This is a genomic window from Dolosigranulum pigrum ATCC 51524, assembly GCF_000245815.1.
Classification (GTDB): Bacteria; Bacillota; Bacilli; order Lactobacillales; family Carnobacteriaceae_A; genus Dolosigranulum; species Dolosigranulum pigrum.
The window spans coordinates 411,796-505,975 of record NZ_JH601103.1 but is presented as its reverse complement, the minus strand read 5'-3'; the positions used below and the strand labels follow the sequence as shown (position 1 = coordinate 505,975).

The following is a 94,180-nucleotide window of genomic DNA, read 5'->3' as shown; positions in this document are numbered from 1 at the left end:
CTTATGCAAGGTATTGAACCGCCGTATACGGATCCGTACGTACGATGGTGTGAGAGGTCGACTAGTCAATTAATGGCTAGTCTCCTACTCGATTTCTGTAGTTATTACTTATACATTCGAGGTTTTTTGAAATACCTATTTTGAAAGATACATCGGAAAAATAAATTGACGGTTATAAGCACAAATCGGAAGCGAAATTTTTCATACTGGGATTTTCTTTTTGGATTATATTTAGAAAATTTTATGTTTTGTTCAAAAAATGATGATATCTAGTCAGTATCATGAGGAAAGAAACTGTTATTGCGCAGTGTTGATCAAAAATACAAAATGATTTTAAAAGTTTAAAAACACAATATATAGTGTCTAAATAAAAATAAAACACTATATATTGTGTTTTGTCTTGAAATATATATTATTTCTCGTTACAATAGGAACTGGACTTACTTATTTCGTAATTGAAATCACAAAATGAAGATGGAAATAATACATGAGTGAGATAGCTAAAAAGCGGTATTAAGTAGGCAATGAAAGTTAGAAAGGGTTATATTATGTTAGAATCAGAGCAATTGACATTGGGCGTTGAGGCCGTTGATTTGGCTTCTTTAACTGTTAAAAAACGAAATGGGCATCGAGAACGATTTAATCTAGAAACCATTTATCAGTCCTATAAGAAGGCAAGTGAACAGTCAGGTGAAACTGACAGATTATCAAAAGATATTTTTAAACAAGCAATTGAGCAAGGATTACGCGACAATTTAGTTGATTCGGAAGTGTCGACGATTGTTCTGTCTGCGGTTGTCGGTGATATATTCGAGCAACTAGGGGATGAGAAAGGTCGGGCTATCTATGAACAAGTGGGGGAACAACAAGATAGTCAGCATCAAAAAAACCGTGACATTAATTATCGGATTCAGACACTGCTGAATAAAGATGCCAGTGTAGTGAATGAAAATGCCAATAAAGATAGCAATGTCTTCAATACGGAGCGTGATTTGACGGCGGGAATTGTAGCGAAGGCGATGGGGCTCAAGATGATGCCTGAGCATGTGGCGAGTGCCCATGAAAAAGGAGATATCCATTATCATGACTTGGATTACACACCGTATTCACCGATGACGAACTGTTGCTTAATTGATTTCAAGTCGATGTTCGAGCAGGGATTTCAGATTGGGAATGCAGAAGTAGAGTCACCCAAGTCCATTCAGACAGCTACAGCTCAGACAGCGCAAATTATTGCTAATGTAGCTAGCAGTCAGTATGGTGGATGCACATTCGATCGTATTGATGAAGTGTTGGTACCGTATGCGAAGTTGAATTATGACAAACATGTAGCCACTGCAACAGAGTGGCTCACTCCGGATAAACGTGAAGCTTACGTCAAAGCAAAAACGGAGAAAGATATCTATGACGCAATGCAAAGTTTGGAGTATGAAATTAACACGCTGTATACATCGCAAGGTCAGACACCGTTCACGACGCTTGGCTTTGGTCTAGGAACAAATTGGTTCGAGCGAAAAATTCAACAAGCTATCTTGCGCGTTCGCTTGAAAGGGTTAGGCAAAGAAGGGCGTACAGCTATTTTTCCGAAGTTAGTCTTCACCTTAAAAGATGGGGTAAACTTGCGCGAAAATGACCCCAACTATGATATCAAACAACTGGCACTGGAATGTTCAACGAAGCGAATGTATCCCGATGTATTGAATTACGATAAAATTAAGGAATTAACGGGAAGTTTTAAAGCGCCGATGGGATGTCGGTCGTTCTTACAAGGATGGTCAGATGAAGCAGGGCAAGAGGTGAATGCTGGGCGAATGAACCTAGGTGTCGTGACGTTGAATGTTCCTCGTATTGCATTGGAATCGGGCGGTGATATAGCTCTATTTTGGACGTTGTTTGAGGAGCGGATGCAAGTACTGAAGGATGCGCTGATTTATAAAGCAGAGCGCGTTATGGAAGCACGACCTGAGAATGCACCGATTCTCTATATGCATGGAGCGTTCGGCAAGCGTGTTCAAGCCGGTGAATCAGTCGCTCAATTTTTCAAAAAACGTCGGGCAACCGTCTCGATCGGCTATATTGGCTTGTATGAAGCGGCGACTGTTTTCTTTGGACCAGATTGGGAAGATGATCCGGAAGCTAAAGCATTTACGTTAAAAATTATGCGAGCCTTTAAACAGTATGCTGAGAACTATGCAGATGAAACAGATCTGCACTTCAGTGTATACTCAACCCCAAGTGAGAGCTTAACCGATCGATTTTGTCGCTTAGACTTGGCTAAGTTTGGGGAGGTTGCTCATATTACGGATAAAGAATACTATACGAATAGTTTTCATTACGATGTTCGAAAAAATCCTACCCCATTTGAGAAGTTGGAGTTTGAAAAAGATTACCCCGTCTATACGAGTGGAGGATTCATTCATTATTGTGAATATCCCAAGTTGCAGACAAATCCGAAAGCGTTAGAAGCAGTGTGGGATTTTGCATATAGTCGAGTTGGTTATTTAGGAACCAATACGCCAATTGATCATTGTTATGAATGTGATTATGATGGAGATTTCAATCCAACAGAGCGTGGATTCGAGTGCCCAAACTGCGGGAACACTGATCCGAAGACATGTGATGTGGTGAAACGTACGTGTGGGTATTTAGGCAATCCGCAGAAACGTCCAATGGTTCATGGACGTCATCAAGAAATTGCGAGTCGTGTGAAGCATATGGCGGGTGAAGTGGATGTCGATGAAACCAACTGAGTGGACAAGTGAGCAATTCAGCCGAGATTATGTGGCGGATTATAAGCCGTATAACTTCGTGGATGGGGAAGGGGTGCGCTGTAGCCTGTATGTCAGTGGTTGCCCCTTTGCGTGCAAGGGATGTTACAATAAAGTGGCGCAAAATTTTGCGTATGGGACACCTTATACTCAAGAGCTGGAAGACCAGATTATAGAAGATTTAGCCGCAGAGTATTGTCAAGGGTTGACGTTACTTGGCGGAGAACCGTTCTTAAACACGGGAGTTACCTTACAATTGGCTAAGCGAATGCGAGCAGAATTCGGCTGGACAAAAGATATTTGGTCTTGGTCGGGGTATACTTGGGAGGAGATTGTCCATGAGGGGTCTGAAGATAAAAAAGCATTATTAGCTTTAATTGATGTCTTAGTGGATGGTCGCTTTGAACAAGAAGAGTTTGATGTAGGACTTCATTTTCGGGGGAGCCGTAATCAACGAATTATTGCTGTACAACCATCTCTAGAGACGGGGAGTTTACAATTGTGGCGGGATGGCGATTATATTTAAAAAGAGGTCGAGCACGCTTATCCGTGCTCGATTTTTTAACGTTAATATTTATGTAGACAAAAAAGCCTGGCTAAGGCCAGACTTTTGTAAGTTACTTACTCAGTTATAATTAGAATGCGCGAGTAGCATGTCCAGATTTAACAAGATTTTCGTCAATGAACTCAGCTACGGCATCAGAAGTGAAGGCTTCGATTAATGCTTTTCCTTCTGGTGTATCAAGATTTTCTTTACGCATAACTAACCCTTGTGCATATTTAGCTTCAGCGTCATCTTCTAAGAATAGTGCGTCATCTGTGTGAAGATCAGCAAGTTGTGCGATAAATGTTGGGTAACTGAATACAAGGTCGTGCCCGTCAAGGTAACCTTGTGCAGTGTTAGAAACTTCCATCTCAACAAATTCAAAGTTGTGTGGGTTCTCTTCAACATCTTCAGTTGAGTAAAGGTTGCCTTCTACCTCAGCAAGGGTAATTAATTCTTGTGCAGCTAAAATTTCTAATGCACGAGACATGTTGAATGGGTCACCTGGAACGACAACGCTTGCGCCATCTTCAATATCATCAATTGAGTTGTATTCAGGTGCGTAGAATCCTACGATTGCGTTGTAGATTGGCTGAGCCATAACTAAATCAGCATCGTTTTTCTCGTTGTATCCTTGCATGAATGGTTCGTGTTGTGCGAAGCTAGCGAATGCTTCATCGTTAAAGACAGCATCGTTATATTGAATATTGTCACTAACTTGTAGTAGTTCACCATCTGCTGGCGCTGGAAGTTGTTCTAGAGCTAATTCTGTAATATCTGTCATTGGTGTTGAGTGACTAGCAACAACAAAGTGGAAGTCACCAATATCTGAGTCTGCATCTGCTTGTGCGTCATCAGTTGCAGCATCTTTAGTTGTTTCATCAGCTGCTGTTTCGTCAGTTGTCGCCTCATCAACAACCTCTTCTGTTTGTGCGTCTTCTGCAGGTTGTTCTGCATCTTGTGAGCAAGCTGCTAATAATAATCCTGCACTAACTGTTACTAAACCTAATTTTTTCAACATAAAAACATTCTCCTTTTTATAATTATTTTAATCTTTTAAAAATGATTACCGTTTATCAATTTTTTGCGCCAATTGTAATCCGAGCCACTGAAAAATTTGGACTAAGATAATGATAATAACAATTGCCGCATACATAATATCAGTCTCGAAGCGTTGGTAGCCGTAGCGAATGGCAAAATCACCAATTCCTCCACCACCGACAACGCCCATGACAGTTGAGTATGAGACGAAGCTAACAAAGGCTGTCGTAAAGCCGATTACAAGTGAGCTTCGTGCTTCGACGTACAAGTATTTCCAGACTAATTGCGTTGTGCTGGCACCCATTGCATCGGCCAATTCAATGACTCCTTTGGGCACATCGAGTAGTGATTGTTCAACGAAACGCGCGTACAGAGCAATCGCGATGAGCATCATGGGGAAAGAAGCCGCTATAGGATCTCCCGTTGCCCGCCCATAAAACTTACGGACAAATGGCAGTAAGGCGATAATAAGCAGAAGGAACGGGAAGGATCGGACAATATTAACAAATGCATTGGCAATATTGTAGACAACTGTATTTTCTTTCGGTTTTCCTTTAGCAGTTAAGAATAAAATCGTTCCTAAAGGTAAGCCGAGTAAGATGGCAGCCGTCATGGCAAATCCCATCATAATACCAGTCTCAACTAAGCTATCATATATTCTGGGTAAGTATTCAATTAAGCGTTCGAGAAATTCATTCATGAGAGTAACACCTCACGAGCCCGTTCGTAGTAGCTTTGGTCGAGATTGGTTTGGTCCGACTTATTAACTGATAAGGTCTCTAGTAATTTGCCACCTTCTAAAATAGCCGATCGATCGCATAAGTGCTTGATAACATCCAATTCATGAGTGACCACTACAATCGTCATATTGAACTCTTCATTGACACGCTTTAAGACTTGAACGACATCATCCGTTGTTCCTTGATCGAGTGCAGAGGTAGGTTCATCACATAATAGAATTCTCGGCTTGGTAATTAATGCCCGCGCGATACCCACTCGTTGCTTCTGTCCACCTGAGAGTTCAGCTGGATAAGCATCACGCTTATCGCTTAACTCCACAAAATCTAAGACATGATCCAAGTCTAGTGTATCTTCATAATCATGAATGGCAAGTGGGAGTAAAATGTTTTCCTTAACCGTTTTGTTGTTGAGTAAGTTGAACTGTTGGAAAATCATACCAATTGTGGACTTATATTGTCGCAGTGCTTTGCCGGATAAATCACCGACTGTGACACCATCAACAACAACCTGTCCGCTCGTTGGCTGCTCCAAAGCATTAATCATACGCAACAGGGTGGATTTGCCCGCACCACTCTGACCAATGACACCAAAACATTCATGTTCATCGATTGTTAGTGTAATATTATCTAACGCTTGAAACTGTCCATCGTTTGATTTAAATGATTTTGAAATGGAATCGAATGATATCAACGGATAACCTCCCTACCTCTACTAAACTTAACACCACTAATCATTATAAGTGCTAACTTTTCTTTAGGCAACTCTTTGGACCAAACAGAAAGAGCTGAGAAGGCTGAAGAATAGCGATTTGCTATGAAAGCTTGATACTATAGGAATGTTCAGTTAATTACAAATGAGAAAGAAAACAATTTTGTATCCTTAAAGTGATATCTACTGAAAAATAAATCTCTTTCGTGCTATAATACAGATTAAGGAGGGATACTATGGAAATTGCACTTGTTGCTCATGATAAGAAAAAAGCCGATATGATTGATTTTGCTACAGCGTATAAGTCAATACTCAGTAAGCATAAATTGTATGCAACAGGAACGACCGGACAACGCTTAATCGAAGAAGTGGGGTTGGAGATTCACCGTTTCAATTCCGGTCCACTCGGGGGCGATCAACAAATTGGAGCCAAAATTTCAGAAAATGACTTAGATTTATTGCTCTTCTTCCGCGATCCATTAACAGCTCAACCACACGAACCGGATGTGAATGCATTATTACGCCTATGTGATGTTTATGGCATTCCGTTAGCAACCAATATTGGCACGGCGGAAGTGTTACTGAAAGGTTTGGAATCAGGCTTTTTAGACTGGCGTACCGATATTCATGGTGAAGATTGGACACTTTAATATTAAAAATACATTTCCTAGCTATCAGCAGCAGTTAGGAAATGTATTTTTGGACCGTTAAAGTAGCTATCTACCGCGTAAACGTGAACCACCTTTTGGCGTGTAAGAGAAGTATTTCAGGCACCATAATGCGCTAATACCAATCACAATGTAGCTTATATTAACAGCTTGTTGATTGTCTGTCCCAAACATTAATTCGAATATATTAACTTGGAAAGCGCCCACTAACAATAAGTGAATACCGCCTAAGATGGTTAGAATAAGAGCTAATCGATCAATAAATTTCATCTAAATTCCTCCTAATATAAGTATCTATCTTTATCATACAATAGGTAATCGTAATTGTCACGTAAAGTTGTGGTCATTTAAGAAAGAACTTGATTCTGTCTATGAAGTGGATGTTATGAAGCACAAGAAATTTTGTGAACACAATAAGAAAACGCTTGCTTTTTCACAAAAAATTCGTTATTATATAGATGTAAGATTATTTGGTAACGTTTTCTTGAATAGAAAGGGAGTATGTGTATATGATGTCAGATATTGAAATTGCTCAGAATGCGACGATGCAACCGATCGAAGAAATTGCAGCCAAACTCGGTATTGAAGAAGATGCACTAGAACATTATGGTAAATATAAAGCTAAAATTGACTATAACAAAATTGATCAACTGGAACAAAATGGAAAATTAATTCTGGTCTCTGCTATGACACCAACGCCGGCAGGGGAAGGAAAAACAACGACCTCAGTTGGCCTAGGAGACGGGTTAACTCATATTGGGAAAAAAGCAGCTGTTGCCTTGCGTGAGCCATCATTAGGGCCGGTCTTTGGTATTAAAGGTGGTGCAGCTGGTGGAGGTTACGCTCAAGTTGTCCCAATGGAAGATATTAACCTACACTTCACTGGCGACTTACATGCAATCGGTGCTGCGAACAACTTAGTAGCAGCAATGCTTGATAATCATATTTATCAAGGGAATGAGCTAAACATTGACCCTAGACGTGTGGCCTGGAAGCGTGCGGTCGATATGAATGATCGTCAATTACGTCAAATTGTTGACGGAATTGGTAAGCGGACAAACGGTGTACCGCGTGAAGATGGTTTCGAAATCACTGTTGCATCTGAAATTATGGCAGTTCTCTGTTTATCTAACACACTAACTGAGTTGAAAGAAAAAGTAAAAAAATGTGTTGTAGCTTACACGTATGACTATGAGCCAGTTACAATTGGTGATATTAAGGCCCAAGGAGCTGTCACCGCTCTCTTGAAGGATGCGTTGAAGCCCAATTTAGTCCAAACATTAGAAGGGACACCAGCCTTTATCCATGGTGGACCGTTCGCCAATATTGCGCACGGATGTTCCAGTATTATGGCAACGAAGATGGCGCTTGCGCATGCTGATTACGTCATTACTGAAGCAGGCTTTGGGGCGGATTTAGGTGGCGAGAAGTTCGTCAATATTAAATCACGTTACGCTAATTTAAACCCTGATGCGACTGTAATCGTAGCAACCGTTCGTGCACTGAAAATGCATGGTGGCGTTGCTAAGGCAGATCTAGAGAAAGAAAATGTTGAAGCACTCCGTGAAGGGATGCCGAACTTAATTAAACATATCGAAAATATCCAAGATGTCTTTGGGATGAATGCTGTTGTGGCGATTAATGCTTTCCCAACAGATACGGAAGCAGAAATGCAGGCACTGAAAGAAGAAGTCGAGAAGCTCGGGGTAGATGTTGTCAGATCGACTCACTTTGCAGATGGTGGTGAAGGTGCGGCTGAATTAGCTAAGAAAGTGGCCGAAATTGCTGAGAAGCCAAATAACTTCCAGTTCACTTATGACTTAGAAGATTCTGCGGAAGAGAAGCTGAATAAGATTGTTCAGCGCGTATATGGTGGCGCGAACGTAGAAATTACCCGCAAAGCTGCCCGTAAATTGCAACGATTTGAAGAACAGGGTTATGGTAACTTACCCATCTGTATGGCCAAGACACAGTATTCTTTCTCTGAAGATAAGAAGCGAATTGGCCGTCCAGAAGGTTTTACTATTACTGTTCGTGACGTCTCTGTCTCAGCAGGTGCTGGGTTCATCGTCGTCTTAACAGGTGATGTGATGAGAATGCCTGGATTACCAAGTACGCCATCAGCTGAGAAAATAGATGTCGATGAGAACGGTAATATTACTGGTTTGTTCTAAGTTTTTGTTCTAAGATTTGGATGAGAGTATTCACTGCCAAAGAAGAGATAAAAAAGAACGAAAAGCGCAGTGATATGTGTTGATCGAAGAGAGGGGTGACTGTTGCCCCTCTCTTTATTTCAAGAGGAGGTTTTGATTCAGATGGAATTACTAAGAGGAAAACCAGTTCGTGAAGCATTGCTGAAAGAAATTAAAGCTAATTTGGAAGACTTAGCAATGCAACCACAATTAGCTATTGTGCGGGTGGATGGAGATAAGCCATCTGCTTCTTACGCCAAGATGGCCACAAAAACAATGGAATCAGTTGGAATCGATGTGAAGTCGGTTATCTTCAGTCCGGATGTCACATTGACTGACTTACAAGCAACGGCAGCTGAGTTAAATGAAGATCCATCTGTACATGGTATTATCTTCATGCAACCCTTCCCGAATAATATTCAACGAGAAGATATTGCGGAATTGATTGATCCAAGAAAAGATGTTGACTGCTTGAATCCGGTCAATTTGGGAAAAGTGATGGCAAATAGTGATGATGCGATGTATCCAAGTACTGCTAAAGCTGTCTTAGAATTAATTGACCACTATGGTATTGAACTGAAAGGGACTGAAGTGTGTGTGGTCGGTAGTAGTTTAGTGGTCGGTAGTCCTTTAGTGCAGATGCTGATCAACCGCGAAGCAACCGTGGCGAATTGCCATATTGAAACGAAAGATATTACGGTTCATACAGCGGCAGCTGACCTGCTAATCTCAGCTACTGGAGCTTTGGAAATGATCAAAGCAGATCATGTGAAAGAAGGAGCAACGGTGATTGATGTTGGTTTTGGGATGAAAAATGGCAACCCGACTGGAGATGTTGACTTCAAATCGGTGAAGGACATTGTTGGTAATGTTACCCCCGTACCAGGTGGAGTCGGCTCTATTACAACCGCCGTACTAGCTCAACAAGTAGTTAAAGCCGTTCAATTGTTAGCGAGGGATACTGATGCGAAGTAAAGAAAAAATCCGCCAAGAAGCACAAGAGACGCTAAAGTCTCTCAATAATACGCGACGATCTAGTGTGACACAATTACTTCATGATCGTTTATTTGATTCGGATTTATGGAAGAAGGCTGAGTCGATCGGTGTTACGATGTCGCAGGATATTGAGTGGGATACTTATCCTATTATTAACCGAGCTTGGCGTGAGAAAAAGATGATTTCAGTGCCGAAAGCAACGCATAAAACGCGTCAGATGACTTTTTATGCGATAACCTCTTTTGACCAGTTGGAGGAAGGCTACATCGGTATTCAAGAACCGATTGAAGAGAAAGCTACTGAGATTAAGAAGCAAGAGATTGACTTACTGATTGTTCCGGGGGTTGCCTTCACGAAAGCGGGATACCGCATTGGTTTTGGTGGAGGCTTCTATGATCGGTTCTTAGCGGACTATACGGGAGAGACTGTCTCGCTAATTGCAACTGAACAGCTCTATAATAACTTGCCACACGATGAGTATGATCAACCGGTTAATTATATTATAACGGATCAAGATCTTATCCATTGTGATAAAAATCGAAAGGAATCATAATATGAATCAAGAATCAATTACTAGCTTTATTAATCGTTTAGCCTCTGATGAGCCAACTCCTGGCGGTGGAGCAGCAGTTGGAATTGGAGCCTCGATGGGGGTAGCAGCAATTATGATGGCTGCTCGATTTTCTAACACAGACCACTTAGAGGATGAACAACGTGAAAGTTTAAAAACTGCCCTCGAACGTTTAGCATTCTCTAAAGATAAATTTTTAGAATTAGTAGAAGCAGACGAAGAAGGTTTTCAGCCATTAGCGAAAGCTTACCAGATGCCTAAGTCAACGGAAGAAGAGAAACAAAAGCGTCAAGAAGCGATCGAACAAGGACTGGCCATTGCTTCTCAAGCACCTGCTCGCTTATTGGAAGAAATACGAGTAGTACTTAATATTGTCGATGATATCTTCCCTTTAATTAAGCGCGTTATTATTAGTGATATCGGTGTAGGGACACAATTATTGCTGGCAGCAGCACAGGCTAGTAGACTTAATTTATCCATAAATACGCGATCGATGAAAGATACTGAAAACAAAGCTAAATATACGACCCTTAGAGATGAGCTAGGAGCATCTATTGTGATAGATGCACAGACTATCCAACAAAGAGTAGAAGAAACATTGGGATAACGGCTAATAATGAGGAGGTTTAGAAAAAGCAATGGAGATGGAAGTTAGAATTACCATTGTTGATATCGTGGTATTGCTATTAAAGCAGACTGAAGAAACAATATTCGAAGCCTTACAAGAAACTTGTCTTCCAGTTATATTAAAGCGTGTCAAGGCGTGTTATTTGCGCGGGTTTGAACACCGGGATTTGTTGCAAGAGGCTTATATTGTACTATGGAAGGTATTGCCCAAATATAATGTGAGAGGCAATATTCGTTTTAGGCCGTACTTTAAACGGTGCTTACAAAATTATTTTAACTCATTAATTCGAGACCAGTTAGCTGACAAACGTGCGCTCAATCAATCGATCTACTCGCTTGATTCGATCTATGAGCGAGTTGGCACAGAGCTAGATCATGGCGATTATGCAGATGGGCAGCCAGAAGATCAAGCGATTGCGCGTGAAACATTGGCGCGCTACCGGACTGGCTTATCTAGGTTAGAAAAAGCCGTCTTCGAACTCATGATGCTAGATAAATCTTATGACGAAATGGCAACTATCTTAGGTAAAAGCCAAAAGAAAGTACGTAATGCATGTTATCGATGTCGCAAAAAATTAAAAAAATATGTACATGATTAAAAATAATCTAACCCCCACTTTCGCATATTGGAGAGCGGGGGTTAATTTTATGCCTTTAATGAGCTGTTGACGGCTATCTGTCCTGAAATAATTGTGTTACTTGTGTTGATCTAGATGCACAAGTCAACCGGTAAATGATTTATAAATGGTTGCGTAATAGTGCATATGGTGGTTGGATCAGAACACATTTCTGTTTTTGTTATTGTTTGCTGGATAATTTGTGCATGGTCTTTTGGCCGTAGCCGGTAGTAACTTTATAATATCCACTGAATTTTTGGTTTATTGCTGCATCCAAGGTATAAATCAACATGTCACGGTTGCTGAGTGTATGCAATTTGTTTGGGGTGGCGACGATAATGATGTCATCTTTATCAAGATAGGATAGAACTTTTTCTGATAATTGTTGGTTTCCTCGACCGAGCACATAACCTTGTCCACCCATAGTCGTGACGATTAATTTGACATTCGTTCCATCGGGTAAGTTCTCTAAGTGGTCCATAATTTCTTGTTCATTTACATCAGTTGCGATGGTTTTTTTGTTTTGTAAGAGATCAACCCCTAAGATTGTGACAGGTTGGTCAAGTTGGACAAGAATTTCACTGGGTGTGGTGCCGGAGCCGACAATGTAGAGCGTATCGTCCTCTAAGCTGTCAATCACGTCTAAGGCTATAGATTCTTGCGCATCAGCATCACTTTGCGGACTTGGAGATTTAAGATTTTGCATATGTGTTTCATCAACAGGAACGGTTAAATAGCCAAAGACAGAAATATCCACTTCATCATTGCGGAAGCCTGCTTCATCCAAGTCAATCACTTCAGCTCGCGTAAAGGTAGTAACTTTCTCCGTAATGACATTAGCCGCTAGACGACCAGCACTCTCAGGTGAGTTACCATGAACAGCTGAATAAATCTTGACCCCCGCTGGCACACCGATAACGGGAATATCTTCGGTCAATGCATCGTGGACATCGCGTGCTGTTCCGTCTCCACCAACGAATAAGATGAGTTCTACTTTCGCTTCTTCTAGTGCCTTCACGAGTGATAAGGTATCTTCTTGACTGGACTCACCGGACACAGCATGAATAACCTCAAAATCAAAGCCATGTTCAGTTAATACATCGGCTCCCATTGCGCCTTCACCTGTCAAAAATTTGACTGATTTTGACAAATCTGTCAAATGTTGAAGCATATGAGCTGCTTTAGTAGTTGCTTCGGGCTCGGCTCCTAATGAACGTGCTTTTTCTAAGATATCTTTTCCATCTGTTCCTTTGAGACCGACACGACCTCCCATGCCAGCGATTGGATTGATAATTAGACCAATTTTTTCCATAATAAGCCTCCTTAATGTATGCGGTTAACTTGTACTAGCGACAGCTTTAGTATATCATGAAGAGGATAATAGGTAAACAAGGAGATGAATAGATGGATATACGAATAGAATCAGATGCGCTTGGCACAGTGAATATTCCAATAGATAAATTATGGGGAACTAGTACACAACGTTGCTTAGAAAATTTTCCTATCTCTACTGAAAGAATGCCGGAACCACTTATTACCGCTTATATTCAAGTGAAGAGGGCGGTGGCACGAACGAATCAAGCATTAGGTGTCCTAAGTGATCAGAAGGCTGAGGTGATCGAGAAAACCTGTCAATTACTGCAAGAAGAAGATTATGGGGAGCAGTTCCCGCTGAAGATTTGGCAAACAGGGAGCGGGACTCAGACCAATATGAATGTGAATGAAGTGATTGCCCAATTAGCGAAGCGGGAGTTTGGCATTGATTTACATCCGAATGATGATGTCAACAAAAGTCAAAGTACGAATGACACGTTCCCAACGGCTATGCAAATCAGTGTTGTAAAAGAAGTTGAAAATCAGCTCATACCAGCTATTGAGGGAATTATACAGACGTTAGATGAATTAGAAGAACATTGGACAAATGTGTCAAAAGTTGGACGCACTCATCTGCAAGATGCTACACCAATTACATTGGGACAAGAAGTCAGTGGCTGGCGGTCAATGTTCTGTTATTCTTTGGAAAGCATCCAACAAGCGGCAACTTATGTGAAGCAATTACCGATCGGCGGCACCGCTGTCGGAACTGGCTTGAACACACCTGAAGGTTATCGGAATCAAGTTGTTGTCCAATTAAATCAAATATTAGACAGCGATTTTACAGCACAAGTGAATACGTTCCAAGGCTTGTCTAGTAAGGATTACGTACTAGATTTGCATAGTGTGATTAATACGTTGGCGACCAATGTACTCAAGATAATCAATGATATTAGATTGTATGCAAGTGGACCAAGAGCGGGCTATCATGAACTAATCATACCAGCCAATGAACCCGGTAGTTCAATCATGCCAGGAAAAATTAATCCGACTCAAATTGAAGCGTTAAGTATGATTTGTGCCCAAATTTTTGGCAATCAGACGACAATATCATTTGCCAACTCACAGGGGAATTTCCAGTTGAATGCGTATATGCCTGTGATTGCTTACAATATCTTGCAGTCTATTCGCTTGATGGCTGATGGACTGAGAAGTTTTAATAAGCGCTGCTTGAGTGGTATCGAGGCAAACCATGAGCAATTAACTAAACATTTGAATAATAGCTTAATGTTAGTGACGGCGCTAGCTCCGATAATTGGTTATGATCGTGCCAGTGCTCTCGCCAAGCAAGCCTATGAAACTGGCAAAACGCTGAAAGAAGTGGTATTGGTAGATGGTGTGATGAGTGAAGAAGAATTTGATGAAATTGTTGATCCTGATAAAATGGTTTAAGACATCAAAGGCGATTGAATTTGATCTATAATCACCTTGATTTTATCTTCTAAATCTTTAATATTAGAAGGATAAAAATTAATTAAATCAATAGTTTTTACAAGTTCAAAACTATTGATTTAAGTTCTAAAATGTGATAGGATGAACTTAGGAGAATGAAGCAATCTACAAGGCAATGATTATCATATAGAAAAAATGAAATTTGAACACTATTTACTATGTGTTCATTATACAAGGAGAGCGATTATGAAAAATGATTTTGGAATAATGATGGCCATAGGACTGGTATTAGGTGCTGGTGTGGGTGTAGCTACTAATGATATGGGTCTCGGGATGGGAGTGGGTTTAGCACTAGGATTTGGTCTAGCTGCCCAAAAAAATAATAAAAAATGAATACTGGATTGTTAAAAGTTGAGCAAATTTACAGACCTAGTTAGAGAATCAGTTGTAAATAATTGGTTTGATTTTCAAAGATACACCCTAGAAAATTATACTATTACATTGGTGTTGGGGTGTAGCGTAAAAGATCTTTATAGAGTCTAGTGGAATAATAACATGAAGAATTCTTTTGTCTGATTGATTAGTACAGAAGAATTCTTTTTGTATACTTATTTTTCGGCTAATAGACATTATCAAACGTATATATTTCTGTTATAATAAGAATGATATGCATAGATTAGATGGATAGGAGTGATGTAGATGAATATAAGTGAATTTAAACAAGCAGTCAAAGAGTTAGGGTTTGACGTTAGTGATCGGCAGCTTGAGCAGTTTGAGGTATACGCCCGTGTACTGAAAGAGTATAATGAGAAGGTGAATTTGACGGCGATTGTGGAGCGCGAAGAAGTGTTTTTGAAGCACTTTTATGATAGCTTAACAGTGTTGCCATACATAGAAGCAGCAGGGGCAAGTTTGTGCGATGTGGGTAGTGGAGCGGGATTTCCGAGTTTGCCGCTGAAAATTATGATGCCAGATCTTCACGTAACGATTGTTGATTCATTGAATAAGCGAATTACGTTCTTGAAGCACCTCGTGGAAGAGTTAGGCTTGGAAGGGGTGTCGCTTTACCACGATCGAGCAGAGACATTTGGTCAGAATGCTAAGTTTCGTGGGCAGTTCGATTATGTGACGGCACGAGCAGTAGCGAGTTTACCGGTGTTGGCTGAGTTATGCATGCCGCTGAATAAGATGGGAGGCAGTTTTATCGCGATGAAAGGCGATGGCGGGCCGGATGAACTACTTGAAGCGAAGAAGATTATTGCAACGCTTGGTGGTAAAGTGCGCGAAGATGTGGCGTTAGAGTTGCCAGAAGGTGCGGGAGAGCGTCACTTGTTGATTATCGATAAGAAAAAAGAAACACCGAATAAATATCCGCGTCGCCCGGGAATGCCCGAGAAAAAACCGGTCGTGTCATAAGAGATGATAGGAGAAGATAGATGGGAGAAATAATTGCAATTACTAATCAGAAGGGTGGCGTTGGGAAGACTACGACATCCGTTAACTTAGGGGCATCGCTCGCTTATCTTGGGAAGAAGATATTGCTAATTGACATGGATGCTCAAGGAAATGCAACGAGTGGTGTCGGTGTGCGTAAAGGTGAAGTTGATCAAGATATTTATGATGTCTTAATTAATGAAGTGCCGTTAAGTGAAGTTATCGTAGATTCCAGTCGAGCGAATATGCAAATTGCACCAGCAACGATTCAACTTGCGGGAGCCGAGGTCGAACTAACAAGTGTCATGGCACGTGAGACGCGATTGAAACGGGCAGTAGAAGAAGTGAAAGATGACTACGATTATATTATTATTGATTGTCCACCGTCATTGGGGCACTTGACGATCAATGCATTCACCGCTAGTCACTCCTTGATTATTCCGGTACAGTGTGAATATTATGCTTTGGAAGGCCTGAGCCAGCTGCTGAATACCGTTCGTCTTGTTCAAAAGCATTTCAATCCTGACTTGAGTATATTAGGTGTCTTGCTAACCATGCTCGATGGGCGCACGAACTTAGGCTCAGAAGTCGTAGAAGAAGTGAAAAAATATTTCCGTGAAAAAGTGCATAAGACGATTATTCCACGCAACATCCGACTGTCAGAAGCGCCAAGTTATGGCAAGTCCATTATTGATTATGACTTAAAATCTAAAGGCGCTGAAGTCTACTTAGCACTAGCAGAGGAAGTGATGGACATTGGCAAATAAAAAGCATAAAAGTCTCGGTCAAGGTATTAATGCCTTATTTCCGGATGCAGCGAATTTAGAAGAGACAATTGATGAGAGTAGTGAACGCATTGTCCAGATTGACTTAGGTGACTTGCGACCAAATCCGTATCAACCACGTCGGGAATTTAACCAACAAGCACTGGATGAATTAAGCGAATCAATCCAGCAACAAGGCGTTCTGCAGCCAATTATTGTACGTCAGTCCAGCGTAAAAGGGTATGAAATCGTGGCGGGGGAGCGGCGTTATCGCGCGTCTAAACAAGCTGGTCTCGAAACAATTCCAGCTATCATTCGTGAATTAGACGAAAAAGTGATGATGCAAGTGGCGATATTAGAAAACTTGCAACGAGAAGATTTGACGGCACTGGAAGAAGCCGATGCGTATCAACTCATGATGGACAAGTTGGACATGACCCAAGAAAAAGTGGCCAAAGAACTCGGGAAGAGTCGGTCTTATATTGCGAATCATTTACGTTTGCGCACATTGCCTGCTGAAGCGAAGGAACTGCTACAGAGTGGTGATTTGTCCATGGGGCAGGCGCGTACCTTACTCGGGTTGAAAGAGAAAAAACAAATCCCAAAACTCGCCCAGCAAGCTGTTCAAGATGAATTGACTGTGCGCCAACTTGAAGCCATCGTCAGTGAGTACAATCAAGACCCCGCTGAAAGCAAAGAACCGCCGACCGATAAACAGCCGAAGCAACCGGCGAGTCGTCAGACTTTGATTATTCGCGACTTAGAAGAGCGGTTGACTTCACAACTGGATCGGACCGTTCACATTAAGGACCACGGTGAAAAGGGGAAAATTGTCCTTGATTATCATTCAACCGAGGATCTCAATCATTTACTCGCTCACTTAGGACTGGATATTAATGAGACGGAGGCAACTTAAATGGACAAAAAATCGTATGAATTGCATGATCATGTTGAAATGAAGAAACCTCATCCATGCGGAACTAATAAGTGGTCAATTATCCGGATGGGCGCCGATATTAAGATTAAGTGTAGCCATTGCGATCAGATTATTATGATGCCGCGCCGTGAATTTGAACGCAAAATGAAGCGGACATTGAAGTCATAAGTTGGCGTAGTATTGAGATGGAATGAATTATTTTAAAAGTAGAAAGGTAGATTATTAGTGGCATTAACAGCAGGAATTGTCGGATTGCCTAATGTAGGGAAATCGACATTATTTAACGCAATTACAAAAGCAGGAGCAGAGGCGGCGAACTACCCCTTTGCGACGATTGATCCGAATGTTGGAGTCGTTGAAGTACCAGATTCACGTTTGAACCGATTGACTGAATTAGTGACACCTAACAAAACCGTTCCGACAACCTTTGAATTTACCGATATTGCTGGGATTGTTAAAGGGGCAAGTAAGGGAGAAGGACTAGGGAATAAATTCTTAGCCAATATTCGAGAAGTGGATGCAATCTGTCACGTTGTTCGTTGTTTCGATGATGGGAATATTACGCACGTTGCAGGCCGAGTGGATCCAGAAGCAGATATGAATACGATTAACTTAGAACTTATCTTGGCTGATCTGGATTCAGTTGATAAGCGCTTGGAAAAGACGAAGCGAGCTGCCAAAGGAAAAGATCCAGAAGCATTAGAGCTACTTCCTGTCTTAGAAAAATTAAAGCCAGCGTTAGAAGATGGTATTCCGGCACGAGCTTTGGACTGGAGTGAAGAAGAGAAGCCTATATTGAGAAGTTTGTTCTTATTATCGAGTAAACCGGTTCTCTACATTGCGAATGTAGCGGAAGAACATGTGGCTAACCCGGAAGAGTCAGATCATTTCCAGACGGTTAAACGCTTAGCAGATGAAGAAAATGCAGAAGTTGTGGGAATTTCAGCAGCAATTGAAGAAGAGATTGCGGCTTTAGATGATGAAGAGCGTGATATGTTCTTAGAAGATTTAGAGATTAAGGAGCCTGGCTTACATCGAGTCATTCGTAAGTCTTATAATCTCTTGAATTTAGGCACATATTTCACAGCTGGCGTCAAAGAAGTGCGGGCATGGACCTTTAAGAAAGGGATGACTGCTCCACAAGCAGCAGGTATCATCCATAGTGATTTCCAGCGTGGCTTTATTCGTGCTGAGACAATTGCGTTCGATGACTATGATCGCCTAGGTAGTGAAAAAGCTGTGCGGGAAGCAGGGCGTTTGCGCCAAGAAGGAAAAGAATACATCGTTCAAGACGGCGATGTGATGGAATTTAAGTTTAATGTGTAAAGGAGAAATAGCTTAAATGACAAAACAACATATAGAACAAACTGAACCGACAACGGAAGATATGCAGCAAGAAAATGAAAAACTTTACCAACAACTAACGAATAAAAATGAAGACTACATGGTAAAATTGAATCGGCAGTTAGATAAGTATGGTTATGAAGAGTCGCAAAAGATTGCGATTGTGAATCAAATGCTGCCGGTTATTGTAGAAGAGCAGGCGAACCATAATTTGGCTCGATCGATCTATGGCTCACCGACAGAAGCAGTGGCTAAGATGAATCAACAATCAGAACAGCCACGTGAAGTGGAACCTTCTCCGACTTGGCAACGTTACTTAGATGGTTCGCTATTGATTGCCGGTGTGTTTATGATTATTTCAGCTATTTCACAATATATTGGCACCCAGACACAAGTCGGTCTTATCTCGCTTCTTGTCCTATTAGCATTAGGTGGAGCGGTCGTTATTCTGATTAGTCAATATGCTCCGGATGAGAACAACAAGGGATTCTTAAAATATATTCTAGTCTCGACGGTGACACTTTCGGTCTTAATGTTCTTCTACGCAACACTAGAGATGATTATTCCACGACATATTAATATTTTATTCGGTCCGCAATTAGCTAGTGCGATTGGAGCCGGCTTATTGACGCTGAAATGGTTTATTAAGAGTAAACTAAATATTCGAGGCAACATTATTTAATGAAATAGAAAAAAGCATCTTGCTTATGACCCATTTTTATATGTGGTCCGTAAGGGATGCTTTTTAATATATATTTGATGATTTAAGGAGCAGTTATGCTCGTTATGAGTTATTCTTTATAGGGGATATGCTCTAACTGAAGTAATTGTTCTTTCAGGGGTAAGCCACCGCGGAAGCCAGTTAGTTTTCGAGTAGCGCCAAGAATACGATGGCAAGGGACAATAATCATAATAGGATTTTGACCAACCGCAGCACCAACTGCTTGTGATGCAGTTGGTTTGCCGATGGACTCAGCGATTGCTTTATAACTTTTTGATTGCCCATATTGGACAGCTAGAAGACTGTTCCAGACCGCTTTTTGGAAGGATGTCCCCTTCAAATCAAGCGGAATGTCAAAAGTTGTCAATTTTCCATCAAAATATTGTTGTAATTGTTGACGACATCGAACTAAAAGCGGATGGTTGTCGTCTTGGTATAATTGGTTTGTGTCAAAAAACTTGTCAAACCAATGGCGTTTGGTTACATCGTCAATGGGTGTATTCTCAATAAAAACAATGCCGTCAGAAGTAGCACCCAGGCTATACGGGCTACCGTTAAGATGACAAGTGGTATAAAAAACGGGGCGCATCGTAACCTCCTAGTATCAATAAAAATGACTTATCAAAAATTATTTATCGTGTGTATGAATGTCTTTTTCGATATCTTTTAAGACTTCTGCTTCATTCTGTGGATATGTTTGTTGTTGTAATAATTCTTTTATATCTGCGAGTAGTTCTTCACTTGTCGGTGCTTTCGGTTCTTCTGGTTCTTCATCGGACATGAAGGGAGCTTTTAATTTATTGACTCCTTTCATAATTAAGAACAGAATAACAGCAATAATAAGGAAGTCAATAATGGCTTGGGCGAACTCACCGACACCCAACTCGGCCGGCCCGATAGGAATAGTAATGTAAGAAATATCTTCGCCTCCACCAATAGCAGCAATAATTGGCCCAATAATATGGTCCACTAAGGCATTCACAATCGCTGTGAACGCTGACCCCATAACAACCCCTATGGCCAAATCAAGGACGTTTCCTTTCATAATAAAATCTTTAAATTCTTGTAACATAGACATCTCCTTTCATTCTCTGCTTACTATTTTACACTAAATTATCAGCAGATAAAAATCTAAAAATTGCAAAGAAATGAACAGGTTATGTCGAGTGCCATATTATAGTGGAATGATGACAGGATCTACTGAGGGGCAGTAAAATTGAATGTGGCATAAATTATTTTAGTAAGTAAGAGGGATATGGGTTTATGGATGTGTTCATTTCATGTATAGTGAAGATGTACACAAGATGGACGGTGAGTTACATTAAGAGGGGATAACGATGGAGAAATCTCGAATCAATACAGCGGTGGATCGTCGTGGCATGCATTCCGTTCAATTTGAAGGACAGACGGAGGCGGTTGATGAACTACACCAACAATATATAAGTAATATATATAAGTAATAATAGTACAATATAAACATTTAGAGGCAGGTAGATCATGGAAACAGAAATTAACTAGTTAAGCGGTATCAAAGATGAAAGGCTATTTTTTCAGGAAAGTTTATTATTTTTTAACGAGAAATAAGCATTCATTATTGACAAAAAGTAAGTAAATCGTTATGATAGTACCATGTTAGGAAATGAAAAACGTATGAATCGTAGGAGGAGATTAAATGAAAAAGAAATTGCTAGGGTTGTTAGGAGCCGGCGCATTATTGTTGGCAGCATGTGGCGGTGCGGACCAGCCAGCCAAAGAGTCAGCAGATGGAACAGTTGATGAGAGTCAAGTGAGACCGGAAATGCGAGTGGCTATTAATTCGGAGCCGCCCACACTGGACCCGGCACGAACAGTGTCAACGGCTAGTATTGGAGTGACAATGCATATTTATGAGACATTATATACATTTGATGAAAATTTCGAGTCTCAACCTGTTTTGGCAGATAGTTATGAAGTGAACGATGATAACACAAAATATACCTTCAAACTGAAGGAAGGAATTAACTTCCATGATGGGAGCGAGATGACGGCTGAAGATGTAGCAGCATCGATGAACTATTGGAAAGCTGATACATCGAAGGCAGCGGATCTCTTGCCAGAAGGAGATTTCGAAGTGGTTGACGATTATACTGTAGAAGTGGAATTTGTCGAACCGAATACAGAATTACTCACCTTAATGAGTTCGATCACATATTTCCCAGCTATCCGCCCATCAGAAGCATTCGATGGTGAAATTGCTGAGTCTGGTATTGATGATAACTTCATCGGGACGGGTCCTTACGAATATGTGGACTGGGTGCACGATCAATATGTTGAAGTGAAACGCTTCGATAATTATCACAATCAAGTGACGGGTGAACCATCACGCTTTGCAGGGGAGAAGCGCGCACCAACTGAGACGATTCGTTTTGAAATTGTTGGGGATGTGGGTACCCGTATGGCCGGTCTATTGTCAGAAGAATACGATATCGGTGAAGTACCGGTGACTAACTTAGACCAAGTGGATGCAACTGATTACTTGAATTATGCAGCACCGGGTGGCGGAACTTTAGTGGCTCAACTTAATGTAGAAGAAGGCCCACTCTTAGATGACAAGTTGCGTCAAGCCATCTTGACAGGAATTAATAATAACGACATCATGTTGGCAGCGTTAGATAATGAAGAATTCTACGAAGTGTCAAGTTCTTACGTATCTCCAGAAACGCCTTACTACACGGAGACAAGTTCTGAGTTCTATAATGCCAATGACCAAGAAAAAGCGAAAAAATTAATTGAAGAATCTGGGTATAATGGCGAAGAAATCCGTATTGTGACAACACCGGAATATGATTCGATGTATTCAGCGAGTATTGCGCTTCAAGATCAATTGGTTGAATTGGGCTTGAATGCTGTTGTTAACCAATATGACTTCAATACGTTCAATGAATATACGAGTGACCCAAGTGGACATGAGATTTACATTGTGTCACACAGTTTCCAACCTTCACCACAACAAGTCTTGACCCTAAGTACTGATCGTTGGGGTGGCGACATGGATGAGCAAGCACAAGAGTTAATTGATGCGATGCGTGCAGCTGAAGATGAAGCCGCGACCAAAGAAGCCTTCGCCGAATTGCAAGATTTCTTGTACACGGATTATATTCCAGGATTTGTTATCGGTCACTACAACAACTTTGTAACCTACAATAGTGCCGTTGAAGGATTCGATTATTGGAAAGCACCAATCTTATGGAACGCAGGACATGTCGAGTAACAAGAGTTATGATATAATATAATTAGAGATGATTGGGCGAGTAAGATTTATACCGCCCAACCAATAAGCGCAGCGTCGATATGACAGCTGCGCTTGTACATAGATATAGACGAGGTGTGCGGATATGCGCAACCGCAAATAAAGAGAGAAAGAGTGAAATAATGGGAAAATATATTGGTAAACGCTTGTTGAGTTTAATTCCGGTCATTTTTATTGTGACATTTATTGTATTTGTCATTATGCATATTACACCAGGAGGGCCGGCTGCCGCTATCTTAGGATTGGAAGCTTCGCCGGAAGAAGTAGCACGGTTAAATGCTGAGTTAGGGTTAGAAGATCCGTTCTGGGTGCAATATTGGAACTGGTTGAGCGGAGTTCTCACCGGAGATCTGGGGCACTCGTATTATATGAATCGCAGTGTCAATAGTGCGATTGCTGCGAATTATGGCCCAACTGTTGCGCTTGCGCTGTTTGCCACTTTTTTATCTGTTATTTTTGGGGTTGGTTTTGGCTTACTGGCGGTCTATTACCGTAAGAGTTGGGTTGACCGTTTAGTGGTAGGTAGTACACTCATCGGGCAAGCAACCCCCAGTTTTGTCTTATCAATTTTGCTCTTAATCTTATTCGCTGTCGTGTATCGGATATTTCCGGTGTCGGGCTATCGTCCTCTCTCTAGTGGGATAGGTCAACATTTGCGTTATTTGTTCTTACCAAGTGTGGCGATAGCGATTGGACAGACAGCGCTGATTGCTCGGATTACGCGTTCATCATTGCTCGAAATTGTTGATGCGAATTATATCTTAACGGGCCGAATGAAGGGCTTAAGTGAGCGATCATTACTCTTAAAACATTCGCTTAAAAATGCCTTGCTCCCTATTCTAACTGTGATTGGTCAAGGACTTGGGGGCTTGTTGTCAGGGACGATTGTGGTTGAGACTATCTTCGGGATTCCAGGACTTGGTCAACTTCTCGTGAATGGAATTTCGCGCCGAGATTATGCCGTGATTCAAGGTGTTATTCTGATGATTGCTGTTAGTTATATTTTGGTCAACTTAGCGGTTGATGTACTGTATTCGGTGATTGATCCGCGTATTGCACTTGAAGCGAAGAAGGACTAGATAATGATGAAAAAGATAGCAAAAAATAAATTATTATTCATTGGTAGCATTATTTTTGTCAGTTTAGTGGTGCTCGTCATGGTTGGGCCGTTGTTAGTATCTTGGAATCCCAATAGTGTGGATGCATCTAACCGCTTAATGTGGCCAAGTGGTGCGCACTTGTTGGGGACAGATGAATATGGTCGTGATCTGTTAGCACGTGTGCTACAAGGGGGCCGTATTTCGTTACTACTAGGAACCGTTGTTATGATTGTTGCCGTTACTTTAGGGACGGTGATTGGCTTATATTCAGCTTATTATGAGCGAGTCGGGAATGTCTTGATGCGGGTGATTGATGGAATTATGGCAATTCCTGGGTTATTGTTAGCTATTGCGCTAATGAGTGCATTCGGAGGCTCGATCTATAACTTGATGATTATCTTATCGATTGTCTATATCCCGTCGACAGCGCGGTTAGTTCGCTCTAGTGCGCTCGATGTGATTAATGAACCGTTCGTCGGAGCAATCCAGTTAATTGGTGCGAGCGATACACGGGTGATTTGGAAGCACCTATTCCCGAATATTATTCCATCTCTGGCAGTTCAGGCGACCTTCGTGTATGCGGGAGCGATTTTGGGAGAATCAACATTGAGCTTCTTAGGAGCAGGGATTCCAGCACCGGCACCTTCTTGGGGAAATATTATCCAGGGTGGACGGACGGTTATCTTCAGTCAGTATTACATTGTCTTATTCCCATCAATTGCCGTCTTGCTGGCAGTAATTTCCCTTCATTTATTAGGGGAAGGCTTGCGCGATGCACTTGATCCAAAGCAACTTGAGTCAGAGGAGGCCTAGCCATGGAAGAGCTTATTAGATTAGAAGACTTGAATGTCTCATTTGCGACGACGAACGGTTATAAGCCTATTATTAAAGGGATTAATCTATCTATTCAACCTGGAGAAATTGTTGGATTAGTCGGTGAAAGTGGAAGTGGGAAGAGCGTGACGGCTCGTTCGATTGTTCGCTTGAACGATGAGCGTACACTGACAGATTATGAAGGGGCGATTTATTACAAGGAAGATAATATCTTAGATTATTCGCCAAAACAATTGCGCCAGTTCCGTCAAGGTGTCGCATCGATGGTTTTCCAAGATCCAATGTCGTCGCTTAATCCACTGATGACGATTGGGAAGCAGTTAATTGAAGCCATTCGTATGGCGGACACATCGATTAGTCAAGGACAAGCTCGTGAGAAAGCATTGGACTTGATGAATAGAAGTGGCTTGCGCCGAGCAGAACAGCTTTTAGATGCATTGCCACATGAATTATCAGGTGGGATGCAACAACGGATTATGATTGCAATAGCGTTGGCGAAAGATCCGGTGTTACTTATCGCTGATGAAGCCACCACTGCGCTCGATGTGACCATTCAGGCACAAATTTTAGATTTATTTAAAGAGATCCAGCAGAACTTGAATACGGCATTCTTATTCATTACGCATGATTTGACGATTGCTCAAGCTTTATGTGATCGTATCGTCGTGATGAAGGATGGCCATATTTTAGAAGTAGCACCAACCGAAACATTATTCACAGAACCTCTGCATCCCTATACATTGCAATTATTTAGTGCTATTCCTGGTTTGAAGCAACCACAACGAGAACATATTCAATGGATGAAAGAAGAGGCCCAGCAGACGTTATCCGCCGAGAATTTAATTATCTGGGACTTGGCCAGTGAGCAGCCAGGTGTTCTCAGTGAAGTCACACCAGGCCATGAATTATTAGTGCAGCATCAGTCTAATCAAGCGAAAGGAGACGTTCGATGAGCCAGCCATTATTAACCGTTCGCGGTATTACACAAGAATTCGCCCAAGTGAAAGCCCTTGATGATGTCAGCTTAGAGATTCAACCGAAGCAAACATATGGCCTCGTTGGTGAATCTGGTTCTGGGAAGTCAACACTCGGCAATATTATTGTCGGAGCCTTGAAACCAACTGCTGGGACTATTCAGTTCGACGGAGAAGAATTAGGCATGAAGCGGGAAATGGCACAGAAAAAAGCCATCCAAATGGTCTATCAGAACCCACGATCATCGCTCAATCCACGTCTTACCATTCATAATACATTAGATGAGGTGCTAGTCATTCAGACAGATTTATCTAAGGCAGAGAGGCAAGCACGAATTGAAGAGACCATTGTGAAGGTTGGTTTAGAGATTAAACATTTGAATAAATACCCGCACGCACTCTCAGGAGGACAATGCCAGCGCGTGGCAATCGCTCGGGCAATTATCGTCCGACCCAAATTAATTATTCTTGATGAAGCTGTCTCAGCGTTAGATGTGTCGATTCAATTTCAAATTTTACAATTATTGGATGAATTGCAAGACACATTTGATGTTAGCTATTTATTTATTAGTCATGATTTGCGAGTGGTTAGTGAAATTTGTGATCATGTGGCCGTTTTAGAAGCTGGTCAACTGGTCGAGAGCGCCTCGGGTAAGACAATCTTCAACAACCCACAACACCCGTACACACAAAAATTATTATCATCGATCTCGACTTTGGAATACATTTAAGCCGACATAGCTAGTAAATATAAATCAATAACTTAAACAGAAGGTGACCTTATCCATCATTGTCAGTTTGGCAAGTGTACTGCCCCCAAAAGTTAGCGTAAATTATTCTAATTTTTTGGGGGCATTTATGTCCAAAACATATTCATACCCGTTTAAATTAAATATGGAGAATTTAAAGCAAGAAATGTATAATGGTCAAGACAAAGTGGCTTTTAATGACTTCAGGCGCAGGATCGAAAACTACATTCATTTCTACAATAACGATCGAATAAAAGTAAAATTGAGCGGCTTATCTCCGGTCAATTACCGGAAACAAACCACGCAATCACGTGGTTAATCATCACTATTCAAAACTCCAACTTTTGAGTGTCATATCACAATAGACCAGTCTTTTTAGCGTGGATAACTTTAGATAAAAATTATTCCAGGGTAAATATTTGTTATTTTTGCCCATTAATCAGCGATTGAATGCCTAAGTTGTGGAAATTCCAATTTTATTTTTAAAATTTAATTCTAAAAAGGGACACCGAAAAAGCTCCATTAAAGTTAACATTTGGAATTTGTTATATTATTTGATAACCTACAAATACCAACTGATATATAATATAATTGTAGTAGGAGTAACAGCACTAGCAGGGGCAACAGCTCTTGGGGGATGGAATGGATACAAAGATACCGAAGATCAGAAGAAAGAATAAAAGAAATTATGGTGAAAAACAAATGTCAAATACTGAAAATGGATCAAAAATAATTTTTGCTTTAAGAATATTATTTGTCTTGTTGATAGTAGCTAATATATCGATGGATTTATATTTCTTAGGATCTGTAGATTACAAAAATATAAAATGGATGATAGTTACCCTAGTATTTTTGTTTATTGTTGAATAGAACAACAGAGTCGTTTAGTAAAATATAACTATATTATGCTGAGCGATTCGTATTACATATCATAATACATTGGATGAGGTGCTGGTCAACTGGTCGAGAGCGCCTCGGGTAAGACAATCTTCAACAACCCACAACACCCGTACACACAAAAATTATTATCATCGATCTCGACCTTGGAGTATATTTAAGCTTAAGTGACTAGCAAACATAATGTAATTATTTAAACAGAAGGTGACCTTATTCATTCTTGTTGGTCTAACAAGGTGATCGATGAGGTGGCCTTTTTTATAGAGATGAAACTAGCGAAAAGTTGAAATAATTGATATACTGAAGGTGATTGACTGATAAAGGAGTATATAAAACGATGAAAAAATTAGTAACGGCAGTCGCGGCAGCTGCGCTATTAGGCGGTTGTGGCTTGTATGAAGAAACACCGAATGAAGATGAAAAAACGGAAGAAGCAGCGGATAAACAGCAAACAGAGGTGACATTCTCGTTGCAGGAGTCGAATCGCTTTGCGCAAGTTTCAGCGCTTAACGATGAAACTTTGAAGTTGTTGTCAGACCGAGTAGCAGCCGGTGATGAGCAGGCAATGGGTGAAGAGGGAGAAGTCTCGATGTTGTTCTCAGGAACTTACTTAGAGGCAGAAGATCAGCTATATGGTGTCTTCTTAATCACAAATCGCACAGACAAAGTGATGACAAATTTACGCTATCGGATGACGATGAGCGAATCAGAGACGGAAGTGCCATTTGTGCAAGAGGATATCTATCTGGGCTCGCAGGCATTCGGGACATTAGAGCCTGATACAGCCATGCCGGTCTATGTGGAAATGTCGACTGATCTAAGAGGAGACTTGGATAGTTATGACTTCGGACAAGCAATTGTTGAGTTATCCAACCTCCATTATGAACAACCTGAACAGGCAGAAGGTGCAGAAGGAGAAGCAGATAATCCGTTCCCAGATGGCTTCACACCAGGATATCACCCGCAATATACGCTATCTGTACAACATGAACAGCAGTTGCGTCAAGATATTGAAGACGGGAATGTGCCAGAATTAGAACTGGTTATTCCACCAGTTATTCAGAACAATCCTCAGAGTGCTGAGATTAAGGAATTATTAACAGATAAGCTCTTAAACCCAGCGAAGGGGTTGTCGATTGAAGAGGATATGACTCTACACTGGACGGGAGTAACGGCGGAAGATCCAGATGGTAGCTTGAGTACGCTCTTCTTAGTAACGAATCGAACTGGTCAGGATAAGGAAAACTTCTCACTAACGATGAATTTCTCTGATTCAGAAGGGGAGCCCATTTTAGAAGCGCATGAATTGCAATTTTCGGCAGAAGAATATGGTGTGTTGCCAGATCAAGGCTTAATGCCTGTCTTCGTCGAGATTCCAAGCGATCGTGCTTCAGTATTAACCAATATCTTGGAGGGACATGCTGATCCGGATTATAGTATTGTCAGTTTTCAGTAAATAGTTATGCAGACAGAGCGGGCGTTGGTGGACGTCCGTTTTGTTTATTTAAACGAATAGAGGAGGGATTCGATGCGTTTTTTACATACAGCGGATTGGCATATCGGAAAGATTGTGCATGAACAGTCTATGTTGGCCGATCAAGCGTATATCTTGGAGCAGTTGATTGAGCAAGTGGAGGAATATGAGGTAGATGCTGTGTTGATGGCGGGGGATTTATATGATCGGAGTTTGCCCCCAAAGGAAGCCGTATCGTTGGTGAATCAGACGTTGAGTCGCTTAATTAATGAGTTGGAGGTGCCGGTCTTCATTATTGCGGGCAATCACGATAGTAATGAGCGGATTGAGTATTTATCGGGAGTCGCTGAAGCGAAGCAATTATACATGGAAGGGACCTTGAAGGCATATACACGCAAAGTCTCATTGAAAGAGGCAGATATTTATATGATGCCTTATGCGGATCATGTGCTGATTCGACAAGCCTTAGATCAACCAGAGATTCGAACGATAGAGGAGGCAGTTGCGGCACAAGTAGAACAGATTACAAGTTCAGATGATTTTGATCGTAGTCGGATTAATATGGTTATGTTTCATGGATATGTGATAAGTGGGAGCCGTACATCGCTAGAGGAGTCGGATTCAGAGCGTCCTTTGAGCATTGGAACGGCAGAGTGGATCGATCAGTCTATCTTTGATGCGTTCGATTATGTTGCATTGGGTCACTTACATAAAGGACAAAAAGTTGGCTCAAATCGTATTCGCTACAGTGGTTCGCTTCTGAAGTATTCGAAATCAGAAGCAGCGCATCAGAAAAAAAGCTTCATTATTGATATTGATCGTGATTCACTAGAAGTGACCCCGGTGCCGCTGATTCCCAAGCGTGATATGCGAATTGTGCGCGGGGCATTCGATGACTTAATGCAACAAGATTGGTCGGATGATTATATCTTTATTGAGTTGACGGATGATATGTTTATTCAAGATGCGATGAGTCGATTGCGGGGACAGTTCCCTCAGATATTGGGGGTAGAATATGTGAATTTGAGAGCGGATCAGTCTACTTATCAGACAGATCGTTCACAAGATCTGAAGCGTCAGTCGATTGAGTCATTATTTTCTGATTTTTTTGAGCAGTATACGGAGCATACGTTGGATGAACCGCGCCGTGAAGTAGTGCGAGAGATTGTGCGATTGGTAGAACAGGAGGAGACGGTATGAGGCCATTGAAGTTAGAGTTGCAAGCATTTGGGCCATTTCGAGATAAGATGGTTATTGACTTTTCGTCTTTCGATCAGTCCGGCTTATTCCTTATATCAGGTCCGACTGGTTCGGGGAAGACGACGCTATTTGATGCGATGGCTTATGCATTATATGATGAGGCGAGCGGTGATGTTCGGCAGCGTGACACATTGAAGTCACAGTATGCCAATGATGAGATGCTCTGTTATGTGAAGTTTACCTTCGATGTGGGAGGGAAGACGTATACGATTCTGCGCAAGCCTACCCAAATCGGCCCCGGTGTAAGAACGAAAACAAAACATATTCAAACCGAGGCAGAACTGGCCATCAATGGCACAATTGTTGCGACGAAAAAAACCGAAGTGGATGCCTATATTGGACAAATCTTGAGCTTAACTGCTGATCAGTTCAAACAAATTGTGATGATTCCTCAAGGAGAATTTCGGCGATTATTAATCTCAAGTAGCCGTGAAAAAGAAGCCATTTTTCGTAATATCTTTAAGACACATCAGTTAGAGACCTTCCAGATGAAATTGAAGGAGAAGGCAGATGCGTTTAGAGAAAGACGGCGCGATCTGACCGTGAAGTTAAGCCAAGTATTGACAGATATGCAACAAATTATTGATCATCCACCGCTACATGAAGCTGCGGAGAAGCAACAACTACCGGTAGTGCGATCCGAATTGCAGCAGTTGATAGCTAATGGACAAGTTGAGCGGGAAGTGGTCGAGGAGAAGCTAGCGAAGAACCAAGAGCAACAATCCCGCTATGAACAGATCTTGCAACTACGGATAGATCAGGCCGCACAACTGACTGAATTGCAGCAGTTGGATGACCAAGCGGAGATGATTGCCCAGTTAAAGCAACAGCTGCATAATCACCGAGAAGCAAGCGCACTTGATCAACTGTATCAACCACTTCAAGAGACAGTGCAATCCATCCGCCAAGCGGAGCAAACATTGACACATTATCAAGCTGAACAAGCAAAACTTAAGGAACAGCAAGCTATCCTTGATCAGGAACAAGCGACCTTGCAAGCAGAGATTGCACAACTCCCTACCGTTGAAACAGAGATTGAACAATTGCAAGCCGAACAACGATTATTTAAGGAATTAGCTGATATCGAAGCAGAGCAGTCAACACTACAAGCCTCTTTGTCAGAGCAGCAAGCGACACTAGAAGACACGAACCAAGTTGTTGACCAACTAACGCATCAAATCGAAGACAAAGAAGCCCAACTCAGCCAAATCAAACAATGGCGCCAGACCTTAGAAGAGCTACAGGACGAACAAGCTGACTATAAGAACACCAAGCAACAAGCTGAACAAATGTTAGAGACATTAAACCAGCTTCAGCAATTGAAGCAGCAAATTTCTGCCATTAATACGACGCTTGAACAAAAACACGCTCATTACCGCAAACTAGATGCACAAGCCAGTCGCATGGAACAAGCTTATTTAAGCAATTTGGCCGGAAGCTTAGCGGCTGAATTGGTGTCAGGCGAAGCGTGCCCAGTCTGTGGATCGCTCGAACATCCCGATCGTGCCACTACCCATGTGGACACCGTGACCAAGGAACAAAAAGAAGCAGCTGAACTTGAGGCCACGCAAGCCCGTGAAGCATGGGTGACGACTAAGGCCAAGCGAGAGCACTTATGGGAAACATTCAATGCCACCTTAACGCAGGTAGCGATCGAAGGAGATGACTTGGACCAGGAAATAACACAGAAGCGCCAGCAAGTGGAGCAACTGGATACGACCTTATCATCGCTTAACCAACAAATCGATACCTTGCGCCAAAATATTGCCAAGGAACCTCAATGGCAACAAGACTTGAAGGATTTAGAGCACCGGCGTCAAGCTACCATAGAGACACAGACACGATTGATCAGCAGTCAAGAGCACATAAATGAGCGCTTGACGACCTTGACAGTCAAAGCCCAGCAACTAGCGCAACAATTAACGGATGAATCGATAGAGGCACTTGATCAGAAGCTAGCAGACAAAAAAGAGTGGAAGCAGCAAGTGACCGATCAGCAGCAGTCTCTGAACAAGCGCCAAGAGACCCTAGCAACAGAGCAAGCCAGTAATAAGAAAGGCATCGACTTAACAGAAGAACACCTCACCCAGCTGGAAACCAAGCATCATAAACAAGAAAAAGCTTATCAGCAAGCTTTAGCTACTAGCGAGCTAGATGATACGTTTAGACAGTATTTAGTCGCTGACCAGACAGCTAAAGAATGGGAAGATACCATTAATCAAGCTCAAGAGCGGCGTGCCATTGCTAAGAGTAAATTAGCTGATCTCCAACAAAAATTAGCGCAATATGATGCTGACCAAGCGACAGACTGGTATAAGGAACAGCTAAACATATTATCACAACAAGCTTCTGAGTTAAGAGCAAGTCGCGATCAATGGATTAGCCGACTGGACAGTTATCAGCGAATCTTAACAGCTATTATTAATTTAAACCAGGAACAACAAGATCTTAGAGAAAATAGTCAGATTTACGAAGAGTTGCATGAACTGGCTTCCGGGAGTAAACAGACCCATCGTGTATCATTCGAGCGTTATGTATTGAGTATGTATTTTGATCATATTATACTAGCTGCTAATAGTCGCTTGAAGACGATGACCGATGGACGCTACGTGCTGCAGCGACCGAATACAGATCAACAAAAAGGCTTGGCCGCACGAGGCTTAGATCTAAATGTGCTTGATCATTATACTGGACAGAATCGCAGTGTAGCTACCTTATCAGGTGGCGAGATGTTCAAGGCATCGTTATCACTTGCGTTAGGACTATCGGATGTTATCCAGAATGAACTAGGCGGTGTACATGTGGATACACTCTTCATCGATGAAGGATTTGCTACATTAGATATGGAATCACTCGATGTCGCCATTCAGATTCTGATGGACTTGAATAAGACGGGGCGTTTAATTGGGATTATTTCTCATGTGGAGGAATTGAAGACCCGCATTGCTTCGCGGATTAATGTGCATAAGACAACACAAGGCAGTCAAGTTGAAGTAGTCGTTTAACGACAAGAGACCTAAGGAGGAAGTTATGAAATCAAGCTTATTATCGCAGGCCGGAGTGACTCATCAAGTCTTCGGGCGACCGTATAACTTTAGATATCAGACACAACAGGAGCACTTGGCCAGAGATGTTAGACGGGCATTGGCAGTGCTCGGCGAATTACCTGATATGATCTATTCGGGTGAACAATGTCATGGGAATCAGATTGCTTATGCCGATGGGATGAGTGGAGAGTCATTCATTATTGGTCGGCAGTTTTCAGAGACAGATGGATTAATAACGGACAAACCCGGTGTGGCACTGATGATTAAGTTCGCTGACTGTACACCGCTTGTCTTCTATGACCCGGTGAAGCAGGTACTGGCTTGTGTGCATTCTGGCTGGCGTGGCACAGTTCAGCACATTGCAGCGAATGCGGTAGAACGGATGACACGTGACTTCGGTTGTGTATTATCTGATATATTAGTCTACGTTGGTCCATCTATTGATCAAGCGCATTATGAAGTCGGTCCAGAAGTTTACGACGCATTTGCTTCAGTGGGGAGTCGTGAGCAATATTTTCAGCCCCAAGGAGATAAGTACCGCTTAAGTATGGTGGATGCTAATGTCGCTATTTTGCGCCAGTTAGGGTTTCAGTCGAGCCAGCTTGATATTTGTCGAGCGTCAACCGTTACAGATCCTACACTCCATTCAGCACGTCAAGAAGGGCCAGCATATGGATTGAATGCCTTAATTGCCATGTTACCTACTATATAGAAAAAAACTTCACCCGTTTTTGTAGTGCCATTGAGATGAGAGAGCACTATATAGGGTGAGGTTTTTTTAGTTATCTTTAACGGACAATATTGTTCACATTGAAGAACTGTATCAGATGAACTAGGCGTCAGTTTCTCTTTCGGTGAAGTTGTAGATTGGGGCTTCGCGTTCAGTATCGAAGTCAACTTCTAAGTCATATCGGGCGAAGAACCAGTCGTCATCTTTAGACGCAAAGTAAGTACGGCCGTTCTCTTCTAGTTTCGCTAACAAGTCGTGTTCAGCGGGATTATCTATCTTCATCCCGACTGAGAACCCATCGTGGACATCCGTTTTGCCGTATAACTTACCGAAGAAGCGAATGCTCTCGCCCTCTTCTAATGGATAAGACTCTTCGAACCATTGGCGTGCTGTCTCTGTAATTGTTAATTGCATTGTTAGTCTCCTTTATTCTTTATGGTCTTTTAGTGACAAGAATTAATAGCTTTACACCGTTCATTGTACTATGAAAAAGCTGATTCGTAAATACTAACGGACTGTCCAGTATATTTTAGGCAGAATGAACAGATTATCTCAGCGTTTAGGAAAAGTGTACAATCGTTTTCATGCAAAATGACATAGTATTGAAAACGGTTAGTTGATATACTATAAGAGAAGTAAGAGAGCAACTGCTGGCAGTGCCCGGTAGAAATATAATTAAAGGAATGATACAATGGTTGGTATTAAAATTAACGACATGTACAAAAAATACGAAGGAAACGATGCGTATTCATTGCAAGAATTCAACTTAGATATTAAAGATCGTGAGTTTATCGTTTTCGTTGGACCATCTGGTTGTGGTAAATCTACAACACTTCGTATGATTGCTGGACTGGAAGAAATCACAAGTGGAGAACTCTACATCGGAGACGAACTCGTCAACAACGTGGCACCAAAAGATCGTGATATTGCGATGGTATTCCAGAACTACGCGCTTTACCCACACATGACTGTTTTTGATAACATGGGCTTCGGGTTAAAATTGCGTAAATTCGATAAACAAGAAATTAAACGTCGTGTAGAAGAAGCGGCTGAAATTCTCGGTCTTAGCAAATTATTGGACCGTAAACCAGCTGCTCTATCAGGAGGTCAGCGCCAACGTGTTGCCTTGGGACGTGCGATTGTCCGAGATGCCAAAGTCTTCTTAATGGATGAGCCACTTTCTAACTTGGATGCTAAGTTGCGTGTGGCGATGCGTGCTGAGATTGCGAAGTTGCACCGTCAATTAGAGACCACTTCTATCTACGTTACCCACGACCAAACAGAAGCGATGACAATGGCCGACCGAATTGTTATCTTGAACGATGGATTTATTCAACAAGTTGGTTCACCGAAAGAAGTCTATGACCATCCAGTGAATGTCTTCGTCGGTGGATTCATCGGCTCACCTGCTATGAACTTCTTCAACGTTAACTTAAAAGGAAACCGCATCGTTGAACAAGGTGGTGGAATTGATATCCAGATTCCAGATGGTAAGCTCAAGTTATTGAAAGAACGCGGCTACAATGATGGAGATGAATTAATCTTCGGTATTCGTCCAGAAGATATTAAGAGCGATCAAGTGGTAATTGATGCTTTACCAGAAGCGACGGTAGACATTGATGTATCAGTTGCGGAGTTACTTGGGGCTGAAACGATGGTCTACTGTAACATCGCAGATAAAGAATTTATTGCACGTGTGGATGCGCGTGAAGAAATTCAAGCGGGTGACAAGATGACGGTGGCCTTCGAGTTATCAAAAGGACACTTCTTCGATCCAGAGACAGAGAAAGTCATCAAGTAATCGCAATAGTTGAACCCACATATTTTTCACGGTAAAATAGGAGGCTGAGGGATTATTCCTCAGCTTTTCTACATATATAGAGTGCCAATCTAGTAGAGAAATAAACGAACACAAAATGAAATAAAGGAATGATACCATGACAAAAAAACGTGGATTTGAAGTCGTTAGTCGCTATCAAGACGAGGGAATTAACTTACCGAAACGGGCAACCACTGCTTCAGCAGGATATGATATCGAAGCAGCAGAAGATACGGTCATTCCAACAATTTGGAAGGCTCTCTTAGCTGTCGATGATGTGTCAGCCGCACAAGTCGCAGGGGAGCTACCATTAGCTAGTCAGGACCATCTTGGCTCAGTTCTCGTTCCAACAGGGGTGAAAGCCTTCATGCCAGATGATGAATATCTATTGTTGGCGAATCGCTCCAGTAACCCGATGAAGCGCGGCTTAGTGTTACCGAACGGAATCGGTGTTATCGATGCAGATTATTATGGTAATGAAAGCAATGAAGGCGAAATTTTTGTCCAACTGATCAATTACGGACGAACAGACTATACAGTGAAGAAGGGCGACCGCATTGCGCAAGGAATCTTCACACCGTATAAGACTGTCTCGGATGAACAAGGAGCAGAACTGAATCGACGGAGTGGCGGCTTCGGCTCAAGCGGACGATAAATCAGCGCTGATAATCGGCAGGGAGTAGACTAACTGAAAGGAGCATAAATTCATGGCGAAGAAAAAAGTAAATTTCATGTGCAACGAGTGTGGGATTGAATCTCCGAAGTATTTGGGAAGATGTCCATCTTGCGGGGCGTGGGATTCCTTCGTAGAAGCGCCAAAAGCAGCGGACGAAGACCAAAAAGATAACCGCAAAAGGGTCTCCTTAACGGGGGAGAGAGCGACACCGACCTTAATTACAGAGGTAGAAGTAGAGCGTGAAGATCGTGTGACAGTCCCTTTCAGTGAGTTCAACCGTGTGCTGGGAGGCGGGATTGTCCCGGGATCACTTGTCTTGATCGGAGGAGATCCCGGCATTGGGAAGTCCACCCTGTTGCTTCAGATCTCAGCTTTCTTGAATAATCAAGGGGCGAAGGTGCTCTACGTTTCGGGGGAAGAGAGTGCTAGTCAAATTAAGATGCGAGCGGAACGCTTAGAAGTTGTCGGGGCGAACTTTTACTTATATGCGGAGACCGATTTGAGTTATATTCAAGATGCGATTCAGAAGTTGCGACCGGACTTTGTTATTGTGGATTCGATTCAGACGATGCACCATCCAAATATTGATAGTGCATCCGGTAGTGTATCGCAAGTGCGTGAATCGACAGCCACCTTGATGCAGCTCGCGAAGACGAATGATATCGGGATCTTCATTGTCGGTCACGTAACGAAGGAAGGCTCGATTGCGGGGCCACGTATGTTAGAGCATATGGTGGATACCGTGCTTTACTTCGAAGGGGAACAACATCATACGTTCCGAGTCTTGCGCGCCGTGAAGAATCGGTTCGGTTCGACTAACGAAATTGGTATCTTCGAGATGAATGAAGATGGACTAAAAGAAGTGCATAATCCGAGTCAGCTATTCTTAGAAGAGCGGCTGGCGGGGACGAATGGCTCAGCCGTTGTCGCTGCAATGGAGGGAACGCGTCCGATTTTAGTAGAGATTCAGTCGCTCATTGCCCCGACTGCCTTTGGTCATGCCAAGCGAACAGCAAGCGGCCTGGATTACTCGCGCGTCTCCTTAATCATGGCTGTATTGGAGAAGCGAGCAGGGCTTTTATTACAAAATTATGATGCCTACTTGAAGGCAGCAGGTGGAGTGAAGTTAGATGAGCCGGCGATTGACTTAAGTATCGCGATGAGCATCGTCTCCAGCTATAAGGAAAAAGAAACCCAAGCCACGGACTGCTTTATCGGAGAGATTGGCTTAACTGGCGAAATTCGACGGGTCTCTAAAATTGAAGCACGGGCTACGGAAGCGGCTAAGTTAGGCTTCAAACGTGTCTTTATTCCCAAGAATAATATAGACGGCTGGACGCATCCTGACGGTATCGAAGTCATCGGCTGTACCACTGTCTCAGAAGTAATGAAGCGAACATTTAACTAATCGTTTGCACGTAATAATGTAACAGAAAAATAAAAAGGAGGATGTTATGAGTAAAATTATTATTATGATCTGGGTTTTTGTCCTAGGTAGTATCGGGTACAATACCTTACCAGAAATTATGCAATTCGTGACGTTGCCGTTTAAAATTCCGATTACATTTGATTGGATTGGAGCGATTCTCGGCGGTGTGATTGGCTATTTGGCGGGATTATTCACCCATAAACCAATCGAACGCAGCTTGAATAAAGTTACCCATATATTTTCGAAACTGCAATTATCTTATTTATTATTTGGGAGCATTGGGCTGGTGTTCGGACTGATCATTTCATGGTTGATTAGCTTCTCACTGCAATCATTCAATATTCCTATTATTAGCAACTACTTGCCCTTCGTGATCGCCGCCTTGCTGGGATACTTGGGCTTCTATGTCGGAAGTAGCCGTCACCGGGAATTGACCGCCATCTTCCGTAGCCAACAAGAACATACCAATATCGTGGACAAAGAAGTCGCAGAGGGGTTCTATAAGTACAAGATATTAGATACAAGTACGATTATTGATGGTCGGATTCTCGATGTGGTCCGTACGGGTTTCATGGAAGGAACATTAGTCGTCAGCAAGCACGTCTTACGTGAATTGCAACATATTGCCGATTCTGCGGATAGCTTGAAGCGTACGCGTGGGCGTCGCGGCTTGGATATCTTGAACGAACTCCAGAGTGATGAAGCGATCCAAGTAGAGATGAACGACCAAGACTTGCATGAGACCGAAGAAGTTGACTTGAAGCTACTTCACTTAGCGAAGGAATTACACGGTGTCGTGATCACTAACGACTTCAACTTGAACAAAGTTGCCCAATTCCAAAATGTCAAAGTCCTAAATGTTAATGAATTGGCCAGCGTTATGCAACCAGCTGTCATTCCAGGCGAACAGATGAAAGTCAATATTGTCAAAAAAGGAACCGAACATGATCAAGGTGTGGCCTATCTTGATGATGGCACGATGGTCGTCGTTGAAGGCGGCCAACGACACATCGGCAGTAGCCAACATGTCGTTGTTACCAGCTCCCTGCAGACCAATTCTGGCCGCATGATCTTTGCTAAATTAGTAACCAATCAGAAATCGCTAGATCACAAGGGATATCATGACTAAATAAAAAAACTAAAAGTGTTGCTCCTGAGTAGTTCAGGAGCAGCGCTTTTAGTAGTGTATATTTAAACATTTTAAATATTGTTTAAATAGTTGTCTTCCCAGACGAAATCAGAAAAATATTTATCTAAAACATCTTGCAATGTTCCGTCATCGAAGAAATAACGACTGTAAACTTCAATGGGAAAATCAGTGGATTGCACCGGTAATGCATCAATGAGTTCAAATATATCTAAAATTTTCTGGAGTCGCCACTGAACAATCACTCCATCAGCCGTTTCATAAGATTCTTCTTCCAGTGTATCGTAAATTTTTTGATATAGTTGGGGATCAGAGATATCTTCATCAACGCAAAGAAGTACAATACGATGCTCATAACTCTCATGGGGAATGTTTCCATGAACTTCGACACTTTGAAATAACGTACTAATTGATAAAATCTTGCTCATTATCTTCTCCATTTAACGCCTCCTTTTTTATTATTATAGCAGATTTCAATGAGTCTGTGAGTCGTTTTTACTTAGAAAATATATACAGGACAAGAGAACAGTAATAGAAAATAAATTATCTAGAATTTTTTTTATTTAGAAAACCGTTTAGGCAAATAAGTTAATCATTTAGGAAGTTTTTGTTTTAAGAGTGGAAATCATGCTATTATTTGGTAACGCATTTATTAGATAGGTAGAGGATCAAGATGTCTAGAGAAAATTTGTGAAATAAAACGGTAGTGGGGAAACAATTGAAAAATTGCATCAACAAGCATTAGAATAAACAGAGAATATAGTTAAAATATTTATGGAATGAAGATTTGATTGTTTCAGTAATAAAAATAATCAGGGAGTTGGTTGCAAATTCTAGAGTAATATTAGTGATTTTTTAGAATAAAGCAAAAAAAGTGTTTTTGTGAAAGGAATGACAGGGATGAAAAAAAATATATTATATATTACATTTTTTTCTTTATTATTTGTGCTTGCAGTGGTTAGCTATATGTGGCCTGAATTTTATGAACTAGAAAAAATCTTAATGTTTATAATAGCTTTGAATTTATTAGCAATAATGCTAGTTCGGGAACAAAAACACAATGATTAGTGATATAAATTCATTTTCGCACAGATACTATGGCTTATAATTATTTATTGCAGCGTGGTAAAATAAAAAGAAAGGAGGAGCCTTATGAAAGAGTTACAACAGATTTATAAGCTAGCACGATTAAATTATCCCAAATGGTGGAAAGACAATGAAGTAATCATTCATTTGTCTGTAGGATTGCTATTATCGATGAGTGTTTATTTGATGTATTCATTTATTGGTGGCAGATTATCTGTTTCTATTTCTTTTTTAGTGTTTGTGCTAATAACTCAATATAATGCGCCTCTTATTTCTGAAATGTTCTATAGTCATACAGTAAATCATTTCAAAACATCTAATCGTGTATTGTGGAAATATATGTTATTTAATTTATTTGCTTATAATCCAGTAATTGTTTATTTTCCAGCTTTATCTATATTAGTTTTATTGATGGTTAGCAGTAATTTGCCGTTATTCACATTACAACTTTTAGTCATAGTCGGCAATATTCTCTATATGTTTCATATATTTATATCGCATGTATTGTATAAACATCTAATCAGTGGTTTTATTATTGTTATGATGATAGTAGCAAATATTTTCAATGATGTGTATCTATCAAGCTTATTCGTAGGGATCTCCTGTTTTTTAATTACTTATATGTTTGTGAACGTAACTAGATTATTTTCCATTTACGATATCAATGATTACCAGAAGAGAAGTACTGTTCGTACAAAAAGTATGGTTATTAAATATATTCTTCATCTTCCACCACAAGAAATTGCTGAAAAATTATGGAGTATGGTTGTAGTCATAGGTGTGACTGTAATAACGGGAAATTCTATTTATCTTTTTTTAATTATTATGCATCAAGTTTTACGACATGAACTGTTGTTAGATTATAAATTAAATATGATGGCGCAAGCTATTAAGCCGTATTATTTTTATAAGTTATCTAAAGCACCGTTTATCAGACGGTTTAGATATTCAGATATTTATTATACGACAATCCCATTCATGTTGATGACAATTATTGTAAGTATACTTCTAGGACAATTATTGGTAGGAGGGATAATATTGGTCGTACAAGCAATTTGTGCGGTTGAATATTATTATTTGCAAGAACGTCTATTTAAAGTAAAGAGTCGTAGTGGACAAATATTTTTCCAATTTCTCACAAGTATACTGATTATACTAGCAATATGGATAAGTCACTATGTGTAAAATATTTTGGAAGGAGTGAATTTATGACTGATCTACATGTACAGGAAAATGTAATTTCTAGAGGTAATTTTTCTTGTCAGATTCCTAACTTAATTCTTAGACCTAATATTTATCAATTGATTGGCGAAAATGGCGCAGGGAAGAGTGTTTTTTTAACTTCTTTAGCTGGAGTAGAATCGCCTCATATAATCGAGAATAAAGATATCAATGTATTGTATCTCTCAGAAGTACCTATTGTTTATCCATTTTTGACGATTGAAGATAATATTAACTTGCTACATCACTTTCATCAATTAACACCAGATAAAGAGTTCATTCAGAAATTGTACCGTGGGGAGCAGTTAGCAACTTTAGCAAGTGATGCATCTTTGGGGATGCAGTTGAAAGTGGGATGTACTTTATTATTTCAGTATCAATACTGGGATTTGGTAATTTTAGATGAAACACTAAGTGGTATAGATAAGTCTTCATTGACCATTATTAGAGAGAGCTTTCAGAAATTAGTGGACCTAAATACAATAGTAATTTTTGTGAGTCACAGTGATATTTTTCAAGATATTGAGGTGTCAAGATTATATATAGAGCAGGAGAGATTATATGAAAGCTTGGAAAGATGATTTATTGATTTTTGTCCCTTACTTAGTGGCATTTAATTTGGTAATAATACAGCAGATAAATACACAATATCAAGATGTCATAATTTCGGTAAGAACCGAGTTGGACATGTCAAATTTTCAGCTTAATATTTTTTTGGTACTTATTGGGACAGTTTTTGCAGTGGTGATTTATCTGGTAAATTACCTTATACTAACGACAGGCCTTTCTCTTGTTAACTTATCCGGGGAAGTGAATCAACAAGTCAAATACTCTTTGCTGCTTGGAGATACATTAGTAAGTGTAGCCACATTGTTTACACAAGAATATATTGATTTATCTTCGGAGCTAACGATCATCCTTAATTCCGTGTTAGGTCTATTATTTTTTGCGGGATTATTGTATAGAAGGGAAATGTCTAAGAAATCTTTTTTCACTGCGGTAATTATACGTGGGGCATTATACATGGTCAATAGTATATGGGTGTTATTAAAATAAAGAAACAAAATAAAACAACCAGCCCTCAATGTCATGACTACTGAACATAAGACTGCTTTACAGCAAGGTTCAAAGACCATGATGTAAGGGGCTGTTTAAGTTGTTATATAGTAAGTTATTGGTTCATTTGTTCAGTATTCTTAAGTATCACTAACACGAGGGCACAGACAGACAGCCCTATGAAACTTACCCAATTGAAGGGTTGATTAGTGAGAAAATTGTATAGTTCTAGTGCACAGATTATAATAATGCTGCTGATACAGACAAACCGTGCCACCATTTTTCCAGTAATTGTCATATTATGTCACCTCCACTTTTCATATATCCTTTTACAATCTCATTGTAGCATAAAAAAATTACAGTTCCTCGATTCTTCGTGAAATGCAACAAATCAGTCCGTGAACAGGGAAATATAATGAATTTTTTATTCAGAGATTCAATTAATGAGTACAGATATATAGAGTGTAATTGTTTGGTTAATAGGATTATTAATGCTACAATTTTTGATAACAACCATTAAAAATTATGTTGTTACTTTAGGATCTATTTTAGGGACGCTAACTGGGGTGACTGGTGTCTATGAACATTGTCTTCGATAAGGGATGTGGGAGATTGATGGATACGGAAGCTTTAAATATTATATTAGTACTTATATTGTTTAGTTTAATCTATTTACAAAGGAAGCAGATTCGAAATCTTAAAAAAGAAAATTCTATTTTGAGAGATAAAATAAAAAGATTAAGGAAGAACAAAAGGTTGTAGATGAACTGTCCTTATTGATATAAGGGTCGAAATACTTATGGGACAATGCAAGTTGTAAAATTATCGTGAAACTTTTAAAAAACAGATTTAAAACAGAGTCTATTCGGGTTTAATGAGTAGGCTCTTTTAGTTGCACAAAAATCAATGTTACACAATATCTGTCAGATGCACTATTCTAAAAATGGACTGTTCTCCCGAGCTGTCCTAGTTCCAAAAAGCTACCAGTATCTAGGAGTAGCAACTAGATTTTTTCACAAAATCCGTCCTTCTCCCACGCATGTTGTGTGAATTGTTCGCTTATGGGTTTGGTGGTGTGATTCTGTCATTGACCGTTAAAAGGCGACAAATCAGTCCTTGAACAAGAAAATTTACCAGTGTTTCCCTATTCACGGACTCAAATCCACCGATTCACGAAATATTCCAATGATTTGTTAAATATCTGGTATAGTGGATGTAGTAGAGAAGAAATGCTTCTTCAATTCAGGCAATAGTATGAGTCATTAGATATTGCACCGTTCATCTTGGAAGATACTAGCAATTGATGTGGCTATTTATGATGAAATTCTCGGAGGATGGTGTCATCATTTCGTGAAGAATAGTATTATCTTTTGTATTTTATAAAATTGACTGGTAGATTCTATTTGACGCTTAAATAAGGGGGTTATATGATGGATTATCTAATATACAAAAAATCTTTCTTAATCATATCAATAGTACTTCAAATAATTGCCTTGTGGATGATAAGTATGGCGAAAATTCCTTTGTTGAAATGGATGATAATGGCTATGCCAATTTATTTAGGGTATGCATTTTATATAGTCAAATTTATCCAACACCATAATAGGAAAAAATAATTCCTAGTTTATTGGTAGCATTCTTGTAGGTTATACGGATGAAAGGAAAGGATAGATATTATGAAAGATTTTATTGAACACTATAAAGAACCGTTAAAATGGCTGATTGTATTGTTTTTCGCTCCAGGCTTAATACAGGGAATTTACCACGTTGGCATAAAGGTGGGGCAAGCACTGACGCAGTGGCTCTAGGTACTTCATTCATGCGAATGGTGATAGATTCTTACATGATAATAATTGAACGGTTTACCTGAATAAACAAGACTTCACCAATAGGGATTAATTAGATTTAATCACTAGCGGTGAAGTCTTTCTTTTTTGATTACAATATTCAATCATTAGGTGAAAAAATGATATAAATTTCTGCCAAAGTCTTTCCCATAGTCATAAATAGTACCAAATGCTCCAAAAAATGCTAGAAATATCAATACACCTATGATAATGTGTATTAATTTTTTATTATCTTCATAAAATTTCATCAATATACTTCCTTTCTTCCCATTATATTTTATTTGTCTTTATCCTGAGTGTCTTTTATCCAGTAACTATCAATCTCGCCTTTTTCTTAGCAGAAATAAGCATAGATGCGTAGCCAACAATCACTACGATACTTATATACGAATTTAATGAGAAAACTGTTCCCCAAAAGTCAAATGATGAAAGTGAATAGTTTAATAAAAACCAGAGTATGTTAAGTGCTAATATTGCACAGAACATATAGCCATTCAACACTTTTTCTTTATCACTCATACTTTCTCATCCTTTCAATAATTAAATATTAATGGTTGTGATTAAAAATAATGGCATTAAGTATTAATAATCCTACTAACCAAACAATTACACTCAATATATCTGCACTAATCAAATGAAATGTTTCAATATTATTAAAAAAATGTATATAACTACCCATGAAACTGTATTTTCCAATTAATTCAATATAATCACTTGTATGTGATAGAATAGGTAGCATCATAATAAGAAACATTATTGGGAACCCATACACTTTTGCCTTAGCCTGAGTATCTGCTAACATAGCTATCGCAGAATTTAATAGCACAATATTTATAGATGTTAACAACATAACGCCAAGATACGCTCCTAAATGTGTTATATCCAAAATATTTGTTTGCGTAATTAAGGGGAGTATAAAAATAGTCATTAGCGTTAACAAAAAGGGATAAATAATAGAACCAATTATATATTCTATATGACTAACCCCTGCTAGGAATAACGATTTTAAATTATTTTCTTCTTTCTCTTTTGATACAATAGTCGCAATTGGGATACCTATGCCAATACTGAAAGACATTGCAATAAACATAAATAAAAGCGGTAAACCATCTTGTCCTTTGATATTCATTAATTTACTATATAGTGTGACAAACCCATAAGGTAATAGTATTTGAATTAGCAACTCTTTATTGGCTAAATATTGTTTAGTTCTCAACCAAAACAGTGTCCATATATTAGTCATCAGTCAATTCATCTCCTGTCAGTTTAATAAAAACTTCTTCTAAAGTAGGTTCACAGGTATGTATACTTTCGATATCGCTTAAATGATTCAAGTACTGTTCAAGTTCTGCTAACTGTATAATTAATCGCTCTCCTTTGTATCTGATTTCTACTTGTTTTTGGCTATAATGTGCTTGAATTATACCTTGAGGTGAACCTGATTCAATAATACTACCTTTGTGGAGTAATACCAGTTGATCACATAACTTATGTGCTTCATTCATATCATGGGTTGTTAAAAAGATGGTTGTTCCTTGATTCTTTAATTCTAGTAAAAGATGATGAATTTTTTGAGATGTTGTGGGGTCTAGTCCACTTGTCGGTTCATCTAAAAATAATAATTTAGGTTTATTTAAAAGAGCTCGAACCAATAACATGCGTTGCTTCATTCCCGTAGATAAGTCTTTAGCTAACTTATTTTTATCCTCTGATAATTGAACATAACTCAGTAATTCTTCTAAGTAATCAAGGGAAGTATTATGAATTTTTGCGAATAAGACTAAGTTATCATAGAGTGATAGTTCTTTATAATAACCACTTTGATCGCTAACAATTCCAATATTTGCTAAGTCATTCCGAGAAAATTCTGAGACAAGTTTATCTAGAATATACAAGTCTCCTGCACTAGGCTTCAGTTGACCGGTTAATAGGTTAATTGTTGTTGTTTTTCCGGCACCTGATGGGCCTAAAAATCCAAATATATCTCCTTTTTTTACTTGAAAATTGATATTATCGAGAGCAATATTATCCTTGAAATTCTTTGATAAATGTTTCACATCTATTATAGGTTGTTTCATTATCTACATGCTCCTTTCTAATAAGTATATTACTTAACTTTAGGCAATGGACAGTACAGTGCGATTGTAATATCACCAGGTTTTGCGTTCCACACGCGTTTACATGCACTTGAATAAGATCCTCCAACCGTTAATCCTAATTTACGATTTGTAAGTTTTTTCATTACGATTCCCCCTTCGTTAATATTAGTATAACAATAAAAAATTATAATCCTTCCATTTTTCGTGAATTGGTGGATTTGAGTCCTTAAACAGTAAAATTAAATTTTTGTCCCCTGTTCAGAGAATGATGTTAGCCAATTCGCGGAATTTTGGTGACTAGATAGATTGACTATGATATGATTTTATTGAATAATAGAGAGGAGGAACTGTGATGAAAAAATTAACAACCAAACAGTTGAAAACTATTTTAGGTGGACAGCAAGAACGATACATTCCTATCAATAAACCATTTACATGTATCATATCACTATTTAAAAAATGCTAGAATAATACGTTAATAGTGTAGGAAGGTGATCATCATTTTAGTTAATGCTAATGTAGCAGTTATACTAAGCTATGGACTGGATTATATTCTCTTAACAATTAGTCTATTTAGTCTCTTTAAATTCAAGAAAAATTTAAAAGTCACTATGCTTATATTATTGTTGATGTTTTGTTGGTTATTTGCCTTAGCATTAGAAGAATACTTTTGGTTAGGTGGGTTAGCACGTTTTCTATATAGTTTAGTAATTTACTATTTTTTTCTAGAAAGAAAGTCAGAAAAAAGTCAGCAATTATTTTATATGCTATTATTCATCTTAATTAAAGATATCTTTGAATTTATTCTCAATGTGCCCATTAATCTATTTGAGACAGAATTACTGCAAAACCATATCCTATTTTTTTCGGTAATTCGTATACTAAATATATTAGTTACACTTAAAATTTACCAAAAAATAAAAACGTATCTAGTACGTATTGTATTATCACGTGAAGATCTGTTGATTATGGAGAGATTACTTTTTCTATGCAATTTAGCACTAGTTTTTTACTTTGGGTATATGAAGCATCAAGCGTTATATCTTGATCTGTTAGTATTCACAAGTGTTGTTCTAGTAGGGAATGGGATTGTCGTAGGTTTGGTCATGTTCTATGTATTGCGTTATTCCGAAACGAAGACACGAGAAGAAGCAATTAGCAAGCGATTAGATTATATGGTGAAGTATACGAATATTATTGAAGAGAATCAACTTGAGCTTAAGCGGTTCAAGCATGATTATCAGAATATGTTACTGAGCTTATCTATCTTAGCAGAATCAGGGGACTTAGATAAAATCAAACAAAAAACAGCTTCCTTGAGACAATATTCTGCCCAACAATTATTGAAGGAGTATACGCAATATAGTGATCTAGCGCACGTACACCACACCCTCTTGAAGAGTATCTTGATTGCGAAGTTAACGGAACTTCATCATATGAACATTGTGTTCCGATTTGTCTGCCCTGAACCGGTCGAATCGTTGAATATCGCTGACTTCGATTTAATCCGGATGGTAGGCATACTGATCGATAATGCGCGCGAGCATGTGAAGGATATGGAGGGTGGTATGATCGCTGTATCTGTCCACAAGACGACTCGTGGAACCCATATAAAAATCGAAAATTCATATGCCAACCAAGTGACCTCAATTGCGACACTCATGACGCCCGGATATTCATCTAAAGATAATCACTCGGGACTAGGACTATCGAATGTTGAAAAAATAAAAAACAAATATGATCATGTATTCCTTAATTATCACATTGACGACAAATTCGAAGTCACTCTGATTATAATGAATGAGGAAGGAGAGTACTAGATGCATTCTATTATTATTTGTGAAGATGACCAAGAGCAACTAGCCTATCTATCGATGCTCGTTCAGAATTACATCCAGTTTCATGAGAATCAATTCAGACTAGCCTATGAAGGCACCGATCCACAAGCTACCTTAAATTATATCCAAAAGGAAAAGTAGGTAAAGTGGCTAGCAATCGAGTGAGTCGTCGATTCACAACATTCATTCCACTTCAAAAACTGATCACCGATGTCACTATTTCATTTACCTGACGGATCTTGTACAGTATTGGACTCCACTTTGTTAAGCAAGCTTATCCACTCCAGTCCGGCCTTTCTTATGAAATATTTGTTCGTCAGTGTAGGTGTTTGCTTCTAACTTCCCTCAGATTCCACCTTACTATGGCTACCTTTGCTTCCAACTAACGATTCCTACTGTAAAGGTTCATAATGTTTTTCATCACCAAGTTATCATCCATGCCAGGCGCACTTAAATGAGCCTACTTATTTTTGGACATCATTGAACTCCTGAATAGAAAAAATTCACTGTATTTCCCAGTTCACGGACTCAAATCCACCGATTCACGAAATATTCCAATAATTTGTTAAATATCTGGTATAGTGAATATATTCATAACAATCTTATTAAGGAGATACACATATGACTAGTTTTATCAAAAAAATAGGTAGTCCAGTTAAAATTATATTTTTAGGTATTATATTTTCTGTGATTGCTACTCTCATTATTTCGGTTGGACAAATCCCCCGAGATATTTTCCCAGCTTTTGTTGGAGATAATACGGCGTACATAAGTCGTTATATCTATACAATAGTTGTATTCATACTTTTAATTTGGTTGCTAAAGTGGTGGAATAAGTCGGTCACTCCGATCTATATGAATAATACACTCTTTCAAAAAAAGAATTGGGTTTATGGTATAGGTGGCTATGTCCTAATTTTCATACTTGTTCTTTTATTCATACTAGCAAAAGGTTATATCTTTGGAAGTAACAGTGTCGAAATATCTAAAACACTGCTTGATGAATTTGCATTTGAACAAAATGTGTATCTGGGCAGCTTATCAATCCTATTTTTTATCTTCCTTGGGCCTATTTTAGAGGAATTCATTTATCGATTGGGTATTCTTGGGCAACTAGTTGAAGCGAATACTCCCACATGGCTTGCCGTTATTTTATCTGCATTGATATTCTCGTTCAGCCATCATAATGGCATTATCTCACAACACCTTATCTCAGGCCTTGGCTACTCCCTACTTATGATAAAAACAAAGTCAATCTACCCAGTCATAATCGCTCATATCTTATTTAATACAACCACACTTATTTATCGTTGGTATATGTTATACCATTAGAAAATTTAAGCAAGAACATACCACACATTATGGCAATCAACTTTCCCATAAACTCAAAAAAAGATATGATGCTATCTATTGGTTGTCCATGCATCATATCTTTTTTATTATGATTTATACAGTTGTCGCAATTGTATTATCCGGCTGGCAGCGATTGTGAACTGTTCATCATTTACCATTGTCACATTTCGCCGCTTATAATCGATGTGCTTGATGTTCACGGGGTTGATTATATCAGACCGTCCAATACGAAGCAGTGTGGGATAATCTTGTTCGATCTGCGCCAATGTGTTAAAAAAATCATACTGTCCTGTGATCGTTTTTAGCGTCAGTCGGTGATCGCCAGAAACTTCAATACTGATCACTTCATCCAAATCGAATTGATAGGTTAATGTATCAAAATTAAATGAAAATACATCTTTGGTTTGAACCGTTGTTTCACTGAAGCGACTGTATGCATCATCTAGGGCACGATGTAGATTAGATTGCATAGTCTCTAATCTTTCATTCTTCGTAATATAGGCTAATGGTTCAATATGACGGTTCAGTATATTAGTTGCTTGGTCTTCCTCACTAGTAATGAAGATAATTTTGGACTGAATATCACTATCACGAATAGCTTCTGCCAGATCTACCCCAGTCATGTCAGCTCCTAAATTAATATCAATCAAGTAGAGTCCTTTTTTGATTGCTTCTTGTTGGATATAATTTAAGGTAGTTTGTGGATCGGTTCCTTCATAGACTAGCCTGAATTGATTCTCATGAAACTGGATATAATTCTGAACGAGCATCGATAGATAGGCTAGTTGCTCTTGGTTATCTTCACAAATAATAATAGAATGCATCTAGTACTCTCCTTCCTCATTCATTATAATCAGAGTGACTTCGAATTTGTCATCAATGTGATAATTAAGGAATACATGATCATATTTGTTTTTTATTTTTTCAACATTCGATAGTCCTAGTCCTGAGTGGTCATCTTTAGATGAATATCCGGGCGTCATGAGTGTCGTAATTGAGGTCACTTGATTGGCATATGTGTTTTCGATTTTTATATGGGTTCCATGAGTCGTCTTATGGACAGATACAGCGATCATACCGTCCTCCATGTCCTTCACATGCTCGCGCGCATTATCGATCAGAATGCCTACCATCCGGATTAAGTCGAAGTCAGCGATATTCAACGATTTGACCGGTTCAAGGCAGACAAATCGGAACACAATATTCATATGATGAAGTTCCGTTAACTTCGCAATCAAGATACTCTTCAAGAGGGTGTGGTGTACGCGCGCTAGATCACTATATTGCGTATATTCCTTCAATAATTGTTGGGCAGAGTATTGTCTCAAGGAAGCTGTTTTTTGTTTGATTTTATCTAAGTCCCCTGATTCTGCTAAGATAGATAAGCTCAGTAACAGATTCTGATAATCATGCTTGAACCGCTTAAGCTCTAGTTGATTCTCTTCAATAATATTCGTATATTTCACCATATAATCTAACCGCTGACTAATTGCTTCTTCTCGTGTTTTTGTTTCGGAATAACGCGATACATAGAACAAGACCAAGCCTACGACAATCCCATTCCCTACTAGAATAACACTTGTGAATACTAACAGATCAAAATATAACGCTTGATACTTCATATACCCAAAGTAAAAAACTAGTGCTAAATTGTATCCTAATAGTACGTGTCTAAGGATGTCTGTTTCATAGGGTGATAAGGTAATATTTTTAAAATATTTAATTACTTGCTTGTATACAGTTACTGAGAGACCAACATCAACTATCGATGCTAATAGAAATACGACGACATGACTATGCAGATGGCCTAACGCAAATAAATTAATTGGTAGAGCAGTTAAAAATTCAATACTTCCTTTTATAAGTACAAACAATAGTATATGAATAAGCTCTCTCTTACGATTCGCACGATCATTTAAGAAATAACGATAAATGGCTATTCCATATAGAACCATTGAGAGGTTACCTATACGTAAATAATCACTTAAAAAGAGTGATAAAAGCCAAAATAGAGTGCCCAAAAGAAATAATCTTATAATAGATTTTTTCTCAATATTAAACAGATAAATGAAAGCTATTGTCATAAAAATATAATGCAAGCCTATTTCTAATATAACAGCTACCACTGGATTAATTAAAATCACAATCACCCTTTCGCTATTTTTAACAATTTTTCCTTAGGTTGAACAAGCATCTTAGTCTAACCCACGAGTCACTATTCCTATGATACTGTCCACCTAAAATATTTTTCAACTGTTTGGTTGTTAATTTTTTCATCAGAGCTCTTCCCCTCTATTATTCAATAAAATCATATCATAGTCAATCTATTCATTCACCAAAACTCCGCGAATTGGCTAACATCATTCTCTGAACAGGGGACCAACATTTAATTTTACTGTTTAGGGACTCAAATCCACCAATTCACGAAAAATGGAAGGATTATAATTTTTTATTGTTATACTAGTAATGTGGAAGATACGTCAGATAAGTAATATAACACCAAATAATGTAAAATACTTTTTTGATAAAAAAATGTATATGCTATACTGGGTAAGTATTTAAATTATAAACGAAGTTGGTCAAGTATTAAATTAAGAAGGGAATAATTGATGAATAAACAACACCCTATTCTAGAGTTGAAAAATATACGTAAATCATTTGATGGAGTTGTCGTATTAGATGACATTACGTTAGCTGTCTATCCCGGTGAAGTTATTGGTTATGTTGGATCAAATGGAGCCGGAAAAAGTACTACTATAAAAATTATTTTGGGCTTACTATCGGCTGATGAAGGATCAGTGCGTGTATTTGGTGAAGAAATAAATACAGATGATGTGCTCTATAAAAAGCGCATTGGCTATCTCCCAGAGAATATTGCTTTATTTGATGAATTATCTGCAAAAGAATATTTTGAATTTTTGGCAGATTTACATGGGCTTAACGTACGGACAGCAGTAGATCGCAGTAGCAAATTATTATTATTACTGAATATTGATGACGAACAATTTCAAAGTCGAATCGCATCATATTCTAAAGGAATGCGACAAAAAGTCAGTATTGTCGCTAGTTTATTACATAATCCTGATATCTTATTTTGGGATGAACCGCTTAATGGTTTAGATGCAAGTAGCATTCAAGTTATTAAAGCTGTATTAAACGGGTTGAGAGATAAAGGAAAATCTATTTTTTATTCTTCTCATATTATGGACACAGTTGAAAAGTTAAGTGACCGAATTATTTTATTAGATAATGGCCATATAAAAATAGATGCTGCATTTGAAGATCTTAAAGATAGCTCAGACTATAATTTGGAAAAACTATTTAATCACGTAACTGGATTTGATAAACGTGAGGAACTAGCACAGAAATTTATAGAGATCTTGTACGAAGAAGGTGGGGCAGTTAATGGGTAAAGGGAAGTTTTTAAATCATGCGGATAGACGTTATCCCGCCTATATGGTGTTGGTAAAATGGCTATTTCCTGTTTACAGAATGATGGGCGTTAATCCTGATCAAGTCTTTGCAATCGTACATTTGAATATGATATTAGATGAGCGAAAAGACAAGATGCCTGGTATGCGAGACAAAAATAACAACCAGCTAATTTGGTTAATTTTGATTTTTGCTACATTAGGAATCATATTACTATATGATTTATTTCACTTTGATACAGTATTTCAGCAGTTTAGTATATTTTTTACAATGTTTATGGGGCTTATGTTTTTTATTTTAATTACATATTTTTCCGATGTATTGTTAAAACAACCTGAGCAAACTTTAATTAATGCACAACCAGTAACAAACCAAACTGCCATTGTAGCGAAATTTACGCACATAGGGCTATATGTACTATTACTAAGTATTTCCCTAGGGGCACCTAGTATCGTTCGTGTAGGATATATGTATTCCTCCTTAATAGCACTTTTGTTTGCTCTTGGCATTATTATTGCAGGTATTTGTGTATTATTAATAATAAATTTAGTGTTTTTAATAATAATAAATACAGTAGGCGAGCAATATTTACAAAAAGTATTACTATCTAGTCAAGTAATAGTAGCTGGAGTTGCCATTTTATCAGGAACAATTCTTAGAGAGTCAATTGAGTATCTTACCGACATAGGGAATTCATTCGAGATAAATTTAGTTTGGTGGCAATTTTTAATATTTCCGATGTGGTTTGCTGCGCCATTTCAAGGAATAATTAATGGCTTCACAGTGGAGAGCACACTATTTACATTGTTACTAATAATTAGTTTAATAGTGAGTTTTGTACTCTATAGCAAAAAAGCCTATGTTATTCAACAAAATTTGTTATTAAAAAATAGTCGACAAAATACGACTGTTCACCAGTCATTATTAATGAAATTAGGTAGAATATTAAGTAGAGCGAGTAGCATAGAACGTCCATATTTTAATCTATATTGGAAATTACTCAGTCGTGATACAGTTTTAAAAACAAAAATATACCCAAATTTAGTTCAGGGATTGATTGTTCCGATTGCCGTATTAGTCCCAGTATATATTTCTAGTGAACGAAGATCATTTATACTAGAAAATACCCCCAGTAGCTTATTTTTCATACTTTATACGACTACATTTGCTTTACCCGCCGTTATTCATTTGATTCAATTCTCAACAAGCTATAAAGCATTTTGGCTGAAAGAATTTGTGCCTAATAATCAGAATTCTGTTCAGTACAGAGCAGCTTATAAAGTTATACTGACTAAACTATTACTCCCCATGTATACAATAGCCTCAATGTTATATATACTAGCTTTAGGTACGATGCCTATTATTATTTTAATGAATGGATTCTTGTACAATGGTATGGTCTTGTATTTTTTAATGGATGTCTTTCTAAAAAATAGTCCATTCTCTAAAAAAATAAGATCTTCGTTGATGGGTATAGGTTGTTTTGGGCAGTTAGCTGGTATGATCATTATTTCATTAGGAATAATATTGATTATGTTTATAGCAAGTAATGTGGTTTATGGAAATATAGCATTGTTTACTGTTCAGAGTATATTTATTTTATGGGTTTATAAATTTGGATTTTATTATAGAAATTAAGTGATTTATCCGTAAAGTGCTACACAAATAATATATGTATCATGAAGAAGCATTTCTTCGTTACTATATCCACTATACCAGGTATTTAACAAACAGCTGGTATGTTTCGTGAATCGGTGGATTTGAGTCCTTGAACAGGGAAATACAGTGGATTTTTTCTATTCAGGAGTTCAATGATGTCCAAAAACTAGAGCATGCTCGGCAAACACATCTTAAAAATGGATCAATTAATAATGTGTTTAGTATTGAATATGTTTTCTAAGAAGAGTTTTTAATATTAGTTCAGAAGCGAAAAAATTGATTTTTTAAACAGAGTCTACTTAAGCTTACGAGTAGGCTTTTTTGCTGGGCGGTGGTCTTCTAGTTACATCACCGTGGCGGTTATTTGAATTGTTCGCTTATGGACGGTGTTTGTGGTATGATGTGGGGTGGATATAAGAATTGAAATTGTAAGGTTATAATAAGGAGTTTGATATTGATGAGTGAAGCTATTCGTGTACGTTATGCGCCAAGTCCAACGGGGAATTTACACATTGGGAATGCGCGGACGGCGTTGTTTAATTATTTGTTCGCGCGACATAATGATGGGACGTTCATTATTCGGATTGAAGATACGGATAAGAAGCGTCATGTGGATGAAGGGGAAGAGAGCCAGTTGAAGTATCTTCAGTGGCTGGGAATTGATTGGGATGAAGGGCCTGTGCAAGGTGGCGACTTCGGACCCTACCGTCAGTCAGAGCGTAATGAATTGTATCAGAAGTATGTGGATGAGTTGCTTGCGCGTGATTTAGCATACAAGTGTTATGTGAGTTCCGAAGAGTTGGAAGAGATGCGTGAGGAGCAACGGGCGAATGGTGTTATGCCACATTATGATGGGCGTCATGCGCACTTAAGTGAAGAAGAGCAAGCGCAGTTCGAAGCTGAAGGACGTCAGCCAGTTATTCGAGTACGTGTTCCTGAGCAAACAACTTATACGTTCGATGATATGGTTAAAGGAGATATCTCCTTCGAATCAAAAGATATTGGTGGGGATTGGGTCATTCAGAAAGTAGATGGCACGCCGACATATAACTTTGCGTGTGCGGTAGATGATCATCATATGAAGATTTCACACGTTTTACGTGGGGATGATCATATCTCGAATACGCCGAAGCAGTTAATGATTTATGACGCATTTGACTGGGAGCCACCACGATTTGGTCATATGACATTAATTATTAATGCAGAGACGGGTAAGAAGTTATCGAAGCGTGATGAGTCGATTTTACAGTTTATTGAGCAGTACAATAATCTAGGTTACTTACCTGAAGCGTTGTTCAACTTTATTACCTTACTCGGTTGGTCTCCTAAAGGTGAGGAAGAGATCTTCACGAAGCAGGAATTTATCGATATGTTCGATTATAAGCGGTTGAATACATCACCGGCTGCCTTTGATCAGAAGAAGTTAGAGTGGATTACGAACCAATATATTAAGGAACTGCCAGATGAAGATGTGGTAGCGTTGATCCAACCTCATTTAGTGGAAGCGGGTGTGTTCCCAGCTGATCCATCTGAAGCAGATCGGGAGTGGGTAACGAAGCTGGCGAATCTGTATAAAGAACAGATGAGCTATGGGCAAGAGATTGTTAGTTTAGCTGATTTATTCTTCGGGGAAGGAATAGCGTTCGACGAAGGGGCGAGAGAGGTATTGTCTGGAGAGACGGTCCCAACTGTCCTGGAAGCCTTCAAGAAGCACTTAGCTGATGTGGATGTATTCGAGAAGGATAATATCTTCCCAGCGATTAAAGCTGTGCAAAAAGAAACCGGTGTGAAAGGGAAAAACCTGTACATGCCGATTCGAGTGGCCACAACCGGTCAGCAGCACGGACCAGAATTACCACTAGCGATTGAATTATTAGGCAAAAATAAAGCGATTAGTCATATTGAACAAGCCCTTGAAGTGATTGGTTAGTCGGGCAGAATGAAGTAAATAGGTGCTAAAAATGGGAGTTGTGTACCCATCAACTCCCAGCTACATAGGACAAGTGATCAGAAGTGGTCAAAACGAACGAATTCTCTCATAACGAGAATTCGTTCTTTAAATTGTTAAAGAATAATAGGAGGTAAAATTAATAAACAATAAAATGTAACCGGTTAAATTAAAATGCCAGACTTTTCCAACTCAAGAACGACAAAAATTTAATAAAAATATTAGAAAAAAATGAAAAATAGTGTACAATTAAGATATCAACATTTATTATTTGGTGGTGCCTCTTTTTATGGGATGATAACAGGGAAGGCGTCTGCAACGGAAGGTAGAAATTTATAAAATAAGGAGAATAGAACATGGATAAAAAAGCAAAAGTTTTGATAGGGGTCCTTCTTGTCATTAGTGGGCTAGAAACAGTTTTTAATGCGGCAACCTATGCTATGGTATTTGATATTATTGAACAGCAGAAACTGAATTTGGTTGTCGTGTATACAGTGGTTGTTATTCTGGGGTATATTTTATTTTCTGGAATCAGACATATAAAAGATCGTACGATTAATCACTATGTTAAAGAGGAAAAAGCATCTATTCAAAAGAAAATATTAGATAATGAGGAACAAAAATTTAAATTATTTGAACATACAGGTTCATCTGATAAAATGTCTTTTTTTCAAAATGATTTAAAGTTATTTGAGGATAACTATTTACGAAAGAAATTTGAAATTATATCACAAGTAATTGTCTTGTTAGGGGTACTGGCATTTTCACTTTACAGTAATTTTTTATTAACCGTAATATTTAGTCTTTTTGCAGCGGTACCACATTTTGTTTCAGGATTCATGAACAAAAAAATTCAACAGTCTACGGAGCATTGGACTCAAGCAACTGCTAAGGCTAATCACTCGTTAATTGATTTGTTTAAGAATTTTTGGACGTTAATGGTCTACCATGCAACCAATAAAGAAATTAAATCTGTTTCAGAGGATATTTTAAAAAAAGAATCTGCTAATGCAACGATGCAAAATACCATTAGTTTAGCACAAATGTTCACTATGATGGTGGGGTATACCATGATGATGATTCCGATTGGGATTGGGATGTACTTAACAATCTCCGGAGATTTACCTATAGCTACATTTGTGGCTGTGCAATATTCGAGTAGTATGATTATCAATAGCTTGTTAACAACCGTTAGATTAAAAAATGAATTACAATCCGCAAAACCAATAAAAGATAAAATTGATAAAGAGTTATCCTTTGTGCCGCGTTCGACTAGCTCGAAAAAATTAAATGGCCATATTCAAAGTGTTGTGTTTAAAGATGTTTCATTTAGCTTTGGGGAGACGAAGGTGCTCGACAACTTCAATCTGACATTAAATGGCGTAGATAAGGTGTTGTTGCAAGGAGAATCGGGGTCGGGAAAAACGACGATTTTTAAATTACTAACAAAACAATTACTCCCAGATTCAGGGACAATTTATATTAATGGGATTGATACACGGGAGTTAGATATTGAGGATATTCTGCAATGTTTTGGGTACATTTCTCAGCAAGCACTGGTGTTTGATGATACGATTGAGAAGAACATAACACTAGGACATGATTTTTCAACCGAAGAAATTATGAAAGCTTGTGAAATGGCGCAGATTGGTGAATTGATTAAAAAAACAGGACTCGATTATGTTATCGGTGAAGATGGTCAGAATTTATCTGGCGGTCAATTGAAACGATTAGAAATCGCTCGTGCTATTTTATTCAAGCGCAAGGGATTATTAGTTGATGAAGCCTTGTCATCGTTAGATAAAGAGACCGGCAGAGCAATCGTGAAGACGTTAATGGACTTAGATAAATTAATGATTGATATTGAACACCACATAGCAGCTGAGTTGACAGAGGGCTATACTGATGTGATGACTCTGTCTCGAAGCTAATCACCTTGATGCATCCACGTGGTAAAAAACGGGGACTTATGATTTGAAAATCTGAATTGCAACATGATTTGAAAAAGAAGAATCATTCGATTACAGCTATAAGTTATGGTAAAATGTAAGAGCATACTTATAATGTTGAGTTATGAAGATGTTGGAAGAACCTTTCTTGGATAAGAAGGGTCTTTCGATTATATAAATATAAAAAGGATGAGTCAATGGAGTATCATGTGCTAGAGGAGAAGTTGCCGGTGAAGCCAGCGGGGGAGATGGTGCTGGGGCTGGAGACGATGCGGGAGTTGATGGGATTGTTGGACAATCCGCAAGATAAGGTGCCGGTGATTCATATTGCAGGGACGAACGGGAAAGGATCCGTTGCTACGTTCTTACAAGCCGTCTTGAGGCAAGCCGGCTATAAGGTGGGCCTATTCACTTCACCGTCGCTTACTGCGTTCAATGAGCGAATCCAAATAGATGGGCATCCCGTGAGTGATGAGGCCTTACTGGGGGCTGTTGATCGGTTGAATCAAGCGACAGTGGGAGAAGATGTGTCATTTACAGAGTTTGAATTATTTACAGCTCTGGCATATGATTCATTCGTTCATGAGTCGTGTGATGTAGCTATTATGGAAGTGGGTCTGGGCGGGCGTCTGGATGCGACCAATGTGGTGGATGCACCTGAGCTGACAATTATTACGCGAATTGGCTTCGATCACCAAGCTATCTTAGGAGAGAGTCTGGCAGAGATTACTGCTGAAAAAGCAGCGATTATGAAGCGGGGTGTGCCAGTTGTGGTTTATCCTCAGGCAGATCGTCCTGTTGTTAGTGAGGTTATTCGGGCAAAAGCACATGAGATGGATGCAGATGTGATAGAGGTTGCTGCCGAGGCATGTCGTTATGAGCAAGACGCTACGGGCGGGTCTGTTCATTACCAAGATCGGTCTTATCGACTGGGCTTAACGGGTGAACACCAGGCGTATAATGCAGGAGTAGCGATTGAAGCAATTAAACAATTGCAAAAGCAAGGGTGGCAAATGACGGAAGCAGCCTTACAGAATGGTCTTGCGCAAGCCCAGCTTCCTGGTCGTTATGAAACAATTCAAGGGAAGTCTGTTACGTTCGTTATGGATGGCGGACATAATCAGGATGGCTTGCACGTGTTAAGTCAAAATTTAACCACTGATTATAGTCATTATGCGGGCAAGATGTGTGCGATCGTAGGTATGTTGGCGGATAAAGTGACAGCGGAAGTGAAGCAAGCATTGCATGATGTGTTAAGTCACTTTGACCATATTATAACGGTGACGCCTCATTCTGATCGGGGGCTTCCGGCTGAAGAATTGGCCCGCCTCTTAGAAGCGATGGCGTGGGAGCAGCCAGTCACTATAGCAGCTGTTGATGCAGAGGATGGATCAGTGTCTTATGATCAGGCAGTGACGCAAGCAATTCAATTTACAGCAGAATCAGAGCAGCCAGGTGTGATTTGTGCCTTTGGGAGTTTTTATATGGTTGGACAGATGCGTAAGGTTGTATTAGACAGATTAGTAGAAGGAGATAAGCATGGTTGATAAACAACGAATTGAAAAAGCGGTTAAAGAAATACTGATAGCGGTGGGAGAAGATCCGAATCGTGAGGGACTGCAGGAGACTCCCGCACGTGTCGCGCGCATGTATGAGGAACGTTTCGCGGGGCTTGAGCGTGATCCGTCTGTGCATACGAAGAAGTACTTCCATGAGTCTAGCAGTGAATTGGTCTTAGTGAAAGACATTGATTTCAATTCGACATGCGAGCATCACTTATTACCGATTTATGGGAAAGGGCATATTGCTTATATTCCGCGAGATGGGAAGGTTATCGGGCTGAGTAAGTTAGCTCGTATTCTAGAAGATATCTCGCAACGTCCGCAAATGCAAGAGCGTATTACCAATCATGTAGCCGATGTCTTGAGTGATAACTTAAATCCAGAAGGGGTCTTTGTTATCTTAGAAGCAGAGCATATGTGTATGTCTATTCGTGGGATTAAGAAGTTCGGTGCGAAGACGATTACGAAGGCGATGCGCGGGACTTTTGCCGACTCTCGTGAGTTGCGTCAAGAAGTCCTTGATATGATCAAATTCAACTAGGAGGCTATTTATGACAGATATCATCCAACTAACCGGACTTGAATTTTACGGACACCACGGTTTATTCGATGCCGAGAAACAGCTCGGCCAACGCTTCATCATTGACCTGACAATTCAGACCAATATGGAGAAAGCCGGAGAGACGGATAACATGGCCGATAGTGTCCATTACGGAGAAGTTTATGCCTGCACGAAGGAGATTGTTGAGGGGGAGCCCTTTAACTTACTCGAAGCACTGACGACAGCGATTGGTCAGACCTTACTCAAGCGATTTCCTGCGATTGAAGCCGTGACTGTCACGACGCATAAGCCTAGTGCACCCATTCCTGGTGTGTTCAAAGATGTAGCTGTTCAGCGTAGATTTGAGCGATAACAGTAAAACATATAATAAAACCCGCACCTCACTACCATTAATCGTAGCGATGTGCGGGTTAGGTGTATGGTTCATTTAAGTGAATGTAGGTGATGTATATGCCAGAGACAATTAACATTATAAGAATTGACAGTCCATATGGCAACTTCCACAAGGGGAAGACAAATGAGAACAATAGACAAAGCACATCATTTCTTAATGAATTTCCTTTACGATGAGTTGACTCACGCACATAGAAGGTAATGAAAGCTATCATCCCCGCAACAAATAATATGAGCCACCAATAACCTAATTCACCTGTTGGAATGTAATAGCCATGGTATCCTCCACTTACAATGATCAGAATTATTAAACTGCCAGTACGGTATTTTTGGTTATTCATTTTTGCTCACTACCTATAATTAATATTATTCTTACCAATATTCAATCTAAGCACTTGTAATATTGTTCAAATTAAGTATAACATATAAAAAAACGATTTCAAAAAATATTGAGAATTTTGATAGACCCATTTTTGTATGGCAAAATTATCGATGGGTATATTACAAGGGAAGAACTTACTGAATCCATTCCTAGTTACCTTGAAAATATGTTACGGTTGTTTCAAGATAACTGATAAGAATATAGGCTGCAGAAGATATGATGTTAGCTCCTATTAGAAATATTACAATACGTTTAATTTTTTGTGAATATGCATACATTCTGGAGGTTGTAGTGTATAATGAAGGAATGTTGTTTGACAACATAATATTTTTTGGAGGTTTGTTTATGGAATGGATTAAATTAATCGGTATTCTAGTGATTGTTGTCGGTTTTGTGTTGAAGTTAGATACGATATCAACGGTCATTATTGCCGGAATTGCGACAGCGCTTGTGTCGGGGATTGGCTTCGGCGAGTTTCTCGAGTTGTTGGGCTCAGCGTTTGTTAATCAGCGATTTGTGTCGATTTTTTACTTATCAATTCCAATTATTGGGATTGCAGAGAGTTATGGACTGAAGATTAAGGCGGTAGAATTTATCGAGCGATTCAAGAATTTGACGATGGGCTTATTTTATAGTGTTTACTTAGTGTTTCGCTTGATCGCAGGGATGTTATCTATCCGAATTGGTGGTCACGCTTCATTCGTACGTCCGATTGTTCAGCCAATGGGAGATGCAGCGATTAATGCGTCACTTGCCGATAGTGAGGCTAAGGCGAGTGATGCTGCTCAGGAACAGCTCTTGAGTGATACGGAAGATGATGCGGTGAAAGGGTTAGCAGCAGCTAATGAGAACTTCGGAAACTTCTTCGGACAGAATATGTTTGCAGGAAGTGCAGGTGTCTTGATGATGGCAGGAACGTTAGCTGAGTTGGGATATGAATCGAATCCAGCTGGGTTAGCTTTGGCTTCTATTCCAGCGGGGATTCTATGTGCTTTAATCGGAACAGCATATAACTTCTACGTTGACCGTAAAATTCGTGGGCGTCATAAGAAGGAGGGTAACTAATGGGAATTTCAGCAACACTTGCACAGTGGAATACAGCGGTTGAGCAGTATGTACCACTGATGCTAGAGATTATTGTGATAATAATTGGGATTCAGATTTTGCATGTTGCTTACCGGACATTCCATGATCGATCGAATCCGCGTTATTTAGGGACAAGTGCTTTTTGGGCAATTTTAGGATTTGTCTTTATTATGGGATCATATATTCCACATAAAGCATCCGGAGCCTTAATTTGTGTCTTGGGTCTATTAACATTATTCAAACAAGTTCAAATCGGAACCGTACCAGAAACAGCAGATGAAGTAGTAGAGCGTCGCGCTGAGAAGCATGGTTATACGGTGTTCTTACCTGTACTAGCTTTGGGAGTGACTGCCTTATTTGTGGCACAGTTATTACCAGCAACAGGCCAAGTGGTGATTGGATTTGGAGCGCTACTAGGAGCTATTCTGATGGTGATCTACTTGAAGCCGGAATTTAGTGATGTGTTGGACCAGAATAGTCGAATGACCCAACAAGTATCCACAACGGGGATCTTACCACAAGTGTTAGCTGCGTTAGGAAGTGTCTTCACAGCAGCCGGCGTCGGTGATGTGATCGCTGAGATGATTGGTGGAGTTGTTCCAGAAGGTAGCCGCTTATTCGGTGTATTAGCTTATGTTTTAGGGATGTTTATTTTTACAATTATTATGGGAAATGCTTTTGCTGCGTTTGCGGTCATTACGGCAGGTGTTGGGATTCCGTTCGTCTTCTCACTTGGCGGAGATCCGGTTGTAGCCAGTGCACTAGCGCTGACAGCTGGTTATTGTGGAACATTGATTACCCCAATGGCGGGGAACTTCAATGCGTTACCAGCGGCTCTATTGGAGATGCAGGACGAGTATGGTGTTATTCGCCAGCAAGTATTTGTCGCGCTCGCGATGTTGTTGGCGCATATTCCATTAATGTACTTCTGGGCGTTCTAAGTCGCTGATTATTGCTTACAGATAATTTGCGTGTTGGAGTGAATGATGGATAACAATCAGATGATAGAACAGAAAAGGAGTTTTAAGATGAAGATTTTAGTAACAGGATTTGACCCATTCGGTGGGGAAAGTATGAATCCAGCGATTGAAGCGGTGAAAGGTTTGTCAGATAAGATTAGTGGCGCTGAGATTATTAAGCTAGAGATCCCAACTGTCTTCCACAAGTCGGCAGCTGTCTTAGAAGAAGCAATGTTGGCGCACCAGCCGGATGTTGTGCTATGTGTTGGACAAGCGGGTGGACGAACAGGTATTACACCTGAGCGTGTGGCGATTAACCAAGATGACGCTCGTATTGAAGATAATGAAGGGAATCAGCCGGTTGATATTGCTATTCGTGAAGAGGGTGCACCCGCTTACTTCGCAACACTTCCGATTAAGGCAATGGTTGAAGCGATTAAAGAAGCGGGATTGCCAAGTTCAGTGTCGAATTCGGCGGGGACATTTGTTTGCAATCATATTATGTATCAAGCATTGTACCTAGCTGAGCAGCACTTGCCAGCTGCGCGAGCGGGGTTTGTCCACATTCCATTTATGCCAGAGCAAGTGGTGGATAAGCCAGGTAAAGCATCGATGTCATTAGCAGACATTACACGTGGTCTGGAAGCCAGCATTGAAGCAATCGTTAATTTCAAAGACAAAGATGATTTGCAAGTTACCGGAGGCGCAACGCACTAAAGAGATAGACAAAACCTCGATATTCCGTCCGTTAGTGGGCGGAATATCGAGGTTTTTTGAGTAACTATTGAGTTGGTTTGAGTGGTTTATACCAAATCATGACAAATAAGACGATGAAGAGGACGATGAGGGCCGCGTGGAGAATGCCTTTCAGTACAGTTGGGAGAAAAGCAACCAGCTCAATCGCAAGCGGTAAGCCCCAAATAAAAGCAGCTAACCAAAGTAGTGTGAGTCCTGCTTTTTGCCAAGTGAAGGGCTTGAACGAACACCAGAGATACACAATTATCCCAAATAAAATAAGTGATAGGGTGCCGTGAAGCATCCCTTTCTGAGCGGCAGTGAAGTGCGTAGTCAGCATGATAGCAGTCGGGAAGGCGATTAGCCCACCTAATAGCGTGTATAAAGTATATTTGATTCGTTGTGACATAATAAGGTCCTAACATATTAATGGATTACATACTTATTAAGTGTACCAATTATTTTTGATAAAAAGCAAGTAGAGAATCAAAGACTCATCCATCTTATGAGAAAAGCTGAGTTTATCAAGGAGCTTCTATTCGTTCTCAAGTTGGTAGGGATGGACGATTTTAAGCACTTGGATTGAGCGGTCAATCAAGTAATCCTTTAAAATTTTCTTCTTTTAGCCACCGAAAGTTACGGCCAGAGTAATTAGGTACGCGTCGTATTAGTGGGTCATCATCAATATATAGATAGTATGATTCTTCATTATATACAAAGTAAATATAGTACCCACGGATGACTTGTTCAACAGAAAAATTAGACAAATCTTTATGTGGGATTTGTACGTAATGATCTCCGATAGTGTTGTCAAAGGGATAATCTAGCCACATCATAATTAGGTAGTCATCCGTAAAGACAAGATAATAAAAAGATTTTGTGCGAATGAATATATTCAACAGTGGGTGAATGCCGCGTGCCGTTCGGAAGTAATTATGGTTGGGAATGAATCCTAGCTGACGGATGGCTTCTTCTAATTCTTGCTTCTCTTCAGATAAATCAACGCCTTGCATGATGTGAGTTCCCCCTTTTGAATATTTGTAGTGTTTCATTATCAGTATAGCATACGTTGAAATCGATTTTAAGATAATATCAAAAAAGGATGAGCTCTATTAAACTCATCCCTTGTTGTTTAATTGTCTAATTTCCATAATGTAGCGGCTTTTTTAGCTTGAATGAGTGTATTGTAGAGTCCGTTGTTATCTATCAGTTCATCATGGGTACCCCGTTCGACGATATCTCCGTTATCTAATACTAAAATTTGATCGGCATTGCGTATCGTCTTCAAGCGATGGGCGATCATAATGACTGTTTTATTACTAATTAAGGATTCAATGGCTTCTTTTAATTTATCTTCATTTTCAGGGTCAATGTTAGCGGTCGCTTCATCAAAGATAATAATCGGTGCATCTTTAAGCATTGCTCGTGCGATAGAAATACGCTGACGTTCACCACCGGAAAGACTGGCTCCACCTTCACCAATTTGTGTCTGGTATTGATCAGGTAATGTCATAATGAATTCATGACAGCGGGCTTGTTTTGCTGCAGTGATGATTTCTTCACGATTAGCGTTTGGTTTTCCGAATTTAATATTATTTTCGATTGTATCTTCAAAGAGATACACATCTTGGAAAACCATCGAGATGGTATCCATTAATGTTTCTTTCGTATAGTCTTTAATATTGATGCCTCCAATTAAGATCTCACCTGAATTCACGTCCCAAGCTCGAGAAATAAGATTACAAAAAGTTGTCTTGCCTGAACCAGATGGCCCCACAATAGCGGTCATAGAGTGTTCATCAATCTTTGCTGAAATATTATTTAATATGTTACGTTTATCGTAGGAAAAGCTAACATTTTTAAAGGTGATATTATGTGTTTTGATAGGGGTATCAATATCTCCTTCTGGCATATCTTCAATACTGTGGACGTAATCATAAGAATCTATCGTGTTTTCGACTGATCTAAGCATGGTTAAGGCTGAACCAGATGTAAGTAGACCGTCAAAGATCACGAAGCTTGCAATGAAAATCATAATTGTGTGGGCTAACATACTGTCGCCTGAAAAATAACTGCTGACAGATAATATTAACATGGAGACGATCGTGATGGCAATGATTAGCTTAGCAATTAGAGCATATGGGACTATTTTCTTTTCTAAAGATAAGCTCGCTTTGCTAGCCTGGTTAATTGTTTCATCTAGTTGTGTATTGTTCTTACCACTGAGATTGTATGATTTTATGACTTGCATACCTTGCAGAGTTGTTAAGACTTCTTTTGTTAGCGAAGATTGAATAGTGTGAATTTCATCAGCAGCAGCGTTTGATTTTCTCTGCATGAGTGCAATGATACTCAAGAACAAGATTGAGCCAATAACCGCAACCAATCCCACCTTGTAGGAGAAGAAAAATAAAGAGAGAATAAAGACAATGGAATTGAGCAACCCACCTATAACTAAAACAAATAATGTCGGCACCCAAATTTCTATATTATCTAAGTTAGTGGTCGCAATAGCTGTTAAATTTCCAAGGCTAACGTCGGTAAAAAATCCCATAGGCACGCGTTTTATTTTCTCACCTAAACTTATTCGCTTATGAGCAGCCATAAAGTAACCAGCGTGTGTTTGTTTAAGCATAGCATTTCTTTTGGAGACGACAACCCCAATAATGCTTAGAGTTAAAAAGAGTATGGCTACGGCAATTGTTTGAATGGTAACATCATGATTTATGATAGCAAGAACTGCGTAATAAATCCCTCCAAATTGCAACGCATTAAAGATCGCTCCTAAAAAATTGATGATAATGGATTGTTTAATGTAGGGTTGTTCTTCTTCGGAAAAGTACCATAGCTTTTTAAATGTATTAATCATTGTCTGCTCCTTTCAAGGCTGCTTGCCATAAGTCATTGTAGTGACTTGATCCTTCTAATAATTCTGTATGTGTTCCTGATTCAATTAATTTTCCATTCTTAATAACAAAAATGGTATCAACGTCTGTAATGGTGTTTAATCGATGGGCAATAATAATTAATGTTTTCCCTTCAACTAACTCTGATATGGCTCCTTGAATTAAGGCTTCGTTTTCAGGGTCAATATAAGATGTTGCTTCGTCAAGTATAATGATTGGTGCATCTTTGATCATTGCCCGAGCGATAGAGATACGCTGTCTTTCACCACCAGAGAGATGGCTACCACCTTCACCAGCAACCGTGTCATAACCATTCGATAAGTTCATAATAAAGTCATGGCAACCTGCTTTTTGGCAAATTTCTACAATATCCTGATCACTGGCATCGTCTTTTCCAATCCGGATATTATCTTTAATCGATATATCGAACAAGAAGTTATCTTGTGACACATAAGAGATAAGACTAGATAGGGTCTCTAGGGGTATATCTTGCATATCTGCACCACCAATTGTTATGTGACCATTATCGACGTCCCAAAATCCTGCCATTAACTTGGCGATGGTTGATTTCCCTGAACCGGATTCACCAACTAATGCATGGACAGCACCTTCTTCTATCTTCAAGCTAATCTGATCAAGGATTTTTTTCTCGCCGTCATAAGAAAAGTCAACATTTTCTAAGTGGATATCATACGTGTCAATGTCGACAGGTGTATTTGCATGGAGAAGGTCATCGTGAGACAAAATAGTCTCTATCTCACCAAAAATAGTTGACACTCTTCCCAAATCATCTTCAAACATCATAATTTTCATAATATGCTGAATCGTTCCAAAAGACAAAATAATTAATGTCAACAACACTCCGCCATCTAGAGACCCCACCATTGTAAAGTAGAGGCCAAATGGAATAATAGTCAAAATCCCCATTGGAGCAATTGAAAGACTAGCTGCATAATCAGTTGCATTCTCTTTTAACCAATTGTAGTGATAAGAAGCTTTTTCATAGACGATATTGCTATATTTTGTGTAAGATTTGTTGCGTTGATTGAAGGCCCGAATGACTTCAATGCCGTTAATATATTCAACGATTATGTTGTTCATACGTTGACCAATTTTAACCGCTTGCGGGAACTTCACTTTTGCTCGCTTCATTGGAGGTATCATAAATAATATACCAACACCTAATGGAATAAGTGATAAGAGTGTTACTCGCCAGTCTAGTGTTAACATATAGATAAATAGGACAATGGGGCCCAGTATATTAGCCGTCATTTCAGGAATAATATGAGCCAAAGTTGTTTCGGTGTTGTCCACTTGATTGACAATAATATCTTTTAATTTTCCAGATGATTCGCTTAAAATATCTCCCAAAGGCATCTTGAATAGTTTGTCCATCAGATCTTTGCGGATATCTCGTATAATATGGTAAGTTGTCGCATGAGAAATCATTGTTGAAAGTGTCATGACGCTTTCTTTTATAACTAGACATGCAAAAATCCACAGTATATGATGGAGATAATAGTTTATCGTAATTCCTCCATCAATTAACGCAACTATCATACGGCTTAGTATAATATAGATGAAAAGATTGGAAATTACTCCTAAGATGGCACATATGACTGAGAAAAAATAAGCCAGTTTATTTTCCCGGATATATTGTTTTATTAAATTCATTGTTTTTCCTCGCTTTCATTAATAGTGTCAAAATACGTCTTCAACATACACACAAGAGCTGAGCGCTGCTTGTTAAAATTTTCTCTTACACCTAGCACATCACACCCCACTAAAAAAGTATTGATGAGATTCGTTAAGAACTCATATTGGTTGTCTGGTAAAGGTGGATAATTGAATTGTTTGAGCAGTTCTTGAATATTAGCGATGGACATGGCTTTTAATTGATCATGTAACTCAATTAAAGATTGATCATTCTTTAATTCGGATAGGAACATGACATAAATCCTTAAGTAATCATTGGAAGCTAACATTTTGTCCACAGTGAGTTGTGCTAATACGGTGCTGGAGCGCTCAGTTGATTGGTCAAAAGTTTTCTCCATTGTGTCTATTCGTTGTTGATTTCCTGTCTTCAATATGTCGCATAAAATCTCGGATGTGGAAGAGTAATGATGGTATAATCCCCCGCGTGAAAGACCTGTTGCTTCCATAATATCTTTCATTACAGTGCGATCAAATCCCTTCTTTAAAAATATTTCTTTAGCAGCTTGTTGTATCTGATGTTTTCGTTTGTCAGCAGAAAGTTTTTTACTCAAAAGATCATCTCCTTTTACCGACACTAATGTCGGTTTATTTAATTCTAGCACTTGAAATAGGTTATTGTCAAGTGAAATTAAACAAAAAATTAAGTTAACTTTAAAAATAAACATTAACGGATAAAAAAGATTTTTAACGCATTGCCGGCCGCCTTACTCGAGATGCATGATGAGTATGGTGTGATTCGCCAACAAGTGCTTGTGGCCGTGGTGATGCTGTTGGTGCACGTGCCGTTGATGTACTTCTGGGCGTTTTAAGTGACTGGTAATTCCAGGCATGTTAGAGTGGAAGTGTGGAACATATGAACTAGACAAAATAATAATTGGGGGCGTTTGATGATGAAAATTTTAGTAACAGGATTTGACCCGTTCGGCGGCGAAAGTATGAATCCCGCGATTGAAGCGGTGAAAGGTTTGTCAGATGAGATTGGTGGCACCGAGATTGTGAAGTTAGAGATTCCTACCGTCTTTCACAAGTCGGCGGTTGTCTTAGAAGAAACAACGCTTCCGATTAAAGCAATGGTTGAAGCGATTAAAGAAGCGGGATTGCCAAGTTCGGTGTCGAATACGACGGGGACATTTGTGTGCAATCATATTATGTATCAAGCATTGAAGCGATTGTTAACTTCAAAGATAAAGATGATCTGCAAGTTACCAGAGGCGCAACGCACTAAGAGATAAACAAAACCTCGATATTCCGTCCGTTAGTGGGCGGAATATCGAGGTTTTTTGAGTGACTATTGAGCTGATTTGAGTGGTTTATACCAAATCGTGATAAATAAGACGATGAAGAGGACGATGACGGCCGCGTGGAGAATGCCTTTCAGTACAGTTGGGAGAAAAGCAACCAGCTCAATCGCAAGCGGTAAGCCCCAAATAAAAGCAGCTAACCAAAGTAGTGTGAGTCCTGCTTTTTGCCAAGTGAAGGGCTTGAACGAACACCAGAGATACACAATCATCCCAAATAAAATAAGTGATAGGGTGCCGTGAAGCATCCCTTTCTGAGCGGCAGTGAAGTGCGAAGTCAGCATGATAGCAGTCGGGAAGGCGATTAGCCCACCTAATAGCGTGTATAAAGTATATTTGATTCGTTGTGACATAGTAAGCTCCTAACATATTAATGTATTACATACCTATTAAGTGTACCAATTATTTTTGACAAAAAGCAAGTAGAACATCATAAACTCGGCCATCTGATGGATAGCCGAGCTTATTAAGAAGTTTTTATTTATTCTTGGGCATTTAGTTCTTCTAGAAGTGCTTCGAAGTCTGCTAATGGGTCATCATTCTCGGTCCAAATTGGAAGTGAGGCGCTAACTTTTTTTAGAATAGCGGTTGTTTCTTCGGTTTGGTATTCTTCTACAATGCGGGCAAAAATTTCAGAGTCTTTATCTTCGCGGCGAGCAGCGATGAAGTTTTTCTTCGTATCATTGATCTCAGCTCCTGCTTCTACATCATTATAGAGTGCATCTGCTGGATCTAGCCCAGCATCCATGACAGCTCCAGAACTTAAGGTGACGAGATCTAAGTCTCCTAGTGAACGGTAGAGTTGTGAAGGGTCTAATTCGACTAGTTCAATATCATTATGAACCTCTAGAACATCATCAATGGTTGGTGTGAAGCCTACATCAGGCGCTAGTGTAATCAGACCTACATCTTCAAGTGCCAGTAGTGATCGCTCAGCATTCGTCACAGTATTAGGGATACCAATACGGGAGCCAGCTGGGATATCTTCAATGGAATCTATGCCATCTTTTCCATACAAGTAAACAGGAGAGTAGCCAGTGTAGCCAATCGGAACGATATCATCTCCGGTGTCACGCACATATTCCGCTAAGAAGGCGGTATGTTGGAAAGCATTCAATTCAAGATCGCCGGCAGCTAAGGCTTTATTCGGTTGATGATAGTCTCCGAAGACGACAATCTCTAGCTCGATGCCATCGTCTTCTAAGCGGCGCTCAATATCTTGCCAGACATCACCATCTCCTTCTCCGACAACACCAATTCTGACTGTCGTAGGTTCTTCGATTGCTTCTTCTGTTTCGGCGGTTGTCTTGTTTTCAGAGGGGGTTTCGCTAGGTTGGCCACAAGCGGTGAGTAGCAGGGTTGCAGCTGTAATGAGTAAACCTTTAAATAGTGACATGAATAGTCATCCTTTCTATTGGGTAATGATTCGGGTAATAATTGGTTAATGATTTGATTAATGATTAGTCCCAGACAGCGATAGAGGAGCCTTTAGAGATTTCTTCATTTAATTTAACGACATCATCGGTCTGGAAGGCATCGATAATTTTTTGGAAGACGTCACGATTGTCCCCGTTGTTAGCTGCAATGATGTTGACATATGGGTCACTAGATTCATCAACCGGTTCTAAGAAAATAGCATCTTCGGTTGGGATGTAACCGGCATCGACAGCCATACCGGAGTTAATTAAGGCAATGGTCACATCTGAGAGGGAACGAGCAGTCTGTGATGCGTCAAGTTCAGTGATCTCTAAGTTGTGTGGGTTATCTGTGATGTCGTCCAAGGTTGGTGTATGTCCAGCAGCAGGGTCCACTTCGATAAGTCCAGCTGTTTGGAGTAAGAGTAGGGCACGGCCACCATTTGTGACATCATTAGGAATAGAGACTTTATCCCCATCTTTAATCTCAGAAATGTCAGTAATTTTTTCTGAATAAATACCGAGAGGAGCGATGAATGTGTCGGCTAATGGAACGATATCGGTACCATGTTCTTCATTGTAATTGTCCAAATAAATCTTGTGTTGGAAGGAATTTAAGTCGATTTCTTTTTCAGCGAGTGCTTTGTTCGGTTGGTTGTAGTCGCTGAAGGTGACGATTTCGATTGTAATCCCGTCTTGGGCTAACTTGTCTTGGACGTGTTCCCAGACTTCATTATCTTCTCCGACGACTCCGATTTTGATAGGGCCGCTGTCTGCTGCTTCGTCAGTAGTGCCGTTATCTCCAGTTGTTGTGCAAGCTGCTAAGATAAGTGCAAAAAGTCCTAGTAATGTGAGTAGTTTGTGTTTGAAATTCATGAATATCACTCTTTCTATAATGTTATTATTTGTTGTGGTCTGTTTTTCGAATAAAGTAGTTGCCGATTGCTTGTGAGGTGAAGACCAGAATCATGATTAGAACAGTAGCGACGAAGGTAACGTCGGACTGGAATCGGTTGTACCCCCGGGCGATTGCTAAGTCGCCAAGTCCACCTCCTCCAACAGCTCCAGCCATTGCGGTCATGCTGATTAGACTGACAATGGTGACGGATGACACACGGATCAGTGAAGGTAAGCCTTCCTTCAAGTAAACACTGAAGATAATTTCGATCGGGCTGGATCCCATCGCTTGTGCTGCTTCGACCACGCCACTATCCACTTCTAACAAGGCTGATTCGACTTGTTTGGCATAGAAGGGAACAGTTGCGAAGACAAGTGGGACAATCGAAGCCGTCGTCCCGATCGATGTTCCCACAAAAAAACGGGTAATCGGATAAATAAGAGCGAGCATGATAATGAATGGGATTGAACGCATGGTATTGATGGCTTTATCTAGGATGTTGTAGACGAGTTTGTTCTCCAAGATACTTCTTGAGTACGTTACGGTCAGAATAATTCCGAAGATAATCCCCAAGATACCGGCAATAAGTGCAGCTGAGATCGTCATATAGACTGTTTCGATAATGTTTTCGATAATGCGGTCTTGAATGCCAACTACATTCGGGAGATATTGTTCAAGTAATTCAGTCATAAAAAATTCCTTTCTAATTGAGGTGTGTGCGTAAGGTTATCGCTTGCGCCGTTGTTTAGGGACGATTTTTTTCTCGTCACCATCATCGATATATTCTAAGAGTTGGATGCTGATATCATGGGCATCTAAGTAATCATAGGCATCGTAGCGTCGGGCTTCTGGGCCTTTTAGAATAACGATGAGGTGGCCGATTAAAGTATGATTCAGCACTTCGACATTTCCATAAATAATATTAGCATTCACTTCAAAACGCCGGTACAGTTCCTTAATGATCGGGTCACTGGCGCTGTCACTCTTGAAGGCAAGCTTGACAATCTCACTATCTAGATCCAGATCCATTAACTCTGACTGCTGACTGAGCTTATCGAGTGCTTGATCAATTCGAAGCGCCGTGTCGATAAATTCTTTTGTCAGTGGGTTGGCAGGGTCAGTGAAGATTTGGACAATATTGCCTTCTTCGATGACTTCTCCCCGTTCCATGACGGCAACTTTATTACAAATTTCCTTGATGGCCTCCATCTCATGGGTAATGACAACAATGGTTAGGCCTAGTTGTTTATTTAAGTTTTTCAGCAAATTTAGAATAGAATTCGTCGTCTTCGGATCGAGGGCACTGGTTGCTTCATCACAGAGCAAGACTTCCGGTTCATTGGCTAAGGCACGGGCAATACCGACGCGCTGCTTCTGGCCACCGGAGAGTTGCGCTGGGTAAGCATCGTGCTTGTCACTCAATTCAACTAGCTCTAACAACTCATGGACACGCTTAGTCTTCTCTTCTTTCGATAAACCTGATCCGCGTAAGGCGTATAAAATATTGCCCGCCACAGTTCGTGACATCATTAAGTTGAAGTGCTGGAAGATCATGCCGATCTTCTTCCGTGCCTGGCGCAATTCACGGCTGGATAAGGCCAACATATCTTGGCCGTTAACGGTGACGGAGCCGTTTGTCGGTTTCTGAAGTAAGTTGATGGTTCGGACCAGCGTACTCTTACCTGCCCCACTATAACCAACCACACCATAAATATCACCGCGTTCTACTTTGATAGAGACATTCTTAACCGCATGTATGGCTTGTTCGCCTGAACCAAATATAACATCAATATGATCTAATGTGATCACTCTACATTCCCCTTTTCTACATAATAAAAAATACTCGTTCCTCTACTCACTAGAAATCTAATAAGCAGAGGGACGAGTATTGATCGTGGTACCACCCTTGTTCGCAGTAGCTTTCCAACTACTGCCTCATCAGCACATAACGAATCAAGCGTTATAAGCTTAGCGATGTAACGGTCGCACCCGTCTGATCAGCGTGAACCAATCTGACTCTACGGAGCTCATCTTCACTCATTTGTCCATTCTCCCTTCACACCAAACGGGAGTCTCTGTAAATGTACGCATTAGCTACTCTTCTCCAAAGTTTTTATTTCTATGTCTGATAACAGTGTACATAGATTATGAAAAAATGTCAAGAAAATTAAGCAATAGCTGCTAGATAAATTAAGAAAATTATTAATAGACAGGACAGTTATAAGGTGCCAACTTTAGTTTAGAGGTAAACAGGCAGGCAGAGCGGAAGTGTCCTTTGAATATAAAAAAAGTTTAAAAATCAATATTGTATAAAAAGAGGTATATATGTTTAAAAAATAAATTTAATTTTTGTGTTGACAGATAATTTATAGTGTGCTAAAGTCTATATAATTAAATAATAGACGTTGAGAAGGTAAGTACGTTGTTGACCATGCCCAGAGAGCTTGTGTTGGTGAGAGCAAGCGATGCGAGGCAACCGAATATGGCCTTTGAGTGAGAAGATATAAGCGATAGTGAGTATCTTCCGGGCACTCCCGTTATAGAGTAACAGTATAATTTAGTGTAGAATAGAGTGAAGCTGCCTTGGAGCAGGTTATTATTCTGAAGAGCTAAACGTACTGATGGAGCTGCAGCTGGGTGACCGTTGCAGAAAATAAAGGTGGTACCGTGGAAGTCTTCACCCTTTAAGACAATATTATATTGTCTTAAAGGGTGAGGGCTTTTTTTATACCTCTTGTTGTTGATTTATCATTGTTAGGTAGCGATTTTTGGCTAGCTAACTCGCATGTATAAAGGAGAGAGATTATGTCAAATACACATCGATTCGAAACAAAAGCATTGCACGCAGCTCAATCAGTGGGGCAAGAGAAGTCACGAGCGGTTCCAATTCATCAAACGACATCGTACTTATTTGATGATACGCAAGATGGGGCAGAGAAGTTCGCACTGAGCAAGCCAGGGAATATTTATACGCGACTTAATAATCCGACACAAACAGTCTTTGAGTCACGAATTGCAGCCTTGGAAGGCGGAACAGCAGGGTTAGCGGTCGCAAGTGGGATGGCGGCTATTAGCTACACTATCCAAACATTGGCACAAGTGGGGGATCATATTGCATCCAGTAGCAGTATCTACGGAGGAACTTATACGTATTTATCACAACAAGTAAAAAATATTGGATTGAAGACGAGCTTCTTCGACATTAATGATGTCCAGTCGATTAAAGATAGCCTGGAGCCTGAGACCAAGTTAATTTTTATTGAATCAATCGGAAATCCAACAGGGAGTATTCCTGATATTGAGGTGATTGCTGAGATTGCTCATGAACATGGGATTCCGTTGGTAGTGGATAATACGTTCCCATCACCATATTTGTTGAATCCGATTAAGTTTGGAGCGGATATTGTTATTCATTCGGCGACTAAGTTTATTGGTGGTCATGGGACCTCAATTGGTGGTGTTATTGTTGAGAGCGGTCAGTTCGACTGGACACAAAACAATAAATTCCCGCTCTTATCAGAGCCCGATGATTCATATCATGGTCTGATTTTTGCTGAAGCAGTACCTGATGCAGCTTTCACGACTAAAATCCGAGCGGGCCTTCTGCGTGATACGGGGGCAGCCATTTCTCCGTTCAATGCGTTCTTATTATTGCAAGGCGTGGAGTCTCTACATGTTCGAGTAGAACGTCATGTGGAGAATACCGAAGCAGTAGCGCAATTCTTAGCTAACCATGAGAAGGTAGAATGGGTGGATTATGCGGGATTAGCGGATAGCCCTTATTACGAATTGAAGCAAAAATACTTGCCAAAAGGAGCGGGCTCGGTCTTCACGTTCGGAGTGAAGGGTGGCTATGATAAGGCGGTTGAATTCATCGAAGCATTAGAACTCTTCTCACTACTCGCCAACGTTGGTGACGCGAAGTCATTAGTTGTTCATCCGGCTAGTATGACCCACAGCCAATTAACAGAGGAAGAATTAAAATCAGGAGGCATCTATCCAGAAACAATTCGCGTATCAATTGGTATCGAGAATGTGGATGATATTATTGATGATCTAACGCAAGCACTTGCGAAAATTTAAAGTAAATAATTTAAAAAGACATCCAGCATATGTAGCGGATGTCTTTTTAGATTCATCGTTTTATAAGATTAAGCATCTGAAACGGTTGGGTCAACAATATGCTTGATCCAGTTAGTGAAGAAGCGTTCTGCATGTGTCTGCCAAGTGGAACAGTATCCTTGTGTCGGATCATCATTAACGAAATAACAGGTAGGCAATGATGTGTGTAAACCACGCTCCTGATCGCGCTTATATTCAAGGTGCAACGTATCAGTATCATATTCAAAATGCCCAGCAATAAAGACAGATCGGTAGTCCTTGCTGGCAACAATTTGTGCACCTGATTGCTCACTGCCGGCGTATAAAATCAAATCCGAATGACTCTGAATATCACTTAATTGATGATAAAAATAACGGGATTGAGGCACATTAAAATAGGACTCAAATCCATCTGTCAAGCTATTTTTAACACGTGTCTTGAATCGTTCAATCCCAAAAATCTTCTCCGATACTTCAAAGCGAGGAATATCATAATAGAAATGTAAGGCGGCTTGACTAGCCCAGCATAAAAAGAGCGTACTGCGGACATTCGAGTGAACATATGTGAAGATATCAGTTAATTCATCCCAGTAGTCGACTTGCTCAAATGATAAATGTTCAACCGGTGCACCTGTAATGATGAATGCATCGAATGTGTCATCTTTCACATCATCGAAGACGCGATATTGCTTCTGTAAGTAATCATTCATCATGTGCGTTGGGGCGTATGTCTTCGTATAGAGCAGAGTAACCTCTATTGGAAGAGGGGATTTTCCTAGTAATCGCAGTAATTGGTGTTCAGTAGTGATTTTATTTGGCATTAAGTTTAAGATAGCAATCTTAATCGGATGAGTTCGGTTCATTTGTATTTCTGCATTAGATATCATAGACACGTCGGATCCATAACGATTCTGGTCACAAACAATAGGCATAATCATCCCTCCGTTTCCATATATTACTACTATACTAGTAACTAAACGTCAGATCAGTGACATTTTCTAAGACGGTGACGTAATGTTTGGCATAATATTTAGCCATTGGGAGATTCTGGTCGAGATAATTCCCACAGCTACGTGCATCAGCTCCAGGAATTTCACCTTGGAAGCTGGCGGTGAATTGGAATGCACGGATTAATAAATCGAGTAAATCAGCAGGGGCAATCGCATCGGTCGTAATTAAGTAAAAGCCTGTGCGACATCCCATTGGCCCGAAGTAGATAATCTCTTGTTTGAACTGCTCGTCATTTCGCAGATAAGTAGCTACAATGTGTTCGATCGTGTGGATTTCAGCTGTATTCATGACCGGTTCATAATTTGGTGCAGTGAAGCGCAAATCATACGAGAATAGCTCACGATCGCCAATACGATCGGTTCGTGATAAGTACAATCCTGGTTTTAAGTTCAAGTGATCCACTGTAAAGCTTGCAATTTTTTCCATTATTTGTCTCTCCTTTATATGTTTGCCTACAAAAAAATACCCGTTCCTTTGCCGACTAAATGTGTAGTCAACAAAGGGACGAGTATTGTTCGTGGTACCACCCTTATTCGCCTGAGTCTTTCAACGCAGCGCCTCATCAGCACATACTTCCTCGCAGAAATATAAGCCTAGCCATATAACGGTCGCACCCGTCGAGCCAGCGTGAACCAACTCGAATCCTCGGAGCTCATCTTCATTCGCTTAACCATTTTCCCTTCGCACCAAACGGGAATCTCTGTAAACAGCGCTACAAACTACTCTTCTCCTGAAATGATAATCTTATAATATTAATTAGTAGTTTACAGATAGTTAAAGGTAATGTCAAGTAGGAAATTTTATTTTTTTAACAAAATCTAGATAATTCTTCGTCAATTCTCAATGATTTTCAGTACACGTGCGGGAACGCCACCGACAACGGTATTGGCAGGGACATCTTTAGTAACAACGGCACCCGCGGCAATGACGGCTCCTTGTCCGATAGTGACACCACCGATAACAGTGACGCTAGCGCCAATCCAGACATTATCTTCAATAGTGATCGGTCGGGCAAATTCTAATCCCATATTACGCTCAGCTGCCGAGAGAGGATGTTCCGGAGTGTTCAAGCTAACGTTGGGCCCGAACATGACGTTTTTACCAATCGTAATCGGGGCGACATCCAGCATTGTACAATTATAATTAGCAAAAAAATGCTTACCGATTGTAATATTGAGGCCATAATCGATAAAAAATGGCCGACGAATATGACTGCTTTCGCCATGATATTGGCCCAGTAATTCCTCTAGCAACTTATTTTGAGTAGCATGATCGGTGCGGTCCGATTCGTTGAAGGCATCCATTAAGGCATGTTGTTTTGTCATCAAGTCGCGCAAGTACGGATCACGGGGATCATACAGTTCGCCACGAATCATCTTGTTATATTCATGTTTATTCATCAAATCGCTCCTTATGTTTGTTCATTATACTGGTTAACGTATTTTCTGGCCAATATTAACTATTAAGCTACATAAAGATGAATATGATTTACCTAATGAATCCAATTTGTTTAGTGTTTTTAAATCTGGTTCAGGGATAATGAAAATGTTTTTTGACGGAGCATATCAAACAAATCAACGCAAGACGTAAAAACCCCCACAAGTTATAGCGAACTTGTGGGGGTTTGTCTTTATGGTGATAAACATGAAGACTTTTCTAGTACAATTACATGCTTATTATATCATATATTTTTTGTTATATTGAATTTTTTACCAATCATTTGATTCGCAGTAATTATCAAACATTTCAATAGAATCTCGCCAACTGTCATTTTCGCATGTTTTTGATAGTCCATAGTTAGCGATTGAAGCAGCTATTGCTGATGCAACTCCACTCCCAATTGCTTTTAAAGCAGCGATTAAAGTACTGGTTGTGAAAACAGCTCTTTGTTCTAATTTTGCTTTTATTTCTCTGATTTCATTTTCAATATTTGTCATTTCAATTAGTTGATTTATTCCTTCGGGGGTAAGGGAATTGAAAAACTCTTTTACATTTGAAATTTGATGTTCATTTTTTGTTAAATATAAATCTAATTATTATCCAAGCTACAATTCCTGAAAATATTTCAGTAATTGTGTTGAAATTCATATTTAATAAATTTCCTATAAAATATGAACTTATTAAAAAAGTTATCAGAAACAATGGTAACTCTATATACCATTTATTTATTTTATAGTATCCGTTCAGTATAATCACCGCCTTTTTAGTTTTTTATAAGAAATTTAAATATATGATATAATGCATTTTCATTGTATCAATAGTATCAATTGATTTCAAATTTCACTTGGTATTTATGGATTTAGGTGAGTTGTATAATTAAATGCAAGAAGGAAAACACTTAAAAAAAGCCATATTCTCTGTTAATCTGATAGTATCTACACTCATACAGAAAGGACAGAGAAATATGACTCAAGTTAAGTGTACCAAATTAAAGCCAAAAGGTAAACATTTAGATGAAGATGATCGGGAATATTTAGAAAAAATGGCTCGTCAAAATCGTCAGCTCCCTAAGAATAAGCGATTGACTCAAGCAGATATGGCAGATGAATTAGGGGTTCATCCATCAATCATCTCAAGAGAATTAAGACGAGGCCAAGTGACTCAAAAAGATCCATTATGGAGAGAATATACCATCTATTCCGCTAGTGCTGTCCAAGAAAAGATTGATAAAGGAAAAACAAATAAAGGACCAGATCCAGAGTTTGGTCCTGGGGACTCCGTCTTAAAAGCAATAGAAACCATTATTATTTCGCAAAAATATTCGCCTTATGCAGCGCTACAACACTTAAAAAAAGGAGATAAATTCACCCATGATCAACTTCCTTGTTTGAGAAAAATTTATCATTATATTAATGCTGATAAGTTTGAGAAGTTAACACAAGACCATTTACCCCGAGAAGGAAAAACACAAAGACGCACATATCATCATGTCAAAAAACGAAAAAAAGTTGTGCCCCCTAACCGATTGATTAAGTATCGAAGTGAGTCGATAAACAATCGAGAAGAAGAAGGACATTGGGAAATGGATTGTGTCGAATCTGGGAAAGGATACAGTAAAACATGTCTGTTAACTCTCGTTGAACGAAAAACACGAAAATTGATTATTCGAAAAATGACGAGTCAAACACAGGCCCAAGTGCTAAAACAACTAGATGAATTAGAAGACTCTTTGGGGACAGAGCGGTTCAAACAGCAATTTAAATCAATTACAGTGGATAATGGCTCGGAATTCCTAGATTATAAGTCCTTAGAAGGGACTGTCAAATCCCGCGAGAATAAACGGACTCATCTATTCTATTGTCAGCCCTACAGTTCTTATGAGCGAGGATCAAATGAACAGATGCACACACTTCTTCGGCGATTTATTCCCAAGGGGAGTGACATTAGTCAATGGAGCTTGAATGAAATAAAAGAAATCGAGAACACAATTAATGACTACCCGCGATTATTATTTGATGGATTATCAGCTAACGAAAAATTTGAAGCCTTTCAGGAGGCAATTGCCTCCTGAAAGGCCCAGAAGCACTATCGATATACAGAGAAAATATCACCAAAAAGTTATTGCATCTTTTGTTGCAATTCAGATTATTTTTATAATATTAGTATTTTTTAGGAGGAGATTAGATGTCTAAGAAAAAAAATATCTTATTACAAATAATTCTGTCATTATCAATAATATCTTTGGTAATTGATTTATTTGTTAATGAAAACAAATCCCATATATTTGTTATGATAGCTTCAATATTAATTAGTTTAGTAATAACACAGTTGTATTTAGAAAGAAAAGAAATGGATAGGATAAAAGAAGAATCGAAAGAAGAATAAGGAAGGGAACACCCCTTCCTTATTCTTCTTTTGTCCTCGAAGAGCGCTGACATGTTGTTGTGGAAATGGTAACATTGGAATGACAACATGCTAAAACGTTTACTTTTGTCAAAAAAGTAACAAAAATAAGAGCGTAAAAGGGCTAGATAAGCAAGTGTCAATGAATCGAGCTCTAGAGAATATGGGGTTTAATAAAACTCAAAAGAATTCTAATCGATTGCATTCCAAGGAAAATTTTAAAGATTGGCGAAATAGAGAAGTTGCTGAATTGGAACGTTTGATGGGCGAGAGGCGGATTGAACGAAAACAAGTTGGCACACATTCTTATCTGAATCATAGAGAATATAAAGAGATGAAACGCGAAATAGATACCCAAAAAGATAAAGCTCAAGAATTTATGCAAATTAGAGATGAATTGGAAGTGAGATTGAATAAAAAGACTAAGGAAGTTAACAAGAAAGAAAAAAAGAGCACTGAATTATCTAGTGAAAATATGGAGCTGAAGAATAAAAATGACACGTTAACTCAACGTCTCAATCAGTTGAATTGGTATGTTGAAGAGCAAGAGGGTAAAAAAAACTCATTCCAGAGGCATGGTCCAGCTGATTCAGCTGGTTTGGGGTTTAAGGGGCGAAATGAATCCCTTAAAGTAGTTGGATAAATTTTATTATAGTATAGAATATTTTTAGAGGTGTTTTTTATGAAAATAGAAACAAATATTAAGCTATTTTTGTTAGTTTATTTGTTTTTTACTTCATTTTTAGGGTCTTCGGAATATATAGTGGAATTACTTTCTTAATAGTTTAAAAACAACTGGTGTTTAAATCGGATTTTCTGGTGGGATGTTAGGATAATCAATAGTATTATATAAAAGTATCAATCACATACGAGTGATACTTTGGGAAAAAAATAAAATAGTCCAATTTACTTGACCGTGTACTATGGTACATGGTTTATAATATTCATGGGGTGAAATAAGATGATTTATTGCATTAGTGAGTTTGCAGATAAATGTGGAGTTAATAAAGAAACGATCAGATATTACGAGCGAAAAAATTTATTACAAGAACCTTCCCGAACGAAAGCTGGTTATCGGATATATTCAGATGATGATGTTAAGCGTGTATGGTTTATTAAACGGATGCAAGAGCTTGGTTTTTCTTTAAGTGAAATCCACAAGTTGCTTGGTGTTGTAGATAAGGATGATGTGCGGTGTTCGGATATATATGAGTTCGTTTCTCAAAAAGTTGATGAAGTACAACAACAAATTAGAGATTTAATGCGTGTTGAGAATATGTTGAATGATTTAAAAGAATGTTGTCCGAATGAAGAATATTTATATTCTTGCCCTATTATTGAGAAAATGTTTGAGGGTTAAAATCAACTTTTTAGCAGGTGATGTAAATTGGATGTAAATTGACTGTACAAAAGCGAAAAAATGTAAAGGATAATGATAAATTATTGTTTTTAGGAATACCAGCATTGTTGGTTCTATGTTGCGCTTTACCAATCCTTTTAATTGCAATTGGATTGAGTTCTATGGGTGCTTTCTTAATAGGAAAACAAGTTTGGATATTTGGTGCTGTTTTGTTAATTGTCGGACTGATTATGTTGGTAAAAAGAAGAGGTAGTCGTAATACATGTCAGTCGGATTGTTGCCATTCTAAATTCAGTGAAACAGAAGAAAAAGGGGGGGAGTGATTTGAAATCAACATTGTTCTTTAAAAGATTTTATTATCAGCTCTCACTATTGTAAGCCTCTCAGCATGTGGAATATCCAATGGAACCAACATTGTTATTTTAATTTCAGGAATTTATATTTCTTATTATTGGGGGATTGGTCCGGGTGGCATATTTCGATAATTAAAAGGAGTGTTAAAAAATGACTAAGAAAATCAGTATGAAAGTTAGTGGCATGACTTGTATGGGTTGTGAAGAACATGTAGCAGTTGCACTTGAAAATATTGGTGCCAAGAATGTAGAAGCTAGTTTTCGTCACGGTGAAGTATTATTTGAATTACCCGATGATATTGGGATTGAAAGTGCAAAAAAGGCTATTGATGAGGCGAAATATCAACCTGGAGAAATAGAAGAAATATCATCACAAGAAAATGTGGTGTTAGGTAATGAAGGCGATTATGACTTACTTATCATTGGTTCCGGTGGTTCGGCTTTTTCAGCTGCGATCAAAGCGATTGAATACGGGGCAAAAGTAGCTATGATTGAGCGTGGAACGGTGGGTGGAACTTGCGTTAATGTCGGATGCGTTCCTTCTAAGACCTTATTAAGAGCAGGGGAAATCAATCATCTAGCAAAAAATAATCCATTTGTGGGATTACACACTTCGGCTTCAAATGTTGATTTAGCGCCATTAGTAAAACAAAAGAATGATTTAGTAACCGAGATGCGAAATGAAAAATATGTGAATTTAATTGATGATTATGGTTTTGAATTAATAAAAGGTGAAGCAAAATTCGTAAATGAAAATACAGTTGAAGTAAATGGCAATCAAATCACAGCCAAAAGATTTTTAATAGCTACAGGTGCTTCTTCAACTGCACCTAATATTCCCGGATTAGATGAAGTAGATTATTTAACAAGCACTAGCTTATTGGAATTAAAGAAGGTTCCAAATCGTCTTACCGTAATTGGTTCAGGATATATCGGCATGGAATTAGGACAACTATTTCATAACCTCGGGTCAGAAGTCACTTTGATTCAAAGAAGCGAGCGTCTATTAAAAGAATACGATCCTGAAATTTCAGAAGCCATTACTAAGGCCTTAACAGAACAGGGAATTAATTTAGTAACAGGTGCAACCTATGAACGAGTTGAGCAAGATGGAGACATTAAAAAAGTTCATGTTGAGATAAATGGTAAAAAGCGAATTATTGAAGCAGAACAATTGCTAATTGCCACTGGAAGAAAACCAAATACAGAATCATTAAACTTACATGCAGCAGGCGTTGAAGTTGGTTCCCGTGGTGAAATTGTCATTGATGATTATCTTAAAACGACCAATTCCCGAATTTATTCAGCTGGAGATGTCACTCTCGGTCCCCAATTTGTTTATGTAGCTGCTTATGAAGGTGGACTTGCTGCTCGTAATGCAATCGGAGGACTAAATCAAAAGGTCAATTTAGAAGTGGTTCCAGGCGTTACGTTTACTTCTCCATCGATTGCAACGGTTGGTTTAACGGAGCAACAGGCAAAAGAAAAAGGATATGAAGTGAAAACATCGGTATTGCCGTTGGATGCTGTTCCAAGAGCGCTCGTTAATCGGGAAACAACAGGTGTTTTCAAATTGGTGGCAGACGCGAAAACATTGAAAGTGTTAGGGGCGCATGTAGTGGCAGAAAACGCAGGAGACGTAATTTATGCAGCAACATTAGCTGTGAAATTCGGTTTAACTGTTGGAGATCTGAGAGAAACGATGGCTCCATATCTAACAATGGCAGAAGGATTGAAGCTGGCTGTCCTAACTTTTGATAAAGATGTTTCGAAATTATCTTGCTGTGCAGGCTAAGGGAACTTTTTTACAACTCCCTATTCAAGTGAACCAGCTAATGCTTTAAGGGATTTTCTAAGTGCATTTGTGGTCACAAAAATAATTTAACACTGATGATTTCGACATCAAATCTATAATTGATACCTTAACACCGCAGAGTAATAAAGGATGAATAATATGTCAGACTTATTATCCTTACCAGACATTAAAACAATAGAGTGGGAATAGAGTTAATGAGTTAAAAAAAGCCTAGAAATCAATCTTTCTAAGGCTTTTTACTTTATTTTAACAACAATTTAACAACAAAACTATAATTTTCACTATAAACTATACTTATCTTTAATCTACTTTTAAATAGGTATATATGGTATAATATGATAAATTTGAAGGTGTGGAGGAAAAAATAAGATGTTTGTGAGAAAATTTGAACCTAAAGATGCAGAAAAAGTGTCAGAATTAGTTGTAACAACTTTAAGAACTACTAATATCAAAGATTATTCATTAGAGTATATAGAAAATGATGTAAAGATTTTGCAACCACAAAATATTTTAGAAAGAGCAAACTGGATGCATTTTTATGTGGTATGTGATGCTGAAAAGATTGTTGGGTGTGGGGCGATAGGACCATATTGGGATAAAGAAGATGAAAGTAGTCTTTTCACTATTTTTGTACTACCGGATTATCAAGGAAAAGGTGTAGGGCGAATGATTATTGAAACACTTGAGAAAGATGAATTTTTCCTTCGGGCAAAAAGAGTAGAAATTCCAGCTTCTATAACTGCAACACCTTTTTATTTGAAGATGGGATATAATTATAAGAATGGGATTACTCTTCCGGACGAAGAAGGGTTATTGAGATTGGAAAAATATAGATAAATTGAGGCTTTCTTGGCAACAACGGAAAGACAACTCCCAGTTTGTCGAACGTAAAGTATTAAAGACGATAGAAATAAAAAATCTATCGTCTTTTTCATGCCTATTTTCAATTTATATTGTGAGCAATAAATAGGGAAAACTCGCAAGAGTTGCTAACTAGTATTTCAAATGTAATCTCGGAATTATATGAATTATAACTAATAATACGGTAAACACTAATAGTTTACCGTAGGAATCTAAAGTTTAATCGGACAGACTTCGCTAGTCAGACAAAACTTTAGATTGAAAATTTTTAGTATGCTGATTGCCATTAAATTTACTTTTTCTGACAATATTATCACTCACCACTACTTTCCCAGTCATCCTAGTAGCTACTTCTTTCATAGCATTTGGCCTTAAATGAGAGTAGGTTCCAAGTGTTGTCTTAATATCAGCATGTCCTAGACGATTTTGCATTTCTAAATCATTCATTCCTAGAGAGAGCATAAAGCTGGCATGAGAATGCCTTAAATCGTGGATCCTTATTGATTTTATTTTTGCGTAATCACTATGAGATTTTAGAACACGTTTAAGAGTTGATTTTACCAACGGACTATCTGCTATGGAAAATACAAATTTACATTCTCCTATTTGAGATTGTGCTTTCTTCCAATATTTCAAATGTTCTAATGTATCATCATCAAGATACAAAAGCCTTACACCTGATATAGATTTTGTATCAGTAAGATACCACTCTTTTTGGCTTTTATAATACATTGAGCAGTTTATTAAAGCAGTACCTTTTTCAAAATCTATTTTCGACCATTCAATAGCTTGTAATTCACTTGTCCTAACTCCAGTCATAAAGAAAAACCAAAATGTAGTAAAATACAATAATTCATAGATATTAGATTTATCAAATGTACTAATGAATAGCTGAAATTCTTCTACCGTCCAAAAATCAACTTTAGGACGGTCTTTTTTTACGTTTCCTACCGTCTTAGCAACATTATTTGACAACATACCCAATTTAACTGCTAAATCAAAAATCTGTTGTAACATTTGATGAACAGAACGAATATAATTATTAGATAACCCCTCTATAAACATTGCATTTTGCCACTTCTTTACATGAGGTGCTTGAATATCCGATAACTTCATATTCTCAAAAAATGACAGTCTTTTAAATTTTGATTGTGTCATATCAAAAGTACGTTTTCTTACTTGGCTCTTATAGTCTGGTATAAAATAATCATCAAGAAACTTTTTAAAAGTCATTGTGCTATTAACAGTTATAGAACCTTTACCAAAGTCGGCAAGCATACGTAAGCGCCACTCTTGAGCTTCCTTTTGCGTTTTAAAGTCCATTCAAGAGCAATCCATGTCTAAGACCTTTGTAGAAGTCGCAGAAAGCGTTGGTGTTGACGAGAAAACCATTAGGAACGTTTTTAAGGACTATGTGGCACTCAAAGAACGTGAATACCAGTTTGAAACTCCTAAGTGGCTTGGGATAGACGAGATACATATTATCCGTAGACCTCGGCTTGTATTGACTAATATTGAACGCAGGACTATTTATGACATCAAGCCTAACCGTAACAAGGAAACAGTCATCCAACGTCTTTCAGAAATCAGTGACAGGACTTACATTGAGTACGTCACAATGGATATGTGGAAGCCCTACAAAGACGCAGTGAACACTATCCTTCCACACGCTAAAGTTGTCGTAGATAAGTTTCATGTAGTTAGAATGGCTAATCAAGCCTTAGATAACGTCAGAAAGTCTTTGAAAGCCCATATGAGCCAAAAAGAAAGACGTACCCTTATGCGTGAAAGGTTTATCCTTCTAAAGCGTAAACACGATCTAAATGAACGTGAATCATTCCTCTTAGATACTTGGTTAGGTAATCTTCCTGCTTTAAAAGAAGCCTATGAACTCAAAGAAGAGTTTTACTGGATATGGGATACTCCTGATCCAGATGAAGGTCATCTTCGTTATAGTCAATGGAGACACCGTTGTATGTCCAGCAACTCTAAAGACGCATATAAAGACCTCGTGAGAGCCGTAGACAACTGGCATGTCGAAATATTCAACTACTTTGATAAAAGGCTCACTAATGCTTATACGGAGTCAATTAACAGCATTATTAGGCAGGTAGAGCGAATGGGTAGAGGTTACTCGTTTGATGCCTTACGAGCCAAAATCCTTTTCAATGAGAAGCTCCATAAAAAGCGTAAGCCACGATTTAATTCAAGTGCTTTCAATAAAGCTATGTTATACGATACTTTCAATTGGTATGAAGTGAATGATCACGACATTACAGACAACTTTGGTGTCGATTTTTCCACACTTATTAAGAATTTGGAGAAGGGTGATTTATAAGTCCTTTTCCACCATAAAATCCGAATACCCTTTATTATCACTTATCTTTTTAAAACATATAGAAAATAATTTATATCGAATTGACCGGAAGAGTTAGTATAATATATAAAATATGAACGTATCAAAAATTATGGGAAGTTATTTCTTAGCTAGTGAATTAAATTTAAAAGCCGTTACAATTATACTTCATAAGTAGTTGTAACGGCTTTTATATTAGTTTTTATTTGGGTTAGAAAATTTTTCTTTGATTGATTTAGCACGTCTGAAAGCATACTGAATAATATGATTGTTTTTTAGGACAATATCACGATTTTTATAATTGATAGACACAACATTACCAGGGTTAATTAAAGCTGATTTGGAAATACGGAATAATTCAGGGAAATTTTCTTCGCACTTTATTAAACTTCCAGAAAATTCATATTCACCCAATGTAGTGGTTAGCGTTAATTTGTGTGATTCTTCAATACTAGTCTGTAGGTATAAAACTTTCTCAAAATCAATATTAACTGTCTCTCCATATCTAGAAAAAGTAAATAATTGTTTTTTTTCGTCAAGAGAGGTAGTTAATCTATTATATGCGATGTTCAGTGTTTCAAAAATATTTTTACGTAATTCCTCTACATTAGACGGTTTTTCAATGAATGACATAGCTTCTAAATTACGCTTAAATGTTAAAGGAGCAGCGTGTTCATCCGTTGTAATAAATACTATTTTTGCATTTACATCATTTTTACGAATGACTTCTGCTATATCCAACCCGTCGATTGTACTATTTAGGTGAACATCTAACAAGAAGACTCCTTTTTTGGGTTGATATGTTTCTAAATAATCTAAAACTTCGTGTGGAGAAGATGTTATTAATGACACATTAAAACGAGATTCATAAAAACCTGTATAAAGGTTAATAATTTGTTTGATTGCGTTTAATTGACCAATTGAGTCTTCGCAAATAATGAGTGGATACATTGGCTGAATCCTTTCAATTATAATTTGGTAGTAATAATTTTTGCAGAAAAAATGGTGTTCTTTTCGAATAACACTGTGAGATTATTATGTTTTTTCTCAATTTTAGTTATTGTTGATAATCCCATTCCGCGATCATTTCCTTTCAGAGAAAATCCTTCTTGTTTAAAATTACGGAGGGTGTAATGATCAGGTATGTAGGGATTAGAAATAACAAGTTCCATCACTTTAGTGTGGCTAGTAATCAATATATCAATATGTTTTTCTTCAATTGTCGTAACGTATTCTTGTGCATTATCTAATAGGATACCGACCACACGAATGAAATCAAATGTATCTATATATATATTATCTAGTGGCTTACGACATTCAAATTGACAGGTAATTCCCAATTCGGTAAAGGTAACTAATTTAGCTAGAATAATACTCTTTAGAGCAGGATGTTTGATATTATGAATATCTTTATATTGAAATGTTGAGTGACTGAAATAGTCTTTGGAATAATCGATTAATGAATGCATCATTTCTTTCAGACCAGCTAAGTCATTGTTTTCAATAAAACTGGTGGTGGATAGCATTAAATTTTTATAGTCGTGTTGAAATTCTTTAGTTTTATAGGTTTCTTCTTCGACAATATGATTATATTTAGTGAGTGCTTCTAAATGTTGATTGGATAGTTCGTGTTGGAATTTTAATTGTAAATATTTGTGTAAAGCATATAAAAAACCTACAGTAATGATTACAAATATGATAGTTATGGTAAGTGTAAAATAAAGAAGTTTACGATACAAATCAAACCATTGAATAAAGATAAAATATGATGAGAATAAAATATTGAGGATTAATAGTGAGTATGTTACTATTTTTTTGGCCTTAACTTGGTCGATATTGGATGTAAAATATGGGTAGATTTTTTTATAAATAGCAATTGACACAATAAACGTTAGTATCTTTAGAGTAATCATGACTAATATGTGGTTATGTAAATTGTAATATTTTAGGGTATTGATGGGTAAAGCAACCAAGAATTCTACAATTCCTTTGGTATAAACGAGTAGAAGAATTGAATTAAGTACTTCGAAATTTATTCTTTTCAACGAAAAAAATATGCCATACAATACTAAACCATATAGTAAAGCCACAATATCAGTGGCATAAAAAAGATCATGTATAATCATAGAAAAAATCCAAACAACGGGAACTGATATACTTACAAAAATTCTCTTTAAGACAGGTTTATTTTGAGTGAATAAAAAATTGAACGTAGTGAAGAACAAAGATACGTCAAGTAATATTTCATAAATAAATAGAATGATTGGATTAACAAACATAAAAACACCCTTATAAATTATCTATATAAGGGTATTTTATCATGTTATTAATATTTATGTCTAGCATCTTTTATGTTTTGACAGTAAACAGTTAAATATAGCACGATGTGTATTTGTTTTATTACTATAACCACCGTAAATTTTACGTAATTCACGTTCCTTAAGTACCTTAATGTCCTTTTTCTAATTAGATTTGTCATTAAAATCTCCTCCAAATAATAATTATATATAGATTAATATTCATTGTGGTTACGGTAATTTAGTCATCGTAAACGTAGTAATAATGCTTCTAACCGTTAGGGTGCTTGACAGATATTACGTTTAGGAGCGAAAAATAAACGAATAAGAAAGAATACGTTGTGTCATATGAATGACTAGTATACTAGTATTATCAACTGGCAAAGAAGGAGGGAAATGAAGTGAGGCAACTATATCAGCGATATATGACTAAATTTCCGATAAGCATGTTGTTATATTATGTATATGAAAAGTATGGACTACAAGATTGTATGGCTATTCATTGGTTACATAATATGTTAATTGGGAAATTTGTATAAGGAGTAAGTAAAATGTATAGAAAAATATTATTGTCACTTATTAGTACATTGATAATTTTTGGTACAGGGATTTATTTAAATGTATCAATGTCTCTTTTGATGTTTGCTGTAATATCATATGTATTACCGTTAATGGGCAATATAGTAATTGATTATTATGTACAAACAGAGAATGTATTAATAGGAAGTGGTATCATTTCTACGATTACCACGACAGGTTATGCTATTTTTGCGATACTGATGGAAAATAATATCAATTTTGATGGATTTATTAGACAGCACACATATCGTAGCGGGAATATGACAATGGGACTTGAACCGGGATTAGCAGATATGAGTCAATTAATTTTTGTTTTCGCATTGAATCTATCCGTATTATATTTTATTCAATATTTAAGTAGAGGAGATTTTTCGCATGTTAGACGTAAGTAATGTAAGCAAGCAATATAGTGGTAATGATTTTTATTCACTAAAGGATGTCAGTTTTACGATAGAAAAAGGAGAAATTGTTGGTTTAATCGGGAAGAATGGCGCAGGGAAGACGACGTTACTGAAGTTGTTAGCGAAGTCTCACTTCCCAACGACTGGAGTTATTCGATATAGAGGGCTGGATATATTCTCAGAAGATAATGTCTTGCGTCCATTTGGGTTGATGATTGAGACGGTTTATTACAGTCATTTAACAGTGAAACAAAATATAGAATTTTACTTAGATATTCACGATCAATCAGAATATAAGAAAAATATTCAGTCCGTACTGGAAACAGTTGAGTTATGGCACAAGAAAGATTTTAAGCCAGATGGGTTCTCTTTTGGGATGAAACAGCGCTTGTCACTGGCAATGAGTTTAGTGACGAATCCTGAATTTATGATTTTAGATGAACCATTTGTAGGATTGGATCCAGATGGCGTGAATGATCTGATGCGTATTTTGAAGCAGTGGGCTGCAGATCGTGGCACATCAATTATTGTCTCAAGTCATCAATTGAATGAATTAGAAGCCATTTGTGATCGTTATTTGTACATTGAAGGTGGTGCACTTAAGAAACAATTTGGCAAAGCAGCTGTTGAAGTCACTGTGATTGAATTGGTCGATGCACTGCAAGACAGAGACGCGTTATTCAGTGCATATGAAGCTATTCAGGCCATCTCAGAAGATGGCAAACAAATTGAAGTCGATTCAAATAGTGAAGCCTTCCACCAAATTTTGGGTACTATTACAGCTAGCCATAATATCAAAAAGATTTTCACCAAAGAAAATGCATTAAATCAATATTTCAAAGGGAGCAGAGACCATGAGTAAACTTAACCAAGTTGTATTTCACAATACATTGCGCAAAAAAGAAGTATGGGTATATCTAGCATTTACCCTTCTGCCACTCCTTGTTTTTGTGACGGAATTAACGGACACGAAATTCTTACGCTTAACGGGCGATTTTTCAGAGATGAACTTCCTGGATTTTTATGGAACGACGCTGGGGATTATTGATGGCATGATTCTGCCAGCTATCGTCATCGCCTATATTGCCTCTACGATGTTCTACGGCGAAATTAACAAGGGGATTTTATTTTTATACAAAGATATTAATCGAAAAAAAGTTATGAATTCAAAGGTGTTCTCGCTGATGAAAACGTATGGGGTGTATCTATTGTTGGTCATGCTCTCATCGTTAGTGATTTACTACTTCTTCGTTATCCAGATGAAAGGTGGCACCTTTTCGCTTCTAGGTAGTGTAGCACCTGTGACGTATTATAGCGTGTTAGGCGTGTTAGGGCTGTTCGGGATAGACATTGTGGCGATATTGGTAGCAGCTAATTTATCTGTACGATTCTCAACAGGTGTCACAGTGTTGGGGACGATTTTCTTCCTGTTCCTCATGCAAGCTATTAGCCGAGTCGATGGCTTGAATTACTTATCGCCAATGAGTTATCGCGAGCTATTTAATGTCGGACAGATGACGTTTAGTATGAGTTTTATACTGCTAGTTTTCTTGTGTGTGGTGTATGTCGTGAGTGCGTACACCTTATTGTACCGGCAATTTAGCAAGGTGGAGTATTAACGTGAATAGAATCAGGAGAATGACTAATGACAACATTTAACCAAGTGCTGTTAAAAAATAACTTAATGAAGTGGGAGGTCTGGCTTTATTTAGCATTCGCGCTGTATCCATTACTTGTCTTCATTGGGCAATTGTTTCAGGTGAATTTTATGCAATTAGATAATTTGGCGAACGTGACATTGCTGGAAGCTTACAGCAAACTACTGGTTGGTGCGAATCAAATGCTCGCTCCAGTGATCATTATCAGTTATGTGATAGCCACCATATTTTATGTAGAGATCAATAATGGGTTGTTGTTTTTATTCAAGGATATCAATCGCAAGAAAGTATTCACCGGTAAAGTCACAGCCTTGCTAGGCGTGTACGGTGTGTATATGATGATACTCGCTATGGCCACCATTATCACTTATTATTTTTATATTGTCCCTACTATCGGCGCTTCGGGAGCACTTATCCCGACAGGAGCATCGGCCTGGTCTTATCTGATAATCGAGTTAATCGCAGCCATCGCCATTGATATCATCATTATTCTAGTAGCCATCAATTTATCGCTACACTTTTCGCCAGGCATTACGATTATGGGCACCGTCTTTTTCTCCCTGCTAGCAGAACTCGCAGCGAAATTAGACACCCTACGCTACATTTTCCCCAATAGCTACAAGACCCTCTTCCACAGTGGCCAGATCACCTTCGTCACCGCCATCTCGATCGTGATCGGATTATTCGCACTGTACGCCATCATCCTCTACATGAACGCGAAGAGCCGATTTGTAAAAATTGAATATTAGCCAGGAAGCCAAGTGAGCTTACAGTAGTCATCTGATGAAGCGGTGAATATAGTTGGAGTTGCTGGACAGAATAACGACACCAAAATACTCCCCGTAAAGCACTGTCACAGACAGTCTTCACGGGGAGTTTGTTGTGCGCCCGGCATGGGCGACAACTTGGTGGTGAAAGTCCACTATAAGCCTTTACAGTAGGAATTATTAGCCAAAGGCAAGGGTGTCCATCGTGAGGTGGAATCTGAAGGAAGTCAGAGGCAAACACCTGCACTGACGAACAGAAATCTCATAAAGAAGGCCGGATAGGTGTGGATAAGCTTGCAATACAAAGTGAAGTCCAATACTGTACGAGCACCGTCAGGTAAATGAGGCAGTGACATGGGTGGAAGGTTGTCGCTCTTACCCGGGGAGGTCTGTCTAGCGGGAAACTGTAGCAATAGCGAATAGACAGAAGTCAGCCGACGTCATAGTAGTGCGCATTGCGCATGAAGGACAGAACAATATCAATACAGAGTAAAGATTGGAGGTTAGGAGTTG

97 protein-coding genes, 3 pseudogenes and 2 other annotated features are annotated in these 94,180 nt (G+C 38.9%); of the genes and pseudogenes, 66 read left to right on the top strand and 34 right to left on the bottom strand.

The features are described from left to right. Positions 1-548 precede the first annotated feature (548 nt). Both nrdD and nrdG read left to right on the top strand, forming a co-directional pair. A complete protein-coding gene (gene nrdD, locus HMPREF9703_RS02370; RefSeq protein ID WP_004635282.1) occupies positions 549-2,750 on the top strand; it encodes an anaerobic ribonucleoside-triphosphate reductase in 2,202 nt (733 codons plus the stop codon). Further along, a complete protein-coding gene (gene nrdG / locus HMPREF9703_RS02365; RefSeq protein ID WP_004635280.1) occupies positions 2,731-3,294 on the top strand; it encodes an anaerobic ribonucleoside-triphosphate reductase activating protein in 564 nt (187 codons plus the stop codon). Before nrdD ends, nrdG begins: the two co-directional genes overlap by 20 nt. Positions 3,295-3,403: 109 nt before the next feature. Here nrdG and HMPREF9703_RS02360 read toward each other — a convergent pair whose 3' ends face one another. Genes HMPREF9703_RS02360 through HMPREF9703_RS02350 form a run of 3 tightly spaced genes read right to left on the bottom strand, consistent with a single transcriptional unit; the run spans position 3,404 to position 5,784 of the window. Further along, a complete protein-coding gene (locus HMPREF9703_RS02360) occupies positions 3,404-4,333 on the bottom strand; it encodes a MetQ/NlpA family ABC transporter substrate-binding protein (protein WP_004635278.1) in 930 nt (309 codons plus the stop codon). 45 nt (positions 4,334-4,378) lie between these two features. Further along, positions 4,379-5,053, bottom strand: coding sequence for a methionine ABC transporter permease (locus HMPREF9703_RS02355; RefSeq protein ID WP_004635276.1), 675 nt, complete (start codon positions 5,051-5,053; stop codon positions 4,379-4,381). Continuing rightward, positions 5,050-5,784, bottom strand: a complete 735-nt coding sequence (locus HMPREF9703_RS02350) for a methionine ABC transporter ATP-binding protein (protein WP_004635274.1) — start codon at positions 5,782-5,784, stop codon at positions 5,050-5,052. The genes HMPREF9703_RS02355 and HMPREF9703_RS02350 overlap by 4 nt, the downstream gene beginning before the upstream one ends. Positions 5,785-6,038: 254 nt before the next feature. On the opposite strand from HMPREF9703_RS02350, the gene mgsA reads away from it, so the two are divergent. Continuing rightward, on the top strand, positions 6,039-6,452 hold the full coding sequence (mgsA, locus tag HMPREF9703_RS02345) for a methylglyoxal synthase (protein WP_004635271.1): 414 nt from the start codon (positions 6,039-6,041) through the stop codon (positions 6,450-6,452). A 66-nt stretch (positions 6,453-6,518) separates the two neighbouring features. Here mgsA and HMPREF9703_RS02340 read toward each other — a convergent pair whose 3' ends face one another. Further along, complete coding sequence (locus tag HMPREF9703_RS02340) at positions 6,519-6,740, bottom strand: DUF378 domain-containing protein (RefSeq protein WP_004635268.1); 222 nt, start codon at positions 6,738-6,740, stop codon at positions 6,519-6,521. A 239-nt stretch (positions 6,741-6,979) separates the two neighbouring features. Here HMPREF9703_RS02340 and HMPREF9703_RS02335 point away from each other — a divergent pair, with 239 nt between their 5' ends. The 5 genes from HMPREF9703_RS02335 to HMPREF9703_RS02315 all read left to right on the top strand — a co-directional run bounded on the left by HMPREF9703_RS02335 (position 6,980) and on the right by HMPREF9703_RS02315 (position 11,455). Continuing rightward, positions 6,980-8,644: a formate--tetrahydrofolate ligase gene (locus HMPREF9703_RS02335; RefSeq protein ID WP_004635266.1), complete on the top strand. Its 1,665-nt coding sequence runs from the start codon at positions 6,980-6,982 to the stop codon at positions 8,642-8,644. Between the two features lie 141 nt (positions 8,645-8,785). Further along, positions 8,786-9,637: a bifunctional 5,10-methylenetetrahydrofolate dehydrogenase/5,10-methenyltetrahydrofolate cyclohydrolase gene (locus HMPREF9703_RS02330; RefSeq protein ID WP_004635265.1), complete on the top strand. Its 852-nt coding sequence runs from the start codon at positions 8,786-8,788 to the stop codon at positions 9,635-9,637. Further along, positions 9,627-10,211 carry a 5-formyltetrahydrofolate cyclo-ligase gene (locus tag HMPREF9703_RS02325; protein WP_004635262.1) on the top strand — a complete coding sequence of 195 codons (585 nt, stop codon included), beginning with the start codon at positions 9,627-9,629 and terminating at the stop codon, positions 10,209-10,211. The genes HMPREF9703_RS02330 and HMPREF9703_RS02325 overlap by 11 nt, the downstream gene beginning before the upstream one ends. Position 10,212: 1 nt before the next feature. Beyond that, a complete protein-coding gene (locus HMPREF9703_RS02320) occupies positions 10,213-10,836 on the top strand; it encodes a cyclodeaminase/cyclohydrolase family protein (RefSeq protein ID WP_004635260.1) in 624 nt (207 codons plus the stop codon). Between the two features lie 31 nt (positions 10,837-10,867). Then, entirely contained in the window at positions 10,868-11,455 is a 588-nt protein-coding gene (locus HMPREF9703_RS02315) for a sigma-70 family RNA polymerase sigma factor (protein WP_004635258.1), read from the top strand. A 199-nt stretch (positions 11,456-11,654) separates the two neighbouring features. Here HMPREF9703_RS02315 and HMPREF9703_RS02310 read toward each other — a convergent pair whose 3' ends face one another. After that, positions 11,655-12,785 (bottom strand): ATP-NAD kinase family protein, encoded by a 1,131-nt coding sequence (locus tag HMPREF9703_RS02310; protein WP_004635256.1) that lies wholly within the window; start codon positions 12,783-12,785, stop codon positions 11,655-11,657. Positions 12,786-12,877: 92 nt separating this feature from the next. Here HMPREF9703_RS02310 and HMPREF9703_RS02305 point away from each other — a divergent pair, with 92 nt between their 5' ends. The 8 genes from HMPREF9703_RS02305 (at position 12,878) to HMPREF9703_RS02275 (ending at position 19,400) form a co-directional block, all read left to right on the top strand. Beyond that, the gene (locus HMPREF9703_RS02305) at positions 12,878-14,239 is read left to right on the top strand and encodes a class II fumarate hydratase (RefSeq protein ID WP_004635254.1); all 1,362 of its coding nucleotides are present in this window, start codon (positions 12,878-12,880) and stop codon (positions 14,237-14,239) included. A gap of 246 nt (positions 14,240-14,485) precedes the next feature. Then, positions 14,486-14,632: a glycine zipper domain-containing protein gene (locus HMPREF9703_RS08880; protein ID WP_004635252.1), complete on the top strand. Its 147-nt coding sequence runs from the start codon at positions 14,486-14,488 to the stop codon at positions 14,630-14,632. A gap of 306 nt (positions 14,633-14,938) precedes the next feature. Further along, on the top strand, positions 14,939-15,655 hold the full coding sequence (gene rsmG / locus HMPREF9703_RS02300) for a 16S rRNA (guanine(527)-N(7))-methyltransferase RsmG (RefSeq protein WP_004635251.1): 717 nt from the start codon (positions 14,939-14,941) through the stop codon (positions 15,653-15,655). A gap of 20 nt (positions 15,656-15,675) precedes the next feature. Beyond that, the gene (locus tag HMPREF9703_RS02295) at positions 15,676-16,440 is read left to right on the top strand and encodes a ParA family protein (protein ID WP_004635250.1); all 765 of its coding nucleotides are present in this window, start codon (positions 15,676-15,678) and stop codon (positions 16,438-16,440) included. Then, positions 16,430-17,353 carry a ParB/RepB/Spo0J family partition protein gene (locus HMPREF9703_RS02290; RefSeq protein WP_004635248.1) on the top strand — a complete coding sequence of 308 codons (924 nt, stop codon included), beginning with the start codon at positions 16,430-16,432 and terminating at the stop codon, positions 17,351-17,353. The genes HMPREF9703_RS02295 and HMPREF9703_RS02290 overlap by 11 nt, the downstream gene beginning before the upstream one ends. Further along, positions 17,354-17,542, top strand: coding sequence for a DUF951 domain-containing protein (locus HMPREF9703_RS02285; RefSeq protein WP_004635246.1), 189 nt, complete (start codon positions 17,354-17,356; stop codon positions 17,540-17,542). It begins immediately after the preceding gene. A 57-nt stretch (positions 17,543-17,599) separates the two neighbouring features. Further along, complete coding sequence (ychF, locus tag HMPREF9703_RS02280) at positions 17,600-18,700, top strand: redox-regulated ATPase YchF (RefSeq protein ID WP_004635244.1); 1,101 nt, start codon at positions 17,600-17,602, stop codon at positions 18,698-18,700. Between the two features lie 16 nt (positions 18,701-18,716). Next, the gene (locus tag HMPREF9703_RS02275; protein WP_004635242.1) at positions 18,717-19,400 is read left to right on the top strand and encodes a DUF1129 domain-containing protein; all 684 of its coding nucleotides are present in this window, start codon (positions 18,717-18,719) and stop codon (positions 19,398-19,400) included. Positions 19,401-19,509: 109 nt separating this feature from the next. On the opposite strand, the gene HMPREF9703_RS02270 is transcribed toward HMPREF9703_RS02275, so the two are convergent. Beyond that, positions 19,510-20,028, bottom strand: a complete 519-nt coding sequence (locus HMPREF9703_RS02270) for a methylated-DNA--[protein]-cysteine S-methyltransferase (protein WP_004635241.1) — start codon at positions 20,026-20,028, stop codon at positions 19,510-19,512. A 39-nt stretch (positions 20,029-20,067) separates the two neighbouring features. Beyond that, positions 20,068-20,511 carry a large conductance mechanosensitive channel protein MscL gene (mscL, locus tag HMPREF9703_RS02265; protein ID WP_004635239.1) on the bottom strand — a complete coding sequence of 148 codons (444 nt, stop codon included), beginning with the start codon at positions 20,509-20,511 and terminating at the stop codon, positions 20,068-20,070. A gap of 265 nt (positions 20,512-20,776) precedes the next feature. On the opposite strand from mscL, the gene HMPREF9703_RS09205 reads away from it, so the two are divergent. From HMPREF9703_RS09205 to pgeF, 13 genes are all read left to right on the top strand, one after another. After that, positions 20,777-20,899 carry a hypothetical protein gene (locus HMPREF9703_RS09205; RefSeq protein WP_004635237.1) on the top strand — a complete coding sequence of 41 codons (123 nt, stop codon included), beginning with the start codon at positions 20,777-20,779 and terminating at the stop codon, positions 20,897-20,899. A gap of 212 nt (positions 20,900-21,111) precedes the next feature. Then, a complete protein-coding gene (locus tag HMPREF9703_RS02260; protein WP_004635236.1) occupies positions 21,112-22,689 on the top strand; it encodes an ABC transporter substrate-binding protein in 1,578 nt (525 codons plus the stop codon). Positions 22,690-22,850: 161 nt separating this feature from the next. Next, positions 22,851-23,807: an ABC transporter permease gene (locus HMPREF9703_RS02255; protein ID WP_004635233.1), complete on the top strand. Its 957-nt coding sequence runs from the start codon at positions 22,851-22,853 to the stop codon at positions 23,805-23,807. A gap of 6 nt (positions 23,808-23,813) precedes the next feature. Beyond that, positions 23,814-24,641, top strand: a complete 828-nt coding sequence (locus HMPREF9703_RS02250; RefSeq protein ID WP_004635230.1) for an ABC transporter permease — start codon at positions 23,814-23,816, stop codon at positions 24,639-24,641. A gap of 2 nt (positions 24,642-24,643) precedes the next feature. Then, positions 24,644-25,615 (top strand): ABC transporter ATP-binding protein, encoded by a 972-nt coding sequence (locus HMPREF9703_RS02245; RefSeq protein ID WP_004635228.1) that lies wholly within the window; start codon positions 24,644-24,646, stop codon positions 25,613-25,615. After that, positions 25,612-26,367, top strand: coding sequence for an ATP-binding cassette domain-containing protein (locus HMPREF9703_RS02240; protein ID WP_004635227.1), 756 nt, complete (start codon positions 25,612-25,614; stop codon positions 26,365-26,367). The genes HMPREF9703_RS02245 and HMPREF9703_RS02240 overlap by 4 nt, the downstream gene beginning before the upstream one ends. A gap of 127 nt (positions 26,368-26,494) precedes the next feature. Beyond that, complete coding sequence (locus tag HMPREF9703_RS08715) at positions 26,495-26,704, top strand: IS3 family transposase (RefSeq protein ID WP_004635225.1); 210 nt, start codon at positions 26,495-26,497, stop codon at positions 26,702-26,704. Positions 26,705-27,027: 323 nt separating this feature from the next. Then, a complete protein-coding gene (locus HMPREF9703_RS02235) occupies positions 27,028-27,255 on the top strand; it encodes a hypothetical protein (protein WP_040376797.1) in 228 nt (75 codons plus the stop codon). A gap of 89 nt (positions 27,256-27,344) precedes the next feature. Then, positions 27,345-27,443, top strand: coding sequence for an ABC transporter ATP-binding protein (locus HMPREF9703_RS09270; protein ID WP_081476653.1), 99 nt, complete (start codon positions 27,345-27,347; stop codon positions 27,441-27,443). A 176-nt stretch (positions 27,444-27,619) separates the two neighbouring features. After that, positions 27,620-28,738, top strand: a complete 1,119-nt coding sequence (locus HMPREF9703_RS02230; RefSeq protein ID WP_004635222.1) for a hypothetical protein — start codon at positions 27,620-27,622, stop codon at positions 28,736-28,738. Positions 28,739-28,810: 72 nt separating this feature from the next. After that, entirely contained in the window at positions 28,811-29,956 is a 1,146-nt protein-coding gene (locus HMPREF9703_RS02225) for an exonuclease SbcCD subunit D (protein WP_004635221.1), read from the top strand. Continuing rightward, positions 29,953-33,021 (top strand): AAA family ATPase, encoded by a 3,069-nt coding sequence (locus tag HMPREF9703_RS02220; protein ID WP_004635219.1) that lies wholly within the window; start codon positions 29,953-29,955, stop codon positions 33,019-33,021. The genes HMPREF9703_RS02225 and HMPREF9703_RS02220 overlap by 4 nt, the downstream gene beginning before the upstream one ends. 25 nt (positions 33,022-33,046) lie before the next feature. After that, positions 33,047-33,775: a peptidoglycan editing factor PgeF gene (pgeF, locus tag HMPREF9703_RS02215; RefSeq protein WP_004635217.1), complete on the top strand. Its 729-nt coding sequence runs from the start codon at positions 33,047-33,049 to the stop codon at positions 33,773-33,775. A 120-nt stretch (positions 33,776-33,895) separates the two neighbouring features. On the opposite strand, the gene HMPREF9703_RS02210 is transcribed toward pgeF, so the two are convergent. Continuing rightward, complete coding sequence (locus HMPREF9703_RS02210; RefSeq protein ID WP_004635215.1) at positions 33,896-34,207, bottom strand: HesB/YadR/YfhF family protein; 312 nt, start codon at positions 34,205-34,207, stop codon at positions 33,896-33,898. A gap of 277 nt (positions 34,208-34,484) precedes the next feature. On the opposite strand from HMPREF9703_RS02210, the gene HMPREF9703_RS02205 reads away from it, so the two are divergent. The 4 genes from HMPREF9703_RS02205 to HMPREF9703_RS02190 all read left to right on the top strand — a co-directional run bounded on the left by HMPREF9703_RS02205 (position 34,485) and on the right by HMPREF9703_RS02190 (position 38,846). Beyond that, positions 34,485-35,594 carry an ABC transporter ATP-binding protein gene (locus HMPREF9703_RS02205; protein ID WP_004635212.1) on the top strand — a complete coding sequence of 370 codons (1,110 nt, stop codon included), beginning with the start codon at positions 34,485-34,487 and terminating at the stop codon, positions 35,592-35,594. Between the two features lie 136 nt (positions 35,595-35,730). Continuing rightward, positions 35,731-36,267 carry a dCTP deaminase/dUTPase family protein gene (locus tag HMPREF9703_RS02200; RefSeq protein ID WP_004635210.1) on the top strand — a complete coding sequence of 179 codons (537 nt, stop codon included), beginning with the start codon at positions 35,731-35,733 and terminating at the stop codon, positions 36,265-36,267. A gap of 52 nt (positions 36,268-36,319) precedes the next feature. Further along, positions 36,320-37,696: a DNA repair protein RadA gene (radA, locus tag HMPREF9703_RS02195; RefSeq protein ID WP_004635208.1), complete on the top strand. Its 1,377-nt coding sequence runs from the start codon at positions 36,320-36,322 to the stop codon at positions 37,694-37,696. A 46-nt stretch (positions 37,697-37,742) separates the two neighbouring features. Next, positions 37,743-38,846 carry a PIN/TRAM domain-containing protein gene (locus tag HMPREF9703_RS02190; RefSeq protein ID WP_004635206.1) on the top strand — a complete coding sequence of 368 codons (1,104 nt, stop codon included), beginning with the start codon at positions 37,743-37,745 and terminating at the stop codon, positions 38,844-38,846. Between the two features lie 71 nt (positions 38,847-38,917). On the opposite strand, the gene HMPREF9703_RS02185 is transcribed toward HMPREF9703_RS02190, so the two are convergent. Continuing rightward, on the bottom strand, positions 38,918-39,304 hold the full coding sequence (locus HMPREF9703_RS02185; RefSeq protein ID WP_004635204.1) for a hypothetical protein: 387 nt from the start codon (positions 39,302-39,304) through the stop codon (positions 38,918-38,920). Between the two features lie 712 nt (positions 39,305-40,016). Here HMPREF9703_RS02185 and HMPREF9703_RS02180 point away from each other — a divergent pair. The 4 genes from HMPREF9703_RS02180 to HMPREF9703_RS09200 all read left to right on the top strand — a co-directional run bounded on the left by HMPREF9703_RS02180 (position 40,017) and on the right by HMPREF9703_RS09200 (position 44,035). Beyond that, on the top strand, positions 40,017-41,135 hold the full coding sequence (locus tag HMPREF9703_RS02180; protein WP_004635199.1) for a hypothetical protein: 1,119 nt from the start codon (positions 40,017-40,019) through the stop codon (positions 41,133-41,135). Positions 41,136-41,158: 23 nt separating this feature from the next. Next, positions 41,159-41,752, top strand: a complete 594-nt coding sequence (locus tag HMPREF9703_RS02175; RefSeq protein ID WP_004635196.1) for an ATP-binding cassette domain-containing protein — start codon at positions 41,159-41,161, stop codon at positions 41,750-41,752. Continuing rightward, complete coding sequence (locus tag HMPREF9703_RS02170; RefSeq protein WP_004635195.1) at positions 41,733-42,227, top strand: hypothetical protein; 495 nt, start codon at positions 41,733-41,735, stop codon at positions 42,225-42,227. Before HMPREF9703_RS02175 ends, HMPREF9703_RS02170 begins: the two co-directional genes overlap by 20 nt. Positions 42,228-43,903: 1,676 nt before the next feature. Further along, complete coding sequence (locus tag HMPREF9703_RS09200; RefSeq protein WP_004635191.1) at positions 43,904-44,035, top strand: hypothetical protein; 132 nt, start codon at positions 43,904-43,906, stop codon at positions 44,033-44,035. Between the two features lie 146 nt (positions 44,036-44,181). Here the strand turns inward: HMPREF9703_RS09200 and HMPREF9703_RS08875 are convergent, their stop codons facing one another. Genes HMPREF9703_RS08875 through HMPREF9703_RS09195 form a run of 5 tightly spaced genes read right to left on the bottom strand, consistent with a single transcriptional unit; the run spans position 44,182 to position 46,316 of the window. Then, positions 44,182-44,322: a hypothetical protein gene (locus HMPREF9703_RS08875; protein ID WP_004635190.1), complete on the bottom strand. Its 141-nt coding sequence runs from the start codon at positions 44,320-44,322 to the stop codon at positions 44,182-44,184. 55 nt (positions 44,323-44,377) lie between these two features. Further along, positions 44,378-44,593, bottom strand: a complete 216-nt coding sequence (locus HMPREF9703_RS02150; protein WP_004635188.1) for a hypothetical protein — start codon at positions 44,591-44,593, stop codon at positions 44,378-44,380. Positions 44,594-44,621: 28 nt separating this feature from the next. Further along, positions 44,622-45,317 carry an ABC transporter permease gene (locus HMPREF9703_RS02145; RefSeq protein WP_004635186.1) on the bottom strand — a complete coding sequence of 232 codons (696 nt, stop codon included), beginning with the start codon at positions 45,315-45,317 and terminating at the stop codon, positions 44,622-44,624. Continuing rightward, positions 45,310-46,152 carry an ABC transporter ATP-binding protein gene (locus tag HMPREF9703_RS02140; protein WP_004635184.1) on the bottom strand — a complete coding sequence of 281 codons (843 nt, stop codon included), beginning with the start codon at positions 46,150-46,152 and terminating at the stop codon, positions 45,310-45,312. Before HMPREF9703_RS02140 ends, HMPREF9703_RS02145 begins: the two co-directional genes overlap by 8 nt. Positions 46,153-46,181: 29 nt before the next feature. Further along, positions 46,182-46,316 (bottom strand): hypothetical protein, encoded by a 135-nt coding sequence (locus HMPREF9703_RS09195; RefSeq protein WP_004635182.1) that lies wholly within the window; start codon positions 46,314-46,316, stop codon positions 46,182-46,184. A 209-nt stretch (positions 46,317-46,525) separates the two neighbouring features. Between HMPREF9703_RS09195 and HMPREF9703_RS08705 the strand changes: the two genes are divergently transcribed. From HMPREF9703_RS08705 to HMPREF9703_RS02130, 4 genes are all read left to right on the top strand, one after another. Further along, positions 46,526-46,639 (top strand): bacteriocin, encoded by a 114-nt coding sequence (locus HMPREF9703_RS08705; RefSeq protein ID WP_004635181.1) that lies wholly within the window; start codon positions 46,526-46,528, stop codon positions 46,637-46,639. A gap of 25 nt (positions 46,640-46,664) precedes the next feature. Further along, positions 46,665-47,993, top strand: a complete 1,329-nt coding sequence (locus HMPREF9703_RS02135; RefSeq protein WP_004635179.1) for a sensor histidine kinase — start codon at positions 46,665-46,667, stop codon at positions 47,991-47,993. Continuing rightward, positions 47,994-48,152: a hypothetical protein gene (locus HMPREF9703_RS08870; RefSeq protein ID WP_004635177.1), complete on the top strand. Its 159-nt coding sequence runs from the start codon at positions 47,994-47,996 to the stop codon at positions 48,150-48,152. Positions 48,153-48,632: 480 nt separating this feature from the next. Continuing rightward, on the top strand, positions 48,633-49,343 hold the full coding sequence (locus HMPREF9703_RS02130) for a CPBP family intramembrane glutamic endopeptidase (protein ID WP_004635175.1): 711 nt from the start codon (positions 48,633-48,635) through the stop codon (positions 49,341-49,343). A 107-nt stretch (positions 49,344-49,450) separates the two neighbouring features. On the opposite strand, the gene HMPREF9703_RS02125 is transcribed toward HMPREF9703_RS02130, so the two are convergent. Both HMPREF9703_RS02125 and HMPREF9703_RS02120 read right to left on the bottom strand, forming a co-directional pair. Continuing rightward, positions 49,451-50,188: a LytR/AlgR family response regulator transcription factor gene (locus tag HMPREF9703_RS02125; protein WP_004635174.1), complete on the bottom strand. Its 738-nt coding sequence runs from the start codon at positions 50,186-50,188 to the stop codon at positions 49,451-49,453. Continuing rightward, positions 50,189-51,319, bottom strand: a complete 1,131-nt coding sequence (locus HMPREF9703_RS02120) for a sensor histidine kinase (RefSeq protein ID WP_256998275.1) — start codon at positions 51,317-51,319, stop codon at positions 50,189-50,191. A 654-nt stretch (positions 51,320-51,973) separates the two neighbouring features. On the opposite strand from HMPREF9703_RS02120, the gene HMPREF9703_RS02115 reads away from it, so the two are divergent. The 7 genes from HMPREF9703_RS02115 to folB all read left to right on the top strand — a co-directional run bounded on the left by HMPREF9703_RS02115 (position 51,974) and on the right by folB (position 60,828). Continuing rightward, positions 51,974-52,777 carry an ABC transporter ATP-binding protein gene (locus tag HMPREF9703_RS02115; RefSeq protein ID WP_004635171.1) on the top strand — a complete coding sequence of 268 codons (804 nt, stop codon included), beginning with the start codon at positions 51,974-51,976 and terminating at the stop codon, positions 52,775-52,777. Then, on the top strand, positions 52,770-54,434 hold the full coding sequence (locus HMPREF9703_RS02110) for a hypothetical protein (RefSeq protein WP_004635168.1): 1,665 nt from the start codon (positions 52,770-52,772) through the stop codon (positions 54,432-54,434). The genes HMPREF9703_RS02115 and HMPREF9703_RS02110 overlap by 8 nt, the downstream gene beginning before the upstream one ends. Positions 54,435-54,912: 478 nt before the next feature. Beyond that, entirely contained in the window at positions 54,913-56,385 is a 1,473-nt protein-coding gene (gltX, locus tag HMPREF9703_RS02105; RefSeq protein ID WP_004635166.1) for a glutamate--tRNA ligase, read from the top strand. 374 nt (positions 56,386-56,759) lie between these two features. Continuing rightward, positions 56,760-58,334 (top strand): ATP-binding cassette domain-containing protein, encoded by a 1,575-nt coding sequence (locus HMPREF9703_RS02100; protein WP_004635165.1) that lies wholly within the window; start codon positions 56,760-56,762, stop codon positions 58,332-58,334. A gap of 215 nt (positions 58,335-58,549) precedes the next feature. Continuing rightward, positions 58,550-59,899 carry a bifunctional folylpolyglutamate synthase/dihydrofolate synthase gene (locus HMPREF9703_RS02095; protein ID WP_004635163.1) on the top strand — a complete coding sequence of 450 codons (1,350 nt, stop codon included), beginning with the start codon at positions 58,550-58,552 and terminating at the stop codon, positions 59,897-59,899. Continuing rightward, on the top strand, positions 59,892-60,455 hold the full coding sequence (gene folE / locus HMPREF9703_RS02090; protein ID WP_004635161.1) for a GTP cyclohydrolase I FolE: 564 nt from the start codon (positions 59,892-59,894) through the stop codon (positions 60,453-60,455). The genes HMPREF9703_RS02095 and folE overlap by 8 nt, the downstream gene beginning before the upstream one ends. A 10-nt stretch (positions 60,456-60,465) precedes the next feature. Then, positions 60,466-60,828 carry a dihydroneopterin aldolase gene (folB, locus tag HMPREF9703_RS02085; RefSeq protein ID WP_004635158.1) on the top strand — a complete coding sequence of 121 codons (363 nt, stop codon included), beginning with the start codon at positions 60,466-60,468 and terminating at the stop codon, positions 60,826-60,828. 58 nt (positions 60,829-60,886) lie between these two features. Here the strand turns inward: folB and HMPREF9703_RS09120 are convergent, their stop codons facing one another. Beyond that, a complete protein-coding gene (locus HMPREF9703_RS09120) occupies positions 60,887-61,210 on the bottom strand; it encodes a hypothetical protein (protein WP_004635156.1) in 324 nt (107 codons plus the stop codon). A gap of 386 nt (positions 61,211-61,596) precedes the next feature. On the opposite strand from HMPREF9703_RS09120, the gene HMPREF9703_RS02080 reads away from it, so the two are divergent. The 3 genes from HMPREF9703_RS02080 (at position 61,597) to pcp (ending at position 64,013) form a co-directional block, all read left to right on the top strand. Next, on the top strand, positions 61,597-62,316 hold the full coding sequence (locus tag HMPREF9703_RS02080; protein WP_004635155.1) for a DUF969 domain-containing protein: 720 nt from the start codon (positions 61,597-61,599) through the stop codon (positions 62,314-62,316). Beyond that, positions 62,316-63,278: a DUF979 domain-containing protein gene (locus HMPREF9703_RS02075; protein WP_004635152.1), complete on the top strand. Its 963-nt coding sequence runs from the start codon at positions 62,316-62,318 to the stop codon at positions 63,276-63,278. The genes HMPREF9703_RS02080 and HMPREF9703_RS02075 overlap by 1 nt, the downstream gene beginning before the upstream one ends. An 87-nt stretch (positions 63,279-63,365) precedes the next feature. Continuing rightward, entirely contained in the window at positions 63,366-64,013 is a 648-nt protein-coding gene (gene pcp, locus HMPREF9703_RS02070) for a pyroglutamyl-peptidase I (protein WP_004635151.1), read from the top strand. Positions 64,014-64,077: 64 nt separating this feature from the next. Here the strand turns inward: pcp and HMPREF9703_RS02065 are convergent, their stop codons facing one another. The 5 genes from HMPREF9703_RS02065 to HMPREF9703_RS02045 all read right to left on the bottom strand — a co-directional run bounded on the left by HMPREF9703_RS02065 (position 64,078) and on the right by HMPREF9703_RS02045 (position 69,204). Beyond that, positions 64,078-64,440: a hypothetical protein gene (locus HMPREF9703_RS02065; RefSeq protein ID WP_004635150.1), complete on the bottom strand. Its 363-nt coding sequence runs from the start codon at positions 64,438-64,440 to the stop codon at positions 64,078-64,080. Positions 64,441-64,621: 181 nt separating this feature from the next. Then, positions 64,622-65,044 (bottom strand): hypothetical protein, encoded by a 423-nt coding sequence (locus HMPREF9703_RS02060; RefSeq protein ID WP_004635148.1) that lies wholly within the window; start codon positions 65,042-65,044, stop codon positions 64,622-64,624. A gap of 119 nt (positions 65,045-65,163) precedes the next feature. After that, positions 65,164-66,900, bottom strand: a complete 1,737-nt coding sequence (locus tag HMPREF9703_RS02055) for an ABC transporter ATP-binding protein (RefSeq protein WP_004635146.1) — start codon at positions 66,898-66,900, stop codon at positions 65,164-65,166. Next, positions 66,893-68,611, bottom strand: coding sequence for an ABC transporter ATP-binding protein (locus tag HMPREF9703_RS02050; protein ID WP_004635144.1), 1,719 nt, complete (start codon positions 68,609-68,611; stop codon positions 66,893-66,895). Before HMPREF9703_RS02050 ends, HMPREF9703_RS02055 begins: the two co-directional genes overlap by 8 nt. Then, positions 68,608-69,204 (bottom strand): TetR/AcrR family transcriptional regulator, encoded by a 597-nt coding sequence (locus tag HMPREF9703_RS02045; protein WP_050815186.1) that lies wholly within the window; start codon positions 69,202-69,204, stop codon positions 68,608-68,610. Before HMPREF9703_RS02045 ends, HMPREF9703_RS02050 begins: the two co-directional genes overlap by 4 nt. Before the next feature lie 132 nt (positions 69,205-69,336). On the opposite strand from HMPREF9703_RS02045, the pseudogene HMPREF9703_RS08855 reads away from it, so the two are divergent. Together HMPREF9703_RS08855 and HMPREF9703_RS02040 are read left to right on the top strand one after the other, a co-directional pair. Then, positions 69,337-69,462: pseudogene (locus tag HMPREF9703_RS08855) on the top strand (5-oxoproline transporter, DUF979 family subunit); the annotation flags it as partial. Positions 69,463-69,543: 81 nt separating this feature from the next. Continuing rightward, positions 69,544-69,810: pseudogene (locus HMPREF9703_RS02040) on the top strand (pyroglutamyl-peptidase I family protein); the annotation flags it as partial. Between the two features lie 131 nt (positions 69,811-69,941). Here the strand turns inward: HMPREF9703_RS02040 and HMPREF9703_RS02035 are convergent. The 5 genes from HMPREF9703_RS02035 to HMPREF9703_RS02015 form a co-directional block, all read right to left on the bottom strand. Then, entirely contained in the window at positions 69,942-70,304 is a 363-nt protein-coding gene (locus HMPREF9703_RS02035) for a hypothetical protein (protein WP_004635139.1), read from the bottom strand. 128 nt (positions 70,305-70,432) lie between these two features. Beyond that, entirely contained in the window at positions 70,433-71,347 is a 915-nt protein-coding gene (locus HMPREF9703_RS02030) for a MetQ/NlpA family ABC transporter substrate-binding protein (protein ID WP_004635138.1), read from the bottom strand. A 64-nt stretch (positions 71,348-71,411) separates the two neighbouring features. Further along, entirely contained in the window at positions 71,412-72,242 is an 831-nt protein-coding gene (locus HMPREF9703_RS02025; RefSeq protein WP_004635136.1) for a MetQ/NlpA family ABC transporter substrate-binding protein, read from the bottom strand. A gap of 25 nt (positions 72,243-72,267) precedes the next feature. Beyond that, entirely contained in the window at positions 72,268-72,954 is a 687-nt protein-coding gene (locus tag HMPREF9703_RS02020; RefSeq protein ID WP_004635134.1) for a methionine ABC transporter permease, read from the bottom strand. Between the two features lie 36 nt (positions 72,955-72,990). Continuing rightward, positions 72,991-74,073 (bottom strand): methionine ABC transporter ATP-binding protein, encoded by a 1,083-nt coding sequence (locus tag HMPREF9703_RS02015; RefSeq protein WP_004635132.1) that lies wholly within the window; start codon positions 74,071-74,073, stop codon positions 72,991-72,993. A gap of 65 nt (positions 74,074-74,138) precedes the next feature. Further along, positions 74,139-74,381, bottom strand: a binding site (T-box leader). 279 nt (positions 74,382-74,660) lie between these two features. Continuing rightward, positions 74,661-74,952 (top strand) — a binding site (T-box leader). Positions 74,953-75,069: 117 nt separating this feature from the next. On the opposite strand from HMPREF9703_RS02015, the gene HMPREF9703_RS02010 reads away from it, so the two are divergent. Further along, positions 75,070-76,347, top strand: a complete 1,278-nt coding sequence (locus HMPREF9703_RS02010; protein ID WP_004635131.1) for an O-acetylhomoserine aminocarboxypropyltransferase/cysteine synthase family protein — start codon at positions 75,070-75,072, stop codon at positions 76,345-76,347. A gap of 68 nt (positions 76,348-76,415) precedes the next feature. Here the strand turns inward: HMPREF9703_RS02010 and HMPREF9703_RS02005 are convergent, their stop codons facing one another. The 4 genes from HMPREF9703_RS02005 to HMPREF9703_RS01990 form a co-directional block, all read right to left on the bottom strand. Beyond that, a complete protein-coding gene (locus HMPREF9703_RS02005) occupies positions 76,416-77,297 on the bottom strand; it encodes a homoserine O-succinyltransferase (RefSeq protein WP_004635130.1) in 882 nt (293 codons plus the stop codon). Between the two features lie 34 nt (positions 77,298-77,331). Then, a complete protein-coding gene (locus HMPREF9703_RS02000) occupies positions 77,332-77,802 on the bottom strand; it encodes an S-ribosylhomocysteine lyase (protein WP_004635129.1) in 471 nt (156 codons plus the stop codon). A 407-nt stretch (positions 77,803-78,209) separates the two neighbouring features. Continuing rightward, positions 78,210-78,776, bottom strand: a complete 567-nt coding sequence (locus tag HMPREF9703_RS09255) for a sugar O-acetyltransferase (protein ID WP_004635128.1) — start codon at positions 78,774-78,776, stop codon at positions 78,210-78,212. Between the two features lie 309 nt (positions 78,777-79,085). Further along, positions 79,086-79,313: a hypothetical protein gene (locus HMPREF9703_RS01990; protein ID WP_040376793.1), complete on the bottom strand. Its 228-nt coding sequence runs from the start codon at positions 79,311-79,313 to the stop codon at positions 79,086-79,088. A gap of 467 nt (positions 79,314-79,780) precedes the next feature. Here HMPREF9703_RS01990 and HMPREF9703_RS01985 point away from each other — a divergent pair, with 467 nt between their 5' ends. The 7 genes from HMPREF9703_RS01985 to HMPREF9703_RS01955 all read left to right on the top strand — a co-directional run bounded on the left by HMPREF9703_RS01985 (position 79,781) and on the right by HMPREF9703_RS01955 (position 85,585). Continuing rightward, positions 79,781-80,887, top strand: a complete 1,107-nt coding sequence (locus tag HMPREF9703_RS01985) for an IS30 family transposase (protein WP_004635127.1) — start codon at positions 79,781-79,783, stop codon at positions 80,885-80,887. Positions 80,888-81,000: 113 nt separating this feature from the next. Beyond that, positions 81,001-81,201 carry a hypothetical protein gene (locus HMPREF9703_RS01980; protein ID WP_004635126.1) on the top strand — a complete coding sequence of 67 codons (201 nt, stop codon included), beginning with the start codon at positions 81,001-81,003 and terminating at the stop codon, positions 81,199-81,201. A 154-nt stretch (positions 81,202-81,355) separates the two neighbouring features. After that, complete coding sequence (locus HMPREF9703_RS01975) at positions 81,356-81,862, top strand: hypothetical protein (protein ID WP_040376792.1); 507 nt, start codon at positions 81,356-81,358, stop codon at positions 81,860-81,862. A 318-nt stretch (positions 81,863-82,180) separates the two neighbouring features. Next, positions 82,181-82,579, top strand: a complete 399-nt coding sequence (gene merR / locus HMPREF9703_RS01970; protein ID WP_004635123.1) for a mercury resistance transcriptional regulator MerR — start codon at positions 82,181-82,183, stop codon at positions 82,577-82,579. A gap of 38 nt (positions 82,580-82,617) precedes the next feature. After that, positions 82,618-82,902: a mercuric ion transporter MerT gene (merT, locus tag HMPREF9703_RS01965; protein ID WP_002510753.1), complete on the top strand. Its 285-nt coding sequence runs from the start codon at positions 82,618-82,620 to the stop codon at positions 82,900-82,902. A 181-nt stretch (positions 82,903-83,083) separates the two neighbouring features. Next, a complete protein-coding gene (gene merA / locus HMPREF9703_RS01960) occupies positions 83,084-84,727 on the top strand; it encodes a mercury(II) reductase (protein WP_004635122.1) in 1,644 nt (547 codons plus the stop codon). 390 nt (positions 84,728-85,117) lie between these two features. Beyond that, positions 85,118-85,585, top strand: a complete 468-nt coding sequence (locus HMPREF9703_RS01955; protein WP_004635121.1) for a GNAT family N-acetyltransferase — start codon at positions 85,118-85,120, stop codon at positions 85,583-85,585. Between the two features lie 261 nt (positions 85,586-85,846). On the opposite strand, the gene HMPREF9703_RS01950 is transcribed toward HMPREF9703_RS01955, so the two are convergent. After that, positions 85,847-86,932 carry a tyrosine-type recombinase/integrase gene (locus HMPREF9703_RS01950; protein WP_004635120.1) on the bottom strand — a complete coding sequence of 362 codons (1,086 nt, stop codon included), beginning with the start codon at positions 86,930-86,932 and terminating at the stop codon, positions 85,847-85,849. Here HMPREF9703_RS01950 and HMPREF9703_RS01945 point away from each other — a divergent pair. Then, positions 86,919-87,947: pseudogene (locus tag HMPREF9703_RS01945) on the top strand (ISL3 family transposase); the annotation flags it as partial. The gene HMPREF9703_RS01950 and the pseudogene HMPREF9703_RS01945 overlap by 14 nt on opposite strands. A gap of 213 nt (positions 87,948-88,160) precedes the next feature. Here the strand turns inward: HMPREF9703_RS01945 and HMPREF9703_RS01940 are convergent. Together HMPREF9703_RS01940 and HMPREF9703_RS01935 are read right to left on the bottom strand one after the other, a co-directional pair. After that, positions 88,161-88,916: a LytR/AlgR family response regulator transcription factor gene (locus tag HMPREF9703_RS01940; RefSeq protein WP_004635118.1), complete on the bottom strand. Its 756-nt coding sequence runs from the start codon at positions 88,914-88,916 to the stop codon at positions 88,161-88,163. A 17-nt stretch (positions 88,917-88,933) separates the two neighbouring features. Further along, positions 88,934-90,244 (bottom strand): GHKL domain-containing protein, encoded by a 1,311-nt coding sequence (locus HMPREF9703_RS01935; protein WP_004635117.1) that lies wholly within the window; start codon positions 90,242-90,244, stop codon positions 88,934-88,936. Positions 90,245-90,813: 569 nt separating this feature from the next. On the opposite strand from HMPREF9703_RS01935, the gene HMPREF9703_RS01930 reads away from it, so the two are divergent. Genes HMPREF9703_RS01930 through HMPREF9703_RS01915 form a run of 4 tightly spaced genes read left to right on the top strand, consistent with a single transcriptional unit; the run spans position 90,814 to position 93,649 of the window. Continuing rightward, positions 90,814-91,233 carry an Msa family membrane protein gene (locus HMPREF9703_RS01930; protein WP_004635116.1) on the top strand — a complete coding sequence of 140 codons (420 nt, stop codon included), beginning with the start codon at positions 90,814-90,816 and terminating at the stop codon, positions 91,231-91,233. Then, the gene (locus HMPREF9703_RS01925) at positions 91,217-92,104 is read left to right on the top strand and encodes an ABC transporter ATP-binding protein (protein ID WP_004635115.1); all 888 of its coding nucleotides are present in this window, start codon (positions 91,217-91,219) and stop codon (positions 92,102-92,104) included. The genes HMPREF9703_RS01930 and HMPREF9703_RS01925 overlap by 17 nt, the downstream gene beginning before the upstream one ends. After that, a complete protein-coding gene (locus HMPREF9703_RS01920) occupies positions 92,097-92,861 on the top strand; it encodes a hypothetical protein (RefSeq protein WP_004635114.1) in 765 nt (254 codons plus the stop codon). Before HMPREF9703_RS01925 ends, HMPREF9703_RS01920 begins: the two co-directional genes overlap by 8 nt. A 26-nt stretch (positions 92,862-92,887) precedes the next feature. After that, positions 92,888-93,649 carry a hypothetical protein gene (locus HMPREF9703_RS01915; RefSeq protein ID WP_004635113.1) on the top strand — a complete coding sequence of 254 codons (762 nt, stop codon included), beginning with the start codon at positions 92,888-92,890 and terminating at the stop codon, positions 93,647-93,649. Positions 93,650-94,180: the final 531 nt, after the last annotated feature.

Excerpts from the sequence above, each read along its gene's own strand:
- nrdD (WP_004635282.1), top strand. The coding sequence starts at position 549 with ATGTTAGAATCAGAGCAATTGACATTGGGCGTTGAGGCCGTTGATTTG.
- nrdG (WP_004635280.1), top strand. The coding sequence starts at position 2,731 with ATGTCGATGAAACCAACTGAGTGGACAAGTGAGCAATTCAGCCGAGAT.
- HMPREF9703_RS02360 (WP_004635278.1), bottom strand. The coding sequence starts at position 4,333 with ATGTTGAAAAAATTAGGTTTAGTAACAGTTAGTGCAGGATTATTATTA.
- HMPREF9703_RS02355 (WP_004635276.1), bottom strand. The coding sequence starts at position 5,053 with ATGAATGAATTTCTCGAACGCTTAATTGAATACTTACCCAGAATATAT.
- mgsA (WP_004635271.1), top strand. The coding sequence starts at position 6,039 with ATGGAAATTGCACTTGTTGCTCATGATAAGAAAAAAGCCGATATGATT.
- HMPREF9703_RS02340 (WP_004635268.1), bottom strand. The coding sequence starts at position 6,740 with ATGAAATTTATTGATCGATTAGCTCTTATTCTAACCATCTTAGGCGGT.
- HMPREF9703_RS02335 (WP_004635266.1), top strand. The coding sequence starts at position 6,980 with ATGATGTCAGATATTGAAATTGCTCAGAATGCGACGATGCAACCGATC.
- HMPREF9703_RS02330 (WP_004635265.1), top strand. The coding sequence starts at position 8,786 with ATGGAATTACTAAGAGGAAAACCAGTTCGTGAAGCATTGCTGAAAGAA.
- HMPREF9703_RS02325 (WP_004635262.1), top strand. The coding sequence starts at position 9,627 with ATGCGAAGTAAAGAAAAAATCCGCCAAGAAGCACAAGAGACGCTAAAG.
- HMPREF9703_RS02320 (WP_004635260.1), top strand. The coding sequence starts at position 10,213 with ATGAATCAAGAATCAATTACTAGCTTTATTAATCGTTTAGCCTCTGAT.
- HMPREF9703_RS02315 (WP_004635258.1), top strand. The coding sequence starts at position 10,868 with ATGGAGATGGAAGTTAGAATTACCATTGTTGATATCGTGGTATTGCTA.
- HMPREF9703_RS02310 (WP_004635256.1), bottom strand. The coding sequence starts at position 12,785 with ATGGAAAAAATTGGTCTAATTATCAATCCAATCGCTGGCATGGGAGGT.
- HMPREF9703_RS02305 (WP_004635254.1), top strand. The coding sequence starts at position 12,878 with ATGGATATACGAATAGAATCAGATGCGCTTGGCACAGTGAATATTCCA.
- HMPREF9703_RS08880 (WP_004635252.1), top strand. The coding sequence starts at position 14,486 with ATGAAAAATGATTTTGGAATAATGATGGCCATAGGACTGGTATTAGGT.
- rsmG (WP_004635251.1), top strand. The coding sequence starts at position 14,939 with ATGAATATAAGTGAATTTAAACAAGCAGTCAAAGAGTTAGGGTTTGAC.
- HMPREF9703_RS02295 (WP_004635250.1), top strand. The coding sequence starts at position 15,676 with ATGGGAGAAATAATTGCAATTACTAATCAGAAGGGTGGCGTTGGGAAG.
- HMPREF9703_RS02285 (WP_004635246.1), top strand. The coding sequence starts at position 17,354 with ATGGACAAAAAATCGTATGAATTGCATGATCATGTTGAAATGAAGAAA.
- HMPREF9703_RS02275 (WP_004635242.1), top strand. The coding sequence starts at position 18,717 with ATGACAAAACAACATATAGAACAAACTGAACCGACAACGGAAGATATG.
- HMPREF9703_RS02270 (WP_004635241.1), bottom strand. The coding sequence starts at position 20,028 with ATGCGCCCCGTTTTTTATACCACTTGTCATCTTAACGGTAGCCCGTAT.
- mscL (WP_004635239.1), bottom strand. The coding sequence starts at position 20,511 with ATGTTACAAGAATTTAAAGATTTTATTATGAAAGGAAACGTCCTTGAT.
- HMPREF9703_RS09205 (WP_004635237.1), top strand. The coding sequence starts at position 20,777 with ATGGAGAAATCTCGAATCAATACAGCGGTGGATCGTCGTGGCATGCAT.
- HMPREF9703_RS02260 (WP_004635236.1), top strand. The coding sequence starts at position 21,112 with ATGAAAAAGAAATTGCTAGGGTTGTTAGGAGCCGGCGCATTATTGTTG.
- HMPREF9703_RS02255 (WP_004635233.1), top strand. The coding sequence starts at position 22,851 with ATGGGAAAATATATTGGTAAACGCTTGTTGAGTTTAATTCCGGTCATT.
- HMPREF9703_RS02250 (WP_004635230.1), top strand. The coding sequence starts at position 23,814 with ATGAAAAAGATAGCAAAAAATAAATTATTATTCATTGGTAGCATTATT.
- HMPREF9703_RS02245 (WP_004635228.1), top strand. The coding sequence starts at position 24,644 with ATGGAAGAGCTTATTAGATTAGAAGACTTGAATGTCTCATTTGCGACG.
- HMPREF9703_RS02240 (WP_004635227.1), top strand. The coding sequence starts at position 25,612 with ATGAGCCAGCCATTATTAACCGTTCGCGGTATTACACAAGAATTCGCC.
- HMPREF9703_RS08715 (WP_004635225.1), top strand. The coding sequence starts at position 26,495 with ATGTCCAAAACATATTCATACCCGTTTAAATTAAATATGGAGAATTTA.
- HMPREF9703_RS02235 (WP_040376797.1), top strand. The coding sequence starts at position 27,028 with ATGGATACAAAGATACCGAAGATCAGAAGAAAGAATAAAAGAAATTAT.
- HMPREF9703_RS02230 (WP_004635222.1), top strand. The coding sequence starts at position 27,620 with ATGAAAAAATTAGTAACGGCAGTCGCGGCAGCTGCGCTATTAGGCGGT.
- HMPREF9703_RS02225 (WP_004635221.1), top strand. The coding sequence starts at position 28,811 with ATGCGTTTTTTACATACAGCGGATTGGCATATCGGAAAGATTGTGCAT.
- HMPREF9703_RS02220 (WP_004635219.1), top strand. The coding sequence starts at position 29,953 with ATGAGGCCATTGAAGTTAGAGTTGCAAGCATTTGGGCCATTTCGAGAT.
- pgeF (WP_004635217.1), top strand. The coding sequence starts at position 33,047 with ATGAAATCAAGCTTATTATCGCAGGCCGGAGTGACTCATCAAGTCTTC.
- HMPREF9703_RS02210 (WP_004635215.1), bottom strand. The coding sequence starts at position 34,207 with ATGCAATTAACAATTACAGAGACAGCACGCCAATGGTTCGAAGAGTCT.
- HMPREF9703_RS02205 (WP_004635212.1), top strand. The coding sequence starts at position 34,485 with ATGGTTGGTATTAAAATTAACGACATGTACAAAAAATACGAAGGAAAC.
- HMPREF9703_RS02200 (WP_004635210.1), top strand. The coding sequence starts at position 35,731 with ATGACAAAAAAACGTGGATTTGAAGTCGTTAGTCGCTATCAAGACGAG.
- radA (WP_004635208.1), top strand. The coding sequence starts at position 36,320 with ATGGCGAAGAAAAAAGTAAATTTCATGTGCAACGAGTGTGGGATTGAA.
- HMPREF9703_RS02190 (WP_004635206.1), top strand. The coding sequence starts at position 37,743 with ATGAGTAAAATTATTATTATGATCTGGGTTTTTGTCCTAGGTAGTATC.
- HMPREF9703_RS02185 (WP_004635204.1), bottom strand. The coding sequence starts at position 39,304 with ATGGAGAAGATAATGAGCAAGATTTTATCAATTAGTACGTTATTTCAA.
- HMPREF9703_RS02180 (WP_004635199.1), top strand. The coding sequence starts at position 40,017 with ATGAAAGAGTTACAACAGATTTATAAGCTAGCACGATTAAATTATCCC.
- HMPREF9703_RS02175 (WP_004635196.1), top strand. The coding sequence starts at position 41,159 with ATGACTGATCTACATGTACAGGAAAATGTAATTTCTAGAGGTAATTTT.
- HMPREF9703_RS02170 (WP_004635195.1), top strand. The coding sequence starts at position 41,733 with ATGAAAGCTTGGAAAGATGATTTATTGATTTTTGTCCCTTACTTAGTG.
- HMPREF9703_RS09200 (WP_004635191.1), top strand. The coding sequence starts at position 43,904 with ATGAAAGATTTTATTGAACACTATAAAGAACCGTTAAAATGGCTGATT.
- HMPREF9703_RS08875 (WP_004635190.1), bottom strand. The coding sequence starts at position 44,322 with ATGAAATTTTATGAAGATAATAAAAAATTAATACACATTATCATAGGT.
- HMPREF9703_RS02150 (WP_004635188.1), bottom strand. The coding sequence starts at position 44,593 with ATGAGTGATAAAGAAAAAGTGTTGAATGGCTATATGTTCTGTGCAATA.
- HMPREF9703_RS02145 (WP_004635186.1), bottom strand. The coding sequence starts at position 45,317 with ATGACTAATATATGGACACTGTTTTGGTTGAGAACTAAACAATATTTA.
- HMPREF9703_RS02140 (WP_004635184.1), bottom strand. The coding sequence starts at position 46,152 with ATGAAACAACCTATAATAGATGTGAAACATTTATCAAAGAATTTCAAG.
- HMPREF9703_RS09195 (WP_004635182.1), bottom strand. The coding sequence starts at position 46,316 with ATGAAAAAACTTACAAATCGTAAATTAGGATTAACGGTTGGAGGATCT.
- HMPREF9703_RS08705 (WP_004635181.1), top strand. The coding sequence starts at position 46,526 with ATGAAAAAATTAACAACCAAACAGTTGAAAACTATTTTAGGTGGACAG.
- HMPREF9703_RS08870 (WP_004635177.1), top strand. The coding sequence starts at position 47,994 with ATGCATTCTATTATTATTTGTGAAGATGACCAAGAGCAACTAGCCTAT.
- HMPREF9703_RS02130 (WP_004635175.1), top strand. The coding sequence starts at position 48,633 with ATGACTAGTTTTATCAAAAAAATAGGTAGTCCAGTTAAAATTATATTT.
- HMPREF9703_RS02125 (WP_004635174.1), bottom strand. The coding sequence starts at position 50,188 with ATGCATTCTATTATTATTTGTGAAGATAACCAAGAGCAACTAGCCTAT.
- HMPREF9703_RS02120 (WP_256998275.1), bottom strand. The coding sequence starts at position 51,319 with ATGGTTCTATATGGAATAGCCATTTATCGTTATTTCTTAAATGATCGT.
- HMPREF9703_RS02115 (WP_004635171.1), top strand. The coding sequence starts at position 51,974 with ATGAATAAACAACACCCTATTCTAGAGTTGAAAAATATACGTAAATCA.
- HMPREF9703_RS02110 (WP_004635168.1), top strand. The coding sequence starts at position 52,770 with ATGGGTAAAGGGAAGTTTTTAAATCATGCGGATAGACGTTATCCCGCC.
- gltX (WP_004635166.1), top strand. The coding sequence starts at position 54,913 with ATGAGTGAAGCTATTCGTGTACGTTATGCGCCAAGTCCAACGGGGAAT.
- HMPREF9703_RS02100 (WP_004635165.1), top strand. The coding sequence starts at position 56,760 with ATGGATAAAAAAGCAAAAGTTTTGATAGGGGTCCTTCTTGTCATTAGT.
- HMPREF9703_RS02095 (WP_004635163.1), top strand. The coding sequence starts at position 58,550 with ATGGAGTATCATGTGCTAGAGGAGAAGTTGCCGGTGAAGCCAGCGGGG.
- folE (WP_004635161.1), top strand. The coding sequence starts at position 59,892 with ATGGTTGATAAACAACGAATTGAAAAAGCGGTTAAAGAAATACTGATA.
- folB (WP_004635158.1), top strand. The coding sequence starts at position 60,466 with ATGACAGATATCATCCAACTAACCGGACTTGAATTTTACGGACACCAC.
- HMPREF9703_RS09120 (WP_004635156.1), bottom strand. The coding sequence starts at position 61,210 with ATGAATAACCAAAAATACCGTACTGGCAGTTTAATAATTCTGATCATT.
- HMPREF9703_RS02080 (WP_004635155.1), top strand. The coding sequence starts at position 61,597 with ATGGAATGGATTAAATTAATCGGTATTCTAGTGATTGTTGTCGGTTTT.
- HMPREF9703_RS02075 (WP_004635152.1), top strand. The coding sequence starts at position 62,316 with ATGGGAATTTCAGCAACACTTGCACAGTGGAATACAGCGGTTGAGCAG.
- pcp (WP_004635151.1), top strand. The coding sequence starts at position 63,366 with ATGAAGATTTTAGTAACAGGATTTGACCCATTCGGTGGGGAAAGTATG.
- HMPREF9703_RS02065 (WP_004635150.1), bottom strand. The coding sequence starts at position 64,440 with ATGTCACAACGAATCAAATATACTTTATACACGCTATTAGGTGGGCTA.
- HMPREF9703_RS02060 (WP_004635148.1), bottom strand. The coding sequence starts at position 65,044 with ATGCAAGGCGTTGATTTATCTGAAGAGAAGCAAGAATTAGAAGAAGCC.
- HMPREF9703_RS02055 (WP_004635146.1), bottom strand. The coding sequence starts at position 66,900 with ATGATTAATACATTTAAAAAGCTATGGTACTTTTCCGAAGAAGAACAA.
- HMPREF9703_RS02050 (WP_004635144.1), bottom strand. The coding sequence starts at position 68,611 with ATGAATTTAATAAAACAATATATCCGGGAAAATAAACTGGCTTATTTT.
- HMPREF9703_RS02035 (WP_004635139.1), bottom strand. The coding sequence starts at position 70,304 with ATGTCACAACGAATCAAATATACTTTATACACGCTATTAGGTGGGCTA.
- HMPREF9703_RS02030 (WP_004635138.1), bottom strand. The coding sequence starts at position 71,347 with ATGTCACTATTTAAAGGTTTACTCATTACAGCTGCAACCCTGCTACTC.
- HMPREF9703_RS02025 (WP_004635136.1), bottom strand. The coding sequence starts at position 72,242 with ATGAATTTCAAACACAAACTACTCACATTACTAGGACTTTTTGCACTT.
- HMPREF9703_RS02020 (WP_004635134.1), bottom strand. The coding sequence starts at position 72,954 with ATGACTGAATTACTTGAACAATATCTCCCGAATGTAGTTGGCATTCAA.
- HMPREF9703_RS02010 (WP_004635131.1), top strand. The coding sequence starts at position 75,070 with ATGTCAAATACACATCGATTCGAAACAAAAGCATTGCACGCAGCTCAA.
- HMPREF9703_RS02005 (WP_004635130.1), bottom strand. The coding sequence starts at position 77,297 with ATGCCTATTGTTTGTGACCAGAATCGTTATGGATCCGACGTGTCTATG.
- HMPREF9703_RS02000 (WP_004635129.1), bottom strand. The coding sequence starts at position 77,802 with ATGGAAAAAATTGCAAGCTTTACAGTGGATCACTTGAACTTAAAACCA.
- HMPREF9703_RS09255 (WP_004635128.1), bottom strand. The coding sequence starts at position 78,776 with ATGAATAAACATGAATATAACAAGATGATTCGTGGCGAACTGTATGAT.
- HMPREF9703_RS01990 (WP_040376793.1), bottom strand. The coding sequence starts at position 79,313 with ATGACAAATATTGAAAATGAAATCAGAGAAATAAAAGCAAAATTAGAA.
- HMPREF9703_RS01985 (WP_004635127.1), top strand. The coding sequence starts at position 79,781 with ATGACTCAAGTTAAGTGTACCAAATTAAAGCCAAAAGGTAAACATTTA.
- HMPREF9703_RS01980 (WP_004635126.1), top strand. The coding sequence starts at position 81,001 with ATGTCTAAGAAAAAAAATATCTTATTACAAATAATTCTGTCATTATCA.
- merR (WP_004635123.1), top strand. The coding sequence starts at position 82,181 with ATGATTTATTGCATTAGTGAGTTTGCAGATAAATGTGGAGTTAATAAA.
- merA (WP_004635122.1), top strand. The coding sequence starts at position 83,084 with ATGACTAAGAAAATCAGTATGAAAGTTAGTGGCATGACTTGTATGGGT.
- HMPREF9703_RS01955 (WP_004635121.1), top strand. The coding sequence starts at position 85,118 with ATGTTTGTGAGAAAATTTGAACCTAAAGATGCAGAAAAAGTGTCAGAA.
- HMPREF9703_RS01950 (WP_004635120.1), bottom strand. The coding sequence starts at position 86,932 with ATGGACTTTAAAACGCAAAAGGAAGCTCAAGAGTGGCGCTTACGTATG.
- HMPREF9703_RS01940 (WP_004635118.1), bottom strand. The coding sequence starts at position 88,916 with ATGTATCCACTCATTATTTGCGAAGACTCAATTGGTCAATTAAACGCA.
- HMPREF9703_RS01935 (WP_004635117.1), bottom strand. The coding sequence starts at position 90,244 with ATGTTTGTTAATCCAATCATTCTATTTATTTATGAAATATTACTTGAC.
- HMPREF9703_RS01930 (WP_004635116.1), top strand. The coding sequence starts at position 90,814 with ATGTATAGAAAAATATTATTGTCACTTATTAGTACATTGATAATTTTT.
- HMPREF9703_RS01925 (WP_004635115.1), top strand. The coding sequence starts at position 91,217 with ATGTTAGACGTAAGTAATGTAAGCAAGCAATATAGTGGTAATGATTTT.
- HMPREF9703_RS01920 (WP_004635114.1), top strand. The coding sequence starts at position 92,097 with ATGAGTAAACTTAACCAAGTTGTATTTCACAATACATTGCGCAAAAAA.
- HMPREF9703_RS01915 (WP_004635113.1), top strand. The coding sequence starts at position 92,888 with ATGACAACATTTAACCAAGTGCTGTTAAAAAATAACTTAATGAAGTGG.